The sequence below is a fragment of the Rhodococcus sp. NPDC059969 genome, assembly GCF_042738325.1.
GTDB lineage: Bacteria > Actinomycetota > Actinomycetes > Mycobacteriales > Mycobacteriaceae > Rhodococcus_F.
This window is the reverse complement of record NZ_JBHWUF010000004.1, coordinates 87,957-202,848: the sequence shown is the minus strand read 5'-3', so window position 1 is coordinate 202,848 and position 114,892 is coordinate 87,957. Positions and strand designations below refer to the sequence as shown.

Annotated in this window: 108 protein-coding genes, 1 tRNA gene and 1 other RNA gene (1 of these 110 running past the window's edge); 71 read left to right on the top strand and 39 right to left on the bottom strand. The window is 63.3% G+C overall.

Going from position 1 to position 114,892, the window contains the following annotated elements; translation table 11 throughout:
• From ACFWAD_RS14720 to secA, 7 genes are all read left to right on the top strand, one after another.
• Positions 1–590, top strand: partial view of a dTMP kinase gene (locus ACFWAD_RS14720; RefSeq protein WP_378534063.1) — the 3' portion only. The gene continues 52 nt to the left of window position 1, outside the view; only the last 590 of its 642 coding nucleotides appear in the window; its start codon lies off the left edge, out of view; the stop codon is at positions 588–590.
• Between the two features lie 116 nt (positions 591–706).
• Complete coding sequence (mtrA, locus tag ACFWAD_RS14715) at positions 707–1,384, top strand: MtrAB system response regulator MtrA (RefSeq protein ID WP_003941013.1); 678 nt, start codon at positions 707–709, stop codon at positions 1,382–1,384.
• Positions 1,381–3,120, top strand: coding sequence for an MtrAB system histidine kinase MtrB (gene mtrB, locus ACFWAD_RS14710; RefSeq protein ID WP_269590691.1), 1,740 nt, complete (start codon positions 1,381–1,383; stop codon positions 3,118–3,120). Before mtrA ends, mtrB begins: the two co-directional genes overlap by 4 nt.
• The gene (gene lpqB, locus ACFWAD_RS14705) at positions 3,117–4,895 is read left to right on the top strand and encodes an MtrAB system accessory lipoprotein LpqB (RefSeq protein WP_378534061.1); all 1,779 of its coding nucleotides are present in this window, start codon (positions 3,117–3,119) and stop codon (positions 4,893–4,895) included. The genes mtrB and lpqB overlap by 4 nt, the downstream gene beginning before the upstream one ends.
• A 48-nt stretch (positions 4,896–4,943) precedes the next feature.
• Entirely contained in the window at positions 4,944–5,657 is a 714-nt protein-coding gene (locus tag ACFWAD_RS14700) for a ComF family protein (RefSeq protein ID WP_378544899.1), read from the top strand.
• 175 nt (positions 5,658–5,832) lie between these two features.
• Positions 5,833–6,513 (top strand): ribosome hibernation-promoting factor, HPF/YfiA family, encoded by a 681-nt coding sequence (hpf, locus tag ACFWAD_RS14695; RefSeq protein WP_003940893.1) that lies wholly within the window; start codon positions 5,833–5,835, stop codon positions 6,511–6,513.
• 131 nt (positions 6,514–6,644) lie between these two features.
• Positions 6,645–9,488 (top strand): preprotein translocase subunit SecA, encoded by a 2,844-nt coding sequence (gene secA, locus ACFWAD_RS14690; RefSeq protein WP_378544896.1) that lies wholly within the window; start codon positions 6,645–6,647, stop codon positions 9,486–9,488.
• Between the two features lie 36 nt (positions 9,489–9,524).
• Here secA and ACFWAD_RS14685 read toward each other — a convergent pair whose 3' ends face one another.
• Positions 9,525–10,043, bottom strand: coding sequence for an Rv3235 family protein (locus ACFWAD_RS14685; protein ID WP_378544893.1), 519 nt, complete (start codon positions 10,041–10,043; stop codon positions 9,525–9,527).
• 132 nt (positions 10,044–10,175) lie between these two features.
• On the opposite strand from ACFWAD_RS14685, the gene ACFWAD_RS14680 reads away from it, so the two are divergent.
• From ACFWAD_RS14680 to ACFWAD_RS14655, 6 genes are all read left to right on the top strand, one after another.
• Positions 10,176–10,601: an HAD-IA family hydrolase gene (locus ACFWAD_RS14680; RefSeq protein ID WP_378544890.1), complete on the top strand. Its 426-nt coding sequence runs from the start codon at positions 10,176–10,178 to the stop codon at positions 10,599–10,601.
• Complete coding sequence (locus ACFWAD_RS14675) at positions 10,595–12,004, top strand: wax ester/triacylglycerol synthase family O-acyltransferase (RefSeq protein ID WP_378447610.1); 1,410 nt, start codon at positions 10,595–10,597, stop codon at positions 12,002–12,004. The genes ACFWAD_RS14680 and ACFWAD_RS14675 overlap by 7 nt, the downstream gene beginning before the upstream one ends.
• Before the next feature lie 41 nt (positions 12,005–12,045).
• On the top strand, positions 12,046–12,546 hold the full coding sequence (locus ACFWAD_RS14670) for a DUF6912 family protein (protein WP_020969223.1): 501 nt from the start codon (positions 12,046–12,048) through the stop codon (positions 12,544–12,546).
• A 92-nt stretch (positions 12,547–12,638) separates the two neighbouring features.
• On the top strand, positions 12,639–13,757 hold the full coding sequence (locus tag ACFWAD_RS14665; protein ID WP_230812599.1) for a ferredoxin reductase: 1,119 nt from the start codon (positions 12,639–12,641) through the stop codon (positions 13,755–13,757).
• Positions 13,758–13,781: 24 nt separating this feature from the next.
• Positions 13,782–15,044, top strand: coding sequence for an acyl-CoA desaturase (locus ACFWAD_RS14660; RefSeq protein ID WP_020907111.1), 1,263 nt, complete (start codon positions 13,782–13,784; stop codon positions 15,042–15,044).
• A 138-nt stretch (positions 15,045–15,182) separates the two neighbouring features.
• Positions 15,183–16,424, top strand: a complete 1,242-nt coding sequence (locus ACFWAD_RS14655; protein ID WP_378544887.1) for a fatty acid desaturase family protein — start codon at positions 15,183–15,185, stop codon at positions 16,422–16,424.
• A gap of 84 nt (positions 16,425–16,508) precedes the next feature.
• On the opposite strand, the gene rsgA is transcribed toward ACFWAD_RS14655, so the two are convergent.
• Both rsgA and aroA read right to left on the bottom strand, forming a co-directional pair.
• Positions 16,509–17,546, bottom strand: a complete 1,038-nt coding sequence (rsgA, locus tag ACFWAD_RS14650; protein ID WP_378447608.1) for a ribosome small subunit-dependent GTPase A — start codon at positions 17,544–17,546, stop codon at positions 16,509–16,511.
• Complete coding sequence (aroA, locus tag ACFWAD_RS14645; RefSeq protein WP_378544884.1) at positions 17,495–18,808, bottom strand: 3-phosphoshikimate 1-carboxyvinyltransferase; 1,314 nt, start codon at positions 18,806–18,808, stop codon at positions 17,495–17,497. The genes rsgA and aroA overlap by 52 nt, the downstream gene beginning before the upstream one ends.
• Positions 18,809–18,857: 49 nt before the next feature.
• Between aroA and ACFWAD_RS14640 the strand changes: the two genes are divergently transcribed.
• The gene (locus ACFWAD_RS14640) at positions 18,858–19,610 is read left to right on the top strand and encodes an SOS response-associated peptidase (RefSeq protein WP_378544881.1); all 753 of its coding nucleotides are present in this window, start codon (positions 18,858–18,860) and stop codon (positions 19,608–19,610) included.
• A gap of 3 nt (positions 19,611–19,613) precedes the next feature.
• Here the strand turns inward: ACFWAD_RS14640 and ACFWAD_RS14635 are convergent, their stop codons facing one another.
• Both ACFWAD_RS14635 and ybaK read right to left on the bottom strand, forming a co-directional pair.
• Positions 19,614–20,342: an SIMPL domain-containing protein gene (locus ACFWAD_RS14635; RefSeq protein ID WP_378544878.1), complete on the bottom strand. Its 729-nt coding sequence runs from the start codon at positions 20,340–20,342 to the stop codon at positions 19,614–19,616.
• 24 nt (positions 20,343–20,366) lie between these two features.
• A complete protein-coding gene (gene ybaK / locus ACFWAD_RS14630; RefSeq protein ID WP_378447604.1) occupies positions 20,367–20,861 on the bottom strand; it encodes a Cys-tRNA(Pro) deacylase in 495 nt (164 codons plus the stop codon).
• 207 nt (positions 20,862–21,068) lie between these two features.
• Here ybaK and ACFWAD_RS14625 point away from each other — a divergent pair, with 207 nt between their 5' ends.
• Entirely contained in the window at positions 21,069–21,770 is a 702-nt protein-coding gene (locus ACFWAD_RS14625; RefSeq protein ID WP_378447603.1) for a sigma-70 family RNA polymerase sigma factor, read from the top strand.
• Entirely contained in the window at positions 21,767–22,048 is a 282-nt protein-coding gene (gene rsrA, locus ACFWAD_RS14620; protein ID WP_003940722.1) for a mycothiol system anti-sigma-R factor, read from the top strand. Before ACFWAD_RS14625 ends, rsrA begins: the two co-directional genes overlap by 4 nt.
• 102 nt (positions 22,049–22,150) lie before the next feature.
• Here the strand turns inward: rsrA and ACFWAD_RS14615 are convergent, their stop codons facing one another.
• A complete protein-coding gene (locus ACFWAD_RS14615; RefSeq protein ID WP_022597109.1) occupies positions 22,151–22,225 on the bottom strand; it encodes a 50S ribosomal protein bL37 in 75 nt (24 codons plus the stop codon).
• Positions 22,226–22,361: 136 nt separating this feature from the next.
• Here ACFWAD_RS14615 and ACFWAD_RS14610 point away from each other — a divergent pair, with 136 nt between their 5' ends.
• Both ACFWAD_RS14610 and ACFWAD_RS14605 read left to right on the top strand, forming a co-directional pair.
• The gene (locus tag ACFWAD_RS14610) at positions 22,362–22,577 is read left to right on the top strand and encodes a biotin/lipoyl-binding carrier protein (RefSeq protein ID WP_007731208.1); all 216 of its coding nucleotides are present in this window, start codon (positions 22,362–22,364) and stop codon (positions 22,575–22,577) included.
• Between the two features lie 8 nt (positions 22,578–22,585).
• Complete coding sequence (locus ACFWAD_RS14605) at positions 22,586–24,088, top strand: sensor histidine kinase (protein ID WP_230812615.1); 1,503 nt, start codon at positions 22,586–22,588, stop codon at positions 24,086–24,088.
• Between the two features lie 155 nt (positions 24,089–24,243).
• On the opposite strand, the gene ACFWAD_RS14600 is transcribed toward ACFWAD_RS14605, so the two are convergent.
• On the bottom strand, positions 24,244–24,498 hold the full coding sequence (locus ACFWAD_RS14600) for a WhiB family transcriptional regulator (RefSeq protein ID WP_003940950.1): 255 nt from the start codon (positions 24,496–24,498) through the stop codon (positions 24,244–24,246).
• A 255-nt stretch (positions 24,499–24,753) separates the two neighbouring features.
• On the bottom strand, positions 24,754–25,710 hold the full coding sequence (locus tag ACFWAD_RS14595) for a diacylglycerol kinase family protein (protein WP_230812617.1): 957 nt from the start codon (positions 25,708–25,710) through the stop codon (positions 24,754–24,756).
• A 41-nt stretch (positions 25,711–25,751) separates the two neighbouring features.
• Here ACFWAD_RS14595 and ACFWAD_RS14590 point away from each other — a divergent pair, with 41 nt between their 5' ends.
• Positions 25,752–26,228 carry a hypothetical protein gene (locus ACFWAD_RS14590; RefSeq protein ID WP_378534037.1) on the top strand — a complete coding sequence of 159 codons (477 nt, stop codon included), beginning with the start codon at positions 25,752–25,754 and terminating at the stop codon, positions 26,226–26,228.
• A gap of 42 nt (positions 26,229–26,270) precedes the next feature.
• Here ACFWAD_RS14590 and ACFWAD_RS14585 read toward each other — a convergent pair whose 3' ends face one another.
• Together ACFWAD_RS14585 and ACFWAD_RS14580 are read right to left on the bottom strand one after the other, a co-directional pair.
• On the bottom strand, positions 26,271–26,750 hold the full coding sequence (locus tag ACFWAD_RS14585; RefSeq protein ID WP_378544874.1) for a GNAT family N-acetyltransferase: 480 nt from the start codon (positions 26,748–26,750) through the stop codon (positions 26,271–26,273).
• Between the two features lie 10 nt (positions 26,751–26,760).
• On the bottom strand, positions 26,761–27,384 hold the full coding sequence (locus ACFWAD_RS14580; protein ID WP_378544871.1) for an acid phosphatase: 624 nt from the start codon (positions 27,382–27,384) through the stop codon (positions 26,761–26,763).
• Between the two features lie 71 nt (positions 27,385–27,455).
• Between ACFWAD_RS14580 and ACFWAD_RS14575 the strand changes: the two genes are divergently transcribed.
• Positions 27,456–28,253 (top strand): ParA family protein, encoded by a 798-nt coding sequence (locus tag ACFWAD_RS14575; protein ID WP_378534032.1) that lies wholly within the window; start codon positions 27,456–27,458, stop codon positions 28,251–28,253.
• Between the two features lie 15 nt (positions 28,254–28,268).
• Here the strand turns inward: ACFWAD_RS14575 and ACFWAD_RS14570 are convergent, their stop codons facing one another.
• Together ACFWAD_RS14570 and ACFWAD_RS14565 are read right to left on the bottom strand one after the other, a co-directional pair.
• On the bottom strand, positions 28,269–29,471 hold the full coding sequence (locus ACFWAD_RS14570) for a hypothetical protein (RefSeq protein WP_378534030.1): 1,203 nt from the start codon (positions 29,469–29,471) through the stop codon (positions 28,269–28,271).
• A 9-nt stretch (positions 29,472–29,480) separates the two neighbouring features.
• Positions 29,481–31,070 (bottom strand): DEAD/DEAH box helicase, encoded by a 1,590-nt coding sequence (locus ACFWAD_RS14565; RefSeq protein WP_378449223.1) that lies wholly within the window; start codon positions 31,068–31,070, stop codon positions 29,481–29,483.
• A gap of 400 nt (positions 31,071–31,470) precedes the next feature.
• On the opposite strand from ACFWAD_RS14565, the gene ACFWAD_RS14560 reads away from it, so the two are divergent.
• Positions 31,471–32,166, top strand: a complete 696-nt coding sequence (locus ACFWAD_RS14560) for a ferritin-like fold-containing protein (RefSeq protein WP_029255047.1) — start codon at positions 31,471–31,473, stop codon at positions 32,164–32,166.
• A gap of 107 nt (positions 32,167–32,273) precedes the next feature.
• The gene (locus tag ACFWAD_RS14555; RefSeq protein ID WP_214886142.1) at positions 32,274–32,504 is read left to right on the top strand and encodes a DUF3107 domain-containing protein; all 231 of its coding nucleotides are present in this window, start codon (positions 32,274–32,276) and stop codon (positions 32,502–32,504) included.
• A 70-nt stretch (positions 32,505–32,574) separates the two neighbouring features.
• Here ACFWAD_RS14555 and ACFWAD_RS14550 read toward each other — a convergent pair whose 3' ends face one another.
• Entirely contained in the window at positions 32,575–33,246 is a 672-nt protein-coding gene (locus ACFWAD_RS14550; protein ID WP_230812633.1) for a TetR/AcrR family transcriptional regulator, read from the bottom strand.
• Positions 33,247–33,576: 330 nt separating this feature from the next.
• On the opposite strand from ACFWAD_RS14550, the gene ACFWAD_RS14545 reads away from it, so the two are divergent.
• The 3 genes from ACFWAD_RS14545 to ACFWAD_RS14535 are packed head-to-tail and all read left to right on the top strand — an operon-like array spanning position 33,577 to position 36,758.
• Positions 33,577–34,623 carry a DUF3152 domain-containing protein gene (locus tag ACFWAD_RS14545; protein ID WP_374227984.1) on the top strand — a complete coding sequence of 349 codons (1,047 nt, stop codon included), beginning with the start codon at positions 33,577–33,579 and terminating at the stop codon, positions 34,621–34,623.
• A gap of 47 nt (positions 34,624–34,670) precedes the next feature.
• Positions 34,671–35,858, top strand: a complete 1,188-nt coding sequence (moeZ, locus tag ACFWAD_RS14540; RefSeq protein WP_378544866.1) for an adenylyltransferase/sulfurtransferase MoeZ — start codon at positions 34,671–34,673, stop codon at positions 35,856–35,858.
• Between the two features lie 45 nt (positions 35,859–35,903).
• Positions 35,904–36,758 (top strand): TIGR02569 family protein, encoded by an 855-nt coding sequence (locus ACFWAD_RS14535; RefSeq protein ID WP_007731227.1) that lies wholly within the window; start codon positions 35,904–35,906, stop codon positions 36,756–36,758.
• Here the strand turns inward: ACFWAD_RS14535 and ACFWAD_RS14530 are convergent.
• On the bottom strand, positions 36,755–37,435 hold the full coding sequence (locus tag ACFWAD_RS14530; protein WP_378449208.1) for a FadR/GntR family transcriptional regulator: 681 nt from the start codon (positions 37,433–37,435) through the stop codon (positions 36,755–36,757). The two genes, ACFWAD_RS14535 and ACFWAD_RS14530, sit on opposite strands and share 4 nt — an antisense overlap.
• Positions 37,436–37,539: 104 nt before the next feature.
• Here ACFWAD_RS14530 and ACFWAD_RS14525 point away from each other — a divergent pair, with 104 nt between their 5' ends.
• From ACFWAD_RS14525 to ACFWAD_RS14495, 7 genes are all read left to right on the top strand, one after another.
• Positions 37,540–38,802: a CynX/NimT family MFS transporter gene (locus ACFWAD_RS14525; protein WP_378544863.1), complete on the top strand. Its 1,263-nt coding sequence runs from the start codon at positions 37,540–37,542 to the stop codon at positions 38,800–38,802.
• Positions 38,803–38,915: 113 nt separating this feature from the next.
• Complete coding sequence (locus ACFWAD_RS14520; protein WP_378545358.1) at positions 38,916–40,316, top strand: MFS transporter; 1,401 nt, start codon at positions 38,916–38,918, stop codon at positions 40,314–40,316.
• Between the two features lie 52 nt (positions 40,317–40,368).
• The gene (gene nirB, locus ACFWAD_RS14515) at positions 40,369–42,870 is read left to right on the top strand and encodes a nitrite reductase large subunit NirB (protein WP_378544860.1); all 2,502 of its coding nucleotides are present in this window, start codon (positions 40,369–40,371) and stop codon (positions 42,868–42,870) included.
• Positions 42,871–42,960: 90 nt separating this feature from the next.
• Entirely contained in the window at positions 42,961–43,374 is a 414-nt protein-coding gene (gene nirD / locus ACFWAD_RS14510) for a nitrite reductase small subunit NirD (protein WP_230812643.1), read from the top strand.
• Complete coding sequence (locus ACFWAD_RS14505; protein WP_378544857.1) at positions 43,371–44,531, top strand: uroporphyrinogen-III synthase; 1,161 nt, start codon at positions 43,371–43,373, stop codon at positions 44,529–44,531. Before nirD ends, ACFWAD_RS14505 begins: the two co-directional genes overlap by 4 nt.
• Positions 44,518–45,267, top strand: coding sequence for a sirohydrochlorin chelatase (locus ACFWAD_RS14500; RefSeq protein WP_378545353.1), 750 nt, complete (start codon positions 44,518–44,520; stop codon positions 45,265–45,267). Before ACFWAD_RS14505 ends, ACFWAD_RS14500 begins: the two co-directional genes overlap by 14 nt.
• Positions 45,212–45,859, top strand: a complete 648-nt coding sequence (locus ACFWAD_RS14495) for a maleylpyruvate isomerase family mycothiol-dependent enzyme (RefSeq protein WP_378544854.1) — start codon at positions 45,212–45,214, stop codon at positions 45,857–45,859. Before ACFWAD_RS14500 ends, ACFWAD_RS14495 begins: the two co-directional genes overlap by 56 nt.
• Before the next feature lie 51 nt (positions 45,860–45,910).
• Here the strand turns inward: ACFWAD_RS14495 and ACFWAD_RS14490 are convergent, their stop codons facing one another.
• A complete protein-coding gene (locus ACFWAD_RS14490; protein WP_378449202.1) occupies positions 45,911–46,678 on the bottom strand; it encodes a hypothetical protein in 768 nt (255 codons plus the stop codon).
• A 77-nt stretch (positions 46,679–46,755) separates the two neighbouring features.
• Between ACFWAD_RS14490 and ACFWAD_RS14485 the strand changes: the two genes are divergently transcribed.
• Complete coding sequence (locus ACFWAD_RS14485) at positions 46,756–47,334, top strand: hypothetical protein (RefSeq protein WP_378544851.1); 579 nt, start codon at positions 46,756–46,758, stop codon at positions 47,332–47,334.
• On the top strand, positions 47,331–47,729 hold the full coding sequence (locus ACFWAD_RS14480; protein ID WP_378544848.1) for a hypothetical protein: 399 nt from the start codon (positions 47,331–47,333) through the stop codon (positions 47,727–47,729). The genes ACFWAD_RS14485 and ACFWAD_RS14480 overlap by 4 nt, the downstream gene beginning before the upstream one ends.
• A gap of 19 nt (positions 47,730–47,748) precedes the next feature.
• Here ACFWAD_RS14480 and ACFWAD_RS14475 read toward each other — a convergent pair whose 3' ends face one another.
• From ACFWAD_RS14475 to ACFWAD_RS14465, 3 genes are read right to left on the bottom strand one after another with little or no spacing between them, the layout of a single operon-like run.
• The gene (locus ACFWAD_RS14475) at positions 47,749–49,494 is read right to left on the bottom strand and encodes an NTP transferase domain-containing protein (RefSeq protein WP_378544845.1); all 1,746 of its coding nucleotides are present in this window, start codon (positions 49,492–49,494) and stop codon (positions 47,749–47,751) included.
• Between the two features lie 50 nt (positions 49,495–49,544).
• Positions 49,545–49,841, bottom strand: a complete 297-nt coding sequence (locus ACFWAD_RS14470; protein WP_378544842.1) for an MGMT family protein — start codon at positions 49,839–49,841, stop codon at positions 49,545–49,547.
• A gap of 10 nt (positions 49,842–49,851) precedes the next feature.
• The gene (locus tag ACFWAD_RS14465; RefSeq protein ID WP_378544839.1) at positions 49,852–50,640 is read right to left on the bottom strand and encodes an alpha/beta hydrolase; all 789 of its coding nucleotides are present in this window, start codon (positions 50,638–50,640) and stop codon (positions 49,852–49,854) included.
• 52 nt (positions 50,641–50,692) lie between these two features.
• On the opposite strand from ACFWAD_RS14465, the gene ACFWAD_RS14460 reads away from it, so the two are divergent.
• Both ACFWAD_RS14460 and ACFWAD_RS14455 read left to right on the top strand, forming a co-directional pair.
• The gene (locus tag ACFWAD_RS14460) at positions 50,693–54,076 is read left to right on the top strand and encodes an ATP-dependent helicase (protein ID WP_378544836.1); all 3,384 of its coding nucleotides are present in this window, start codon (positions 50,693–50,695) and stop codon (positions 54,074–54,076) included.
• Positions 54,077–57,469 carry an ATP-dependent helicase gene (locus ACFWAD_RS14455; RefSeq protein WP_378544833.1) on the top strand — a complete coding sequence of 1,131 codons (3,393 nt, stop codon included), beginning with the start codon at positions 54,077–54,079 and terminating at the stop codon, positions 57,467–57,469.
• Here the strand turns inward: ACFWAD_RS14455 and ACFWAD_RS14450 are convergent.
• Positions 57,466–57,867, bottom strand: coding sequence for a hypothetical protein (locus ACFWAD_RS14450; protein ID WP_378449195.1), 402 nt, complete (start codon positions 57,865–57,867; stop codon positions 57,466–57,468). The two genes, ACFWAD_RS14455 and ACFWAD_RS14450, sit on opposite strands and share 4 nt — an antisense overlap.
• Positions 57,868–58,023: 156 nt before the next feature.
• On the opposite strand from ACFWAD_RS14450, the gene ACFWAD_RS14445 reads away from it, so the two are divergent.
• Together ACFWAD_RS14445 and nudC are read left to right on the top strand one after the other, a co-directional pair.
• Complete coding sequence (locus ACFWAD_RS14445) at positions 58,024–59,091, top strand: potassium channel family protein (protein WP_378449194.1); 1,068 nt, start codon at positions 58,024–58,026, stop codon at positions 59,089–59,091.
• Positions 59,092–59,129: 38 nt separating this feature from the next.
• A complete protein-coding gene (gene nudC, locus ACFWAD_RS14440) occupies positions 59,130–60,029 on the top strand; it encodes an NAD(+) diphosphatase (RefSeq protein WP_378534003.1) in 900 nt (299 codons plus the stop codon).
• A gap of 30 nt (positions 60,030–60,059) precedes the next feature.
• On the opposite strand, the gene ACFWAD_RS14435 is transcribed toward nudC, so the two are convergent.
• Positions 60,060–60,317 carry a mycoredoxin gene (locus ACFWAD_RS14435; RefSeq protein WP_003942350.1) on the bottom strand — a complete coding sequence of 86 codons (258 nt, stop codon included), beginning with the start codon at positions 60,315–60,317 and terminating at the stop codon, positions 60,060–60,062.
• Between the two features lie 103 nt (positions 60,318–60,420).
• Here ACFWAD_RS14435 and ACFWAD_RS14430 point away from each other — a divergent pair, with 103 nt between their 5' ends.
• On the top strand, positions 60,421–62,559 hold the full coding sequence (locus ACFWAD_RS14430; RefSeq protein WP_378544830.1) for an ATP-dependent DNA helicase UvrD2: 2,139 nt from the start codon (positions 60,421–60,423) through the stop codon (positions 62,557–62,559).
• A gap of 570 nt (positions 62,560–63,129) precedes the next feature.
• On the top strand, positions 63,130–63,396 hold the full coding sequence (locus ACFWAD_RS14425) for a WhiB family transcriptional regulator (RefSeq protein ID WP_269590699.1): 267 nt from the start codon (positions 63,130–63,132) through the stop codon (positions 63,394–63,396).
• Positions 63,397–63,422: 26 nt separating this feature from the next.
• On the opposite strand, the gene ACFWAD_RS14420 is transcribed toward ACFWAD_RS14425, so the two are convergent.
• From ACFWAD_RS14420 to ACFWAD_RS14410, 3 genes are all read right to left on the bottom strand, one after another.
• A complete protein-coding gene (locus tag ACFWAD_RS14420) occupies positions 63,423–64,766 on the bottom strand; it encodes an ABC1 kinase family protein (protein WP_378449193.1) in 1,344 nt (447 codons plus the stop codon).
• A 4-nt stretch (positions 64,767–64,770) separates the two neighbouring features.
• Complete coding sequence (locus ACFWAD_RS14415) at positions 64,771–65,700, bottom strand: hypothetical protein (protein ID WP_378544827.1); 930 nt, start codon at positions 65,698–65,700, stop codon at positions 64,771–64,773.
• A 101-nt stretch (positions 65,701–65,801) separates the two neighbouring features.
• The gene (locus ACFWAD_RS14410; protein ID WP_378544824.1) at positions 65,802–67,202 is read right to left on the bottom strand and encodes a zinc-dependent metalloprotease; all 1,401 of its coding nucleotides are present in this window, start codon (positions 67,200–67,202) and stop codon (positions 65,802–65,804) included.
• Positions 67,203–67,325: 123 nt separating this feature from the next.
• Here ACFWAD_RS14410 and ACFWAD_RS14405 point away from each other — a divergent pair, with 123 nt between their 5' ends.
• Positions 67,326–68,348, top strand: coding sequence for a PDZ domain-containing protein (locus tag ACFWAD_RS14405; protein ID WP_378449190.1), 1,023 nt, complete (start codon positions 67,326–67,328; stop codon positions 68,346–68,348).
• A 12-nt stretch (positions 68,349–68,360) separates the two neighbouring features.
• On the opposite strand, the gene ACFWAD_RS14400 is transcribed toward ACFWAD_RS14405, so the two are convergent.
• Positions 68,361–68,963: a PPA1309 family protein gene (locus tag ACFWAD_RS14400; protein WP_019747831.1), complete on the bottom strand. Its 603-nt coding sequence runs from the start codon at positions 68,961–68,963 to the stop codon at positions 68,361–68,363.
• A 174-nt stretch (positions 68,964–69,137) separates the two neighbouring features.
• On the opposite strand from ACFWAD_RS14400, the gene ACFWAD_RS14395 reads away from it, so the two are divergent.
• Positions 69,138–72,053: a UPF0182 family protein gene (locus tag ACFWAD_RS14395; protein ID WP_378533989.1), complete on the top strand. Its 2,916-nt coding sequence runs from the start codon at positions 69,138–69,140 to the stop codon at positions 72,051–72,053.
• 106 nt (positions 72,054–72,159) lie between these two features.
• Here ACFWAD_RS14395 and ACFWAD_RS14390 read toward each other — a convergent pair whose 3' ends face one another.
• Positions 72,160–72,714, bottom strand: a complete 555-nt coding sequence (locus ACFWAD_RS14390; RefSeq protein ID WP_347872101.1) for a transglycosylase family protein — start codon at positions 72,712–72,714, stop codon at positions 72,160–72,162.
• A gap of 450 nt (positions 72,715–73,164) precedes the next feature.
• On the opposite strand from ACFWAD_RS14390, the gene ACFWAD_RS14385 reads away from it, so the two are divergent.
• Positions 73,165–73,238 (top strand) — tRNA-Met (locus ACFWAD_RS14385).
• A gap of 73 nt (positions 73,239–73,311) precedes the next feature.
• A complete protein-coding gene (locus ACFWAD_RS14380; protein ID WP_378544821.1) occupies positions 73,312–74,088 on the top strand; it encodes an esterase/lipase family protein in 777 nt (258 codons plus the stop codon).
• 4 nt (positions 74,089–74,092) lie between these two features.
• Here the strand turns inward: ACFWAD_RS14380 and ACFWAD_RS14375 are convergent, their stop codons facing one another.
• From ACFWAD_RS14375 to ACFWAD_RS14360, 4 genes are read right to left on the bottom strand one after another with little or no spacing between them, the layout of a single operon-like run.
• On the bottom strand, positions 74,093–74,737 hold the full coding sequence (locus ACFWAD_RS14375; RefSeq protein ID WP_378545348.1) for a GntR family transcriptional regulator: 645 nt from the start codon (positions 74,735–74,737) through the stop codon (positions 74,093–74,095).
• A gap of 60 nt (positions 74,738–74,797) precedes the next feature.
• The gene (locus tag ACFWAD_RS14370) at positions 74,798–75,868 is read right to left on the bottom strand and encodes an isopenicillin N synthase family dioxygenase (RefSeq protein ID WP_378544818.1); all 1,071 of its coding nucleotides are present in this window, start codon (positions 75,866–75,868) and stop codon (positions 74,798–74,800) included.
• Positions 75,865–76,770: an ABC transporter permease gene (locus tag ACFWAD_RS14365; RefSeq protein WP_378533981.1), complete on the bottom strand. Its 906-nt coding sequence runs from the start codon at positions 76,768–76,770 to the stop codon at positions 75,865–75,867. The genes ACFWAD_RS14370 and ACFWAD_RS14365 overlap by 4 nt, the downstream gene beginning before the upstream one ends.
• On the bottom strand, positions 76,767–77,549 hold the full coding sequence (locus tag ACFWAD_RS14360; protein WP_378533979.1) for an ABC transporter ATP-binding protein: 783 nt from the start codon (positions 77,547–77,549) through the stop codon (positions 76,767–76,769). Before ACFWAD_RS14360 ends, ACFWAD_RS14365 begins: the two co-directional genes overlap by 4 nt.
• Positions 77,550–77,800: 251 nt before the next feature.
• On the opposite strand from ACFWAD_RS14360, the gene ACFWAD_RS14355 reads away from it, so the two are divergent.
• From ACFWAD_RS14355 to ACFWAD_RS14345, 3 genes are read left to right on the top strand one after another with little or no spacing between them, the layout of a single operon-like run.
• Positions 77,801–78,991 carry a nitrate ABC transporter substrate-binding protein gene (locus ACFWAD_RS14355; protein ID WP_378544815.1) on the top strand — a complete coding sequence of 397 codons (1,191 nt, stop codon included), beginning with the start codon at positions 77,801–77,803 and terminating at the stop codon, positions 78,989–78,991.
• A 15-nt stretch (positions 78,992–79,006) separates the two neighbouring features.
• Positions 79,007–79,984 carry an isopenicillin N synthase family dioxygenase gene (locus tag ACFWAD_RS14350; protein ID WP_378449184.1) on the top strand — a complete coding sequence of 326 codons (978 nt, stop codon included), beginning with the start codon at positions 79,007–79,009 and terminating at the stop codon, positions 79,982–79,984.
• 40 nt (positions 79,985–80,024) lie between these two features.
• On the top strand, positions 80,025–81,353 hold the full coding sequence (locus ACFWAD_RS14345; protein WP_378544812.1) for an amidohydrolase family protein: 1,329 nt from the start codon (positions 80,025–80,027) through the stop codon (positions 81,351–81,353).
• Between the two features lie 6 nt (positions 81,354–81,359).
• Here the strand turns inward: ACFWAD_RS14345 and ACFWAD_RS14340 are convergent, their stop codons facing one another.
• The 3 genes from ACFWAD_RS14340 to ACFWAD_RS14330 all read right to left on the bottom strand — a co-directional run bounded on the left by ACFWAD_RS14340 (position 81,360) and on the right by ACFWAD_RS14330 (position 85,847).
• A complete protein-coding gene (locus ACFWAD_RS14340) occupies positions 81,360–82,994 on the bottom strand; it encodes an acyl-CoA synthetase (RefSeq protein ID WP_378544809.1) in 1,635 nt (544 codons plus the stop codon).
• Positions 82,995–83,165: 171 nt separating this feature from the next.
• A complete protein-coding gene (locus tag ACFWAD_RS14335; RefSeq protein WP_378544806.1) occupies positions 83,166–84,371 on the bottom strand; it encodes an acyl-CoA dehydrogenase family protein in 1,206 nt (401 codons plus the stop codon).
• Between the two features lie 27 nt (positions 84,372–84,398).
• Positions 84,399–85,847 carry an acyl-CoA dehydrogenase family protein gene (locus tag ACFWAD_RS14330; RefSeq protein ID WP_378545345.1) on the bottom strand — a complete coding sequence of 483 codons (1,449 nt, stop codon included), beginning with the start codon at positions 85,845–85,847 and terminating at the stop codon, positions 84,399–84,401.
• 103 nt (positions 85,848–85,950) lie between these two features.
• Between ACFWAD_RS14330 and ACFWAD_RS14325 the strand changes: the two genes are divergently transcribed.
• Both ACFWAD_RS14325 and ACFWAD_RS14320 read left to right on the top strand, forming a co-directional pair.
• Positions 85,951–87,096: a sensor histidine kinase gene (locus tag ACFWAD_RS14325; protein WP_378544803.1), complete on the top strand. Its 1,146-nt coding sequence runs from the start codon at positions 85,951–85,953 to the stop codon at positions 87,094–87,096.
• Positions 87,093–87,731: a response regulator gene (locus tag ACFWAD_RS14320; RefSeq protein WP_378544800.1), complete on the top strand. Its 639-nt coding sequence runs from the start codon at positions 87,093–87,095 to the stop codon at positions 87,729–87,731. Before ACFWAD_RS14325 ends, ACFWAD_RS14320 begins: the two co-directional genes overlap by 4 nt.
• Here ACFWAD_RS14320 and ACFWAD_RS14315 read toward each other — a convergent pair.
• The 3 genes from ACFWAD_RS14315 to ACFWAD_RS14305 form a co-directional block, all read right to left on the bottom strand.
• Positions 87,725–89,275: a multicopper oxidase family protein gene (locus tag ACFWAD_RS14315; RefSeq protein ID WP_378544797.1), complete on the bottom strand. Its 1,551-nt coding sequence runs from the start codon at positions 89,273–89,275 to the stop codon at positions 87,725–87,727. The two genes, ACFWAD_RS14320 and ACFWAD_RS14315, sit on opposite strands and share 7 nt — an antisense overlap.
• A 137-nt stretch (positions 89,276–89,412) precedes the next feature.
• Positions 89,413–90,195 (bottom strand): histidinol-phosphatase, encoded by a 783-nt coding sequence (gene hisN, locus ACFWAD_RS14310; RefSeq protein WP_378544794.1) that lies wholly within the window; start codon positions 90,193–90,195, stop codon positions 89,413–89,415.
• Positions 90,196–90,214: 19 nt separating this feature from the next.
• Positions 90,215–90,709, bottom strand: coding sequence for a beta-class carbonic anhydrase (locus ACFWAD_RS14305; RefSeq protein WP_378544791.1), 495 nt, complete (start codon positions 90,707–90,709; stop codon positions 90,215–90,217).
• 133 nt (positions 90,710–90,842) lie between these two features.
• Between ACFWAD_RS14305 and prfB the strand changes: the two genes are divergently transcribed.
• From prfB to ACFWAD_RS14270, 7 genes are all read left to right on the top strand, one after another.
• A complete protein-coding gene (gene prfB / locus ACFWAD_RS14300; RefSeq protein ID WP_378544788.1) occupies positions 90,843–91,949 on the top strand; it encodes a peptide chain release factor 2 in 1,107 nt (368 codons plus the stop codon).
• A 22-nt stretch (positions 91,950–91,971) separates the two neighbouring features.
• A complete protein-coding gene (locus ACFWAD_RS14295; protein ID WP_003942304.1) occupies positions 91,972–92,856 on the top strand; it encodes a mechanosensitive ion channel family protein in 885 nt (294 codons plus the stop codon).
• Positions 92,853–93,338: a hypothetical protein gene (locus ACFWAD_RS14290; protein ID WP_378544785.1), complete on the top strand. Its 486-nt coding sequence runs from the start codon at positions 92,853–92,855 to the stop codon at positions 93,336–93,338. Before ACFWAD_RS14295 ends, ACFWAD_RS14290 begins: the two co-directional genes overlap by 4 nt.
• Before the next feature lie 71 nt (positions 93,339–93,409).
• Positions 93,410–94,090, top strand: a complete 681-nt coding sequence (ftsE, locus tag ACFWAD_RS14285) for a cell division ATP-binding protein FtsE (protein ID WP_020969258.1) — start codon at positions 93,410–93,412, stop codon at positions 94,088–94,090.
• An 81-nt stretch (positions 94,091–94,171) separates the two neighbouring features.
• The gene (gene ftsX / locus ACFWAD_RS14280) at positions 94,172–95,077 is read left to right on the top strand and encodes a permease-like cell division protein FtsX (protein WP_378449174.1); all 906 of its coding nucleotides are present in this window, start codon (positions 94,172–94,174) and stop codon (positions 95,075–95,077) included.
• 87 nt (positions 95,078–95,164) lie between these two features.
• On the top strand, positions 95,165–95,638 hold the full coding sequence (gene smpB, locus ACFWAD_RS14275; RefSeq protein ID WP_003942330.1) for an SsrA-binding protein SmpB: 474 nt from the start codon (positions 95,165–95,167) through the stop codon (positions 95,636–95,638).
• A gap of 8 nt (positions 95,639–95,646) precedes the next feature.
• Positions 95,647–96,504, top strand: a complete 858-nt coding sequence (locus ACFWAD_RS14270; RefSeq protein WP_317553422.1) for a DMT family transporter — start codon at positions 95,647–95,649, stop codon at positions 96,502–96,504.
• Positions 96,505–96,525: 21 nt separating this feature from the next.
• Here the strand turns inward: ACFWAD_RS14270 and ACFWAD_RS14265 are convergent, their stop codons facing one another.
• Positions 96,526–97,110: a helix-turn-helix domain-containing protein gene (locus ACFWAD_RS14265; protein ID WP_283303635.1), complete on the bottom strand. Its 585-nt coding sequence runs from the start codon at positions 97,108–97,110 to the stop codon at positions 96,526–96,528.
• A 65-nt stretch (positions 97,111–97,175) separates the two neighbouring features.
• Between ACFWAD_RS14265 and ACFWAD_RS14260 the strand changes: the two genes are divergently transcribed.
• The 3 genes from ACFWAD_RS14260 to ssrA all read left to right on the top strand — a co-directional run bounded on the left by ACFWAD_RS14260 (position 97,176) and on the right by ssrA (position 100,155).
• Positions 97,176–98,123 carry an NAD(P)/FAD-dependent oxidoreductase gene (locus ACFWAD_RS14260; protein WP_378544782.1) on the top strand — a complete coding sequence of 316 codons (948 nt, stop codon included), beginning with the start codon at positions 97,176–97,178 and terminating at the stop codon, positions 98,121–98,123.
• Positions 98,124–98,143: 20 nt separating this feature from the next.
• The gene (locus ACFWAD_RS14255) at positions 98,144–99,718 is read left to right on the top strand and encodes an SDR family oxidoreductase (protein WP_378544779.1); all 1,575 of its coding nucleotides are present in this window, start codon (positions 98,144–98,146) and stop codon (positions 99,716–99,718) included.
• 66 nt (positions 99,719–99,784) lie between these two features.
• Positions 99,785–100,155: a transfer-messenger RNA gene (gene ssrA / locus ACFWAD_RS14250) on the top strand.
• A 101-nt stretch (positions 100,156–100,256) separates the two neighbouring features.
• On the opposite strand, the gene ACFWAD_RS14245 is transcribed toward ssrA, so the two are convergent.
• The 3 genes from ACFWAD_RS14245 to ACFWAD_RS14235 all read right to left on the bottom strand — a co-directional run bounded on the left by ACFWAD_RS14245 (position 100,257) and on the right by ACFWAD_RS14235 (position 103,580).
• Positions 100,257–101,246 (bottom strand): alkaline phosphatase family protein, encoded by a 990-nt coding sequence (locus ACFWAD_RS14245; protein WP_378544776.1) that lies wholly within the window; start codon positions 101,244–101,246, stop codon positions 100,257–100,259.
• Positions 101,247–101,338: 92 nt separating this feature from the next.
• Positions 101,339–102,640, bottom strand: a complete 1,302-nt coding sequence (locus ACFWAD_RS14240) for a DUF222 domain-containing protein (protein WP_378544773.1) — start codon at positions 102,638–102,640, stop codon at positions 101,339–101,341.
• Positions 102,641–102,749: 109 nt separating this feature from the next.
• Positions 102,750–103,580 carry a GNAT family N-acetyltransferase gene (locus ACFWAD_RS14235; protein WP_378544770.1) on the bottom strand — a complete coding sequence of 277 codons (831 nt, stop codon included), beginning with the start codon at positions 103,578–103,580 and terminating at the stop codon, positions 102,750–102,752.
• Positions 103,581–103,633: 53 nt separating this feature from the next.
• Here ACFWAD_RS14235 and ACFWAD_RS14230 point away from each other — a divergent pair, with 53 nt between their 5' ends.
• The 12 genes from ACFWAD_RS14230 to ACFWAD_RS14175 all read left to right on the top strand — a co-directional run bounded on the left by ACFWAD_RS14230 (position 103,634) and on the right by ACFWAD_RS14175 (position 114,776).
• Positions 103,634–104,278 (top strand): alpha/beta hydrolase, encoded by a 645-nt coding sequence (locus ACFWAD_RS14230; protein WP_378544767.1) that lies wholly within the window; start codon positions 103,634–103,636, stop codon positions 104,276–104,278.
• Positions 104,275–105,555, top strand: coding sequence for an NAD(P)/FAD-dependent oxidoreductase (locus ACFWAD_RS14225; protein ID WP_378449167.1), 1,281 nt, complete (start codon positions 104,275–104,277; stop codon positions 105,553–105,555). Before ACFWAD_RS14230 ends, ACFWAD_RS14225 begins: the two co-directional genes overlap by 4 nt.
• 8 nt (positions 105,556–105,563) lie before the next feature.
• On the top strand, positions 105,564–106,307 hold the full coding sequence (locus tag ACFWAD_RS14220) for a DUF1365 domain-containing protein (protein ID WP_378545342.1): 744 nt from the start codon (positions 105,564–105,566) through the stop codon (positions 106,305–106,307).
• Positions 106,304–107,593, top strand: a complete 1,290-nt coding sequence (locus ACFWAD_RS14215) for a class I SAM-dependent methyltransferase (RefSeq protein ID WP_378533931.1) — start codon at positions 106,304–106,306, stop codon at positions 107,591–107,593. Before ACFWAD_RS14220 ends, ACFWAD_RS14215 begins: the two co-directional genes overlap by 4 nt.
• Positions 107,590–108,906, top strand: a complete 1,317-nt coding sequence (locus tag ACFWAD_RS14210) for a class I SAM-dependent methyltransferase (protein WP_378544764.1) — start codon at positions 107,590–107,592, stop codon at positions 108,904–108,906. The genes ACFWAD_RS14215 and ACFWAD_RS14210 overlap by 4 nt, the downstream gene beginning before the upstream one ends.
• Positions 108,903–109,706: a DUF1295 domain-containing protein gene (locus tag ACFWAD_RS14205; protein ID WP_378544761.1), complete on the top strand. Its 804-nt coding sequence runs from the start codon at positions 108,903–108,905 to the stop codon at positions 109,704–109,706. The genes ACFWAD_RS14210 and ACFWAD_RS14205 overlap by 4 nt, the downstream gene beginning before the upstream one ends.
• A 23-nt stretch (positions 109,707–109,729) precedes the next feature.
• Entirely contained in the window at positions 109,730–110,107 is a 378-nt protein-coding gene (locus ACFWAD_RS14200) for a fluoride efflux transporter FluC (RefSeq protein WP_378544758.1), read from the top strand.
• Entirely contained in the window at positions 110,104–110,448 is a 345-nt protein-coding gene (gene crcB / locus ACFWAD_RS14195) for a fluoride efflux transporter CrcB (RefSeq protein WP_378449162.1), read from the top strand. Before ACFWAD_RS14200 ends, crcB begins: the two co-directional genes overlap by 4 nt.
• 97 nt (positions 110,449–110,545) lie before the next feature.
• The gene (gene pgm / locus ACFWAD_RS14190) at positions 110,546–112,183 is read left to right on the top strand and encodes a phosphoglucomutase (alpha-D-glucose-1,6-bisphosphate-dependent) (protein ID WP_378533921.1); all 1,638 of its coding nucleotides are present in this window, start codon (positions 110,546–110,548) and stop codon (positions 112,181–112,183) included.
• Positions 112,184–112,225: 42 nt separating this feature from the next.
• Positions 112,226–113,479: an MFS transporter gene (locus ACFWAD_RS14185; protein WP_378533919.1), complete on the top strand. Its 1,254-nt coding sequence runs from the start codon at positions 112,226–112,228 to the stop codon at positions 113,477–113,479.
• 25 nt (positions 113,480–113,504) lie between these two features.
• Complete coding sequence (locus ACFWAD_RS14180; protein WP_283303651.1) at positions 113,505–113,993, top strand: MauE/DoxX family redox-associated membrane protein; 489 nt, start codon at positions 113,505–113,507, stop codon at positions 113,991–113,993.
• Positions 113,994–114,035: 42 nt separating this feature from the next.
• Complete coding sequence (locus tag ACFWAD_RS14175; RefSeq protein ID WP_378533917.1) at positions 114,036–114,776, top strand: thioredoxin domain-containing protein; 741 nt, start codon at positions 114,036–114,038, stop codon at positions 114,774–114,776.
• Positions 114,777–114,892 lie beyond the last annotated feature (116 nt).

Below are 114,892 nucleotides of genomic sequence, written 5' to 3'. Positions count from 1 at the left end.
TGATCGGCAAAGTGGAGGGCGAACTCCGCCGCGGCGGCACGTCGATCGCGACTCTGGATTTTCCGCGGTACGGAAAGTCGATCCACGCGGATCTTGCTGCTGAGGCGCTCAAAGGTTCACACGGAGACCTGGCCGAGTCCGTGAACGCGATGGCAGTACTGTTCGCCTTGGACCGCGCCGGTGCTGCAGGTCAGATCTCGGAACTGTTGTCCACCAACGACATTGTTCTCCTCGATCGCTACGTGGCGTCCAACGCTGCCTACAACGCGGCGCGGGTGCATCAGGGTGTGGACGGCGAGATGGTCGCCTGGGTCCGTGAATTGGAGCTGGGCCGACTCGCTCTCCCTTCTCCTGATCTGCAGTTGTACCTCGACGTACCGGTAGCGCTCGCCGAGCAGCGCGCCCGCTCCCGCGAGGCCGAGGACGCGTCGCGTCAGCTCGACGCGTACGAGCGTGACGGCGGCCTGCAGGCCCGAACCGGTGAGCTGTACACCCAGTTGGCAGCGACGGACTGGGTCTCACCCTGGTGGATCGTGGGGCCGGAGACGGACCCGGCCGACCTGGCGCGCAGGCTCGCGGATTTCGCGTGATCGGTCACCCTTGCAGCCGGGATTCGAACTTTCCGGCACAGTAGAGGGAAAGACGCGGCACGCCGCACGGCCTCGTAACGGTCTGATTCATCGCTCCGAGATGCAACGATAGGGATATGAAACCAAGGATTCTGGTTGTCGACGACGACACGGCACTCGCCGAGATGCTCACGATCGTGCTGCGTGGTGAGGGTTTCGATCCCTACGTGGTAGGCGACGGAACCCTGGCGCTGGCGGCAGTGCGTGAGACTCGCCCCGATCTCGTCCTGCTCGATCTCATGCTTCCCGGAATGAACGGGATCGACGTATGCCGGGTTCTGCGTGCGGATTCCGGTGTGCCCATCGTGATGTTGACGGCCAAGACCGACACCGTCGACGTCGTGCTCGGCCTCGAATCCGGTGCGGACGACTACATCATGAAGCCGTTCAAGCCGAAGGAATTGGTGGCGCGGGTGCGCGCTCGTCTGCGCCGCACCGAAGAGGAGCCCGCGGAGCTGCTGAGCATCGCCGACATCGTGATCGACGTTCCGGCTCACAAGGTCAGCCGCGGCAGCGAGCAGATCTCGCTCACACCACTCGAATTCGACCTGCTGGTCGCATTGGCGCGCAAGCCGCGCCAGGTGTTCACCCGTGAAGTCCTTCTCGAGCAGGTGTGGGGATACCGCCACGCCGCCGACACCCGTCTGGTGAACGTGCACGTTCAGCGTTTGCGCGCCAAGGTCGAAACTGATCCCGAGAATCCCGAAGTGGTTCTGACGGTCAGGGGGGTCGGCTACAAGGCCGGACCGCCGTGAGCGGAGTTTCCAGGTGGCGTCGTCGTCTCAACCGACGGCTGACGCCATTTCTGCGGTGGTGTCACTCGATGAGCAACACCCTCGCGCACACGTGGCGACGCTCGCTCCAGTTGCGAGTGGTCGTCTCGACTTTGACGTTGTCTCTGATCGTCATCGTCATTCTCGGTGTCGTGCTTACCAGCCAGATCACCGATCGGCTGTTGGAAACGAAGATCACCGCAGCGACCGAGGAAATGGACCGTGCCCGCGGCATCGTCGAAGACCAACTCGCGGGCGTCGACGATTCGACGGCGCTCAACGTCCAATTGGAAAGCGCTGCGTCCGGACTGACGAGTCGTAGAAACCAGACCTCGGGCCAAGCCTCCGGGTCTGCCGGCACCTTCGACCCGGTACTGATCGTCCCAGGGGACGGGCCGCGCCAGCCCACCAGTTCGGGACCGGTGGAGCAGATCCCGGACAACCTCCGCGAGTTCGTCAAGCGAGGCCAGATCAGCTACCAATTCGCGACGGTGTCCAACCCGAACGGTTACTCCGGTCCCGCGCTGATCATCGGCAGCCCCACCGCGTCGTCGATCTCGGGACTCGAGCTGTACCTGATCTTCCCGCTCGCCAGTGAAGACCGAAGCCTGTCACTTGTTCGAAGCACCCTGCTGATCGGTGGAGCCGTGTTGCTGGTGCTCCTCGCGGCGATTTCGCTGTTGGTTGCCAGGCAGGTCGTGCTTCCCATCCGCTCGGCCTCACGAATCGCGGTGCGCTTCGCAGACGGCCGACTCAAGGAACGCATGCCGGTCCGCGGCGAGGACGACATGGCGCGCCTGGCCATGTCCTTCAACGAGATGGCCGAGAGTCTGTCCAAACAGATCACCCAACTCGAGGAGTTCGGCAGTCTCCAGAAACGCTTCACATCCGATGTCAGCCATGAACTCCGCACACCGCTGACCACGGTCCGAATGGCTGCCGACTTGATTTACGACGGCAGCGAGAACCTCGACCCGATGCTGCGCCGGTCGTCGGAACTGCTTGTCGCCGAACTGGACAGGTTCGAAGGGCTCCTGGCGGATCTCCTCGAGATCTCCCGCCACGATGCCGGTGTCGCGGAGCTGGCGTCCGAACAACTCGACGTGCGGATGTGTGCGCGAGCGGCGGTCTCCACCGTTCGCCATCTCGCCCGCGAATCCGGCACCGAACTGATCGTGGACATGCCAGACGAGCCGGTCATGGCAGATGTGGATCCGCGCCGCGTCGAACGCATCCTCCGAAATCTCCTGGCCAACGCCATCGACCACGGTGAGGGGAAGCCGATTCTGCTTCGCCTTCGCGCCGACGAGAATGCCCTCGCCTTCATCGTCCGCGACAGCGGCGTGGGGTTGCGGCCGGGCGAGGAGAAGTTGGTCTTCAACCGGTTCTGGCGCTCGGACCCGTCCCGCGTCCGCCGCAGTGGTGGCACGGGACTCGGCCTCGCGATCAGCGTCGAAGACGCGAATCTGCACGACGGCAAGCTCGAGGCCTGGGGCGAACCGGGAGTTGGCGCCTGCTTCCGGCTGACGCTCTCGCGTACCCGCGGCAAGAAAGTCGTGTCGAGTCCGCTGCCGCTCAAGCCGACGACCACCAAATTCGTGCGCACGCCGAGCGAAGCCGACATCGTCGCCGATACCGTCGGCGAGGTCACGTCGTCACTGCCGACTCCGCGCGAACCGGACTCACGGAACGAGTCCAACGGTGGTGATCGATCATGATCGCAGCCCGCCGTCGTCTGGGACTTCTTGCAACCACGCTCAGCGTGCTGTTGCTGACCGGTGCGTGCGCCAGTTTGCCGGAGTCCTCGTCGCCGCAGGCAATCGGAACTCTGGCAACTGCCGTGCCCGGGACGTCCGTCGAATCACCGGCATCGGGGCGAGAGCCGGACCTACTGGTACGCGACTTCGTCAAGGCGAGTACCGACCCGTCCAACCGGCATGCCGCAGCACGTCAGTACCTCACCAAAGACGCGTCGGCGCGCTGGGACGACGCGTCCAGCGCTGTCATCGTCGACAAGGTCGACGTGCTCTCGGTTTCTCGAACCAGCACCGAAGCCGTCTACACGATTCGTGTGAACAAGGTCGGTCGCCTCGACCCGGGCGGGCTGTATGTTCCCGAAGAGGGCAGCTTCGAAGCGAGGATGACGCTGACGTTGACCGACGGCGAATGGCGGATCAGTGATCTGCCTCCCGGTGTGATCATGGAACGACCACAGTTCCTCGGCGCCTATCAGCGGAAGTCGTTGTTCTTCCTCGACCCGACGAGTCAGACAGTCGTCCCCGACCTTCGCTGGATCTCCGGCGGTCAGGACCAGGTAGCGGCTCAGTTGATCGGTCTGATGATCGACGGACCGAAGGCGGCGCTGGCACCGGCCGTACGAAACGAGCTCGGCAACGGTGTGTCGGTGATAGGTCCGATCACCAAGGCCGACGGCAAGCCTGGGCAGGTCGGAGTCGGTCTCGGTGGCGTGCGCATCAACTTCCGCCTGGACAACCCGATGGATGCTGCGACTCGCGGATTGTTTGCAGCGCAGGTCATTTGGACGCTCGCCAATGCCGATGTCGCGGGGCCGTACGTTCTGGAGATCGACGGCGAACCACTCGACGCCGCTCATGCGGACGGCTGGACCACTGCCGACGTCGCATCCACCAACCCGCTGGCCACCACCAGTGCGACCGTCGGACTGCATGCCTTGCGCAACGGTTCACTGGTGAGCGTCACCGAGCAGGAGGCGACTCCGGTGCCCGGTTTCGCAGGCAACGCGGGCAACCTCACGGCGGCTGCTCTCTCACGGGACGGCAAGTTGGTGGCAGCCGTCGCGGACACCGCTCGGCCGGATCCAGGCACCAGGTTCGACTTGTCACTCGGGACATACGGCGATGGTTCCGTTCCGGTACTCGAAGGCAGCGCCATCACCCGACCTTCGTGGGAGCTGGACAACAACGCGGTCTGGGCGGCGGTGAACGGCAATACCGTCGTTCGGGTCGTCCGCGAACCCGGGACAGGTCGAGTGTCGGTCACCAATGTCGACGTCGGGGCCCTCTCGTCGGTCGGTTCCACGATCTCCGAACTGCGTCTCTCGCGCGACGGCGTGCGAGCCGCGATGATCATCGACGGCAAGGTTTACCTGGCTGTGGTCGTGCGCACCGCCAGCGGGGTCTACGCCCTGACGAGTCCACGCGCGGTGGCCTCTGGCTTGGGAAGCACCGCGCTCTCACTCGACTGGAGCAACAGCGACACCATCGTCATCGCACGCAGTGGCGCTGACATACCGGTCGTCCAGGTTGCGATCGACGGTTCCCGAATGGACGCGCTGCCGAGTGGAAACCTGACCGCTCCCGTCACCTCCGTGGATGCGTCGCCGACCACCGAGTACGTCGCCGACGCGCGTGCGGTGTTCCAACTGAACAACAACGACCCTGCAGGCGATCGTCGTTGGCGTGAAGTGACTGTGCTGACCGGACAGAAAGCGATTCCGGTTCTACCTGGCTGACTTGTCGGTGCTCTCATTCATGTCGGTGCTCTCATTCATGATTCGGCCATGGGGGACAAGAAATTCGGTGCCGGCCTGCTCGATCTGTTGTTGCCACGCGAGTGTGGTGGGTGCGCCCGCAGCGGGACTCTGTGGTGTCGTGAGTGCGCGGAGCTGCTGAGCGACCATCCGGTTCAACTGAGTCCGCGCGTCGATCCGGGCGCACCGGTGTGGGCACTCGGCCGCTACGACGGCCCCAGACGTCGCAGTGTGATCGAGATGAAGGAACGCGGTCGCCGCGATCTCGCGATGCCTCTGGGGGCCGCTGTGGCCGGTGCACTGGCCATGCTGGAACGGTGGGGCGAGCTCGGTGGCGGAAATCGTGCGCCAATCGTCCTGGTTCCGGCTCCCACGCGCGCCCGGGCGGCGCGATCTCGCGGAGGTGACCCGGTTCGCCGGATAGCTGAAAGTGTGCGAGACAAGCGCAGAGTGGAAGCGTGGGAAACCGGTTGTGTCGAGGGGCGCCCGATACAAGTCTGTCCGATTCTCCGGATGACGCGAGGCGTACGTGACTCGGTCGGACTGTCCGCGGCCGACCGAGTGACCAATGTGAACGGTCATGTGTCTCTCGACACCACTGCGATCCGTTCCATTGCGGGGGACAGCGCCATCGTCCTGCTCGACGACGTCCTGACGACGGGAGCGACTGCGGCAGAGTCGGTTCGGGCTCTCTCGCTCCGTGGGATTCGGACAACTGTCGTGCTCGTACTTGCAGGGGCTTAGATGAATTTCGTTGGAACAGTGGCACTCGCGCGCGTTACGTACTAGCGTCGGCGGCACACCCGAAAATACTGGTAGGAGGTGGTACTTCGATACTGGTGCCGGGCGGATCCCCTCTCGGTACTTGCAGAATTTGCCGCCGCCCACCGTGGGGCGGGGCCGTAATTGGGAGGTACGAGTGACGACCCCTTCGCAAGCCTCGTTTTTCATCGAGGACGCCACCATCGAGCGTTCCGAGAATGCCGCAGCTCCGAGATCCGACGTCGTAGTCAAGGGACGAAATGTCGAGATCCCCGATCACTTCCGAATCTACGTTTCGGAAAAGCTGGCGCGACTCGAACACTTCGACCCCTCCATATTCCACTTCGACGTGGAACTCCAACATGAACGCAACCGACGACAGGCCAAGAGTTGCCAGCGCGTCGAGATCACCGCTCGAGGTAAAGGCCCGGTGGCCCGAGCCGAAGCGTCCGCAGACAGCTTCTACGCCGCCTTCGAATCGGTGATCGACAAGCTCGAGAGTCGCCTCCGTCGAACCAAGGACCGCAAGAAGGTCCATTACGGTGACAAGCGACCGGTGTCCGTCGCGGAGGCAACCGCCTCTCTCGTCGACGCAGACTCACTCGGAGTCACACCGGACATTTCGCTGAACGGTCAAGAACCGGACGAGTACGACGGCCCGGGACGCGTGGTCCGCACGAAGGATCACCCAGCCGAGCCGATGACCATCGACGACGCTCTCTACGAGATGGAACTGGTCGGACACGACTTCTTTCTCTTCCATGACAAGGAGTCGGACAAGCCGTCCGTCGTCTACCGTCGTCACGCTTTCGACTACGGATTGATCCGCCTGACATGACCCAATCGGTGGTGGGTTTGCTCGCTCGCCGCCGGTAGCGCCTACCATGGAATCCGGCCGGAGTTTTCGGACCCCGGCCGGATTTTCAGTGTGTGACCCCCTGTCGCCGAAGATTGAGGACGAAGAAGACTGTGCCGTCGCTGTCGCTATCGAAGCTGCTCCGTGTTGGTGAAGGTCGCATGGTCAAGCGGCTCAAGCACATCGCCGAGCATGTGGAATCTCTGTCGCCCGATGTCGAAGGCCTGACAGACGAGCAACTCAAAGCCAAGACCACCGAGTTCCGTGAGCGTTACGCCGCCGGGGAAACTCTCGACGAGTTGCTGCCCGAGGCTTTCTCTGTAGCCCGCGAGGCGTCGTGGCGCGTGATCGACCAGAAGCACTTCCACGTGCAGATCATGGGTGGCGCGGCCCTGCACTTCGGCAACGTCGCCGAGATGAAGACCGGTGAGGGCAAGACCCTGACCTGCGTTCTTCCGGCTTACCTCAACGCGATCGCCGGCGACGGCGTCCATGTGGTCACTGTCAACGACTACCTCGCCAAGCGCGACTCCGAATGGATGGGCCGCGTTCACCGCGCCCTCGGCCTCGAGACCAGCGTGATCCTCTCGGGCATGACGCCGGCCGAGCGCCGCGTCGCTTACGCAGCGGACATCACCTACGGCACCAACAACGAGTTCGGCTTCGATTACCTGCGTGACAACATGACGCATTCGTTGGACGACCTGGTCCAGCGTGGCCATGCGTTTGCCATCGTGGACGAGGTCGACTCGATCCTCATCGACGAAGCCCGAACCCCGCTCATCATCTCGGGCCCGGCTGACGGCTCCAGCAAGTGGTACAGCGAGTTCGCCCGCATCGCGCCGCTGCTGAAGAAGGACGTTCACTACGAGGTCGACATCCGCAAGCGCACCATCGGTGTTCACGAGGCGGGCGTCGAACTGGTCGAGGACCAGCTCGGTATCGACAACCTGTACGAAGCCGCGAATTCGCCGTTGGTGAGTTACCTCAACAACGCGATCAAGGCCAAAGAGCTCTACACCAAGGACAAGGACTACATCGTCCGCGACGGCGAGGTCATCATCGTCGACGAGTTCACCGGCCGCGTGCTGGTCGGCCGCCGCTACAACGAGGGCATGCACCAGGCGATCGAGGCCAAGGAGAAGGTGGAGATCAAGGCGGAGAATCAGACCCTCGCCACCATCACCTTGCAGAACTACTTCCGTCTGTACGACAAGTTGTCGGGCATGACTGGTACCGCCGAGACGGAAGCTGCCGAGCTTCACCAGACCTACACCCTCGGCGTGATCCCGATCCCGACCAACCGTCCGATGGTCCGAGTCGACAACGGCGACCTCATCTACAAGACCGAGGAAGCCAAGTTCGATGCCGTGGTCGACGACGTCGTCGAGCGCCACGAGAACGGCCAGCCCGTTCTGATCGGTACCACCAGCGTCGAGCGCTCGGAGTACCTGTCCAAGCAGTTCACCAAGCGTGGCGTTGCCCACAACGTCCTCAACGCGAAGTTCCACGAGAAGGAAGCGACCATCATCGCCGAGGCCGGCCGCTCCGGTGCGGTCACCGTCGCGACCAACATGGCCGGCCGCGGTACCGACGTCGTGCTCGGTGGTAACCCGGACATCATCGCGGACATCGCGCTGCGCAAGAAGGGCCTCGACCCGGTGACGACGCCGGATGAGTACGAGGCAGCCTGGGACGCCGTCCTCGACGAGGTCAAGGCTGAAGTGAAGGAAGACGCGGAGAAGGTCCGCGATGCCGGTGGCCTGTACGTCCTGGGCACCGAGCGTCACGAATCGCGTCGTATCGACAACCAATTGCGTGGTCGTTCCGGACGTCAGGGTGATCCCGGCGAATCGCGGTTCTACCTTTCGCTCGGTGACGAGCTGATGCGCCGCTTCAACGGGTCGGCACTGGAGTCGATCATGACGCGCCTCAACCTGCCTGACGACGTCCCGATCGAAGCCAAGATGGTCTCGAAGGCCATCAAGAGCGCTCAGACGCAGGTCGAGCAGCAGAACTTCGAAATTCGCAAAAATGTCCTCAAGTACGACGAGGTCATGAACCAGCAGCGAACGGTCATCTACAAGGAGCGCCGCCAGATCCTCGAGGGTGAGGACATGGAGGGCCAGGTCGAGCAGATGATCACCGACGTGGTCACCGCATACGTGGACGGCGCCACCGCGGAGGGCTACGTCGAGGACTGGGATCTCGAGCAGCTGTGGACGGCGCTGAAGACGCTGTACCCGGTCGGCATCGATCACAAGGCGTTGGCGGGGGAGGACGGTGCAGGTATCAACAGCGACCTGAGCCGTGACGACCTGCGCACTGCGTTGCTCGAAGACGCCCACGCGGCGTACAAGAAGCGCGAAGCCGAGATCGACGCGATCGCCGGCGAAAACGGCATGCGTGAACTCGAGCGTCGTGTCTTCCTCTCGGTCCTGGACCGCAAGTGGCGTGAGCATCTCTACGAGATGGATTACCTCAAGGAGGGAATCGGCCTGCGTGCGATGGCCCAGCGTGACCCACTGGTCGAGTATCAGCGCGAGGGCTACGACATGTTCATCGGCATGCTCGACGGATTGAAGGAAGAGTCCGTCGGATTCCTCTTCAACCTGCAGGTCGAGGCAGCTCCGGCACAGCCCGCGAGCGGAATTTCCGTCACGGCGGGCTCGGCTGCTGCGGCTTCCGCCACGGCGCCCAAGCCGCTCCCGACGCAGGAAGCCGCGGCCAGGACAACCGGCACGGCTGCCCCGACGGCGTTGCGCGCCAAGGGACTTGACGACGAAGGTCCGTCACGATTGACGTACACCGGCCCGGACGAGGACGGCAAGGCGAAGGCAACCCGCGACTCGGCCGCCGACTCCGGTGACGGGGCAGCCTCACGTCGCGAACGTCGTGAAGCAGCGCGGACGCAGTCGAAGAGCAACCGAGCTCCGAAGTCCAAGCGCAAGCGCTGAGTTTTCAGTACGGACAGTTCTCGACAGGCTGGACGGTCACACCACGTGTAGTGCGGTGACCGTCCAGCCTGTTCCGTCTGTGTGGTCGATCCGACCTGCGACGGCAAATGTCTGCTTGCCTCGTGTGTACGTCGCACAGACTTCGGCGGTGCGCTCCGAAACCGCTTGAACGTGGGTGCGGTGAACGGCCGCGCCGCCCATCTTTCGGGCCGAATAGTCTGAAGCGTAAAGTCGCGCAACAACTTCCAGGACTCCTGGCGTAAGTACGCCGCTGAGCTGGCGTGGATTTCGTCGTCGGTCGACGGTTTCGAGAACCAGACGCAGTGATCGGTTCCAGAAGATGTCGGCACCTGCCAGCCGCGGTTCCGGAGCGTGAGTGAACCCGGTACTGGGCGATGTTCCGTTGTGTGGCGTCTTTCGCGGGCGACGCAGCGTCCGGTCTGTTCGGCACTGCGTCAGGTCTGGTCGGCACTGCGGCCGCGACAGCACGACGGTGTGCGCGTGAGGCTCGAATTGTGGTGCCGGCTCGAGAACAATTTTGCAGTCCTGCTCCATGACATCCCCCCCGGATGATCGTGCGTCCGAGTTGGACGACTCGGACTTTCGCTCCCCCGAGCGATGGTGAGAAGCATGACACGAAATGCTCGAGATGTCGCCGTGATCACCATCGCGACTTAGGGTGATGGCGTGCGGGGACTTCTGTTGGATGTCGGTGGCGTGCTGTTCGGTCCGGGATCGGATCTCGAGGGCTTGAGCGCGCTCGTGCGCGCTGTGAGGGCCCGCGGAATCGTGACGGGAATCGTCAGTAACGATCCCGGCGGCGCCAGTGCTCAGTGGTTGCGGGATCTCGGCGACGGGGTCTTGGTCGACGACGTGATCCTGTCCGGTGACGTGGAGATGGCGAAGCCGGATGCCGAGATCTATCTGCTGGCGGCGAGTCGGTTGGGCGTCGACCCGGGGGACTTCGTTTTCGTGGACGATCTCGAGGTCAACGTGCGCGCGGCGGTGGCCGTCGGGATGGTCGGCGTCCATCACGTCGGCTCGGAATCCACGATCGAGGAGTTGTCGATTCTGTTCGATCTGGGCGAAGGAGGGGACACGAAGCCATGGTGAACAGACTGACCACTCAGGACGCGGCTTTCTACTTCCTCGAAGCCGGGACGACGCCGATGCATGTCGGCTCGTTGGGGATTTTCAGGCAACTGCGAAACGGGATCGATCACGAGGAATTGCTTCGTCTGGTCGAAGATCGGCTCGGATCGGTTCCGCGGTACCGCCAGAGGGTTCGTGAGGTGGCGTTCGGCTTGGCCCGCCCGGTGTGGGTGGACGACTCGGATTTCGACATCACCTACCACGTACGCCGATCGGCTCTGCCGAAGCCCGGTTCAGACGAACAGCTGATGGATCTGATCGCCCGGCTGACGTCCAGACCGCTCGACAGCACGAGGCCGTTGTGGGAGATGTACCTGGTCGAGGGGCTGACCAGAAACAGATTTGCCATCTTCACGAAGTCTCATTCGTCGTTGGTCGACGGCGAAGCGGCTCCCGAAATCAGCCAGGTGATCTTCGATCCGGAGAAGAATCGAGCGCCCGGCCCAGAGGAACTGTGGATGCCGGCCAGGCCGCCGAGCGACACCAGTTTGTTGGTCAGTGCACTGGCAGACCTCGTGACGAGCCCGGGGGAGGGGATCGCACGGGCGCGTGCAACGTTCAACGACGTGACCACGTCTGTCACCGAGGCGGTCAGTGCACTCGGAAAACTTGCAGAAGTGGTTCGAACGGCGACGCAAGTGGCCCCGTCGAGCCCGCTCAACGCCACGATCTCGCGTAATCGACGCCTCGCGGTGGCCAAGACGTCTCTCGAGGACTACCGACGTATTCGGGCGAGGTACGGGTGCGAGATCAACGACGTGATTCTGACCGTCATCGCAGGTGCGATGCGGAACTGGCTGCTCTCGCGCGGCGAACCGGTGACCGAGGCGACCATTGTGCGGGCGATGGTTCCCATGTCGGTCTACACGGACGGCCCCGAGAGTCCCGACGTCGACGATCCGCAGGCGCCGGGACATGTTTCCTCGTTCCTGATCGACCTGCCTGTCGGTGAACCCAACGCGGTGGTTCGGCTCTCGCACGTTGCGCATGCGACGGAGGCGTTTGCACGCCAGGGCCGGCGGGTGACCGCACAGACGATGGTGCGGATGTCCGGGTTTGCGCCGGCGACGCTGCATGCGATGAGTTCACGCGCGGCCAGCAGTCTCTCGCAGCGAATGTTCAATCTGATGATCACCAACGCACCGGGTCCGCAGTTCCCGCTCTACCTCGGCGGGGCTCGGATGCTGGAGATGTATCCGGTGTCGCCACTGCTCAAGAATCAGACACTCAGCATCGCCCTGACGTCGTACGACGGAAATGTCTACTACGGTTTGAATGCCGACCGTGACGCGATGTCGGACGTCGACGTCGTTCGTTCGCTGATTTTCGAGTCACTCGAGGAATTGACGGATGCGAGTCGGTGACGAACGAACGAGCAGGGACGAACGAGCATGAAGGTGGTCTCATGAGGGTGTACGTGCCGGCGACGGTCGAGATTTTGCAGAAGTTGGTCGCAGATCAGGAGTTCGACCCGATGAGCCGGACGGCTTTTGCGGTCACCCCGACTCTTCGCGAGTCGTATGCGGCGGGGGACGACGACGAGTTGGCCGAGGTCGCGATGGGTGAGGCGGCGCGTGCGTCGCTGCGATTGATCGCCGGAACCGAGGGTGACGTCACCTTCCGTCGGGCCGTCGTCGCTGCCGACGTCGACGATGCGGACGTGAAACTGCGGCCCGATCTCGACGATTCGGTGGTTCGACTGGCAGGTCCTGTCACGATGGCTCAGGTTGCATCTGTGCATGTCGACCTCGAACAGGCAGAATCGGACATCGAGCGCGCTGCTGGCATAGTCGACGCGGCGGATCTCGGTGATGCCGATGCCGAGTTCACGCTCGGCGACGCGGAGGACCACGAGTTGGCGTGGTACGCCGCGCAGGAGTTGCCGTTCTTGCTCGACCTGCTGTGAATGTGCTTACCGTGAAGTAACCTACGGTACCGTAACCTGATAACCTACGGTACCGTAGGCAGTGGGTTCGGAAGGTGAGAGGTGGAGGTCTGATGGGTCTGAAGGACTGGATCGAGGCACCGGCAGCGTCGGTGGTTCCGGCAGCGCGGTCGAAGCTCAATCTGCTTCGCGGTGCGGCGGCTCGGTTGACCACACCATTGCTTCCCGACGATTATCTGCACCTCGCAAATCCGTTGTGGTCGGCCCGCGAACTGCGTGGTCAGATCGTCGAAGTACGGCCCGAGACCACAGATTCGGCGACCATCGTCATCAAGCCGGGTTGGGGATTCGACTTCAACTACCAGCCGGGGCAGTACATCGGTATCGGCCTCCACATCGACGGTCGTTGGCATTGGCGCTCGTACTCCCTGACTTCTCCGCCCAACTGGGAGAACAAGCGCATCTCCATCGCGGTCAAGGCCATGCCCGAGGGCTTCCTGTCGAGCCACCTCGTCAGCGGCGCGGTCCCGTCGGGAACCATCGTTCGACTGGCCACGCCGTCCGGCAACTTCGCCTTGCCGGATCCGCCGCCGGAGAAGATCCTGTTCATCACTGCGGGCAGTGGCATCACTCCGGTCATGGGCATGTTGCGGACGATGAACCGTCGCGGTCAATTGCCCGACGTCATGCACATCCACTCGGCTCCGACGGAATCCGACGTCATGTTCGCCGACGAACTCACGGCGCTGCACGTCGAGCACGAGGACTTCGTCAGCCACGTCCAACTCACACGGCGTGACGGAAAGTTCAAACTCAGCTCTCTCGACACGGTCTGCCCCGATTGGCGCGAGCGCCACACCTGGGCGTGCGGACCGCTTCCTTTGCTCGACGAACTCGAAGACGTCTGGAAGGCGGAAGGTATCGAGGATCGCCTCCACATGGAGCGATTCGCGGTATCTCGCATCGACGCTTCGGCGGACGGCGGCACGGTCACGTTCGAGAAGTCGGGTAAGACGATCACCGTCGACGGCGCGACGACGCTTCTGGAGGCCGGCGAGCAGTCCGGTGCGTTGATGCCGTTCGGTTGCCGCATGGGCATCTGCCAGACGTGTGTCGTACCTCTCGTTGCCGGTCACGCGATCGATCTACGCTCGGGGAAACAGCACGCGGAGGGCGAGCGCATCCAGACGTGCATCTCCGCCGCCGCGGGCGACTGTACGCTGGACGCATAGCTTCTAGGCACACGGAGGACCACGGTGGCCATCACCGATATCAAAGAGTTTTCGCACCTCACCGAGGCCGATGTCGAAGCTCTCGGACGTGAACTCGATCAGATTCGACTCGACATCGAAGACTCTCGCGGAATCCGGGACGCCCGCTACATTCGTCGCGTCATTCGCGTGCAACGCGCGTTGGAGCTCGGCGGGCGTATCGCACTGTTCGGCAGCCGGTATCGACCGGCGTGGCTGGTCGGTACAACCCTGCTGAGCCTGTCGAAGATCATCGAGAACATGGAACTCGGGCATAACGTGATGCACGGGCAATGGGACTGGATGAACGATCCCGAGATTCACTCGGTCTCGTGGGAGTGGGATCAGACCGGTCCTTCCGAGCATTGGAAGCGCGCACACAACTACCAACACCACACGTACACCAACGTCGTAGGGATGGACGAGGATCTCGGTTTCGGGATTCTGCGTATGACGCGTGACGAGCCGTGGAAGCCGATCAACCTCTTCCAGCCGATCGCCAACGTGATCTTGGCGGCCACGTTCGAGTGGGGTATCGCGCTGCACGACCTCACAGCGGCAGCCGAGTTGGAGGGCGCGGAAAAGGGCCAACTGAACTCGCAGGCGAACAAAGACTTCGCGCGCAAGATCTTTCGTCAGGTCGGCAAAGACTTCATCTTGTTCCCGGCGCTGACGGGGCCGGCGTGGAAGTCGACCATGACGGCCAATGCCACTGCGAATCTCGTGCGCAACCTGTGGGCGTACGTCGTCATCTTCTGTGGCCACTTCCCGGACGGCGCCGAGAAGTTCACAGTTGCCGAATTCGAGCAGGAGACTCGTCACGAGTGGTACCTGCGCCAGATGCTCGGAAGCGCGAACTTCAATTCGGGCAAGCTCATGGGTCTGATGAGTGGCAACCTGAGCTACCAGATCGAGCACCACGTGTTTCCCGATCTTCCGAGCAACCGCTACCCCGAGATTGCCGTGAAGATGCGTGCGCTGTGCGAGAAGTTCGATCTCCCGTACACCACCGGTTCGCTCTTCAAGCAGTACCTTCTGGCGCTGCGCACGATCCACAAGCTGGCATTGCCGGACAAGTGGCTCACTGCGACCTCGGACAATGCTCCGGAAACGTCCTCGGAACTACGTTTCCGTGACTCAGGGTTCCGGGATGCAGCCATGGCGATGGTCGAGGACCTGCGTACCGATCCGGTCACCGGTAAGCGTCTGGGATTGTTGACTGCACTCAAGTCGCAGGCCCGTTCCCGCATGCCGAAGCGCCGGAAGTGATATAGGTTACATCGGGAAAAACCTAACCTACGGTGCCGTAAGTTACGCTACAGTAGGTGCAGTTGATCTGAACGATTCGAAATCATGATCGTTCTGCACTTACTACTTTGCGCCTAACTCACTGCTAGGAGGCTTTCCATGGCGATTGCAGATGTCAAGGAATACGCACATCTCACGGACGCCGACATCGAGGCGCTCGGCCGCGAACTCGACGCGATTCGTCGCGACATCGAGGAGTCGCGCGGCGAGAAGGACGCGCGCTACGTGCGCAACGTCATTCGCCTGCAGCGTTCGCTCGAAATCAGCGGCCGTGCAGTGCTTTTCGCCAGCCGTCGCCGTCCGGCGTGGCTCGCCGGAGTGGGCCTGCTGACGCTCTCGAAGATCATCGAGAACATGGAACTCGGGCACAACGTGATGCACGGGCAGTGGGACTGGATGAACGACCCGGAGATCCACTCCACCTCGTGGGAGTGGGACGTCACCGGCCCGTCTGCTCACTGGAAGCAGACCCACAACTACCTGCATCACAAGTACACCAACGTCCTCGGAATGGACGACGACGTCGGATACGGGCTCCTCCGCGTCACCCGCGATCAGCGGTGGAAGCCCTTCAATGCCGGCAACCTGGTCTACAACACCTTGCTCGCCCTGTTCTTCGAGTACGGCATCGCTGCTCAGCACCTCGAGCTCGGCAAGGTGGCCAAGGGCCGCGCCGACAAGGAAGAGACGCAGCGCAAGCTCCGTGAGGTCGGCGAGAAGATCGGCAAGCAGGTCTTGCGCGACTACGTCATTTACCCGGCCATCACCGGCCCGGCGTGGAAGAGCACGTTGTCGGCAAACTTCACCGCCAACACTCTGCGGAACGTGTGGACCAACGCGGTTATCTTCTGCGGCCACTTCCCGGACGGCGCCGAGAAGTTCACCAAGGAAGACATCGACAAGGAAACGCAGGCTCAGTGGTACCTGCGCCAGATGCTCGGCAGCGCCAACATCGAGGGCAGCGCGCTCATGGACTTCATGACGGGCAACCTGAGCTACCAGATCGAACATCACCTCTTCCCCGATCTGCCCAGCAACCGCTACAAGGACATCGCGGTCACGGTGCGTCAGCTCGCGGACAAGTACGACCTGCCGTACACGACGGGCCCGCTTGCCGTGCAGTACGCCAAGTCGTGGCGCACCATCGCCAAGCTGTCGCTGCCCAACAAGTACCTCAAGGACACCGTCGACAATGCGCCCGAGACTGCGTCGGAGCGGATGTTCGACGGGGATCCGACGTCGACTGTCGATCCCGTGACCGGACGTCGTAACGGTCTCAAGAGCGCCATCGCACGTAAGCGTAAGAGTGGAAAGCTGCGCAGCCTCCTCGGCCTGCGCTGATTCCCGACTTCGCTGACAAGAGGAAACAAGCGGCCCGACACCATTCAGTGGTGTCGGGCCGCTTCTCTTGCTCAGGGGTCTTGCTCAGTACTGATCGTTGGACTTGATCGCTTCCAACAGTTGTCGCACAGCAACGACGCGTCGCGCCGATTTGCCTTCCAACAGATCGAGCTTGCATTCGGGATCTGCCGGCGGCCCCAGGTGCGTGCATCCGCGCGGGCAATCCTCGATGGCCGCAGCCAGGTCCGAGAACGCCGCCACCACGTTCTCGGGTGAGATGTGCGCCAGACCGAATGAACGGATGCCGGGGGTGTCGATCACCCAGCCGCCACCGGCTAGGGGGAGCGCCACCGATTGTGTCGACGTGTGCCGCCCCTTGCCGACGCCGGACACGATGCCGACAGCTCTATTGGCATCGGGGACAAGGCGATTGACCAACGTCGACTTTCCAACGCCGGAATGCCCGATCAGGGCGGTCAACTTGTGCTCGAGGATCTGCGTCAGTTCGTCGAGGGGATCGTCGCGGCCGGCGACCACCACTTGGATGTCGAGGTCGGCGAAAGTGCTCGCGAATTCCTCGGGTGGTTCGAGGTCGCTCTTGGTCAGGCAGACGATCGGCGTCAAGCCGCCCACGTAGGCGGCGACCAGTGCGCGCTCGACGAAGCCCGTGCGCGGTGGGGGATCCGCAAGTGCCACGACGATGAGCAACTGCTCGGCGTTCGCGACGACGATGCGTTCGAAGGGATCGGTGTCGTCGGCTGTTCGGCGCAGAACCGTCGAACGCTCGGAGACCCGGATGATGCGAGCGAGAGTGTCGGTTTTGCCCGACAGGTCGCCGACAATGTCCACCTGATCGCCGACGACGATGGGGGTGCGGCCCAGCTCGCGGGCGCGCATCGTCACGATCAGCCGGTCGGGATCGCCGCCCAGGACGCAGCCCCAACGGCCACGATCCTTCGACACCACCATCCCCGATTCAGCCGACAGATGTTCGGGCCGTGTCTTCGTACGGGGGCGTGATCCGCGTCCGGGGCGTACCCGGACGTCGGACTCGTCGTACTGCCGCGGAGTCAGAAGCTTGCCTTCGGCGTCGCGGTCGAACTTTCGAGCATGTCGACCCACATGTTCTCGAAGCCGGGCAACGTCTTGGCAGTGGTTCCGACGTCGTCGACCTCGACGCCGTCGACGACCAGGCCGATGATGGCACCGGCTGTTGCCATGCGGTGGTCGGCGTACGAGAGCCATTGTCCACCATGGAGTTCCGCGGGGACGATGGTCAGTCCGTCGTCGGTTTCGGTGACGGAGCCGCCGAGCTTGTTGATCTCGTCGGCGAGGGCAGCCAGACGGTCGGTCTCGTGCCCGCGCAGGTGCGCGATACCTCGTAGGTGCGAGGTGCCCTCGGCGAGAGCGGCCAGCGCCGCGACGGTGGGGGTGAGCTCTCCCTCGTCGTGGAGGTCGATGTCGATGCCGCGCAATTTCTCCGGACCGCGAACAGTCAGCACGCCGTCGGCAAGTGTGACGTCGGCGCCCATCGACGAGAGGATCCCGCGGATCGCGTCGCCGGGCTGCGTCGTCGACGACGGCCACATCGGGACACTGACGGTTCCTCCGGTGACTGCGGCAGCGGCCAGGAACGGTGTGGCGTTGGAGAGATCGGGTTCGATCGCCCAGTCCACGGCGCGTACGGGCCCAGGTGCCACCCGCCAGGTGTCCGCGTCGCCACCCGTGGCGGGCGTCGTCACGGAAATGCCGGCCTGCCTGAGCATTTCGACGGTCATGTCAATGTGCGGCATGGAGGGGACGGGCTTGCCGTCGTGATGGACGGTGACCCCCTCTTCGAAGGCAGCGGCCGAGAGGAGGAGACCGGAGACGAACTGCGACGAACCGGATGCGTCGATGGTGACCGTCCCGCCGCGTAGGGATCCGGTTCCGGAAACGGTGAAGGGGAGTGCGTCACCCTCGATGTGAGCGCCGAGTCCGCGCAGTGCCTCCAGGATGGTGCCGAGGGGCCGAGTGCGTGCCTGCTCGTCGCCGTCGAAGTGGACGATTCCGTCGGCCATCGCGGCGAGCGGCGGCAGGAAGCGCATGACGGTGCCGGCGAGTCCGCAGTCGACGTCTCCGCCGCGGAGGGGACCGGGAACTACGCGAAGTGTGGTCGGATCGCCGGCTTCCTCGACGCCGATACCGAGGTCGCGCAAAGCGGCGATCATCAGGTCTGCGTCACGACTGCGGAGTGCACCCGTGATCGTGGAGGGGCCATCCGCCAGCGCGGCCAGAATCAGAGCTCGATTGGTGATGGACTTGGATCCGGGCAGCGTCACCACTGCATCGACGGGTGCTTGGGCCCTCGGGGCGCTCCACAGACTCAGACTCACATGGTCCATCTTCTCTCATCGGTGGGGGAATGGTCGAAACCGTGCCACCCTGGGTGTCATGTGCGGAAGGTATGCGACCACAGCGGACCCGGCCACCCTGGCGGTGGAACTCGATGCGCTCGACGAGACCGACCACTCGGCGCCCGTCGAAGCCGACTACAACGTGGCTCCGACGACCGAGGTGTTGACCGTCGTGGAACGCCACGATCGGGAAAACCCCGACAGCGATCCGACCAAGAGGATTCGGCGGATGCGCTGGGGCTTGGTGCCCTCGTGGACCAAGGAACTGGGTAAGGGCCCGGTCCTGTTCAACGCGCGTGCCGACTCGTTGGCGGAGAAGCCCGCGTTTCGGACCGCGTTCAAGTTCAAGCGTTGCCTGGTCCCGATGGACGGGTGGTACGAGTGGCAGACCGAGGCCACCGGCGGGAAAAAGGCAGCGAAGATTCCTTACTACATGCACCCCGACGACGGAACACGGCTGTTCATGGCTGGTGTGTGGTCTGCCTGGCGAGACCCGAAGGTCGAGAATGCGAGCCCCGTCCTGAGCTGCTCGATCGTCACAGTCGACTCACTCGGTCATCTGGAGCAGGTTCACGACCGGATGCCCCTCGCCCTGCCTCGAGACCGCTGGGAGGCGTGGCTCGATCCCGACAACACCGTCGATTCGGCTCTGCTCGAACCGACCCCGGACCTTTTCGAGCGGATCGACATCGATCGAGTCCGGCCGCTGGTCAACAGTGTCAAGAACAACGGACACGAGTTGATCGAACCGGACGTCGACCGTGCCGGAGAGCAGATCAGCCTGCTCTAGCAGTCAGCCGAGAGACCAGGTGACGGTCACTTCGAACGAAACCTGCTGGGTTCCCGGGGCGAGAACCATGTCGGACATCGAGGCGTCGGGAGCGCGCATGGTCTGACCGCCACTCGTGTCGTGTGCCTCGGTGATGGTCACGACGTTCTCGAGCGACGTGCCGGAGAGATCCGCGTACTGCTCGGCACGGTTCTTCGCGTCCTCGAAAGCCCGGGTGCGAGCGTCGGCCAGAAGCTGAGAGTCGTCGTCGATGGCGAAGGCGACGTTGCCGAGTCGCGCTGCGTTTCCACCCGCCGCGATACCGGCGTCCAGCACACCCGAAGCCTTGTCGAGATCGCGGACGACGATCCGTACCGAGTTGGTTGCCCGGTAGCCCGTCACGTTACCGCCGACGAACGGCCCACCACTGGCGTCGTACTGCGGCTGAACCGACAGATCGCTTGTCTGCACGTCCTCGGCGGCCACGCCGGCATTGACTATCGCGTCAATCATCTGGCGGGCCTTGTCATTCGACTCGGAAACCGCTCCCGATACATCCGCGGCGACAACCTCGATGCCAATGTCCGCGTTGAGGATGTCCGGCGCCCCGCGGACCTGTCCTGATCCGACCACCGTGACTTCCTTGCCGGCGCTGTCGGAACTCCCGCAGGCCGTCAACGAGACGGTGAGGGCAGCGGCTGCAGCGGTCAGTGCAAAAATTTTCACGGGTGGACGCTTGGTTTGTGGACGCATGAACAGACCGTAGCGACCGGATCCTCAGCCCGCGGTGATTTGTGCGGTGACCGCGCCGCTCAGCTGAGCAAGGTCGGCCGGAGCCAGTTCGATTTCGAGGCCGCGTCGTCCGGCACTACAGAGAACCCGATCCCAGTCGAGAGCCGAGGCGTCGATCACGGTCGGCAGCTTCTTGCGTTGGCCGAGCGGTGAGATACCACCGAAGACGTAGCCGCTCGAGCGCTCGGCTTCGGCGCGATCTGCCATGACGGCTTTGCTTGCGCCGAGGGCAGCGGCCGCAGCTTTGAGTGAGAGTTTGTCCGGTACCGGCAGAACCGCGACGGCGAGCTTGCCCGTGTCGAGTTTGACGACCAAGGTCTTGAAGATCTGGGCGGCCTCGACGCCTACCAACTCGGCCAGCGCCGTGACCGCCTCGTCGCCGAACGATTCGGCGCGGGGGTCGTGGTCGTAGCTGTGAACGCGGTGCGGTGTCTTCGACTTGCCGAGCAGTGCGGTTGCAGGGGTCGCTGTTCCAGCCATGACGAAGACCTTAGGTGGACCCCTCTATAAGGACTCCGACCAGGCCGGGAACAGAGTCGCAGACTCCCGTGTTGGTAACAGTTGATGAAACTTGTCCCGAGAAGCGAAGGAGCGACCGTGCTGGCTGTGTGTGAGCCACCACCGGCCCGTGGGTCGGATCTTCAGTTGGCGGTAACCTTGATCCCTACGGCTAGTGAAGGGATCAGAGTGCTGGAACACGACCGGCCCAAGGACGAACCGTCGGAGGTTTCCGAACCTGTCGATGGTGCGGTGTCCGAAACGCCCGAAACTGCGGATGAGTTGATTGCCCGGTTCGAGCGTGACGCGCTCCCGTTGCTCGACCAGTTGTACGGCGCTGCACTGCGCATGACGAGGAACCCGGCTGATGCCGAAGACCTAGTGCAGGAGACGTACGTCAAGGCGTACACGGCTTTCCGCTCGTTCCGTGCCGGTACCAACCTGAAAGCCTGGCTGTACCGGATTCTCACCAACACCTACATCAACTCGTACCGCAAGAAGCAGCGCCAACCCGCGCAGTATCCGACGGACGAGATCACCGACTGGCAGTTGGCCGCCACCGCAGAGCACACGTCCACCGGGCTGCGTTCGGCCGAGGTGGAGGCGCTCGACGCGCTGCCGGACGACGACATCAAGGCGGCGCTGCAGTCGCTGCCCGAGGAATTCCGGATGGCGGTGTACTACGCCGACGTCGAGGGATTCCCGTACAAGGAGATCGCGGAGATCATGGGCACACCCATCGGAACGGTGATGTCACGGCTGCATCGTGGTCGTAAGCAATTGCGTGGTCTCTTGGCCGATGTCGCCAAAGATCGTGGATTCAATCGGGACGGCGCAGTCGACACGGCCACGGCCGGCGCAGCCACCGAGGCGGAAGGTGTCAAACGATGAGTGAGCAGGACGAATTCGAAAGGCTCGACTGCTCGGCAGTCATCGCCGACGTCTGGTTGATGCTCGACGGTGAATGCGACGATTCCAGTCGCGCTCGTCTGCAACGTCATATCGACGACTGCGGATCGTGCCTCGAGGCCTACGGGATCGAGGAGAAGGTCAAGAGCCTGATCAACCGTAAGTGCGGCGGGGATCACGCACCGGAAAGCCTGCGTCAGCGGCTCACCGTCGAATTGCGTCGGACCATCGTCATCACGACTACCGAAACCGACAGCTAGCCCGTCAGCGAAGATCTGAGCGGCAATAGTCGGAAGGCAGTAACGCCGAGGGGCGGGGAAGCAATGCTTCCCCGCCCCTCGGACGTTTTGTTGCGCTACATGTCAGGCGTTTGGACGCTTGCCATGGTTAGCGGCGTTGCCCTTACGGCTGCGCTTCTTACGACCACGCTTACCCATGATTGGTCTCCCTTCTGTTTCTTTCGCGTCATTGTTTCACGCCGATGCCGGTGTGGTTCCATTGGCAGGTCGATCGAGTAATCCGTCGACGTATTTTCGTGGTCAGAGTGCAGTTCCGACAGAAGTGAGGTTCACGATGGCAGAAGACGTGCGCGCCGAGATGGTTTCGACGGTCTACCAGGTCGTCGTGAGCGAGGGAGACGTCGTTGCGGACGGCGACACCCTGGTCATCCTCGAATCGATGAAGATGGAAATTCCCGTCCTGGCCGAGGTTCCGGGAACGGTGACGACGGTGGGCGTCAAGGTCGGCGACGTGATTCAGCAAGGCGATCTGATCGCCGTGATCTCCTAAGTAAGCCGATGTCCACTCTCAGTGACCTCCTCGCCGAACACACCGATCTGCCGGGTGCGGCGGTCGACCATCTCCAGCGCGTCGTGGGGGAGTGGCAACTGCTCGCCGACCTCTCTTTTGCAGACGTTCTCCTGTGGGTGGGCACCGAATCGGAGAAGAACCGATCCGAAGGGACGGTCATCTGCGTAGCGCACTGCCGGCCGACCACGGCATCGACGGCTTTCCCGGAGGACGCGGTCGGAACGGTCGTTTCCGAGTCCGAGCATCCTCAGGTCCTTCGCGCTCTTGTCGAGGGGCGCGTCGTGCGTGGGGAAGACGAGACGTGGCGTAAAGGAATGCCGCCGCGTAAGGAAGCGGTTCCGGTGCGTCTGGACGGGCGAGTCATCGCGGTTCTGAGTCGCGACACCAACCTCTCACACCAGAGAGCGCAGAGTCCGCTCGAGCTCGCGTATCTCGATTGCGCTGAAGACCTGTGTCAGATGATCAGCGACGGAACCTTCCCGATCCGAGAATCGCGCTCCGACACGAACTCGAGCCCACGTGCCGGCGACGGTTTCATCCGTCTCGACACCGAAGGCACCGTCGTCTACGCGAGCCCGAACGCTCTCTCGGCGTATCACCGGATGGGTCTGAGTTCGGATCTGGTGGGACAAGATCTCGCGGCATTGACCCGTTCGTTGGTCACCGACCCGTTCGAGTCTCAGGAAGCTGCGGGTTACATCCGAGATACGTTGGCGGACAAGCCTGGCCGTCGGATGGAGATCGAGGCGCGTGGGGCGACCGTTCTGCTGCGCGCTCTGGTACTCAAGCCGGGTGGTCGGCACGTCGGTGCTGCGGTCGTGGTTCGCGACGTCACCGAGGTCAAGCGTCGTGATCGCGCGCTCCTGAGCAAGGACGCGACCATCCGCGAGATTCACCATCGAGTGAAGAACAACCTGCAAACCGTCGCGGCGCTGCTGCGTCTACAGGCCAGGCGAACCGGCAACGACGAAGCGCGACAAGCATTGACGGAATCGGTGCGACGCGTGACATCCATCGCCCTCGTCCACGACACCCTGTCGATGTCGGTGGACGAAGAGGTGGACCTCGACGAGGTGATCGACCGGTTGGTTCCCATGCTCTCCGATGTCGCGGGAGTGGGTGTGCCGGTGACGATTCGGCGCGAGGGAAGTTTCGGAGTGTTCTCCGCCGAGCGCGCCACCCCGCTGGTCATGGTGCTGACCGAGTTGGTGCAGAACGCGATCGAGCACGCTTTCGATCCGGGACTCACCGGCACGGTCACACTCAGCGCCGAGCGTTCTGCGCGCTGGTTGGACGTGATCATCCACGACAACGGGCGCGGCCTGCCGGAGAACTTCGACCTCGAGAAGTCCGATCGCCTCGGACTTCAGATCGTGCGGACTCTGCTGGGCGCCGAACTCGGTGGCTCGCTCGGACTGCACCCGGGAAGCGGTGGAGGCACCGACGCGGTTCTGCGTGTGCCGCTCGGTAGACGTACTGCGCGTTACTGATTCGAGCAGCGCCGGTAATTCGAGCAGCGCTGTTAATTCGAGCAGCGCTGTTAATTCGAGCAGACAAAAAGCCCGGCACCATGTGGTGCCGGGCTGTCGTCTTCGACTGTGTGGAGGGGCTGTTCTCCGCCGCGAGTCGAACGTCTCGGTTCTACCTAGACGGAAGTGCGTGCACGGGTACGTGCGTTACGACGCTTGAGTGCGCGACGCTCGTCTTCGCTCATTCCGCCCCAGACGCCTGCATCCTGACCGGACTCGAGGGCCCAGGACAGGCACTCGGCGGTGACGGGGCAGCGGTTGCAGACAACCTTGGCATCAGCGATCTGAGCGAGGGCCGGTCCACTGTTTCCCACGGGGAAGAACAGTTCGGGATCCTCGTCGCGACAGATTGCGTTGTGGCGCCAGTCCATCTTTTTTCGCTCCTTAATTGGGTGTGTATTCACACCATTTGGTACCAATGAGTTTGTGTGTGCGTCATCAACGTTTCCGCACTGTTACTTGTGAATGCTTTCACGAACTCGCGGTATGTCAATAGGTTTGAACGGGTTCGTGGGCCAACTCACTAATTTGTGACACACCTGACGGCCACCTGGTCGTCACCGGCATTTTACCCGATTTTGGCTATTCGGCACCAGAGTTTTTGCAGGTCAACCGTGTTGCCTGACTCACGTCGTAATCGGCGCGAACACTTCCAGTGCATCCGGGACCGAGGTGAATTCGACCTTTTCGCGAAGTCCGATGTAGTCGCCGTCCATCTGGAGTCCGATCGGTCGCGACGATTCGATGGTGATTGTCGGGACGTCGTCGGTGCGTAGGAGGACCTTCGATTTCGGCTCTGCGCCGCGTGCAAGGAGCTGCCGCACAACCCGCAGGGACGGTAGGACTTTGGTGCTCGTCATGGCGAAGATTCCGAGTCCGCTGTCGAAGGTGGTTCCCGGATTGGTGTGCACGGGACGCTCTTCCAGATATGTCCACGGGCTCGAGTTCGACACGAACGCGTAGTGGACTCCGGAGACGGGATCCTGATCGGGAAGGTGGACTGTCAGGGCTGGTTCGGCCCGCTTCGCGCGGAAGAACGCTGCGATCGCAGTTCGGACATATCGGGCGGGAGTGGCAGCGTCACCATTCTTGCGGCTGGCGTCGACGGCTTCGCACACATCGGCGTCGAGGCCCATTCCGGCATTGAACGTGAACCAACGGTTGTCGCAATGTGCGAGCCCGATTCGGCGTCTCGTCCGCTCCGAGAGTAGGTCGACGAGTTGGTTTGTGGCGTCGATCGGGTCGGCGGCAATACCGAGTGAACGCGCGAAAACGTTTGCCGAGCCCCCTGGAACGACCGCGATCGTCGGGATCGGACCGACCGGAACCGATTTCATCGACGCGGGATGCGGTGCCCCGAGCAGTCCGTTGACCACTTCGTTGACCGTTCCGTCGCCGCCGTGGACGATCACCGAGCCGAAGCCGTCTTCGTGGGCTTCGCGCGCCAGTTCGGCAGCGTGTCCACGATGTGTGGTGTGCGCCACAGTAAGTCGCACCCGGCTCTCGAGGGCGTGTGCCAGCAGGTCACGACCGGCGGCGGTGGTGGAGGTGGCATTGGGATTGACGATCAGCAGTGCGCGCACGGGGCATGAGCCTATCCGGTGTCGTGTTCTAGGCTGGCCTCGTGCCGAATACCGCCAGTCCGAACGCCCTGCCCAAGACAGTCAGATGGGCAGGTGCCCTCGTGACGCTGCAAGGGCTGGTTGCCGCCGGGTTCGCGATCGTCGCGGTGATTCGCGGCGCGACCGGGCACGATCAGAGCGTCACCAACGGGTACGGCTTCGCTGCCTGGGTCGCGATTCTCGGCGGCGCGGTGTTGGCTGCCGGTATCGCTCTGCTGAACGGTCGCCGATGGGGCCGGGCAATCGCCGTCGTCGCCCAGTTGCTGCTCCTGCCAGTCGCCTGGTCGCTGCTGACCGATTCGCATCAGGTGCCGCTCGGCGTCGTTCTGGGTGTCGTCGTTCTCGGCGCTCTCGGTTGCCTGTTCTCGGCGCCGACGTCTCGGTGGATGGCAGCGGAGTACGGCGCGTACGCAGACGAGGTATCGCCGGAAGAGGGTAATCCAGGCGCTGACGAGCCCGAAGAGCCGCGGGACAAGTAAGGCTGACCGCCAACTCTGCTTCGGACCTACTCTGCTTCGGACCTACTCAGCTTCGGCGGCGAGAGCTCCGAGGTGGGTGCCGGTCAGGCGATACGTGGTCCACTCGGTTTTCGCGTCGGCGCCGAGTGACTCGTAGAACTTGATCGAGGGGGTGTTCCAGTTGAGCACCGACCAGGACAGCCGCGTGTAGTCGTTGTCGGTGCACTCCTTGGCAAGTGCGGCCAGAAGAGCCTTCCCGTGCCCTGATCCGCGCTGGCTGGGCTTGACGTACAGATCTTCGAGGTAGATGCCGTGCGCGCCGTCCCAGGTCGAGAAATTGCGAAACCACAGCGCCATGCCGACGACGTCGTCGGCTGAATTCACAGCTACGTGTGCGAAGGCCGTCGCGGCCGGACCGAACAGAGCCTCGCCGATCTGTTCCGCCTTCACGGTGCACTCGTCGATGGCCTTCTGGTAGTCCGCCAACTCGTAGATCATGTCGGTGATCGGCTGGACGTCTGCGGGCGTGGCGCGTCGAATCATGGAGAGAATCTTAAGCCTCGACCAGTGGCGGCACGTTGTGATGAACGAGGTGGGTGGCGCCGTGCTCGTAGCCGAGAACCGTGTATGCACCCGGGAACAATGCGAAACGCTTTCCTTCCGTCACCGGGAGCTCGAGCCAGCGTGCGATGAGTGCGCGCGAGAAGTGTCCGTGCCCGATCAAGATCACGTCCCGCTCGGGTAGTTGTGAACGCACCATCGACAGCACCATGTCGGTGCGGGCATGGATCTGATCCGACTGCTCGCCGCCGGGGCACGGGTGTGTCCAGACGGTCCAGTCGGGCACTGTTGCGCGGATCTCGGGCGTCGTGAGGCCCTCGTAGTCGCCGTAGTCCCATTCGGAGAGCGCATCCCAGGTTCGCTCCTCCGGAAGGCCGGCGAGATCACCGGTCAACTGAGCGCGCAAGCGAGGACTCGTGAGAATCATGGGATTGCGGAGGTCGAGTGTCCGCAGGCGGTTTCCGGTCGCGGTGGCCTGCATCTCGCCGAGCGGAGTCAGCGGAACCTCGGTCCGTCCCGTGTGTTTCCCGGTGCGTGCCCACTCGGTTTCACCGTGGCGCATGAGTACGACGCGAGCGTCGAGGGGGATAGCCGAGGGGGCGGACTGGGAAGCCATGTGGACCATCATTGCAGGCTGCCTCGCGTGTGTAGCTCGCCTCCTGGCGCGAAGTGCGCAAGGATCTACGTGTGACGACGGTTCTCGCAGTGGCGAATCAAAAGGGCGGCGTGGCTAAAACCACCACGGTCGCCTCCCTCGGTGCGGCTTTGTCCGCGCTCGGACAGCGAGTCCTGGTGGTGGATCTCGACCCGCAGGGCTGCCTGACCTTCTCGCTCGGACACAATCCGGATCGCCTCGAGCGTTCGGTAAACGAGGTCCTGGCGGGTGATCTCGACGCGGTTGACGCCGTGCTGCAGACGGAAGACGGCATGGACCTCCTGCCGGCGACCATCGACCTCGCGGGCGCCGAAGCCCTGCTCCTGATGCGACCCGGTCGCGAGTTCGCGCTCAAGCGGGCGCTGTCTCCGCTCCTGGGTAGTTACGACGTCATCATCATCGACTGCCCGCCGTCGTTGGGAGTGCTCACACTCAACGGATTGACTGCGGCGCAGTCGGTTCTGGTCCCGTTGCAATGCGAGACCCTCGCGCACCGCGGCGTCGGACAGCTGCTGCGTACGGTTCGTGAAGTCCAGGCCATCACCAACCCGGATCTTGTTCTGCTCGGCGCACTTCCGACTCTGTACGACGCTCGGACCACTCACAGTCGCGACGTGCTCGCCGACGTCAGCGACCGCTACTCCCTGGCCGTTCTGGCGCCGCCGATCCCACGCACAGTCAAGTTCGCGGAGGCCTCTGCTTCGGGTGCGACGGTGCTCGCGGGACGAAAGAACAAGGGCGCGGACGCCTATCGTGAACTCGCCGACAATCTTTTGAAGCATTGGGCTGGAAACGAAGTCGTGACTTTCGCGCCGGAACTGACGCTCTGAGCGCAGCGAGAAGTACTAGCGCAGCGCGAACACGGTGTCGCCGCGCTGTTCGAGAATCGTCTCGCCCGCACTGGCGAGCACGATCGGTGTCGTCGTCTCACCGCGGTCGACGGCGATCATGCGCTGAACCGTTCCGTCCGAAGGACTGACGGCTGCAATGCCGCCCGGAACGGGGATGAGCATCTGACCGGCGACCATGCTTCCGGGCCCGGACGTTCCGTTGACGATCCACGTCGGAGCTAGATCGCTCAGGCGTAGGTTGACGGTCTGGGAGCCGGTCCACCACGTGATCGAAGCCTTGTCGGCGTGGGTGCGGGCGCCTTCGGTCACCGCTCCCTCGATCGGATAGTCGACGATCGGATTGCCGGATCCGTCGAAAATGCTTATGCGAGAAACGGTTCCGTTGGCTGCGGGGAGATAGACCGCCGTCTTTTCGCCGGCCACGGCAAGCAGGCGGGCGCCCTCGGAGTCGAGGAGAATCGCGGATCCGTACTCTTCGGGTTCCTGGGCGTCCTTGGGTGCGGGATTCATCACCGTCAACCTGTTGGAGGCTTCACCGGGGCAGCGTTCGAGTACCGAGACTCGGTTGGCGCTCGACGCAGCATCGAGCAGCGTGCATCCGGTGCGGGGTTGCTTGTTGGGGTTGACCTTCGCGTCGACCCGGCCGTACTCGAGGGTTCGGACGAGGTCCGAGCGCCACAGTTCCATTCGCTCACTGCCGCGCGAAATCAGGTAGGTGCCGTCCGCTGAAAGGCTGACTGCGGAATCGGCGTCGCTGTTGCGTTGGTCCTTGCGGGCACCGGTGTCGGCGACCAGTGACGTGACCTGCGAGCAACCACGATTGTCTTGGTAGACACCGACGACGCGATCCCACGAACCGATCGCGCCGCACAGTGGGATGTTGCGCGCGTACCGCCACACTTCTTCGCCCGTAGCCGGATCGCGGCCGATCACTTCGGAACCGTCGGCGGTGACGACCGCATTTCCGACGGTGATGGGCGCCGTCGAGGCGGCGCTGGGGGATTCCCACGTCTGCCTCAGGATGTCGGGCAACAACACCGACGTCGACAGAGGTGGGAGTGACGTGTCAGCGGTGACCGAGGTGGTTCCGTGCGCATCACTGCGCAACCACACCACGGTCACCGCTACGACTACGGCCAGCGCGAGAGCCAGCGCACCGATCAGATCTGAGCGAGTACGCCTTTCAGGAGCCAGCACATCGGCAGCTTACTCTGCGGCGCCTGCCGTCGCGGTAGCCGCGGGGCGACGACGCCGACGTCGACGCGGCTTGGCTGCTCCGTCGTCGTCCGTGTTCTCGGCACCGGTTGCGGCGGGTGCCGAAGGGGGAGCGGTGGTCGCGGTAGCGGTGGTGCCGGTCGCGGCGTCGGCCGAAGCGCCGGCGCGGGTGCGGCGACGGGTCCGGTTGCGGCGGGGAGCGGCCTTCTCCTCGGTGCCGTCCGAGTCGGTCGTCTTCGGCGCGTCTGCCTTGTCCGTTGCGGCCTTCTCGGGCGCAGCCTTCGCCTTGCGAACGGTGCCCTTGGCATCGGCCGGAATCGACAGCTCTTCGTAGAGGTGCGGCGAGCTCGAGTACGTCTCGACCGGGTCGGGGATTCCGAGGCTCAGGGCCTTGTCGATGAGCTGCCAGCGAGGGATGTCGTCCCAGTCGACCAGTGTGACCGCGATGCCGGTGCGGCCTGCACGGCCGGTACGACCGATGCGGTGGACGTAGGTCTTCTCGTCCTCGGGGCACTGGTAGTTGATGACGTGGGTGACGTCGTCGATGTCGATACCGCGGGCAGCGACGTCGGTGGCGACCAGAACGTCGACCTTTCCGTTACGGAAGCCCTTCAGCGCCTTTTCACGGGCGATCTGTCCGAGGTCACCGTGGACGGCACCGACGGAGAAGCCGCGCTCGGCAAGATCGTCGGCAACCTTCTGGGCGGTGCGCTTGGTGCGGGTGAAGATCATCGTCGCGCCGCGACCTTCGGCCTGCAGCACGCGGGCGACCATCTCGGCCTTGTCGAGTGCGTGTGCACGGTAGATGTGCTGGCTCGTGCGATCGTGCACGGCGGACGATTCGGCTTCCTCGGCACGGATGTGCGTCGGCTGCGTCAGGAAGGTGCGCGCCAGGGTGATGATCGGGCCCGGCATCGTCGCGGAGAAGAGCATCGTCTGACGCTTGTCGGGGACCATGCCCATGAGGCGTTCGATGTCGGGCAGGAAGCCGAGGTCGAGCATTTCGTCGGCCTCGTCGAGGACGAGGACGCCGACCTTGCCCAGGATCAGATGCGACTGGTTGGCGAGGTCGAGCAGGCGGCCCGGGGTACCGACGACGACGTCGACGCCCTTCTGGAGTGCCGAGATCTGCGCCTCGTACGGCCGGCCGCCGTAGATCGGCAGAACCTGGAGACCACGATCGCCGACGCGGAGGTACTTGCTGGCGTTCTCGAGGTCGCGGGCGACCTGGATGCACAGTTCGCGGGTGGGAACGATGATCAGGGCGCGGGGCGTGCCGTCGAGGACAGCCGTGCCGTTCTCGGCGGTGACGATGCGATGCAGAAGCGGGACGCCGAAACCGAAGGTCTTGCCCATTCCGGTTCGTGCCTGACCGATGAGGTCGTCACCGGCGAGAGCCAATGGAAGGGTGAGTTCCTGGATGGCGAAGGTGCGCTCGATGCCGATCTCGTTCAGTGCGCGGACGATTTCGTCGCGGACACCGAGCTCGGCAAAGGTCGGGGGTACGTGGGTGTCGTCGAGCTGGACGGAAACGGTGTTCTCGGTTGCTTCGTCTTCGTGGTCGACAGTGATCTTGCTCAGGGGACTAGCCTTTCCTCGTGGCGGTACGCACGCACAAGGTAAGGGGCCAGGCCGTAAGTCGGCCGATGTCGATGCCCTCTTTTTCTTCGGTCATGCCTACGCCTCAGCACTGAATTCCACTCGGACGAATTCGAACCGTCCGGAGATCTCGGCGAAGCGGGCAACAACCGTCGATGCAGGTGCGCGCACATTATCGGTGGGGTCCGCGTGAGCACAGTCGTGTCGGCTGATCTAAAGCAGCCGTCCCGGCTAACCATAAGAGCCGGGGGAACTGGCGAACTCCCAAGACCATTGTAGCTGCACGTTGTCCGCCCCTCGCGATGACATGTCGAAGATCACCGAATCGGACATGCGGTCCTTGGCGGTCGCGTCGGCCGTCGAAGCACTACAGTTCGTAGTCATGGGCGCACACGATCTTGATGCTTCGACGGACGCTGGAACCGGAGGCCGAGTCGCTTCCGATCACCCTGGCGTGATCGATTTGTTTGCCGTTCTCGCGTATGGCGAGATTTCGGCGTTCTACCGTTTGGCGGAAGACGCACAGATGGCACCGGACCTGCGCGGCAAGGTGGCGTTCGCCAGCATGGCCGCCGCCGAGATGGACCACTTCGAGACTCTCGAAACAGCGTTGACGGAACGTGGCCACGAGATCTTTGCCGTCATGGACCCGTTCGTTCGCGCTCTCGACAACTATCACGCGTCGACTACGCCGTCGACGTGGTTGGAATCGCTCGTGAAGGCGTATGTCGGAGACGGAATCGCTGCCGATTTCTACCGCGAGATCGGGCATTCACTCCCGGCGGATGTGGCCGAGATCGTGGAGGACGTGCTCTCTCAGACGGGCCACTCGGAGTTCGTGGTGCTCGAGGTGAAGGCTGCAGTAGAGGCCAGTACCCGCGCCAAGGACCGGTTGATGCTGTGGGGACGTCGACTCCTCGGTGAGGCGATCACACAGGCGCAGTTTGTGTTGGCGCAGCGTGAGGACCTCACGGATCTGGTGATCTCGGCCTCCGGCGATCTCAACGGAGTTGTTGCGTTGTTCGACGGTATGCAGGCCAAGCATGCCGAGCGGATGGCGATCCTCGGACTCGTCTAGGTGCCTGTTCGCTCTGGGCACAGCGTGCAGAGGAGCGTGGGCAGTCGCTGCTGCATTAGCCTTGCGTCGACAACGGATGTAATTCACGAACAGTTCGGAGGTTGACCGTGGAGGTCAAGATCGGTGTAATCGACAGCCCGCGTGAGCTCATCGTCAACAGCGAACAGACCCCTGACGAGGTCGAGACACAGGTCGCGGCTGTCCTCGGTGGCCGTGAGCCGGTTCTGGCACTCGTCGACGACAAGGGCCGCAAGTTCCTGGTGCAGGCTTCTCGTGTGGCGTACGTGGAGATCGGCCCGTCCGATATCCGCAAGGTCGGGTTCGCGCCTACCGTCTGACGCGCAGCTGTAACAGCAGAATGGGCGGGCAGTCGTTACGACTGCCCGCCCATTCTCGTTCTGGGTTCGGTTACTTGGTTTCGGCCTGCAGCGGCACGTGAGAGAGGCCGCCCCACGCCAGTGCCACCGTGATCTCGACGGCTTCTTCCTTGGGAATGGGCCGGGCAGCTTCGAGCCAGTACCGCGCGGTGAACTGGCTGGCACCGACAAGCCCGACGGCAAGGATGCGTGCGCGATACGGATCGAGTCCGGAATCCTGGCTGACCAGGTCGAACACGGCGTCGACGCACGCTTCGGTGGCTTGTTCGACGCGCGTCTGCACCTGGGGCTCGCCCATGATGTCGGACTCGAACACCAGGCGGAAACCCTGCGAGTCGTTGTCGACGAAGTCGAAGAACGCCTGGACTGCGGCGCGGACACGCTGTTTGTTGTCCGTCGTCGATCGCAGAGCTTGGCGCACTCCCGAGATGAGACTGTCGACGTAGCTCTGGAGAACCGCTACGTACAGCTCGAGCTTGCCTGGGAAATGTTGGTACAAGACTGGTTTGCTGACACCGGCGCATTCGGCGATCTCGTCCATACCGGCCGAGTGGTACCCGTTCGCGACGAAGACCTCGCTTGCCGCTGCGAGGAGCTGGAGGCGGCGCGCATCGCGGGGGAGGCGGGTGCTGCGACGTGTTCCGGCAGGCTTGCCGGCCGTTGTACCGCGATCGGAGTCTGTCCGATCCGCGAGTTCTGTCATGTCGCTTCCAATCTGAGCAAAAGTAAAATTCGGTCGGCGCGCGGATCCGCGAGTCGCGTGTGCGTACCCGCCAGTATCCTCCGTCACACCGGTCGTAACCGAATGAACGATACCGTGTGTCGCCCGGGCGAGTCGCGTGTGCCTCGGTGAGCGAGACCAGCGGTCTTTCTCGTTACAGAGCGGGTTGCCATGACACGCCAGGACCAGCAGGTTTCGGTCAGCCTGGGCGAGCGACTTGCCGTGTGTGAGATTCTGGACGACGTGACTGACCCAGGGGGACCGCGCATGCGTGGACGAACTACGCAGAACCCTGATCGTGAGGAACTTCGAATGCGTAGCGGAACTGGAGCGCCCCGCGACGAACGTCGGCCGGAGGTGCCGGACGATCGTGCCTACGGCGAACGCGACTATCGAGGCATTTCCTCCCATCAGCCTCTGCGTGCCCAATGGGATCCGACCAAACGAGAAGTGGGTCGTACGCCGCGCAATCCGCGGCCGGACCGGGCAGCGCGAAAGCAGAGCAAACTCGGGCGCTTCGTCTCGACGTACGGCTGGCGTGCCTACGCGATCCCGGTTCTCGTGGTGCTCACCATCCTCGTGATCGTCGATGCAGTTCGTCCGGACACCACCGAGTCCGCGAGCAAGACGTCGGCCACTGCCGACCTCGCGCACAGCACCGACGGAACCGACGTCATCGGCGCACCACCCGCCGGAGACGGAACTTTTGCGTCGTCGATACCGTCCGGTGCACTTCCCGACGGTGGTCCGTTCACCGTCGCCGGCGGCGGTACGTGGCATGTCGTACCGGGTACGACGGGCAAGGTCGGACAGGGAACCGAACGCGAGTTCACGTACACGGTCGAGATCGAGGACGGCGTCGACACCACCGGCTTCGGCGGTGACGAATCGTACGGACGCATGGTCGATCAGACACTGGCCAATCCGAAGAGTTGGACCAACGATCCCAAGGTCGCGTTCCGGCGCGTCGACGCGGGTGAGCCGGACTTCCGGATCTCCCTGACCTCACAGATGACTATCCGTGAAGGCTGCGGCTACGAGATCGAACTCGAAGGATCCTGCTACAACCCGAGCATGGACCGAGTCCTGCTCAACGAACCGCGGTGGGTTCGAGGCGCCATTTCGTTCCAGGGTGACATCGGTTCGTATCGCCAGTATCAGATCAATCACGAGGTCGGCCATGCCATCGGTTACGCCGCTCATCAGCCGTGCGAGACCGAGGGCGGACTCGCGCCGATCATGATGCAGCAGACCTTCGGAACCGCGAACAACGACATCGCTAGGCTGGATCCCGAGGGCGTCGTTCCGATGAACGGACTCACGTGCCGCTTCAATCCGTGGCCGTACCCCCGAGCGTGACCGGATCAAGTACCCCTGATCTCGTCTTGAACTAGGAGTGTTTCGCGGTGTCTGCAACACCCGTCGTATTGCCACCACTGGTGGAGCCGGCAGCCGAGTTGAGCCGGGAGGAAGTTGCCCGGTACAGCAGGCACCTGATCATTCCGAACGTCGGCATGACCGGTCAGAAGCGGCTCAAGAATGCACGAGTCCTCTTCATCGGCGCCGGTGGATTGGGTTCGCCTGCACTGCTCTATCTCGCGGCTGCAGGAGTGGGCACGATCGGAATCGTCGAGTTCGACGAGGTCGACATGTCGAACCTGCAGCGTCAGGTGATTCACGGACGTTCCGACGTCGGACGCCCGAAGGGGGTCAGCGCGAAAGAGTCGATTCTCGAGATCAACGAACACGTCGACGTCCGGTTGCACGAGTTTCGCCTGGACAACTCCAACGCGGTCGAGTTGTTCTCCGAGTACGACCTGATCCTCGACGGCACGGACAACTTCGCGACGCGGTACCTCGTCAACGATGCCGCCGTGATCGCCGGAAAGCCGTACGTATGGGGCTCGATCTACCGTTTCGAAGGGCAGGTCTCGGTCTTCTGGGAAGACGCCCCGGACGGCGCTGGACTGAACTATCGCGACCTCTACCCCGAGGCGCCGCCGCCGGGCATGGTCCCCTCGTGTGCCGAGGGCGGTGTTCTCGGAGTCCTGCCGGCGACCATCGGTTCGATCATGGCGACCGAGGCGGTCAAGCTCATCACCGGTATCGGTGAACCTCTTCTCGGACGCCTGATGATCTACGACGCACTTGCGATGACGTTCCGGACGATCCGCCTTCAGCGTGATCCGACCAGAGTTCCGGTCACCGCCTTGATCGACTACGACGCGTTCTGTGGTGTCGTGTCCGAAGAGGCGAGCGTTGCCGCTGCCGGCTCGACGATCACAGCGCCGGAACTGGAGGCCATGATCGGCGAGGGTCGATCGATCGAATTGGTCGACGTACGAGAACCGGTCGAATGGGACATCATGCATCTGCCGGGGGCGGTGTTGATCCCGAAGGACCGCATCCTGTCCGGTGAAGCCCTGGCGACCTTGCCGCAGAACAAGCAGATAGTTCTGTACTGCAAGACCGGAATTCGTTCGGCCGAGGCACTGGCGTTTCTCAAGAACGCGGGCTTCGCCGATGCAGTTCACGTTCACGGAGGCGCGATCGCCTGGGCGAACCAAGTGGATGCGAGTCTGCCGGTCTACTAGGCGCGCCTCGCGGGAGGCAGCGGTGCGCACCGGTAGCGTTGTGGTGTGAGCACAGGCCAACCTCCCCAGCACGTGTGCTCCACCTTCGGCCTACGTGAAGTCGACCCCATCCCACTCGGTGCGGATTGGGACGGCGGTTGGCTGTGTGGAGACGTCGTCCTTTCAGCAGTCGCGGATCATGCCCGCGCAGCGTGGTCGGCGAAGGTGCGAGAGAACCTCGAAGTCGACGGTGTTCGACTGGCTCGGCCGGTGCGCTCGACCGACGGTCGGTACGTCGTCTCGGGCTGGCGCGCCGACACATTCATCGTCGGATCGCCGGAACCGCGTCACGACGAAGTGGTCTCGATGTCCTGCCGACTGCATGCGGCGACGGCCTCGCTCGAGCGCCCGCGCTTCCTTGCGCAACCGCCGGTGCCGCCGTGGGCCGAGGTCGACGTATTCGTCGCGGCTGATCGCGCGGCGTGGGAGACGGTTCCGCTGAGGATCGCGAAGGGCGTCGAGCAGCTCGAGACGCCTACGCCGGACGGCCGCAAGAGTCTGGAACTGATTGCCGGGCTCGCGACTTTGCGTAAGCCGGTGCAGAGTCCCGACCAGCTCGTGCACGGCGATTTGTTCGGGACAGTGCTGTTCTCGGGCAGTATGGCGCCCGGAATCACCGACATCACGCCGTATTGGCGTCCGGCAGCGTGGGCGGCCGCCGTCGCGGTGGTCGACGCGATCTCGTGGGGCGGTGCCGACGAGGCGCTGGTCGGCCGTTGGGAAGACCTACCCGAGTGGCCGCAGATGCTTCTACGTGCGGTGATGTTCCGCTTGGCCGTTCATGTTCTTCATCCTCGCTCGACGGCGGACGCGTTTCCGGGACTGGCCCGCACGTCCGACATCGTGCGCTTGCTGCTCTAGAGGGCCGCACCTGCACCGAAGTCCGAGACCAGGCCTTCGAACAATTCGCGTGCGGCGTTCGAGGCGGCCACCGTGTCCCCGTCGACGACAGCCTCGACGAGCTTCGCGTGCTGCGAGTGAAATCCCTCACCGGTCGCATCGATGTGCTGTTGAATCGTGGTTTCGATGACCGGGAGCAGGGAGTCGTAGAACTCCAGGTAGACCTCGTTGTGACTGGCCGCGACTATCGCCCGGTGCAGGGCGACGTCCGCAGTGGTGGCGGCGTCGATGTCCTGACCCTCCCAAGACGCCGTGCGGAGCGCGAGTAACCGCGTCAGTTCGGCGATGTCGTCTTCGGTTCGGCGTGCGGCGGCGAGAGTGGCCGCGGTGATGTCGAGCGCGCGCCTCAGTTCGAGCACATCCCGCTGGTGGGCGCCGGCAAAGTAGTTGCCGAGAGTGCCGCCGAGGTCGGAGAGGGCAACGACATAGGTGCCCGATCCCTGACGACGTTCCAGCATTCCGGCGTGAACGAGCGCTTGGACCGCCTCACGCACCGTGTTGCGACCGGTGCCGGTCAGCTCCGACAGTTCCGGTTCGGTGGGGATTTTGGAGCCGATCGGCCAGGTTCCGCTCCGGATCTCGTTGCGGAGTTGTTCGGTGACCTGCGAGATGAGGCTTGCGCGTCGAACGGGTTGCACGTGGTGTTTCCTCGGGTCCGGGTTGTGACTCTGGGTCGTGGTGTGAATGTGACATTAGATTACCGCGCTTGTGCGAGTTCGTCCGGTCATCCTATGATTTGCCGGTGACTGCTCAACTGGAGAGAACCAAAACCCGTTCGTTGATACAAGGCCGTGTGCTCGTCTTCGCCGCTATTGCGATGTCTGCGCTCGTACTTCGACTTGCGGTGACCTCCTTCTCGCCGTTGGCGGCAGAGATTCGCGACGAGATCGGCTTCTCCGCCTCGATCGTCGGCGTCTTCGGCATGGTTCCGACCGCTATGTTCGCGATCTTCGGTCTCATCACCCCGGCGATTGCGAAACGGATCGGGCTCGAACGCACCGCCCTCGTCGCGATGCTCATGGCCGGCGTCGGAATGCTGTTGCGCGCCATGATGTCTCAGACGTGGTCGTTGCTGGCTCTGTCGGCTCTGGCACTGGCAGGCATGGGAATCGGTAATGTCGTGATCCCGCCGTTGGTCAAGCGGTACTTCTCCGATCGCCTCGCCACCATGAGTTCGGTCTACATCGTGGCCGTGCAGATCGGCACCATCGTTCCGGCGTTCGTCGCAGTCCCGGTTGCCGACGCCTTCGGGTGGAGGTTCTCGATCGGCTGGTGGTCGGCCTTCGGATTCGCCGCCGCAGTGCCGTGGTTGATCACCCTCGCTCGCTCACGCAAGGCTCGTGCGAACGAAGCCGGGTCCGTCGAGAGCGCATCGGATTCTGTTGCGGCAGTGACGGAACAGCCGCGCGGCCAGGTCTGGCGTTCGCCCGTGGCCTGGGGGATGGCCGGCATGTTCGGCATGACTTCGCTGATCACCTATTCGATGTTCACGTGGATTCCCTCGATCCTTCGTGATGCCGGCGCCAGCGACGCATTCGGCGGAACCATGGTCGGCATGTTCTCGGTGATCGGGCTCGTCGCAGCTTTCGGTGCACCGACGCTGTGCGCCCGCATGGCCAATCCCTTCCCCGTCGTGATCGCGTGTGCCGTCTGCTACCTGGTCGGCATGGGCGGGCTGTACTTTGCCCCGATGGCGGCGCCGATCGTATGGGTTGTCGTACTGGGCCTCGGTCCGAGCACGTTCCCGATGTCGCTCACGCTGATCAACCTGCGTACTCGTTCGCACATCGGCTCCTCGGCACTGTCCGGCTTCACCCAGGGCATCGGCTACTCCGTTGCCTGCCTCGGTCCGCTCCTGTTCGGCGTTTTCCACGACGTGTCCGGTGGATACGCTGCGCCGTTCGGCTTGCTCGTCGTCGCGGTGATCGTGGTGCTCCTGGGCGCTTACCAGGCATGTAAGCCTCGGATGCTCGAGGATTCCTGGCACGCACCTGCGAAAAACTAGCTCACACCCGGTCTTGTTACCGGGTGAGGATCAATTGACTTCGCGGTCATCGCACGCAGCACCGGCGCAATAACCGTTTTCTACCTTTGGGTCTCCAACATATTCAGGAGGCCCTGGTGAGTCATTACATCGAGCATTGGGATGCAGAGGACGTCGACGCCTGGGAATCCGGCGGCAAGGACATCGCGAAGCGGAACCTGATCTGGTCAGTGGTAGCCGAACACGTCGGCTTCTCGATCTGGTCGATCTGGTCCGTGATGGTGTTGTTCATGCCGACGGATATCTACGGCATCGACGCGGCCGGAAAGTTCTTCCTCGTCGCAGTGCCCACACTCGTCGGGTCCGTCCTCCGCATTCCGTACACGGTTGCCACCGCACGCTTCGGCGGTCGCAACTGGACGGTCATGAGTGCTCTGTTCCTTTTCATACCAACACTTCTCACGCTCTACCTGATGATGAACCCGGGTGCGTCCTACACCACGTTCATGTTGGTGGCGGCCACAGCCGGCATCGGTGGCGGCAACTTCGCGTCGTCGATGACCAACATCAATGCCTTCTACCCGCAACGCCTCAAGGGGTGGGCGCTCGGTCTCAACGCGGGCGGCGGCAACATCGGTGTGCCGATGATCCAGCTGATCGGCCTGCTGGTGATCGCCACCGTGGGTAACCGAGCTCCGTGGATCGTCTGCGCTGTCTATCTCGTGTTCATCGCGGCCGCTGCCGTCGGCGCTGCACTGTTCATGGACAACCTGGGCAACCAGAAGTCGGACCTGCGATCGATGGCCAAGGCGCTGAAGTTCTCCGAGTCCTGGGTGATCAGCTTCTTGTACATCGGTACGTTCGGTTCCTTCATCGGATTCAGTTTCGCCTTCGGTCAGGTTCTGCAGATCAACTTCCTCGCCGGCGGTGCCACTCCCGCAGCGGCGGCACTGCATGCGGCACAGATCGCCTTCATCGGACCGCTCCTCGGTTCGATCGCTCGCCCCCTCGGCGGAAAGCTGGCCGACCGCATCGGTGGCGGCAAGATCACGATGTGGACGTTTGTCGCCATGGCGTTCGCGGCATCGATCCTCGTGACGGCCGGAACGATGGACGACAACACCGCGGGCGTCGCGAGCGCCGGGATCATGGTGACGTTCGTTCTCGGGTTCATCGCTCTGTTCCTGCTCTCCGGCATCGGAAACGGATCCGTCTACAAAATGATCCCGGCAATCTTCGAAGCGAAGGCTCAGAGCTTCGACCACATGGATCGCAACGAGAAGGCAACGTGGTCGCGCAGCATTTCCGGCGCGCTCATCGGATTCGCCGGTGCGGTAGGCGGTTTGGGCGGTGTCGGCATCAACCTGGTCCTGCGCGCGTCGTACAGCAGCCCCGCGAAGTCGGCGACCATGGCCTTCTGGGTCTTCCTCGCCTTCTACATCGCCTGCATCGCGGTCACCTGGTTCGTCTTCCTGCGCAAGCCGTCGACGCTGACCACGGACGTCGACGACACGAAGGTCGCCGTCACGGCATGACGACCGCTCCGCAGAATCTCAGAACTCTCTCGTACCTCAGGAAGTAGGCGTCATGAGCAAGTCGGTTGTTGTCATCGGACACGGAATGGTCGGACACCGATTCGTCGAGGCACTGCGTTCGCGCGACGAAGCGAACAACTGGTCGGTGACCGTGCTCTGCGACGAGCAGTACGCAGCGTACGACCGAGTCGGGTTGTCCTCGTACGTCGGAGCGTGGGACCCCAAGGAATTGGCACTGGCCGGAAACGACTACGTCGGCGACAGCCTGGTCGATCTCCGAGTCGGGGAGGGCGCGCTCTCGATCGACAAGGACGCCCGCACGGTCACGACAACCACCGGCAACACGATCTCCTACGACGCTCTGGTGATGGCGACCGGCTCGTATCCGTTCGTACCTCCCGTACCGGGACACGACGGCGACGGATGTTTTGTCTACCGCACCCTCGACGACCTCGACGGTATCCGGGCCGCTGCCGACAAGGCGGGCCCTGGCGCTGTCGGCGTCGTGGTGGGCGGAGGTCTACTGGGACTCGAGGCCGCAAATGCTCTCTCGCTCATGGGAATGACGGCACACGTTGTCGAACACAATGCGCGACTGATGCCGATGCAGGTCGACGAGGGCGGCGGCGCACTGCTCGCCCGGCTCGTCACCGAGCTGGGGCTCACCGTCCACACCGGTGTCGGCACAGCACGAATCTCGCAGGCCGACAACGGAATCGTGGTCGAGCTGTCCGACGGTTCCACCATCGACGCGTCGCTGCTCGTCTTCTCGGCCGGAGTCCGTCCGCGCGACCAGCTGGCCCGCGACGCCGGCATCGCGGTGGGTGAGCGCGGCGGTATCCTGACCGACCTCGGCTGCGTGACGTCGGATGAGAACGTCTACGCAGTCGGCGAATGTGCTGCGGTGGAGGGTCGTTGCTACGGACTGGTTGCTCCCGGTTACACGACGGCCGAGATCGTTGCCGACCGCCTGCTCGGCGGTGCTGCGGATTTCCCGGGCGCCGACATGTCCACGAAACTCAAGCTCATGGGTGTCGACGTCGCCAGCTTCGGTGACGCGATGGCGACCTCGCCGGGCGCTCTCGAAGTTGTCCTCAGTGACGCATCCAAGGGGACGTACGCGAAGCTCGTCGTCTCCGACGACGCGAAGATCCTGCTCGGCGGCATTCTTGTCGGTGATGCGTCAGCCTATGCGTCGCTGCGCCCGCTGGTCGGTCGCGAATTGCCCGGCGACCCGGCGTCATTGATCTCGCCAGCGGGGGAGAAGCCGGGTGCAGGATCGCTGCCCGACGACGCCGAAGTGTGCTCGTGCAACGCGGTGACCAAGGGCGCCATTTGCGGCGCGATCGCCGCCGGTGCGTGCGACATCGCTTCGGTGAAAGCGTGCACCAGCGCCGGAACCACGTGTGGCGGTTGCCTTCCCACTGTCAAGCAGCTGCTGGCCGATTCCGGCGTCGTGATGTCGAAGGCGTTGTGTGAGCACTTCGCGCAGTCACGCGCTGAGCTGTTCCAGATAGTGCAGTCGACGCAGACCAGAACCTTCTCGGCGCTGATCGCCAAGTACGGCAAGGGCGCCGGCTGCGATATCTGCAAGCCGGTTGTCGCCTCGATTCTGGCGTCGACGGATTCCGATCACATTCTGCACCGCCAGCAGGCGTCGCTGCAGGACACCAACGATCACTTCCTCGCGAACATCCAGAAGAACGGTACGTACTCGGTGGTCCCGCGGATGCCCGGCGGAGAGGTCACGGGCGAGCAGCTCATCGTCATCGGCGAGGTGGCGCGCGACTTCGGCCTGTACACGAAGGTGACCGGCGGTCAGCGCATCGACTTGTTCGGTGCCCGCGTCGAACAGTTGCCCGCGATCTGGAAGCGCCTCGTCGACGCCGGGATGGAATCGGGTCAGGCGTACGGCAAGTCCCTCCGGACGGTCAAGAGCTGCGTCGGTTCGAGTTGGTGCCGCTACGGCGTCCAGGACTCGGTGGGCATGGCAGTCGACCTCGAGAATCGCTACCGCGGTCTGCGTTCGCCGCACAAGATCAAGTTCGGCGTCTCGGGTTGCGCCCGTGAATGTGCCGAAGCGCGCGGCAAGGACGTCGGCGTCATCGCGACGGAGAACGGTTGGAATCTGTATGTGGGCGGTAACGGCGGACAGTCGCCCAAACACGCTCAGTTGCTTGCCGGCGGCCTCGACGACGCGACCTTGGTCAAGTACATCGACCGCTACCTCATGTTCTACATCCGCACTGCCGATCGCCTGCAGCGCACGGCGCCGTGGGTCGAATCACTCGAAGGCGGACTCGATCACCTCAAGGCCGTGATTTGTGAAGACAGCCTGGGTATCGGCGAGGAACTCGAGGCACTGATGGCCAAGCACGTCGAGGGTTACCAGGACGAATGGGCCGGTGTGCTGGGTGATCCGGAGAAATTGTCGAGGTTCGTCTCGTTCGTCAACGCACCGGAAGAAGCCGACCCGACGGTTGTCTTCGACGAGACCGGAGTGCGCAAGGTTCCGGTCCTGATGGGCATGCCGAGCATCCCCACGCGCCGGTAATAGTCGCGTAACCCGAGGGAAACACGGGATCCGTAGAAACGTAGACAAGAACCCGCGCGACGTTGTCGCCGGATCGACAGGAGGACTTCGATGAGTGTCATCGATGCGCAGATCGCCAAGCTGGATTCGGATCGACTCGAATGGACGTCGGCCTGCCCGCTGAGCCATCTCATCCCTGGACGTGGGGTCGCCGTACTTCTTCGCGGAGGCGAGCAGGTGGCACTGTTTCTGCTCGAGGACGGCACACTGAGAGCCGTCAGCAACTTCGATCCGTACGGACGCGCCGCGGTGATGTCGCGCGGACTCGTCGGCGACCGTGACGGTGAACCGATCGTGGTCTCGCCGCTGCTCAAGCAGGCGTTCTCGCTGGTCGACGGCCGAGCGCTGGACGACTCGTCAGTCGCGCTGCCGGTATACGGGGTCCGCGTCTGGGCCGGTGTGGTTCAGGTACACAGCCTACAAATGCAGGGCGTTCGCTCGACTGTCCCCGATGCAGTCTCGTGAGTGACGACATGCCGTTGGCTGGATTCACGGTAGGTATCACCGCTTCGCGCCGCGCCGAGGAGTTCGCGACGTTGCTGACTCGTCGGGGAGCCGATGTCGTTCACGCTCCGGCGATTAGAATCATCCCGCTGGCCGACGACCGTGAGCTCGAAAGGGTGACGCAGCAGATCATCTCGGATCCTCCGGAGGTGGTTGTCGCGACTACCGGGATCGGATTTCGGGGGTGGCTGGAAGCCGCCGACGGGTGGGGTGAGGCCGAAAATCTCGGATCCGCTTTGGGCTCGGCTCGACTGCTTGCTCGCGGCCCCAAAGCCAAAGGCGCAATCCGTGCAGCCGACCTGCGTGAAGAATGGTCGCCGGCGTCCGAGTCGTCCGCCGAAGTGCTCGAACATCTCCTTGCAGAAGGTGTCTCGGGCAAGAGAATCGCCGTACAACTGCACGGTGCAACCACTGAATGGGAACCGATTCCGGATTTCTGTCAGGTATTGCGCGAGGCGGGTGCGGAGGTCATCGCGGTGCCGGTCTACCGATGGGAACCGCCGGAGGATCCGACGCTGCTCGACCGGATGATCGACGCCATCGCTTCAGCCGGAATCGACGCCGTCAGTTTCACCAGTGCACCGGCCGTAGCCTCGATGTTGATGCGAGCCGACAAGACCGGCGACCTCGGCGACATCCTCGACGCGATGCGAGGTCCGGTGGCGGCAATGTGCGTCGGCCCGGTGACGTCAGCGCCGCTCGAGGCGTTGAACGTGCCGACCACGGCTCCGGCGCGAGCGCGTCTCGGGGCGCTCGCGCGTCATATCGTCGACGAACTCCCGCAGCGAGCCAACAAGATTCAAGCCGGTGAACATGAAATCAGTATCCGTGGAGGATGCGTCGTCGTAGACGGTGAAGTGAAGCAGTTGCCGCCGGCGGCAATGTCGTTGATCCGCACGCTCGGGGCCAGTCCCGGCCGAGTCGTCTCCCGCGACGAGCTCCTCGCTTCACTTCCCGGTGGCGGCGGCGACACCCACGCCGTCGAGACCGCCGTCGCCCGATTGCGCGCGTGCCTCGGCGCACCCAAAGCCGTTCAGACCGTGGTCAAACGAGGCTACCGACTTGCCCTCGACCCCGGCGACTACGTACAGAATTCAGGTGACTATGCAACGCGATGACGACGTACTCGTACTGGTAGCTCACGGCACGCGTAGTGCACGCGGCGTGGAAATGGTTGCCGCACTTGCCGAAGCCGTCGGCAAGCGCGTCGGGCGTACTCGCGTTGCCTTCGTCGATGTGCTCGGTCCGTCTCCTTCGGAAGTTCTCCGGGACACTCCGGGCCGAGCGATTCTCGTTCCCGCTTTCCTGGCGTCGGGCTATCACGTCCACACCGACGTTCGACGCGAAGTTGCGATCAGTGAGCACGCGGCCGTGACTGTGACGCCTGCTCTCGGACCCGATCCGGCCCTGGCGCGGGTACTGCTTGGACGATTGGCCGAGGCGGGGTGGAATCCGGATGACGCGATAGTGCTTGCTGCTGCCGGGTCCTCCGATGCCCGCGCGCTGCGAGACGTCGGACGCGCTGCACTGATGCTCGCCGAAGTGGCGGGAAATCGCGTGGATATCGGGTACATCGCGACCGGAGAGCCGAAGGTAGCCGATGTTGTTGCAGCAGCACGCGTTCGCGGCGCGAAGCGAGTTTTTGTCGCCTCGTACCTCCTCGCGCACGGACTTTTTCACGAAAGGTTGCACGCTGCGGGAGCCGACGGTGTCACCGAACCGCTCGGTGTCGACCAAGGAGTGGTGGACCTTGTCGTGAATCGGTATGAGAGCGCGCGAGGGGAACTAGTATCGCTGCATGACGTCTCACTCCGTAACACCGACGTATGCCGACCTGGTCGCAGCGGTTCGTGAATCCGACGTCAAGGCACAGGCTCTCATCGGTGAGCTGACCGAAGAGCAGGCACGTGAGCCGTCGGGGCTACCCGGCTGGAGTCGGGGGCACGTCGTCACACACCTCTCGCGCAACGCCGACGCGCTGGGCAGATTTGTTGCCGGAGTGCACAGTGGCGAGTCGGGCGAGATGTACCCCGGGGGACCGGACGCGCGCAACGCCGCAATCGACGAAGGTGCCGATCGCCCGGCCGAGTTGTTGGCGCTCGACTATCGCTTCTCGGGGACGAGACTGGTCGACGCATTGGCTGACCTCCCGACAGATCGACTGGACACGCCGGTTCCGTGGCGCAAACCTGTCACTGCTTTCGATCTTCCGATCCTGCGCTGGAACGAAATCGAGATTCACTTGCTCGACCTCGACATCGGTTACACCTGCCACGATTGGCCGGCCGCGTTCGTGGAGTTCACGCTCGCCAGTCAGTTGGGCGCACTCGAGTCGGCTGTTCCGGGTGTACGAGTGCCGTCACTGTCCGACGCGGAGACCTTGGCGTGGTTGGTCGGGAGGCCGACGAGAGTGGGGCTGCCTACCCTGCCTGCCTGGCCGTTCTGAGACACAGCCTTTCTGAGATACAGCCTTTCTGAGATACAGCCGTTCTGAGAGTTAGAAGAGGGTGGGGGCGCTGACGTCGTTGCGCGCTTGGGCGAGTCGCGCACTCCACCGCTTCACCAACCACATCTCGACGATCTCGGGTTGGGTGCCGGCGGCATAGGCCCAACTGTCGAGCAGTTCGCAGTACCGGCGGTAGCGGCGCGTCGTGAACCCGGTGACGGAAGGATCCTCGAGCCAGCCCTCGTGGATGAGCGTCGAGACGCCGTACTGGTCGATCATCTGAGCGCGTCGGCCTTCGTCCTGTACGCCCACCGCCCACATGAATGCGGCTATGAGCGATACCCCGACGCCGGGGGTGAGTGGCCAACCCGACCAGGTGTCGCGCCGAACGACGGGCATGGACTTGTGTTTCGAACAGTGGTCGAGAATGGCTGTGATCTGGGTCAGCGGGTCCTCGTCCTCGCGGTGATGCGGGTTGAAGACGTTGGGGAATCGCCGCGTGAACCGTCTGCTCTCGTGCGAGCCCTGCCAGGCTGCGCAGAGGAACAGCAGTCCGAGTCCGTCGTGCTGGGCGACGACGAGATCGCTCGACGGGCGAAGATCGTTGCGTTGAACGATGGCTCGGCCTTCGGTGATCACCTTGCCGTCCAGATCGCGCCCGCGCAGGCTGATCGTGTGTCCGGCATCCTCGAGGTGTGCGTTCCACCAGTCCAGGTCGACGGTCGCTTCGTCGTCGAGGACGTGCAGTGGAAAGGTGCGGGAGCGGCACCACTCGACCAATGCGTCCGGCGGTTCGAATCCTTCGTCGACACGATTCATGGCGCGATGATCCCACGAGTCGCCGACAGAAACCCGGTCGACCTGATCGAACCGGACACTCGCGGTACGCTCCGCTCATGAAATTGGCGTCCTCGCGGGTGCGGCCGGTGCTGTGGATTGCGGCCCTCGCCCTGACGGCCTCGAGTCTGAGCGGATGCATCGGTGCCGTCGACCGGATGGATTTCGAAGGTCAGATGCGTGGACGTGGCGGTGGGATGACGTCAGATCTGGTGCGGAACGGGTTCGACAGCCTCGCAGAGCGATACGGCGTCGACGCGGTGTCGGTGACCAGCGTCGACATCAGTCCGATCGAGACGCTCGGCGTCACCGTTCGAGACCCGGGGAAGCCGTCGCAGCTCGACCGGTTCTCTTTCGACGGCGTCATTCTCGGCGAGCCGAGCCCTGTGCAAGTGAGCGTCACCGAAAATCTTGATGCACGATCGTTCACGTTGGATCAAGTGCCGGCATTGGCGAACGTCGAGAAGTTGGTCGACGACGCGCTGGCGAGCAGCGGCATCGACGAGGGTGAAGTCACCGGGATCTCGGTCGGTCGCACCGAGGCGATACACGCCTCCGTGATGGTGGAATCCCCACGCTCTCAGGTGCTGGTGGTCTTCGACCCGGACGGAACTCCCTTTCTGGTGCAGCCGCTGTGAGCCGCCGTATCGTTCCGCTGGTCATCTCGGTGGTGGTGATCGTGGTCGTGGGAATCTTTGCCGCACTGTTGTCTTCGGTGATCTGGCCCGGGCAGGTGGCTCACTTGGCGCCGATCTTCTGTGAAGATCCGACATCGAGCGCGATGGTCGTCTCGGATACCTTTACCGACGGCGACGGTACGTCCACCAATTTCACCCTGTATTGCGTCGGGCCGCGCGGTCAGACCGTCGATGCCGGTTGGCTGCTTCCGTTCGTGGTGCTGTGGGGCGTGTATTCGCTGGTTCTCGCGGTGGGTGTCGCCGTGATCTTGCTGGCGGGCGTCGGCCGGCGTAGGCGCCGGAACAGTCTCGGGGTCAGCGATGCCCCGGCGGCGTCGTCCTACCAGGAGTTCTGACTGCGGGGTGTTGCCCCGATCAGTCTGGGAGGACGATCAATTCGGCAACGGCGCCGTTCTGTGCGTGTGCCGGCACGAGGGCAAACGCCGAGCGTCCGATCAACCCTGCAAGGTGCGCGGTACGCACGGACGGATCGGCTCGCCAGCCACCGTCGGGGGATTGTGTGACCGGAAGTAGGCGTACCGCATCGGAACTCACCGCAGCAGCGTTCTCGATGATACCGAGCAGCGGCGGCGGCGTCTCGCGCCCGGTCAGGGCGGCCACGACGGTAGGCAGCATCGTCAACAGGGTGGTCACCGCGGCGTAGGGGTTGCCGGGGAGGCCGAGAACCACCCGACCGCTGGGCAGGACCGCCGTTATCTGAGATCCGCCCGGGCGCGAGGCAACCCGGCCGACGATCGTGCGAGCGCCGAGTCGATCGAGTGCACTGCGCATTTCGTCGGCCGCGCCGCCACCCGTCGCACCGATGACAACAATCAGGTCCTGTTCGGTCGCATCCGCGAGCACACGCTCGAAACTGTCCGCCGTGTCGCGCAGGTGCGAATTCGACTCGCACCGTACGCCGTTGCGTTCGAGCAGGTAGGGAAGAATTCCGCCGACGGAGTCGCGGGTCTGACCTTCACGCAGTGGGCCTGTCTGCCGGATCTCGTCGCCGGTGACTATCAGGCGTGCCCGGACCGGACCACGGACCAGGGCGGCGAAGACTTCGCCGCTGGCAGCCGCCGAGATCACCGACGGGGTCACCGCGGTGCCAGTCGGGGCAATCGTGAATCCGGTGGTCCAGTCTTCCCCTCGCGGGCGAGCGTCGTTGCGGTACGGCGCATCCGGCAGTCGTCGCAGTATCCGAGTTGGCTCGTCGAGGGACAGATACTCGTCCCGGACCACCGAGGTGGCACCGGCGGGCAGGTGCGCTCCCGTGGCAATGCGGATCGCTTCGCCTTCGCCGAGCTCGAGTTGCCCGTCGGCGCCCGCGATGCGGATCTCGGTACGCACCCGCCACGGACCCTCGCCGGAGACGGCGTACCCGTCCATCGCCGAGACATCGGATCGAGGAAGATCACCCAGGGCGACGAGAGGCTGCGCGAGGGTCGCTCCCAGACTGTCGGCGAGGTCGGCCCGGTGCGGGGACAGCGGTGTCAAGGCGTTCGTGACGGCGATGCGGGCTTGATCGATCGTCAGGCGCGGATGCCTTCGCGCGCGATCGATGTCCGCCGGTGTGTCGCAGTCGGTGGTACCAGCCACACGCAGGGTCGAGAACGGTTCGGTGACAATTGCTTTCATCGGTTGGTTCTCGAGCCCTGAGCTTTCACGCAAAGTGGCGAGGCGCTTTCGGAGTTCACGAACAGTCCAGGCGGAGAACAGGAATTGGGCTCGGTTGGTCTCGTCCACCGCGCACGTCACCGGATTGTCCGTCGACGTCGCAGCGATCAACGCGTCGACCGATTCGGCCTCGATGTGCGGCAGATCGGACGCCAGGACCACCACCACGGCGTCGTCGGGTAATCGGGTCGCAGACAATCCGGCCCAGATCGCCGCAACGGGTCCGGCGCCGATCGGAGATTCCTGGGTCTGGGTGATGCGCGCATCCAGTTCGGGTCGATGCGGACCGACAACGACGACGGCGTCCAGATGCGCCGTCGCTGAAAGCGCGATGTCGAGGAGCCTGCGGCCGTGAACGAGCAGGCCAGGTTTGTCGACACCACCCATTCGGGTCCCGCGACCACCCGCCAGAATGACGGCGGCGGTCGGCGGCGTGACGGTCATACCTCCATGCTGCCCCATCGCCCGGGTCACGACGACCGGTGACACGTGAATCAGAAGTGATACCGAGCTTTCTTCAGGTCGATCCGACCGTCCTTGATCGGCACGCCTTCGAGTTCGAGCTTGGCGATCTGACGATGGGCCAGGTGCGCCGACGGTTTGCCGGAGGCACCGAGAATCCGATGCCACGGCAGATCGGCAGAGTCGGTCCGCATGATCCAGCCGACCGTACGAGCACTGGAAAGTCCTGCGGCGTCGGCGATGTCGCCGTACGTCGCCACGAAGCCGGCGGGAATCGAGGCGATGAGTCGCCTTACCTCTTCGATCTGCTCTTCCGTGGTGGCTGCCATCGGGGCCTCGTCAGAGCACTGTCCGGACGAGGGTCGCCACCTCGTCGGCCCGCACGTGCGGGACCATGTGGTCACAATCGAATTCGACACTGGTCAGATTTTCGCCGAGGCGTTCGGCGAGCGCTGAGCGGAACTCGTCGGTGACATAGGGAGGCTGAACCTTCATTGCCTGAACCAGCACGGTCGGCATCGATGACGGTGGCAGCACGATCGGGCGAGCGAGTTCACCCCACCCGGTCACGATCGCAGGGGTGGACAGGCGCCAATTGACGCGCCCGTTGCCCAGTTGGATCAGGTGCTCGGCCATCTCGATGTCGAGATCCGGGGTGGGAACCTCACCCCACGAGCCGTGAATCTTCTCGGAGTAAGCCTCTGCCGCATCGGTGTAATCCGGTGAGCCGATTGTGAGTTCGGCCACTTCCTGCATGAAAGTCGGATCCAAACCGATCGCCGGGTCGAGCAGGACGAGCCCACGAACGCGTTCCGGTGCGGTAGCCGCGAGGTGCAGCGCCAGCATTCCGCCGAACGAATGCGCGAGGATCACCACCGGTCCGGTGGCGTGTTCGTCGAGCGTCTCCATCAGGCTGGCCACGTGGGATTCGATGTTCCACGGGGGAGCCCAGGTGGAGCGCCCGTGACCGCGCAGATCGGGCGAGATCCAGCGCGCTTCGGGCAGTTGGTTCTCGGCCATCGACTGCCAACGCCGGCCGTGACCGGTCAGGCCGTGCAGCGAAAGGATCTCCGGCGCCCCGACGGGTCCGTAAAGATACGTATGGAGTGCAGACACACGAGCAATCATGCCGGATGCAGGCGATGCATGAGTTGTCGGTGCGCTCTGGTGGAATGCCTGGGTGAGTGAGACGGCAACACGCAGCAAGGTCACCATTCCGCGGGCGCGGTTGGTGCACCGAACTGCGCCGTCTCCGATACCCCGAACGTGGGACGAAGGGACGGCGCGGCTGTTCGCTCCGCCGTCAGAAGATCCGTTCCAGCTCGCATTCGGCCCGGCGTCATTCGGCTCGGTGTCATTCGGCTCGGCAGCTGCCTGGAATCCCTGGCAGGTGCTCGGCAGCCCCGGAACCGGCAAGACGTCCCTTCTCGTGGATCTGGCAGTGCAGAAGATCTCCGGTGGCGAAGATCCTGAATCGGTCCTCGTGCTCACCCAGTCACGCCGGGCAGCGACGCAGGTCCGTGAGCAGATCACAGCCGGATTGCTCGGGTACGAACAAGAACGCGGACCGCAGGCAACTCGTGAGCCGTTGGTCCGCACCGTTCACTCCTACGCCTTCGCCGTTCTTCGGCTTCAAGCCGCAGCACACGGCAACGCGCCGCCGCGCCTGATCACCGGCGCCGAGCAGGATTCGGTGCTGCGCGAGATGTTGCGCGGCGACATCGAAGACGGTGCACTCCGGTGGCCGGAGCGCCTGCGACCCGCGCTGGGCTTGAACGGCTTTGCCGTCGAGCTCAGAGACCTGATGCTGCGTGCCAACGAACGCGGACTCGGTCCCGAAGATCTGGTCAAGCTCGGTAAGAAGCGCGGCCGACCAGAGTGGGTGGCGGCCGGCCGGTTCGCCGAGGCTTACGAGCAGGGTGTGCTGCTGCGCGGAAGCGTCGGCGTCGAGGCTCCGGAGGCCACAGCGCCGGCACTGGACGCAGCAGAGTTGATCGGCGCCGCGCTGACTGCGTTTGCCACCGACCCCGAGCTGCTCCGCTCCGAGCGCGCCCGTATCCGGCACCTCCTGGTCGACGACGCGCAGCACCTGGATCCCCAGGCGGCGCAACTGGTTCGACTGATCGGAACCGGAACCGGAACCGTAGGCACTGTCATCGCCGGCGATCCGGATCAGTCGGTCTTCGGGTTCCGCGGTGCGGATTCAGCGTTCCTGCTCGGACTCGCCGAGCGCGGAGACGAGCGCCAGATCGTCCTGCCCACCACGTTTCGAAACAATGCCGACGTCGCGTCGATCTCGGCCAAGATCGCTGCGCGGCTGCCCGGCAACCTCGCTCACCGCATCGCGGTTCCGTCCGATCTCACCGATGACGACCCCGGACGGGCGTCGGTGCGTGTTCTCGGTACGACGGCCAAAGAAGCGGCAGTTGTCGCAGATACCTTGCGCCGGGCGCATCTGCTGGACGGGATTGCGTGGTCCGACATGGCAGTCGTCGTGCGGTCGGTCCCGCGCACCCTTGCCCCTCTCCGGCGGGCCCTGCTCGCAGCGGGGGTGCCCGTCACCACTGCTGCCACCGAATTGCCGCTCGCCAGACAACACGGCGTGTCCGGTCTGTTGCTGGTCCTTCGGGCGCTCGGCGGCGATCAGTTCACCGGGGACGACGCTCTGGCCCTGATGGCCGGCCCCATCGGCGGCGCCGAACCGGTCACCCTGCGCCGGTTGCGTCGTGGTCTGCGCCGCGTCGAGTTGGCGTCGGGAAGTGATCGGGACTCGTCGGAGTTGTTGCGGCTGATCCTGATCGACGAGGATCGCGCGCAGTCCAAGCGGCTCATGGGCAAACTGACGGACGTCGAGGCTGCCGCCCTGAATCGAGTGCTGTCGGTCCTTCGCAAGGCCCGGGTACCTCTCGAGCGTGGTCTCGGGGTCGAGGAAGTTCTCTGGGCGGCCTGGCAGGCGACGGGACTGGAACGGCGCTGGGCGGCTGCGTCGGCGCGCGGTGGTCCTATCGGCTCACAAGCCGATCGCGACCTGGACGCCGTCGTCGCACTCTTCGACGCGGCCGCCAACTACGTCGACCGGCTGCCGCGTTCGCAACTCGCCGGTTTTGTCGACTACTTGACCAGCCAGGAGATACCGACCGACTCGCGGAGCCGATCGGTCATCGCTCCGGACGCCGTCACCGTGGTCAGCGCTCACGCCGCGGCGGGTCGCGAATGGGCGGTCGTGGCGGTGGCGGGTGTGCAGGAGGGGCTCTGGCCGAGTTTGCGGGCACGCGGATCGCTACTGCGTACCGAAGCACTGATCGACCTGGTCAACGGAGTCTCCGACGGCAGTGACTCGGCTGCTGAACGACTCTCGCGAACCGCGCCCCTGCTGGCCGAAGAACGCAGGTTGTTCCTGGTCGCCTGTAGCCGAGCTCGTCGCCGTCTGCTGATCACCGCAGTCGAATCGGCTTCGGGAGACACCGATCTGGTGCCTTCGCGGTTCGTGGACGAATTGATCCGTGGTGACGCGTACTCGGACGACCCGACTTCCGATCTCGACGTCGTTGCACCGGAGACCGGAGATACCCGGGTTCTGTCGCTGCCGGCGCTGGTCGCACAGCTTCGCAGCGTGGTGTGTGATCCCGACATCGCGCATTTCGACCCCGAGAAGCATTCCCGTGCCGCACACCAGTTGGCGCGTCTGGCTGCTGCCGGAGTACGAGGCGCTCATCCGGATCAGTGGTACGGCACAGCCGAGCCGAGCACCGCTGCTCCCATGTGGCAACCCGAGGACGGACCGGTATCACTCTCGCCGTCCACCATCGAGCTTCTCGAAACTTGCCCTCTCCGATGGGTGTTCGAGCGTCATGGTGGCAGTGACGGAGACAACACTCACGCGATCGCCGGCACCCTGGTCCATACCTTGGTGCAGGCGCTGGCCGGCCGGATTCCACCGGACCAGGTCGAGAAGGCACTCGAAAATGCCTGGGAGTCGATCGATCTGGGTTCGCAGTGGTACTCGCGCCGCGAACTCAATCGAACGCGCGAGATGCTGGCGACGTTCACCGCCTGGATGAACGCGACTCGCGGCGAACTGACCGAAGTCGGCGTCGAGGTCGCGGTCGAGGGGGTCCTCGAACCGCGCGAAGAAGGAGCGCCTGCAGTCAAGCTTCGCGGCCGGATCGACCGGCTCGAGCGTGACACCGAAGGCCGCCCGGTGGTCGTCGACGTCAAGACTGCGCGAAATCCCGTCAGCAACGAGGCCGCCCAATCTCACGCGCAGTTGGCGGCGTACCAGGTCGCAGCGGCCGAAGGTGCGATAGCAGGCGAACCGGCGACACAACCCGGCGGCGCACGCCTGGTATTCGTGGCCAAGTCCAACAAGAAAGACGGTGCGGCGCAGCGAGTTCAGCCGCCGTTGACTGCCGAAGCAGTCGAGATGTGGCGGGACGTCATTCACAACGCCGCGGCAGCGACCCAAGGACCCGAGTACCTGGCCAGGGTCAACGACGGATGTAGACATTGCCCGGTGCGTTCGAGTTGCCCGGCACACGACGAGGGACGACAGGTGAGTAACTAAGTGGCTGCCGCGACGCAGAAGGCACGCCGACCGAAGATCGACCCTGTCGACCTCGCGGTCGCGCTCGGTCAGCACCCGCCGACGCCGGAACAGGCGGCAGTGATCGCTGCACCGCTCGGTCCGACATTGGTGGTCGCCGGTGCCGGTGCCGGTAAGACCGAGACGATGGCTGCTCGCGTCGTGTGGCTGGTGGCCAACGGCTTCGTCGATCCCGAGGCCGTTCTCGGGTTGACCTTCACGCGCAAAGCGGCACAACAGCTCACGTCGCGAATCCGCAAGCGCTTGGCGCGACTGGCGGGTTCGGACGTGCTGCGGGCACTCGATCCGACCGGCGGAGTGCGTTCCCGGATTCTGGCCGGGGAACCCGAAGTCAGTACCTACCACGCTTACGCGGGACGGTTGCTGTCCGAACACGGACTGCTGTTGCCCATCGAACCCTCGGCGACGCTGCTGTCCGAGACCGAACTGTGGCAGGTTGCGCACCGCGTCGTGAGCGGCTGGGACAGCGATCTGGACACCGACAAAAATCCGGGGTCGATCACCGAAACCGTTCTGGCTCTTGCCGGTCAGTTGGCGGAGCATCTGGTCGATCCCGAGCAGCTGCTCGAGGCCCACACCGAGTTGGACAAGCTGATTCACACTCTGCCTGCCGGTCCGAAACAGCGGGGCGGACCGAGTAAGGAATTACTGAATTACCTTGATGTGCAACACAAACGCATCGAGCTACTGCCCCTCGTCGCCCGGCTTGGCGAGACGTTGCGGCGCGAAGGAGCACTGGACTTCGGAAGTCAGATGTCGCTGTCGGCGCGGGTCGCTTCCGAGCACCCCGAGGTCGGGCAGACCGAGCGTGAGCGCTTTCGGGTGGTTCTTCTCGACGAGTACCAGGACACCGGCCACGCTCAGCGAGTGTTGTTGTCGTCGTTGTTCGGCGGGGGAGCAGACGGCCGGTTGGCGTTGACGGCCGTCGGCGATCCGATGCAGTCGATCTACGGTTGGCGCGGCGCGTCGGCGGCCAACCTGCCACGGTTCGCAACCGATTTCCCGCTCGCCAACGGAAAGCCGGCTCCGACACTCGAACTGCTGACCAGTTGGCGCAACCCGCCGGAGGCTCTCGAGCTGGCCAACCTGTCTTCGGCGCCGTTGCGTCGACGCGGCGTGGCCGTCAGCACTCTTCGTGCGCGGCCAGGAGCCGTCGCCGGAGATGTTCGACTGGCGTTGCTCGGTGACGTCGAACAGGAACGTCAGTGGGTGGCGGAGAAGATCGCCGAAGAATACGAGGCGGCACGTGCCGAAGACCGCCCGACGCCCACGGCAGCAGTGTTGATCCGCCGAAACGCGGACGCTGCCCCGCTGGCCGAAGCTCTGCGGTCCAGAGGTCTGCCGGTCGAAGTGGTCGGCCTCGGTGGGCTTCTGCACACACCTGAGGTGGCGGACGTGATCGCCATGCTCCGAGTGGTCGCCGATCCACTGGCGGGCAGCGCAGCGGTTCGGCTACTCACGGGAGCGAGATGGCAAATCGGGGCGAAGGACCTCGCCGCACTCTCGCAACGCTCCCGCGAGCTCGCCATCTCCGCGGGATACGGAACGGCAGGTGCGGTCACCGATGCCGAGGCGCTCACCTCGGCGGTCCACGATGCATTGCCGGGGGAGAACGCCGAGCAAGCAGGTTTGGTCGACTCGATCTCCGATCCGGGTCCGGCGGAACGCTATTCAGCCCTCGGGTACACACGCATCAACGCGATAGCAGCAGAGTTGGCGTCGTTGCGCGAACGCATCGGCCAACCGCTCACCGAATTGGTGGCGGAGGTCGAGCGGGTGCTCGGTATCGGAATCGAGGCGGGAGCGCGGACCCGAGTCGGTGTCGTCGGCACCGCAGGCCGTGAGCATCTCGACGCGTTTGCCGACGTCGTCGCCAATTACGCGACGCGTCCGACGGCCAATCTGACCGGGATGCTCGCATTCTTCGCGGCCGCCGAACAGATCGAGAAGGGCCTCACCCCGGGCGAGGTGGAGGTGGCGCCGGATCGCGTGCAGATCTTGACCGTGCACTCGGCGAAGGGTCTGGAATGGGAAGTGGTCGCGATCCCGCATGTCAGCGACGGCGTGTTCCCCTCGTCCACCGCGTCCGGGTCCTGGCTCGGTGCGCTCGCCGAACTGCCACCGTCGTTGCGCGGTGACCGGGCGGTCGACGCGGATTCGGCGGACGGCGTGCCGGTGCTCGACCTCGAGGAGTTGTACAACCGCAAGGACCTCGAGAACGCGATAACGGCTCACAAGAAGGCACTGTCCAACCGTCGACTGGACGAGGACCGTCGATTGTTCTACGTCGCGTTGACCAGAACCGAACGGGCACTGTTCATCTCGGCTCATCATTGGGCGGAATCCGGTTCGGAACCAAAGGGGCCTTCGGAGTTCCTGGACGAGCTGCATCAGATGGTCACTGCCGAAAACGACGCCGGTGAAGACGGTTCACGCGGTGCGATCGGCGTCGTGGAGGAATGGGCGCCGGCACCGGAACCCGACACCGAGAACCCGTTGGCCTCCACGCCCCGCACGGCGCAGTGGCCACCCGATCCGCTGGGTGCGCGCCGCGGGGCCGTCGAGGCGGGAGCCGCGAGCGTCCTGTCCGCTCTCGCTTCGCTGCCGAAAGACAGTGAAGAGACGGAAGAACCGGAGGACGATCCGGAAAACTGGGCATCGGATGTCGACGTTCTCTTGGCCGAGCGCGAAGCCCGGGCAAACGCGCGTGCCGAAGTGATTCTCCCCGCACAGCTTTCGGTGACTCAGCTCGTCGACCTCAAAGCCGATCCGGACGAACTCGCGGCACGTCTGCGTAGACCACTGCCGTACCCACCGAATCCGCTCGCTCGGCGAGGGACGGCTTTTCACGCCTGGATCGAGCGAAGGTTCGGTGCGACCCGGCTGTTGGATCTCGACGAACTACCCGGCGCCGCGGATACCGGCGCGGGCCCCGAGACCGATCTGGTGAAACTTCAAGATGCATTCCTGCGGTCCCCGTGGGCCAATCGCAGCCCGATCGAAGTGGAGGTTCCCTTCGAGACTTCTATCGCGGGCACGGTACTGCGGGGCCGGATCGATGCCGTGTTCGCCGACCCGGACGGCGGTTGGACGGTGATCGACTGGAAGACCGGTGCCGAACCTTCGGCCGCCAACGAGGCCGCGGTTGTCATGCAGTTGGCCGCGTATCGAGTGGCCTGGGCCGAATTGATGTCGGCCAGAGCTCGTTCGGCGGGGCGCAACGAACAGTTCCCGGCAGACAAGGTGCGCGCGGCGTTTCACTACGTGCGATCGGGTCGCACCATCGCCCCCGAGAACCTGCCGGACGGTGAGGCTCTTGCGCACCTCATCCGAACGGCAGGCGCGCAGGACTAGCCGGCGTTTCGACGAGCCTTGAGCGCTTCGGTCACCAGCGGAACCTGCAGGGGGAGACGTGCGATCGAACCGATCTTCTGCGGTGTGGACGTCTTCGGGCTTCGGCACCAGTCGATCGCCATCTGAATGTTGGCGGGGAAGACGGCAACAAAGAGCGCGGCGGCAAGGCCCGCACCGAGCTTGCGAGTCTTCGGCACGGCCAAGGCCGCGCCGATCGCCAATTCCGCGACGCCCGACACCTGCGTGTAGGTGCGCGCCTGACCGGGAAGCTGGCGGGGAACGGTGCTGTCGAAGAAGGAGGGCGCAACAAAATGCATGGTCCCGGCGCCGAGAAGGATGGCCGACAAACGAAGAGCGGCTGCTTGGCTGGGAGTGGACGTCGAACTGGTGAAAGGCATTTGCCCAGCCTGCCTCACGGTGGACCTTCTTGCCAGTAACGGCACCACTACCGGTCCGCTATTCGGCGCCCGAGTTCCGAAGTCGATCTTCGAGGGTTACGCTGCCTGCCGATGTCCGTGTAGGTATTTCGTAAGTTCGAGTGAGAGAGTCGATGTATGGCCGGTAAGCTCCGGGCGCGTTTGACCAGGTCGGAAGCATTGACCGATCAACCTGACTTCGCCCTTGTCGGGGTGCTGCGAATTCCCCAGCTGCAGACCAGTCCAGCTCGGGCCATCTACAAGCGAGTTCTCATCGCATTGGGTGCTCTCGGCGCCGCCGTGTTGATCGTGTACATCGATCGTGCGGGCTACCGTGACGCTCAGGACAACGAACTTTCCCTGCTCGACTGCATCTACTATGCGACGGTTTCGCTCTCGACCACCGGCTACGGCGACATCACCCCGTTCACGCCGTCCGCGCGCCTGGTCAACGTCCTGTTGATCACGCCACTTCGAATCTTCTTCTTGATCGTGTTGGTCGGCACCACACTTTCAGCTCTGACCGAGAGTTCGCGTCAGGCGTTCAAAATTCAGCGTTGGAGGCAGCACGTGCGTAATCACACCGTCGTCGTCGGATACGGAACCAAGGGACGCACGGCAATCGAAGCCATGCTCGGGGACGGTGTGCCGGCGTCGGAGATCGTGGTCGTCGACACCGATCAGGCCGTGCTGGATTCCGCTGCCAGCAAGGGGTTGGTGACGGTATTCGGTTCGGCTACGAAATCGGATGTACTTCGGTTGGCGGGCGCGCAGAATGCGTCGTCGATCATCGTGGCAACCAACCGCGACGACACCGCAGTGCTCGTGACGCTGACAGCTCGGGAAATTGCGCCGAAGGCCAAGATCGCCGCAGCCATCCGTGAAGCCGACAATGCGCATCTCCTGCGTCAGTCCGGCGCAGACTCGGTGGTCGTCTCGTCGGAGACGGCCGGCCGACTCCTCGGCATCGCGACCACGACGCCGACCGTCGTGGAGATGATCGAAGACCTGCTGACTCCGGAAGCCGGATTCGCGATCGCCGAGCGTGCTGTCGAGCGTGACGAGGTCGGTGGCTCTCCGCGTCATCTCTCCGACATCGTGCTCGGCGTCGTTCGCGACGGTCGTCTGGTCCGCGTCGGTTCGCCCGAGGTGGACGCCGTCGAGGAGAACGATCGCCTGCTGTACATCCGCCGCGTCACGAACTGAGTGCTACCGAGCTTCGTGCGCGCAGTAATGTCGTGAGCGTGAACGACTTCCAGCTGACCGAAACACCTCTGCTCTCACGTTCGAGCGTCGGCCGCGCCGAGGAATTGCGGTCGGACGCCGCTGCACTGACCACGGGCTGGACGGATGCGCTGCTTCTACGAGTGAATTCACGGGGGCAGGTCAAGGTGTCGCCGGAAGGTCAATTGGTCTTCGCCGAGGCAACCGAGTTGGGACCCGAACCGGTGCGCGGTGCGGTGTTCCTGGGAATTCGCGAGAATCGCCACGTGTGGGCAGTGCGGGTGTCGCTGCTGGCGGGCACGTTGTCCGAATTGCGGATGCTCGGCGGAACACTCGACGACGCGGACGCCGGCCTGCTGACCGGTGCCGTCGCGATTCTCAACTGGCACGACAGTGCCGGATTCAGCGCTATCGACGGCGCACCGAGTGAGCCCACCATGTCCGGCTGGTCTCGCATCTCCACGTCCACGGGCCACGAGGAGTTTCCCCGAACCGATCCGGCGGTCATCTGCCTGGTGCACGACGGCGGCGATCGAGTTCTGCTCGCGCGTCAGCCGACCTGGCCGCAGCGGCGTTTCTCGATTCTCGCGGGATTCGTCGAAGCCGGGGAGTCGCTCGAAACGTGTGTTGTCCGCGAGATCAAGGAAGAGGTCGGTATCGACGTGCACAGCGTCCGATACCTCGGCAGCCAGCCTTGGCCGTTCCCGCGCTCGGTGATGTTGGGATTTGCCGCAATCGGCGATCCCGCCGCTCCGCTGCTGTTCGCAGACGGCGAGATCGCCGAGGGCACCTGGTTCACCAAGGACGAGGTGCGCGCCGCTCTCGAACTCGGCGACTGGGGTTCGGAAGCGGACGCGCCGCTGCTGCTGCCCGGATCGATCTCCATCGCCCGCGGAATGCTCGAGAGCTGGGTCAAATAAGGGCTGGGTCAAATAGGGGCCTGAAAAGTTCTACAGACCCAGGGCCTGCTTGACCTGGTTGAGCGACGGGTTGGTCGCGACGCTGCCGTCGCCGTACTTCACGGTCGGGACGACGTGATTGCCACCGTTGACGCTGCCGACAAAGTCAGCTGCTGCCGGATCGTTCTCGATGTCGATCTCGGTGTACTCGATCCCCGACGCGTTGAGCTGCGTCTTGAGGCGGCGGCAGTAGCCGCACCACGTGGTCGAGTAGATGGTCAGGGCAGGCGCGTTTTCGGTAGAAGTCACGGCCGATATAACACCACGACCGAGAGCGTTGTTCCGTATCGGTCCGTGTTCTCTTGCCCACATACCGTCGGGCGCGGCGATTGGAGTGTCGGAACGTCCTGCCATGATGGTGCCCATGCCTGCGGACACCGGACTGGATCCAGAACAATCGGCCGCCGTGCTCGCGCCACGCGGCCCGGTGTGCGTCCTCGCGGGCGCTGGAACAGGCAAAACCCGTACCATTACACGTCGGATCGCTCATCTGGTTGCCGACGGTCATGTGTCGGCCGGTCAGGTGCTTGCCGTGACATTCACCGCTCGTGCGGCCGGGGAAATGCGTGGGCGTCTCCGTGAACTGGGCGTCGGCGGAAGTGGGCCGCAGGTCCAGGCTCGAACCTTTCACGCCGCTGCTCTCCGGCAACTGAAGTACTTCTGGCCGCAGGTTGTCGGTGACACGCCCTGGCGTCTGCTCGACCGAAAGTTCGCAGTTGTCAGTAGCGCCGCAGCTCGGGTGGGATTGTCCACCAGCACTGAAAGCGTCCGGGACCTCGCCAGCGAGATCGAATGGTCGAAGGCTTCGCTGATCGCGCCGGAGGACTACCCACGGGCGATCGCCAAGATTCGCCGTGAGGCACCGGTCGACGCCACCAAGGTGGCCCAGGTTTATGCGGCATACGAAGAGCTGAAAGCACGCGGCCAGGACGGCATGCTCCTGGACTTCGACGATCTCCTACTTCACACAGCGGCAGCTCTCGAAGAGCATTCGACGGTCGCCGACGAGTTCCGCGAGCGCTATCGCTGCTTCGTCGTGGACGAGTATCAGGACGTCACCCCACTTCAGCAGCGAGTGCTCGACGCCTGGCTGGGGGACCGCGACGACCTGACCGTGGTGGGCGACGCGAATCAGACCATCTACTCCTTCACCGGAGCCACCCCGAACTACCTGTTGGACTTCTCCCGCAAATTCCCCGAGGCGACCGTCGTCCGGCTCGAACGCGACTACCGCTCCACACCTGAGGTCGTGTCGTTGGCGAACCGCGTGATCGGTGCGGCGCGCGGGCGGATCGCCGGGACGCGTCTGCAGCTGATCGGCCAGCGCGCACCGGGGCCCGAGCCGGAGTTCATGGAGTTCGACGACGAGCCGGCCGAGGCGCTCGGCGTTGCGCGGGCGATCAAACGGCTGATCGCGGCAGGCACCCCCGCCGCCGAGATCGCTGTTCTGTACCGGATCAATGCCCAGTCCGAGGCACACGAGCAGGCGCTCACCAAGCTCGGCATCCCGTTCCAGGTGCGCGGTGGAGAAGGCTTCTTCACCCGTACCGAGGTCCGTCAGGCAGTGGCGGCGCTGCGCCAGGCTGCCGGACGCGACGACCTCCCCGAAGGTGCAGGCAACGGCGAAGCGCTGGTCTCACTCGTTCGCGCCGTACTCGCTCCGCTCGGCCTGACCAACGAGGAGCCTTCGGGTACTCAGGCACGCGAACGCTGGGCGTCGCTCTCGGCTCTCGTGGCGCTGACCGAAGAACAACTCGTCCACGAACCCGAACTCACGCTCACCGGGCTCCTGCAGGAGCTCACGGCCCGAGCCGAGGCGCGGCACCCACCGACAGTGCAGGGCGTGACGCTGGCTTCGCTCCACGCGGCCAAGGGACTCGAATGGGATGCGGTGTTCCTGGTCGGCCTCAACGACGGCACCCTGCCGATCCAACACGTTCTCGGCGACGCCAATTCCGGCGCCGACGACGTAGCGGTGGAGGAGGAGCGTCGGCTTCTCTACGTGGGGGTGACCCGCGCTCGTGAGCATCTGCAGCTGTCGTGGGCGCTGGCCCGCAACGAGGGCGGACGCAAGTCCCGTCGCCGGTCGAGATTCCTCAACGGACTCATCCCGGAGGACTCGCCTGCCTCGCGCGTCGCCGCGCCGTCGTCGGGGAACAAGAAGCGTCCGCGCTGCCGCGTATGCGGTAAACCGCTGATCGGGACGTCGGCGACAATGCTCGGACGCTGCGAGAAGTGCCCGTCCAATGTCGACCTGGAATTGCTCGAACATCTCAAGGCCTGGCGTCTGGACAAATCCCGTGAACTCAAAGTTCCGGCCTATGTCGTCTTCAGTGACAACACACTGATGGCTATTGCCGAACAACGACCACAAGACAATCGTGGACTGGTCTCGATTCCCGGAATCGGGCCGAAGAAACTCGACAATTTCGGCGAAGACGTACTTGCTGTCATTCGCGGTGAACTGCGAGCAGCAACACTCGATATCTGACAACACATCTGAAACGACAACCGTGAGTTACATAACCGCAGGTCAAAAATAGGTTGTGCAGATTCGAGAGATTCTCTACTCTGGTTTTCAGTGTTACGGGGCAACCTGTGCGCAGAAACTATCCGGACCGACACGAAATGGAGGTGGCAAATAAATGACGAACTTGATCTCTTACGAAGCGTGCGCAAGCGCAAAGTTCGCTGTTGCCGCCCCCATGCTGCCGCGTGCAGCGGGATGGGCGCAGCATGCGTTCCGCCTGCGCCCTCAAGCAGCAGCAAAGAAAGCAGCTGTCGAGTCCGTGTTCTTAAGCCATCGAGGTATTTCTCGGTAGGACACATCCGTTCACTTACGGCCACGGACCCGCAGCCCCTGCGGACCGTGGCCTTTGTGTTGGATACCCCTCTTGATCTGGTTTCCGACTCGGCTCAGGTTCGCACCCATCGAACCCATATCGTGCGACACAGTTTCGCATCCGAGCACTAGGAGACCGAGTTGTCTGCCCAGACAATCCGCGTGGAATCCGAAAACTCCACCACTGCAGCAACATCCACCGACGTCACTTCGGCTGCAGTGACATTCATCGAGGTCGCGTCCACCCGCCGCGACCTGCCGTGCCGGGCATCCAACCCCGATCTCTGGTTCGCCGAAGCTCCGGCCGAACTCGAGCAGGCCAAGGCACTGTGCGCGCAGTGCCCCATCCGTTCCCGTTGTCTCAGTGCGGCTCTCGACCGCGCCGAGCCCTGGGGGGTGTGGGGAGGCGAGATCCTCGATCAGGGGGCCGTCATAGCGCGCAAGAGGCCGAGGGGGCGCCCACGCAAGCAACTCGTGTGCGCGTGAGAGCTCTATTCGGCGGAGCCGGTGTCCTATTCGGCGGAGCCGGTGTCATCCAGAACCGGCTCCGCGAACCCTGGCAACCAACGAGTCAGGATTTCCATGTACGGGGCATATGCGTCCAACTGGGCGCATATGCCGACCGAACCGAGAAGAACACGAAAGATCATCAAATACTCGGCCGGAAGGTTGAGTGCACGGGCCGTTCGGAATTGCGCACTGTTGAAGTCAGTGGCGGTTCCGGCGGCCTTTTGCAGCCATGACCGAGTGAAGTGAAATGACTCGGTCTGGATCGGGTCGGTGAACGGGCGCAGGTAATCTGCGATCTCCTTGTCGGTCACCGTGCGACCGGGAATCACAAAACCGTTGGCGCGCAACAACTCCGTCAACTCGTCGAATTGTTCCTCGACCGCCAACCGCACCATCGTGCCGAGAACCCGTGGCAGTCCGTTCGGGAACGGCGCTGCAGCACCGAAGTCGATGACGCCGAGTCGGCCGTCCTCGAGAAGCATGAAGTTGCCGGGGTGCGGATCACAGTGGAGCAAGCCGACGCGTGCCGGAGACGCGAAGTGGAACTCGGCGAGTAGCGCACCGGCAGCATTGCGCTGATCCGGCGTTCCACTCTCGATGATTCTGGTCAACGGGGTTGCCGTCATCCATTCGGTCACGACTACTTTCGGCGCGCTCGCAACGACGTGCGGGATCACGAACTGCGGATCCCCGTCGAATTCTTTCGCGAATGCTCGCTGATTGTTCGCCTCGATCCGATAGTCGAGTTCTTCCTCCGTGCGGGCGGTGAACTCCTCGATCACGGGTCGCACGTCGACACCGGGCATGACCGAACCGAACAGGCCGGCAAATCTGCCCAAGGTCTTGAGATCGGCGCGAAGAGCTTCGTCGGCGCCGGGGTACTGAACTTTGACAGCTACGTCACGGCCGTCCGCCCAGACGGCTCGGTGAACCTGCCCGATGCTTGCCGACGCGGTCGGTTCGTCGTCGAACGACTGGAATCGATCGCGCCACTTGGTTCCGAGTTGCTGGTCGAGCATCTTGTGTACTTGCTTGGTCGGCAGCGGCGGGGCAGCGGCCTGGAGCTTGTTCAGCGACTCGCGGTACGGTTCCGCGAATTCCTCCGGAATAGCCGCCTCCATGACGCTGAGCGCTTGCCCCAGCTTCATCGCGCCGCCCTTGAGTTCGCCCAGCACCGCGAACAATTGCTCGGCAGCCTTCGCGCTCAACTGTGCGTCGATCTCTCCTTTGTCGCCGCCGGCGAGCTTGCGTCCGAAGCCCATGGCGGCGCGACCGGCCATCCCCAGGGGGATGCTCGCGAGTTTGGCAGTACGGGCAGAACTCTTGCGTGGGATCTCGGACACCACACCATCATGTCTGACTGGGGCGCCCTTTGCCCGAAACAGGTGCCAGGTATTGGCAACTGCAGGATATTTGCCGAGGCCAGCGCCTCGTTGTGATTCGATACGGACGGAGCGCGATCTCGAGCGTCGAGGACAGACTGGCTGCGGATGTTGCACCGCGCCGGGCCACCACACCGAGAGCCGCGTCGATCTCGGCCAGGGCCAGCGCGACGCTTGCATGGATCATCGCCGATTCCGCGTGGCCCGCGCTGCCGAGTAGCTGCGCGGACAGATGAAGCCAATGAGGGTCGAGTTCGGATCGGATGATGTCGGCGCACCGCAGGCAACTCGACTGACCCGGCAGGACTAGAGGACCGACCACACCGTTGCCGTCCCGGATGCGAACGGAAAGATGGGGGAGTCCGCATCGAACGAGATCGCTGACCAAGCGAGGATCTGTGACGACGTCGTCGGCCAAGACCACCAGTTGTTCGTTCCACGTGCGCACGACGTCGGTATTGCGATACCCGCGCGAACGTCGCGTGGTGATCCCGCCGGTGACGAGGGCGCGGTCGACGGCGTCCGAGAGCGGGCCGGCGCCGTGGATCCGGACGGACGCGGCGCTTGTGCCGGCAGTGTGGACGAATCCGGAATCGGCGAGTTGCTCGAGCAACGCCTCCGTCACCGACGTCGAAATCCCGCGCTTCGACGCTTCCCAGAGGATGGTGGCGCGGGATCTCGAGCCGTCCATCGTGCGAAGGATCGACTTCACCGCCCGCGCATCGACCCCGACAGGCAGCGTCAGCAGGACGGCGCGTCCGGGTGTCCATCCCAGCTGCAACCGACCGTCCGGGCGTGACAGAACAGCGATCCGCGGATCCCATCGGGGTCCCACGGATCGCTGTGTGTTCTGTGTCGTGCTGTTGTGTATCGCGCTGTTCTGCGTGTCACCGGTCATCGCTCGATGCTGGCATGACGGGCGGCCGGCGAGTCCGCTTCAGCGGCAGTTATCCACAGGCCGTCAACTTGGCTGAACTGCGAAAATGTGTCGAGAAGGAATTACTTCTCTTCGTCGTCCTCGCGGGTCTTGTCCATCGCTGCCTCAGCCGCACGCTCTTTTGCCTCGACGGCTTCGAGCTGGGCGATCGGGTCGTCGAAATTGCCGGCTTCGCCGCCGCCGAGGACACGGGCGACAAATCCGTCCGGTGCGTCGAGATCGCTCGAATCGGGCATGAGGTCGGGATGTGACCAGACGCCGTCCCGAGTATCCATACCGGCTTCCGCAGTGAGCTTCTGCCACAATCCGGCCGCTTCACGGACCTTACGAGGACGAAGTTCCAGTCCGACGAGCGTCGCAAAGGTCTGTTCGGCCGGTCCACCGGTGGCACGGCGACGCCGCAACGTCTCGCTCATCGCGGCGACACCGGGCAGTCGCTCGCCGAGTGCGGCGGTGACGACCGTCTCTACCCAACCCTCGACCAGCGCAAGCAGTGTCTCGAGCCGCTCGAGAGCGGCCTTCTGCTCCGGTGTGTTCTGCGGCTCGAACGTGCCCTGCTGCATCAGCGCTTCGAGCTTGCTCGGATCGGTGAGAGCAGACGGGTCGAGGTCCTTGGCGAATTCTTCCATCGCCGAGAAGTCCATCGTGATCCCGCGGGCGTACTCCTCGACTGTCGCGAGGACGCGCTGGCGCAGCCACGGAACGTGACTGTAGAGGCGCTGATGAGCTGCTTCCCGCGCGGCGAGGAACACGAGAACTTCCTGATGCGGCTGTTCGAGACCCTCACTGAAAGCCTGAACCGCAGCGGGGAGAAGGGCCGCGGTGCCTTCGGGTCCGAGGGGCAAGCCGATGTCTGTGGAGGAGAGCACCTCGGTGGACAATTGACCCAGTGCCTGGCCCAATTGCGAGCCGAACGCGAGTCCGCCCATCTGGCCTAGCATGCCCAGCATCGGGCCCGCCATCTGCTGTGCTTCCGCGGGAAGTCCCTGGACCCACATTCCAGCTACCTTCTCGGCTACCGGATCACAGAGTCGTTTCCACGTGTCGATCGTGTTGTCGAGCCAGTCGTTCGGAGTCCAGGCGAGGGTGCGGCTCGCTCCGGCGGGGAGCGTTGTCGCGGCGTCCAGCCACATCTCTGCCAGATGCGCTGCGTCGGCGATCGCCTTGACATTGCCTTCGGTGATCGGTGTGACCGACCCGATCTGTTGGCGTGCCAGCTTCTTGGCGATGTCGTAGTTCACCGGGCCGGACGTACCGGCCTGGCCCATCGACGAGCCCATTCCGCTCAGCATCTGACCGAACTGGGTGAGCATCTGGCCGAGTTGAGCCGGATCGAATCCCTCACCGCCCGCGCCGAACCCGAACGGCATGTCACCACCCCCAAACGGATTGCCACCCGCCGCGTTCTTGTCGCGATCGGGATCGTCGTCGGAGTTGGAGAAGCCGAACGGCATATTGCTCATACCTCAACGGTACAAGGCTCGAGCGGTCGGAGTCGCCCTCCGAGTCACGCTGACGGCGAACACGCACGGCGCTCAGGCGGTGCGATCGGTGCTCCGGCGCCTTCGCGCTTTACTCTGGATCAGGTGAATCGACGGATAGTGACGCTCTTGGCCGCACTCGCACCCATCGTCGTGTTGGGAGTCGTCGGAACAATGGTCACTGTTCCTTATGTCGCGCTCGGTCCGGGCCCCACCTTCAACACGCTCGGCGACGTCGACGGTAAGCCCGTTGTCGACATCCAGGGGGCCGAGGTCGATCCCACCGACGGCAACCTCAACATGACAACGGTGTCTGTTCGCGACGGCCTCAACATCTTCGAGGCATTCGGACTGTGGGCGAGTGGCAGCAACGGACTCGTCCCGCGCTCGGAGATCTATCCGCCCGAGAAGTCGAAGGAAGAGATCCAGCAGGCCAACACCGCCGACTTCCAGCAGTCCGAGGACAGTGCCGAGTTGGCCGCACTCCACTTTCTCGGCAAGCCGGTGGCACTGACTGTTTCGAAGGTGACCCCCGACGGTCCCGCAGCGGGTGCGCTGCAAGAAGGTGATGTCCTGGTCAAGATCGGTGACACTCCGGTCACCACGATCAGCGGCGTTCAGGACACGGTCGGGGCGATTGCTCCCGGCACTGCGATCAACGTCACCGTCATTCGCGCGGGCGTGGAGACCGTTGTGCCGGTCACCGTCGGGGCGCGGCCCAACAAGCCCGAATCGGGTTACCTCGGCGTCACGCCGAACGAGGTCCCGGACGTCCCCTTCACCGTGCAGTTCAACCTCGCCGACATCGGTGGTCCTTCTGCCGGACTGATGTTCACGCTGGCCTTGGTGGACAAACTGACACCGGGGGAGCTCAACGGCGGAAAGTTCGTGGCCGGAACGGGCACCATCGACTCCGCCGGTGAAGTGGGTCCGATCGGCGGTATCAGGTACAAGTTGATCGCCGCGTCCGAAGCAGGTGCGGAGACGTTCCTCGTGCCGGCCCAGAATTGTGACGAGGCGAAACAGAATGCGCCGGACGGGCTTCGACTCGTCAAGGTCGACAACCTGCCCGGCGCAGTGGACTCACTCGAGAGCCTCAACACCGGCGGCGACGCACCCCGCTGCTGAAAGCAGTCTCTGTCAGTCTTCTTCGACCTCGTCGAGCGTCGCGTACAGCGCGTGCACGAGGTGAGGTGCGAGACCGTCGTAGGTGAGCAGTTCCAGGTCGCCGTATGGATCCGCATCCTCGTCGGGACGCATCTGCAACAGCGACAGCGACGGACCGTCACGCAGCACGCCGACGAACAGTCGAGCTTCGCGTCGATCGGGATGCGCGTTGGCAGTCAGTCGAGCGACCTCGTCCGCCGCGTGCTGATCGGTCAACACCGGCGCTGTGGCGTGGTCGAGATCCGATTCCGCCTCGGGCGGTAGGACGACGATTTCCTGCACCAGGATGCAACCCTGGACAGACTCGGGCCAATGCGTCGTTGCCAGGAACTCGTCGAGTGCGCGTGAACCGCCGATGATGTCCTCGGGGAGCGATTCCTGCTCGATCGGTGTGTATTCGGCACCCTCGGCGAGTTGGTCCAGCAGTCCGGGTTCGGCTGCGGCGAGCATTTCGGTGGGTACCAACGCGTACAGCTTCGGCGGTTGATCCCAGCCTTCGGCGTCGATGTGGTCGACTACTTCATGAACGCACCGGGCGAGGGCACTCGGTGATCTGCTCATATTCTCTTCACTCACACGTTCATCCTCGCATCTTCTGCCTGGCTTCCCGCTCTCCGTGTTGTCAACCCGTGACCGTTGTTACGTAGAGTGGTCGGAAACGGCCAAGTCCACTCGGGCGTGGCCGCAGTGATCGATGCAATCGGTTGCGACGCCACGGCGTCGCCAAATCTTGGAGCGTGGCACGTGGGCATGCGGCCCCCCGCAGGTTTACCCTCTCTGTCCAGACGCAGTCGAATCTTGTTGGTGGTGGCTGTCGTTGTGGCGGCCTTGCTGCTCGTGGGGCCGCGACTGATCGGCATGTACACGGACTGGTTGTGGTTCGGCGAAGTCGGCTTCCGTGGTGTGTTCACCAAGGTTCTGCTGACGCGATTCGTTCTCTTCCTCGTTGTCGGAATTGTCGTCGGAGCCATCGTGTGGCTCGCGATGCTTCTCGCGTACCGTGCACGTCCGGTGTTCGTCCCGGTCTCCGGACCCAATGATCCGATCGCGCGCTACCGCACCACCGTCATGTCGCGACTTCGTCTGTTCGGCGTGATCATTCCGGTAGCGATCGGCATCCTGTCCGGTCTCATCGCGCAGGCCAACTGGGTCACCATCCAGTTGTTCCTCAACGGTCAGCAGTTCGGCATCACCGATCCCCAGTTCCATCTGGACGTCGGCTTCTACACCTTCGATCTGCCGTTCTACCGCTTCGTTCTGAACTGGTTGTTCGTCTCGATCCTGCTGGCATTCGTGGCGAATCTGATCACCCACTACGTTTTCGGTGGAATCAAATTGGCCGGGCGCGCTGGGACATTCACCACTGCCGCTCGTATTCAACTCGCTGTTATCGCCGGAACCTTTGTGCTCCTCAAGGCGGTTGCGTACTGGTTCGATCGGTACTCGTTGATGTCGAGCAGTCGTAAGGAACCGACCTTCACCGGTCCGGGCTTCACCGACATCAATGCGGTGCTGCCGGCGAAGCTCATTCTGTTGTCCATCGCCGTCATCTGCGCCTTGGCGTTCTTCGCGTCGATCTTCACGCGGGATCTTCGGATACCGGCCATGGCAGTCGCTCTCCTGGTTCTCTCGTCGGTGCTCGTCGGTGCGGTCTACCCGATGATCGTCGAGCAGTTCTCCGTCAAGCCCAATGCGGCGCAGAAGGAGAGCACGTACATCGAGCGGAACATCGAAGCGACCCGTCAGGCGTACGGGATCACCGAAGAGAACGTCGACTACGTCGACTATCCGGGCATCGGCACCAAGCAACCCCAGGATGTTCCGGCCGACCGGACCACGATCGCGAACACACGATTGTTGGATCCGACGATCCTGTCGCCGACGTTCACCGCTCAGCGTCAGCTCAAGAACTTCTACGGGTTCCCGCAGACGCTCAACGTCGACCGTTACGAACAAGACGGACAGTTGCGCGACTTCGTTGTCGCAGCGCGTGAGCTGTCGCCGAACAACCTTTCCGGCAACCAGACGGACTGGATCAACAAGCACACGGTCTACACGCATGGCAACGGCTTCGTCGCGGCCCAGGCAAACGAAGTCACGGCCGTGCAGGGCGACAGTCAGAACAACACCGGTGGTTACCCGATCTACTCGGTGAGCGACCTGACGACCACACCCGAGAACGAGAACCTCAAGGTGGACAATCCTCGTTCGTACTACGGCGAGGTGATAAGTCAGTCGGACGCCGATTACTCGATCGTCGGTTCCGTCGACGGTGAGGGACCGCGGGAGTACGACACCGACACCTCGAAGTACACCTACACAGGCTCGGGTGGCGTTTCGATCGGCAACTGGTTCAACCGTCTTGCATTCGCGGCGAAGTACACCGAGCGCAACATCCTGTTCTCGAGTGCAATCGGCTCGAACTCCAAGATCATCTTCAAGCGTGATCCGAAGGAAAGGGTCGAGGAGGTCGCGCCTTGGCTGACGACTGACGGCGCTGCTTACCCCGCAGTGGTCGACGGCAAGATGCAGTGGATCATCGACGGCTACACCACTGCCCAGGACTACCCGTACGCGCAGCGCAGTTCGCTCGACGGTTTGGTCGAGGACAGTATCGACCAGACGACCGGGCGCCTCATTCCACGCCAGGAGTTCTCCTACATCCGCAACTCCGTGAAGGCCACGGTCGATGCCTACGACGGCACCGTCACGCTGTACCAGGTCGACGAGCAGGATCCGGTTCTGAAGGCGTGGATGGGGGTCTTCCCGGACACGGTCAAGCCGAAGAGCGAAATTTCGGACGACCTGCAGGCGCACTTCCGGTACCCGGAAGACATGTTCAAGGTCCAGCGCGAGATGCTGGCGAAGTACCACGTCGACGATCCGAGTGAGTTCTTCACCAACAACGCGTTCTGGTCGGTTCCGAGCGATCCGACGATCGACACGACCGCCAACCAGCCGCCGTACTACGTGCTGGTCGGCGACAAGGACACCGCGAAAGCGGATTTCCGTCTGACCAGTCCGATGGTCGGGTTCAGTCGTGAGTTGCTGTCGGCCTACATTTCGGTGGCGAACGACAAGGAGAACTACGGCAAGTTCACGGTGCTGCAGTTGCCCACCGATACGCAGACTCAGGGTCCACAGCAGGCGCAGTCTGCGATGACGTCGGATTCGCGTGTTGCTTCGGAAGTGTCACTGCTCAAGCAGTCGAACAAGATTCAGTACGGAAACCTGCTGACTCTGCCGATTGCCGAGGGCGGAATCCTCTACGTCGAGCCCTTGTATTCGCAGCGAAACTCGCAGAACGCGTTCCCTCAGTTGGCGCGTGTGCTGGTGAGCTTCAGCGACACCAACGGCATTCGGATCGGTTATGCACCGACCGTCTCCGAGGCGATCAGTCAGATTTGGCCGGGCGCGGGTTCGGCAGCGACGGTCACCCAGCCGGCACCCGATCCGGATACCGGAGCGCAACCGGAAACGCCGACAACTCCGACGGCACCGGCCCCGCCGGCTTCTTCGGACGACGTCACGAAGGCACTCGCCGAGGTCAATTCGGCAATGGCCGCATTGAAGTCGGCGCAGCAGAGCGGTGACTTCACCAGCTACGGTGCTGCGCTCGACCGCCTGCAGAAGGCTGTTGACGCGTACCAGGCGCTGCCGAGGTAAGCAGCGTCAGTTCGTGAACAGCGTCGGTTCGTGAACAGCAGAAGGCCCACCATCCGTTCGGATGGTGGGCCTTCTTGTGTGCTCAGGTGAAACTGTGCGAGCTGAATCAGCGCAGTGCTGCAACGATCGGTGCGTTGGCATCGGAGAGCTGCTGGAACTGTGCTGCGAAGCCGTACTGGCCGGCGAGGTCACGAGCGGTGTCGTAGGCCTGCTGTGCGGCGGGCTTGAGCTCGGCCGGGATCTCGAGGGCGGGTGCAACTGCGGGTGCCTCGGCGACGGGAGCCGGTGCTGCTGCGGGAGCTTCTTCGACTGCGGGCTCGCTCGCGACGGTCAGACGCTGGCCGCAGACGGGCCATGCGCCGGGGCCCTGGCTCTGCAGGGTGTTCTCGGCGACGCGGATCTGCTCTTCCTTGGAAGCGTTGGCGGGCGAGCCGCTGCCACCGTTGGCGGTCCAGGTGCTCTGCGAGAACTGCAGGCCGCCGTAGTAGCCGTTGCCGGTGTTGATGTTCCAGTCGCCACCGCTCTCGCACTGTGCGACGCCGTCCCAGTTGTGGGTGGCTGCGGAAGCGGTGCCGGTGCTGATGGTGAGGGGCACTGCGACAAGTGCGCCGGCTACTGCCAATGTGCCGAGTGCACGCTTGCTGATGCTGGTGTACGTCATGTCGGGGTAAATCCTCTCCGCGCTTGCTGACATCGGCGGGCCTGCGGGTCGGCGGTGGTGCTGGCTTTCCCGGGCGCTTGTCTCTCCGTGTCTCTGCCCCTCGAAGGTTTCGGGGGTTCCGATCCCGCGGGGCAGAGTCGAGCAGCGGCGGGTCGGCGTTCGCCCGGTTGATTCGGGCCGGGACCGACCGTACGGGAGCGCTGAACGAGGGTCGATTCGCAAATTTCCGGACCTTCTGGTCTGCTCCCACTGGCGAACTCCGACGTTTACGCTGGTAGAGCCTTTCCGATGCGGTTTCGAGGTACGTTCGTTACATGCCTGTTATGTGTTGATGCTCACGGGCATTTTGTGAAGCCAGTCACTCGGATTTGCGACTTTCAGGCGTGTATTTCACTCCAGCGCAGGCGATTTGCGTTCCGTTCATCTGCTCGTGTAACTTTGTCCATGCATCGCGGGGTGGAGCAGCTCGGTAGCTCGCTGGGCTCATAACCCAGAGGTCGCAGGTTCAAATCCTGTCCCCGCTACTAGAAAAGGACCGCCGTACTGGATTCCAGTGCGGCGGTCCTTTTTTGCGTGCGTCCGTCGTAGGGTTGCGACGTGCGATTCTCGAAGGTGCCCCTGTTATCGGTCGTCACCGCTTTTCTGGCGATTGCGGCGTCGGTGTTCTCTGCGAGCAATGCTGCAGCCGGTGGATGGGTCGAGGCGGGGAAGCGCGTGGTCTTCATCGTTCCGGGCCAGCAGCTCTACAGCTCAGGTGAAGCCCATCAAGCGCCTTACCGCGCCCTCGACGAGGCACTGCAGGATGCGGGCTACGAGACGCATTTCGTCGATGCACCCGGCAAAACGATTGCCGAAGATGCCGAACTGATCGCCGAGTCGATTCGCACCTACGCTGCTGACGCCACATACGTCGGCGTAGTCGCGCACAGTGCGGGCGGACTGAGCGCCCGGTATTACGCGAAATTCTTCGGTGGCTCGGACATCGTGGATTCATACGTCGCTATTGGCGCTCCGCAGTACGGCAGCCCCGGTGGCTGCGTGCAGGGCCCCGCCGACGGCTACGACACCTGTATGTTCTCCGAAGTTCTCACCAAGCTCAATGCCGGTGAGGACACTCCTGGCGCAGCCTACTATTCGGTGGTGCAGAGCTCGGGCGAGTGGGCGGACGGTCGGCTGGACGGGGGCCAGTGCCGGGTGTACGTCGATGGCGTTCCCGGTTCCGGAACCGGAGCAGACCACCTGACCGAGCTCGAGCACCCCGAGGTGATCTCGGGAGCGATCAGCGCGATGGGGCGCGACTGTGTCGGCACTTTCGTGGACGAGAACGACGGCGACATCACGTGGCCGGACACGTTGTTCCCGTCCTTCCGGTAAAGCTTCAGGTCCGGGTTGTTCGGACGAGTAGCCCGGCCACGTGCGCGCTCGCGGCGGTTCTCGCTCCCAAGGCGTCACCAGATTCGATGGCCGCGACTATACGAGCGTGCTCGGTGACAGCGATCCGGCGATTGAGCTCGAGGCTCCACATGTCCGAACGGTAGAGATGTGACTGCCCATCCAGACGGTGCAGGGCTTCACTGAGTGGGTGATTGCATGCCGTCTCACGAATCAACGTGTGGAACTCGAGGTCCAGCTTCGAATCCCGACGCTGATCCGGCGGGCTCTCGAGAAGTTCGCGTTGCACCTGCACCATCTTGCTGAGCTGCGCCACGGTTTCGTGAGTGGCATTCGCCGTCGCGTTGAACGCTGCGAGACCGTCGAGTACCTCACGCACCTCGAAAACAGCGCGCAGCGACTCCGCGTCCAGCGAATCGACTTTTGCACCCGCATTTCGGGTGTGGACGGCGATGCCCTCGTAGATCAACTGCTGCACGGCCTCGCGGACAGGCGTGCGACTGACATTGAGTTTGCTCGCCAGCGCGGGAACACTCAGTGGTGTCCCCGGCGCCAGCTCTCCCGAAAAGATCAGTTCGCGAAGCGTCTCGTGCACGGACTCGGTGAGCAACGCTCGTTCGGTGGTGGTCATCTTGTCCTCACTTCGATCCTGCACGATATCGACGGTACCCGGGAGCGCCACCCGGCACCGTCACCCGACGGCGCGCACCCGGTCAGCGCTGCGACGGTCGACCTCGGGCGCCGTCGCGCCTTTCAGTCCGGCCACCTTGGCCGCGATGTTCTCGGCGATCGTGATCGGCGGGTATCCCACTTCGCCCGATGTGAGAGTTCCTGGCAGTGCTTCGATGACGGCGTCGTAGTTTCCGTCGAAAAAGAATGCGGCAGAGCGACGTCGGATGATCTGGCCGTCGACGATCGGCGGGTCGACTCGGTGCACTGTCGAGCGCCATCGGTCGTTCGTCCAGCGCGCCATCGCGTCACCGAGGTTGATCAAGAGTGCGCCGTCGGCAGGTTGGACGTCGTGCCACACGCCGTCGGTACTCAGAACTTGTAGGCCCGGAACCTGATCTGCCCACAGGATGGTCAAGATTCCGAAGTCGGTGTGAGCGCCCATTCCCGTCATGTCGCCGGAGATCCGGATCTCGCCCTCGGGCAGTGCGTAGTTGTTCATCTTCATCGCGTCGATCGAGTGGTCGAGCATCGAATCGAAGTACCCGGGCTGCAATCCGAGGGCGTCGGTGAAGGCACACATCAGGATTCGTGCCAAACTCTGTGCCTGGCGGAAATACTCTTCGATTGCCGGTCGGAAGCCGGGCGCAGCGTCGGGCCAGGTGTTGGCGGCGTAGCTGGACTCGGGTAGCTCGACGCCCGGATAATCGCTCACCTCCGTACCGACGACTATCGCTTCGTAGAAGTCGTTCATCTGGTTTGCAGACGCGACGCCCAGGCTCATGCTGAGTGATTCCGACTTCGGCGGTGAGTAGCCACGGTTCTCGGACGAGGGGCGGCGATAGTTGTTCTTGAGCGCAAGTGGGAGCGCAAAGAACTCGTTGAGGGCGTCGGCCAGGCCGTCGGTCGCTGACTGTGGAATGTCGTGTCCGACAATCTGTATGAAGCCGACGTCCCGGCACGCGCGATCGAGTTGAGTTGCCACTTCCGCACAGGCAGTGCTGTTGGTGGCGTTTGTAACCGTTGCCTCGCCGCGGAGGTACGGGCTGATATCGATCGTAGGAATTTCGAAGACAGGAGTTTCGTGGGTCATTTAAAGTCCTTGCGGCCGGACGTGTGCCACTTACCGACGAGCACACGTGAGAGGAATCCAAAGGCAGAGAAGACGAGGACGCCGAACACCGACGCGATCACGATCGCGGCGATCAGATCCTCGGACTGAAGGCGGCTTCGGTAGACGTCGAGCAGCGTTCCGATCCCGGGTTGTCCTTTGGCGAAGAACATGTCGCCGATGATGGCGCCGACGACAACAAGGCCGGATGCGGTGCGGATACCGGTGAGAATGGCCGGCATTGCCGCTCGCAGTTCGAGTTTCACCAGTCGATCCCACCGCGACGCTCGTCCGAGGGTGAAGAGTTCGTGCAATCCGCGATCGACCGACTGTAATCCGAAGTGTGTGTTGGTGATGATCGGGAAGGCTGCGATGAGAACACACACCAGAGTACGAGCGGTCATGCCGTAGCCGAACCAGAGGCCGATGAGGGGCACGATGGCGAGGATGGGAATGACTTGCAGCACAACGGCGTACGGATAGACGATCCGCTCGATCCACTTGGCTTGGCTCATCAACACACCGGTTCCGACGCCGACTGCCACCGCGACGACGAAGCCGACCAGCGCAACCTGCGCCGTCACGGCGAGGGCTTCGAGCATGGGAGAGAGATGTTTCCAGTCGAGCAGCGACTTGGTCAGCACCTGACTCGGTGGCGGGAGGAGAAACCGACGTTCGGGGGAGAGGACGAGATAGCTGACGATCGACCAGGCCGCGACCGCGCCGGCAAGGGAGAGCAGCGGATAAAGGACGAGGGCACCGAGCGCTCTCATTCGCGAGTTCCGTCCGTTCTGTGCCTCTGCTTGTATGGTGGTCGCAGAGTCAGAGCGAACCGCGGTCTTGCGTGTGGTGTTGCCTCGCCCAACTGCAAGAACTTCGGTCATCGTAGGCTCCCGTGCAGACTGGCCGAGATATCGGCGACGTACTCGGTGTAGCGGGCGTCGTAGCGCAGTTCCGGGCTACGTGGGTAAGGGAAATCGATGTCGACGACCGAATGTATTCGTCCGGGCCTGGCGGTCATGACAACCACCTTGCTTGCCAGGTACACGGCCTCGGATACCGAGTGCGTGATGAACATCGAGGTGAATCCTTTTTCGGTGTACAACCTTTGAAGTTCCACCTGCATCTCCAGGCGGGTCATCTCGTCGAGTGCGCCGAAAGGTTCGTCGAGGAGCATCACAGCGGGTGCGAGCGTGAGGGCGCGAGCCAACGACACGCGCATCTTCATTCCGCCGGACAACGCATTGGGCAGTTGCTGTGCAAAGTCCGCAAGGCCTACCGCGCGGATTGCCTCGTCGGCGCGCAACTTTCGCGCTGCTTTGTCGCCGCCACCGAGTTCGGCTGACAATTCGACGTTGGCCTGCACATTCCGCCAGGGGAGAAGGGTCGGCTCCTGGAAGATGAAGCCTACTGATTCGGTGTCGAGGGCAACCGCGCCGCTCGTCGGTCGTTCGAGGCCGGCCGCCATGCGCAACAAGGTCGACTTGCCACAGCCGGAGGGTCCGACCACGGCGACAAATTCTCCCCGCTCCACGTCCAGATCGATGCCGTCCAGCGCGACTGTGCCGGTGTCGAACTTCTTGACGACGTCGGAAAAGACCATCTGCATCGGCGCGGTGAGTTTGCGAGCGTCGGCATCCTGCATCGTGTTCGCGAGTTCCATCTGAGCCTCCGGTTCAATAATGCATGCAAACGTTCTTCAAGATCTACGACATATCTTGGATTGCATGTATGTCGTCGAGATTGCTGAATGTAAATGTGAGGTGACATTGCAGGTAAGGAAAGGATCTTGGCCTGCGTTACCTGATGGAAACAACCAGGCGATTGCATGTAATCCAAGTGCTGCAGAGTGTGCTCATCGGATCACCCTTCTTGGTTCGCCCCCATCCCAATTGTTTTCACGAAGGAGACGCTGTGTATTCGAATCGCAAGGTGTATTCCAATCGCAAGAGTGTGGGAGTGGCCGGCGTGGCACTGGCCATGTGTGCGGCCATCGGATTGACTGCTTGCAGCTCCAGCGAAGCCGATACGGCCACAGCCGAATCGCTCGAACCCGCCGCCGAGGCTCAGAACCTGGCGGGGCTCTGTCCGGAAAACGTTGTGGTTCAACTTCAATGGCAGCCACAGTCGGACATGGGAGCACTGTTCGAGATGCTGGGTCCCGGGTACTCGGTCGACACCGATGACAAGTCGGTCAGTGGAACTCTCGTTGCGGGAGGGAAGGACACCGGAGTCGACCTGACCTTGCGAGCCGGGGGACCGGCAATCGGGTTCCAGTCCGTGAGCTCCCAGATGTACGTCGACGATTCGATCACCCTCGGACTCGTGCACGGCGATCAGGTGATTGCGGCGGCAGCAAGTCAGCCCGTCGTGGCCGTTACTCCACTGCTCAAATACAGTCCGGCAATCCTCATGTGGGACAAAGAGTCTCATCCGGACTGGACGAGTGTCGCCGATATCGGTAAGTCCGACGCGAGTGTCGTCGTTTCGAAGGAACAACTCTTCCCGCAGTGGCTCGTGGCAAAGGGGCTACTGAAGCAGTCCCAGCTCGACACGAGTTACGACGGAGCTCCCTCGCGATTCGTCGGTGACCCGACCATTGCTCAGCAAGGATTCGCGAATTCGGAACCGTACACGTACGAGAAGGAGACGCCGGCATGGGACAAGCCGGTTTCCTATGACCTGCTGAAAGATTCGGGTTTCGACATCTATGCCTCCAATGTTTCCGTCCGAGCCGACAAGGTCGAGACACTCTCGCCGTGCTTGAGCAAGCTGGTTCCGATCATTCAGCAGGCCACGGCCGACTACATCACCGCGCCGGATGCTGCGAATGCCGCCATTGTCGACGTCGTCTCGCAGGACGTGTCGTTCTCGCCGTACACCGAGGGTGAGGCGGCATTCAGTGCCCAGCTCCTGAAAGAGAAAGGCCTGATCGCGAATGAGGCGGACGGCTCCGTCGGGACGTTCGATATGACCCGAGTCGCCCATACCGTCGAAGAACTCAAGCCCATCCTGATCGCCGGGGGTGCGGCGATACCGCAGTCACTGACCGCGGAAGAGATCTATACCGACAAGTTCACCGATCCGTCCATCGGAATCCGCTGAAGGAGCTGACAGTAAATGACTTACGACATGACAGAACTCAACCGCGAGACCCGCATGGGTGGACTGGGTACCGAAACGACCGACCGCGAGGTCCGAAGAATCGATCTCGCGGACTTCGAGAACCGGCGCAGCGAGATCGCCGAGGAGTTGTGGTCGGCAGCGACCGACATCGGGTTCTTCCAAATCGTCAATCACGGAATCGATCTGGACCAGGTTCGCGAGGCTTTCGCGGCGGCCGAGGGATTCTTTGCGCTCCCCGCCGAGGTCAAAGCGCAGTATCCGCTCAAGAAGGGTTTCAACTCCGGCTGGGAGAGTATGACGCAGGTGCGTCCGTCCATTGGAACACCTGATCAGAAAGAGTCCTACCAGGTGACCCGCCCGCATATGGGAGATCTGTGGCCCACAGCAGACGAATTGGCCGGGTTCCGCGAGACGATCCTGGACTTCGAAGCCAAGTGTTGGGGCATTGCGATGGATCTGCTCTCGTGCTTCGCCGAGAAGCTGGGATTCGAACGAGACTTCTTCACCAAGGCGCACGATCCGTCGGTGGAGAGCTACCAGAGCACACTGCGGCTGCTGCATTACTTCCCCCTTGCCGCCGACGCGGATGTCGAAGGGATGTGGCGCGCCGGTGCGCACACCGATTTCGATTGCCTGACATTGCTTTTCCAGCGTGACGGTCAGGGTGGTTTGCAACTGTGCCCGGGCAAGGAGATGGACACCCAGGAATGGACGTCGGTGGTGCCGGCTGAGGAAGCGATCACCTGCAATATCGGCGACATGCTGATGAGATGGAGTGATGATGTCCTGCCGTCGAACTTTCATCGGGTGAAGAGTCCCGGCGTCACCGACTACCGGGGACCTCGCTACAGCCTCGCGTTCTTCGCTCAGGCGAACCGCGACGTGACCATCGAGGGCCCCGCGGGCAAGTACCCTCCGATCACCGCGGAGGACTACATCGACCAGCGAGTACGCGCGAACTTCGCACGTTGATCCGCACCCGTTCCGTCACACACTTTCAGGAGAATTGTCGATGACTACCGCACACCGGAACTCGGCCGACACGATCGTCACGGACGTCACGCTCTACAGCGGCGGCCAATGGCTGAGCGGCCGCGATGTTGTCGTCTCGAACGGCGTTGTCGAATCGATCGAGGTTTCCGCCGGGAGCGCCGGCGCAGGCAGCGTGGACGGAACGGGGGCGTATCTGATCCCGGGGTTCGTCAACACCCATACGCACCTTCAACAGTCACTGATGCGTGGGATCGCCGAAGGGACACCGCTTCTCGAATGGTTGCTTGCGGTCGCGGAAGAGTCCGTCCAGATCACTCCGGAGCGGGCGTACGCGGCCGCCGTCGCAGCCTCGTTGGAAGCATTGCGCAGCGGTACGACCACCCTGGTCGAACACATGTGGCCGCACCCGTCCAGTGAGGTTCACGACGCTGTGATCCGGGCGTTGCGCGACACCGGGATTCGAGCAGTGTTGGGGCGTGGGGCCGCAGACAGGGCGGACCCGACGAGGAAGTGGGGGTTCGATCCACGGCTGATGCAGCCACTCGGAGATGTCCTCGCACATACAGATCAGATGATGCACGACGTGACTGGTTCCCGCGTCGACGTGGCAGTGGCGGTACCGAATCCGCGATCGTTGACCCCGGAGGGGATGTCGGCAGTGCGTGAATTCGCGCAGTCTCGCGACATGACGGTCTCGATCCACCTGCTCGAGACGCAGACCGACAACACGATGTGTACCGAACATGCAGGCGTGAACGCTGTCGACTACCTCGATTCCCACGGATTTCTGTGGGATCGGGTGCTGGCGGTCCATTGTGTCGAACTCGACGACCGTGGCCAGAAAGTGTTGGCGGAGCGCGGCGTCGGAGTGTCGTACAACCCGGTCAGCAACATGCGCCTCGGCAGTGGGATCGCACCGGTCCCGAGCTTCCTCGACGCGGGAATCGCGGTGGGGTTGGGCGTGGACGGCGCAGCCAGCAACGACACCCAGGACATGCTGGAGACGCTGCGCACGGGCGCCTACGTGCAGCGAGCCGCGCGCGGCCGCGCCGACCTGTTCGGCTTCGAAGCCATGATCGACATCGCCTCCGGCGGCGCGAACGCGGCGCTCGGTCTACCCGCCAGGTCCGGCGGAATCTCCGTCGGTGATCTCGCTGACCTCACCATGATTCGATTCGAACGAGACTTCGGGTGCCTCCCGGTACGAGATCCGGGTGCGTCCATTCTCACGACGGGCAGTCGTCAGATCGTCGACACGGTGTTGGTTGCAGGCGAGGTCGTGATTCGTGACGGGCATTCCACTCGCGTCGACGAGGCGGAATTGATCCGGACGCTCAGCGCGTTGTGACTGCGCTCAGTCCTCACTGACCTCCATCTCGATGAGGACGCGGCGCAACAGCTTTCCCGTGGCGTTGCGGGGAAGTTCGTCGATGAAGACGATCTCGCGGGGAACCTTGTAGCGGGCCAGGTTGGACCGAACGTGGTCTTTCAATTCGTCGGAGTTCTGCTCGGCGCCGTGAGCGACGACGACAAACGCTCGCAGGCGGTGGCCGAAGTCGGTGTCTTCGACTCCGATCACGGCGGCTTCCAGGACGTCCTCGCGGTCGGCGAGGAGGTTCTCGACCTCGAGCGGGTAGACGTTCTCGCCGCCGGAAACGATCATGTCGTCGTCGCGGCCGTCGACGAAGAGGAGGCCGTTGGCGTCGAAGTGTCCGACGTCGCCGGTGGAGAGAAGTCCGTCGATACGTTCCTTGTCTCGCCCATCGGTGTAGCCCTCGAAGCTCAGTCCGCTCGCGACGAAGATTCGGCCGATCGTGTGGGGAGTGGTAATTCTCTTGTTGTTTTCGTCGAAGAGTTCGACGTGGCACGTCACTGGAGCTCGGCCCGCGGTTCCCGGCGCAATGGTCAGATCCTCGGGAGTCGCGACCGTGGCCACTGCGACCTCGGTGGATCCGTACAGGTTGTAGAGGACGTAGCCGAACGAGGCCGTGACTCGCTTGCACAGATCGGGTGAGAGTGACGAACCTGCCGAGAAGATGATCTTCAGGTTCGACGTGTCGTACTTGGACAGCACGTCGGGACCGAGGTCGATGATGCGAGTGAGCATCGTCGGGACCACGACCAGACTGTCGCACTTGTACTGGGCGACAAGCTTGATCGTGTTCTCCGGATCGAACTTTCGATGCATGACGACGGTCTGGCCGAGCGCCAACGCGAGAGCGAACTGCGAGACACCGGTGCCGTGGAAGGCGGGGGCCGCCATCATCATGGTCTGTCCGCGGCGCAACGGCACGCGGTCGAGGAACTGCGCCGACGCGAGAGGGGAGGTGTGGCCACGCGGCGCACCCTTGGGAGTTCCCGTTGTGCCGCTGGTGAGGAGGACGAAGCCACCGTTCTTCTCGGGTGCCGGCACCGACGACGTGGTGCGTCCGGCGATGGCCTCGTCGAGAGTGGCTGCAGTGGAACCGTCAGCGGCCGTGCCCTCTGGCCAGGAACGATAGACGACGACGTCGTCCGGCAAGGCATCGGCGACGTTCGCGAACTCGTCGTCGTAGACGAAGGCGACAACCTTCTCGCGCGCGGCGACGTCCACGAGTTGGGGCCGAGCGAAGCCCGTGTTCATGAGTACGAGCTTGGTTCCGTTCTTTGCTGCCGCCAGCATGGTCAGCACCAAGCCACGATGGTTGCGACACATCGCGCCCATGACGGAGTCGGACGTGATGCCGTCCGCCTGCCATGCTCGGACCAACGCGTTGCTCTGACGTTCGAGTTCGGCGTAGGTGATGGGTCCACGTTCGTCGATGATCGCCACCGCGTCGTAGCCGTTCTCGGCGTGCGCGTGGACCGGCCCGGCGAAGGGCCCGTACTTGTCTACCGCTGCAATGGATTTGAGTCCGCGATCGAGGCGGGGGAACGGAACGAGCCCGGCTCGGAACATGACCCCCGCCGCGCCGATGGTGTCAGTGACCTTGGTGACCAATCCGGGCATACGTGAACCTCTTCCGAGCGTCGTTGTGGGACTGATTACACACTAATGCGCAAACACGGCTCGGTGGTGGAATTTCCGGATGGCGACCGAGCACTCCGCCCCGCTATCTCGGAAGGTGGCGGGGCGGAGCGTGTGCGATGTTGTTTTTCTGGTATTCGACCTACGAAACCGTCACTTCAGTTCGGCGGACGACTTTCCGAGCAGGCGGCGTGCGACGATCAGCTGCTGGATCTGCTGGGTGCCCTCGAAGATGTCGAGAATCTTCGAGTCGCGGCCCCACTTTTCGAGCAACGGGCGCTGCGAGTAGCCGTAAGTGCCGGCCAACTCCACTGCCTTGAGCGTCACGTCGGTGCCGGTGCGGCCTGCCTTCGCTTTGGACATCGACGCTTCGAGCGAGTTCGGCTTCTTGTTGTCGGCCATCCACGCCGCGCGCAGAGACAGCAGGTATGCGGCCTCCCAGTCGGCTTCCAAACGGATGAACTCGGCTGCAGCTGCATGCTGGTTGTAGACCGGTGTGTCGTAGGAGATCTCGACTCCGGCTTCGGTCAGGATGGCGCGCAGTTCTTCGAGAGCTGCGCGTCCGACGCCGACGGCCATGGCTGCAACGAGCGGGCGGGTGTTGTCGAACGTCTGCATGACGCCGGCAAAGCCCTGCTCCACGTTGACCTCCGGGCTGCCGAGGATGTTGTCTGCCGGAATGCGGCAATCCTGGAGTAGGAGGACGGCGGTGTCGGAAGCCTTGATGCCCAGCTTGTGCTCGAGACGAGCAACGCTCAGGCCCGGGGCGTCACGCGGTACGACGAACGACTTGATGGCCGCGCGGCCCTTCGACTTGTCGACCGACGCCCACACGACGATGTGCGTCGAACGCTCACCAGCGGTGACGAAGATCTTCTCGCCGTTGAGGACCCACTCGTTGCCGTCGAGAACAGCGGTGGTGGTGACGGCAGCGGAGTCGGAACCGAAACTCGGTTCGGTGATGGCCATCGATGCCCACACCTTGCCGAAACGTTCGAGCTGCTCGTCGGTGGACACTGCGGCGATCGCGGCGTTGCCGAGTCCCTGGTAGGGGATCGAGAGCATGAGTCCGACGTCGCCCCAAGATGTTTCGAGCGAGTTGAGAAGCGCGGACATGTTGCCGCCGTTGGCGTTGCCGCCCTTGGCGCTCGCGTCGGAACGTCCGCCGCTGGCACCGCCGATGTCTCCACCGGAATCGGAGAGGCCTTCGACCATGGCGGCCATGGTGTCGAGTTCGACGGGATACTCGTGCTCGGCCAGATCGTACTTACGTGAAATGGGTCGGAAGATCTGCGCCGCGACCTGATGTGCCTGGTTCGCTGATGCTTTGAGCTTCTTGGGAAGTTCGAGGTTGATCATCGTGGTTCTCCTGGAAGTTCAGCGGCGTCAGATGAGGACGATGCCCTCGGCAACGCCGATGGCACGGAGGTCGCGGTACCAGCGCTCGACCGGGTGTTCCTTGGTGAACCCGTGTCCACCGAGGAGTTGCACACCGTCGAGGCCGATCTGCATGCCCTTCTCGGAAGCCAGCTTCCGGGCCAGAGCGGATTCGCGGGCGAAGGACAAGCCCTGCTCGGCGCGTGAAGCGCCGCGAAGCGTGACCAGACGCAGTCCGTCGAGTTCGATGCCGATGTTGGCGACCATGAAGGCAACCGCCTGGCGGTGGCTGATCGGCTCGCCGAACGCTTCGCGCTCGTTGACGTACGGAATCACGTAGTCGAGAACTGCCTGGCTGGTGCCGACGGCCATGGACGCCCAACCGAGGCGGGCCAGGCGAATCGCGTCGGCGTATTCGGCCTTGCGCTGATCGGCGTCACCGTCACCGAGCAGTGCCGACTCCGACACCGCGACGTCGGTGAGGATCAGGCGACCCAGACCGGCGGCGCGCAGACCCATGCTGGGATCTGCCTCGACGACAAGTCCCTTGGTGTCGGACTCGACGATGAAGAAGGACGGCTTGCCGTCGAGTTCTGCGGCGATGACGAAGAGCTCGGATGTGGCCGCTGCCGGCACCAGGCTCTTGACGCCGTTGAGCTTGTAGCCGCTGGGCGAGCGAACTGCCTTGGTCTGCAGGGCAAACGGGTCGAACAGAGCGCGGGGCTCGTTGACCACCACTGCTGCGCCGGGTACCTGCTCGCCGGTGAACGCCGGGAGGTAGGTCTTCTGCTGCGCGTCGGTGCCCCACTGGGTCAGTGCGACTGCAACACCACTGGGTGCGAGGATCGGCAGTGCCAGACCCATGTCTCCGTGCGCAAGTGCCTCGGCAACAAGAGAATTGGTGACCGCGCCACGATCGGCGGCCGCTCCGTCGAGTTCTTCGGGAACGTTGATCAGCGTGATACCGAGCTCGGCCGCACGCTTGGAGAGGTCGGCGGGGGCCTGAGCTGCACCGTCGGCGTCGTAGGCCGCAGGACGCAGAATTTCGGCCGCGAACTCGCGCACGGTCTCGACGATCATCTTCTGATCGTCGTCCGGGGTGAGGTCGAAGTAGTCGGCGTTCTTGCTCGGGTTGTCGGGTAGGCGCTTGGGTGCACCGTTGCCCGAGACCTTCTGGAATCCACGAGTAGCGGCGCCCAGGGTTTTGAAGCCCGTCTTGGTGCCCTCGTAGGTCACGCGATCGATGGTCTGACGCAGATTGAACTTCTCGGCCAGTTCCGAACCGGTGATCTTGGTAAGCACGCGCATGGCTGCGCCCATGGCGTCGCGTTTGATCGGGTTCAGGCCGACGGCGGACGTGTCGCGGGGCGCACCCTTGGCGCCGCCGCGCTGCGCGCCCGATTCGCTGCGCTGAGCGCTCTTGTCGGAGGCAACACTGTCTTGCTTGGTCATGATCACCAGCTGTTTCTCGGTGTTGGGGCGTTGGACGATTCTTATCTTACTCATCAGTAAGGTCTGTTGTCGAGAAACGGCAAAATGATGCGCGTCATAGGCTCGACGGGTGAACCGGACAGAGGTGCCAGATCGGATACAGCGGTACGTGCGCTACGTGCCGTTGGTGGTTGTTCCGTGCCTGTTGATCGCCAGCACGTATCCCGGGGAGTATCGAGTCCCGCTCACCTACTGGATCTTCGCGATGCTGTCGGCGCTCGTCTTCGTCGCCGGCCGTCGATGGCCGGTCCTCGCGTCCCTGATCGTCTCGGCGCTGGCCATTCCGATGTTCGTCGCCGACGCCTGGGGGCTGTCCGAACTTGTCCCGTACATCGGCGCGGTAGCGGTTGTCGACGTCACGATGCGGGCCGATCGCAGAGAGTGGGTCGCCGTTTCGGCAGCAGGCTGGTGCGGTTCGGTGCTCGCGGGGATCTGGTTCGAATCTCACGAAGCACTCTGGTCGGTCACCACTGCTGTGAAAGTGCTTGCTTACGTGGGGTTGCCACTGCTGCTCGGGCTGTATCTGCGCTCGCAGCGTGAATTGGCCGCGAACAATCTTGCGCAGACCCGCGCTGCGGAGCGGAGTGCGCTCGCCCGCGAACTCCACGACCTCGTTGCGCACCACATGGCGTCGATCGTTTTGAGAATCGGTGTGGCTCAGCATGTCTTGGCGCCCCAGGACGAGGCCGTGCGTGAGGTCCTCGCGGATGTGCGTGCCACGGCGTCGGATGCGCTGACCGATATTCGTCGCCTTCTGATAGCCCTTCGTGATCCCTCGCTCGGCGAGGTTGCTCTGGTCGAGCCGGATGCCGTCGACGCGGAAATCGCGGCGGCGGTCGATCGTGTGCGTGCAGCGGGTTTCGAGATGCAGGCCGACTTCGATGTTCAGGGGAATGTCGAGTCAGGCGCAGCTGATCTCGATGCGATCGGCAGGCTGACGTTGTTACGGGTGATTCAGGAATCACTGACCAACGTCATGAAGCATGGCGATCGGAAGGGGTCGGTCTCGGTCTCGGTTCGTCGTCTCGACGGTCGGGTGGACGTGAGGGTGATCAACAGCTGCGAGGGATCGGCAAGGAGTGCCGGACACGGACTTGTCGGAATGCGTGAGCGTGCAGAACTGGTCGGCGGCGAGATGACTGCCGGCACCAACAGCGACGGGAAATGGGAAGTCCACGTGAGTATTCCACTCGTTAAAACAGGTGGTGCCTCGTGATCAGAGTGCTCATCGTTGACGACCAGCGACTGGTGCGCGCTGGTTTACGGATGTTGTGCACGGCAGCTGCGGACATGACCGTAGCGGGTGAGGCGTCGAACGGGGTCGAGGCGGTAGCGCTAGCTGCCGAACTGGATCCCGACGTGGTCCTGATGGATTTGCGGATGCCCGGGCTCGACGGGATCGGTGCCACACAGCAGATCGTCAAGGCCGGTCGGCGAGCACGCATTCTCGTGCTGACAACCTTCGACGACGACGATCACCTGTATCCCGCGCTCGCCGCCGGGGCTTCCGGGTTTCTGGTGAAAGACACCGAACCGACCGAGTTGCTCAGCGCCATTCGACGGATCGCCGAGGGAGAGATGGTGTTCTCCCCGGAACTGCTCCGCCGCGTCGTGGATCGGGCGGTGATCGGCGCAGACGCCGACACTGCTGTGACGGAGAAGGTTCCGCTGACCGATCGCGAATCGCAGGTCCTCGCACTGGTGGCGGAAGGGCAGAGCAATCAGGAGATCGCGGACGCGCTCCATCTGGGTGTGACCACGGTCAAGACGCACGTTGCGAACCTGATGTCGAAGACCGGCTGTGACAATCGGGTTCGCCTCGCGGTGTACCACCTGCAGAACCGTCAGTGACCGGAGTGCGCACCAGACGACGGCATCGGCATGTCCATCGGCATGTCCATCGGCATGTCCATCTGCATCGGCATTGCTTTCTGTCCTGGCCCTAGTACGAGGAATTGGCCCATCATGCCTTGGTCCTCGTGCATCAGCAGGTGGCAGTGGAACATGTACGGGAAGGTGGGATCGGTGTACTCGGACCACTGCAGTGCGACGCGAACCCTGCTGCCCGGCGGTGTATAGACGGTGTCCTTGAGTCCACGCAAGTGAGGCGGAGGAGTGCGGCCGTCGACGTCGAGGACCTGGAATTGCACGTCGTGGACGTGGAAGTTGTGCGGCCAGTTGTCCTTGTTGGTGATCGTCCACACTTCGATCGCGCCGACCTCGGCCTCGAAGTCGATGCGGTTCATGTCCATTCGTTGCCCGTTGATCATGTACCACTGCAGATCGAAGGTTCGGGAAACGCGTGCCTTCGACGGGTCGAGGCGCGGCAGGGCGGCCAACTGCGCCGGAAGGCTCGACCGCGACGCGCGAGTGCCGGCGCCCCGAAGTTCGACGATGTCGAAGCGGTCGTTCATACCGAAGTTCTCGGCGTCCGACGAGTTCACGCCACCGCCGTCCTCGATCGGGAACGACACCAATGTGGTCGTCGCACCGGGGTCGACTCGAACCACGATCTCGGCTCTTTCCCCGGGGCTGAGCTGAATCCGCTTGATCGGAATCGGTGATTCGAGCAGGCCGCCGTCGGTGGCAATCAGATCGAAGGTCCGGTCGTCGGGGAACCCCAGGTTGTACAGACGACCGGAAGAGCCGTTCAGGATGCGCAACCTGACAACCCCGGTGGTGACGTCGAGGTAGGCGTCGGAGATGCCGTTGGTGACGATGGTGTCGCCGAGCAGGCCGATGTCGGTCGGGTCGGACTCGTCGAAACTGCCGTCGGCGAGGAATCGACGATCCTGGATTATCAACGGAACATCGTCAACCCCATATGTTTTGGGGATGTCCAGCCTGTCGGTATCGGCGTCGTCGATCAGGAACAGTCCGGCGAGTCCGCGCTGCACGTGCCGTTCGGTGGATCCGTGCGGGTGTGGGTGATACCAGAGCGTCGAAGCCGCTTGGTCGATCGTCCACGCCGGTTCCCAGCGTCCGCCGGCTTCGATGGTCTGGTGCGGGCCGCCGTCGAACTTTGCCGGCAGATGCATGCCATGCCAATGGACGGTCGTCGGCTCTGTCAGTGTGTTGTCGATCGTGAATGCGACAGATTCTCCGCGTGCGGCTCGAATGGTCGGTCCCAGGATGGATCCGTTGAAACCCCAAGTGTCGGTGATCTTTCCCGCGACGATCTCGGTGGCTGCGGCACCGGCGCGGAGTGTGAAGTGGCGAACGCCGGCGTCGTCGACCGTCGATTCGGCCAGCGGCGGAACCGGTAGCGGGCGAGAGGTTCCGGGTACCGCCTGTGCGGCGCTTCTTGCTGCCGAGTTGGCCCCGCAGCCCGCTGCGAGCCCGAGGGGCGCGGCGGCAAGACCGAACAGAATGGTGCGCCTGGAAATCCGGTTCATCGTTCTCCTGGAAGTAGTGCGTGATCAACTACTTCCAGTCAACGGGTCGCGGCGTGCTGCCGAATCCTGCCGACGGGCCTGTCGGGACTCCTCCCGCGGACCGTTGCGGCGGGTGGGATGTTCTGGTAGTCGGGTGGTTACCGCAGGCGGGTCAGAACGTCTTCGTGCAGCAGGCCGTTGGTGGCGACCGCACTGCCGCCGTGTGGACCCGCGCCGCCGTCCAGATCGGTGAACGCGCCGCCGGCCTCACGGACCAGAACATCGAGCGCTGCCAGATCCCACAGGGAAACCTCGGGTTCGGCAGCGATGTCGACGGCACCTTCGGCCACGAGGCAGTAGGAGAAGAAGTCGCCGTAACCGCGCACGCGCCACACATGGTCGGTGAGCTCGACGAACTGGTCGCGAATTCCGCGGTCCTTCCAGCCGGACAGGCTCGAGAAGCTCAGGCTCGCCGATTCGCTGCGATCGACGGCGGATACCTGGATTGCCCGCGCATCGCCGTCTCCGAAAGACGTATGTGCGCCCAATCCTGTTGCAGCCCACCATCGCCGATTCAGTGCCGGTGCGCTCACGACGCCGATGACCGGGACGCCGTCCTCGAGCAAGCTGATCAGAGTGGCCCACACCGGTACGTTCCGAACGAAGTTTTTGGTCCCGTCGATGGGATCGACCACCCACTGCCTGCCCTCGAAGACTGCGTCGCCGCCGAATTCTTCGCCGAGCACGGAGTCTGCAGGCCGATGCTCACCGAGCGTCGCGCGCACTGCCCGCTCGACAGCGAGGTCGGCGTCGGAGACGGGGGTGAGGTCCGGCTTGTCGTCCACTCGAAGATCGAGTGCGCCGAAGCGGGCGCGCGTGATCGCGTCAGCCTCGTCGGCGATACGGAGGGCGAGTGCGAGGTCGGATGCGCGATCGGTCACGGGTACACAACCTACCGGCTCAGACGGGGAGGACTTCGTTCAGCTTTCCGGTCGCGACGTCGAAGACGAATCCGCGGAGGGACGTCGTCGCGGTGATGAACGGACTGTTCTCGACGCGCTTCAACGACTGACGAACGTCCTCGTCGATGTCGGGAAACGATTCGGCGGCCCAGTTGGGTTTGATGCCGATCTCGTCTTGGATCGAACGCTTGAAGTCGTCGTCGGTGAACGTCAGCATTCCGCAGTCGGTGTGATGGATGAGGATGATCTCGGTAGTTCCCAGCAGCCGCTGGCTGATGGCCAGGGATCGGATCTCGTCGTCGGTGACGACTCCACCCGCATTGCGGATGACGTGCGATTCACCTTCCTTGATTCCCAGAACCCGATAGACGTCGATGCGGGCATCCATGCAGGCGAGAACGGCAACGTGTCTGCTGGGTGGGAGGGGGAGCGGTCCGGTGAACTGCTCGGCGTAGACGGCGTTGTTCTGGAGGTATTCGTCGGTGACAGTCATCGTTCCAGTAGGTTCCCTCAGGCCGACGTTGGCAAGGCTTCGAGTCCCGGTGATCTCAATACGTGACGCGCGGCGGACCTGAGAAGGTGACGCACGGCAGAGCCGAGGTCGGCACCCGGTAGCCTTGAGAACCGTGCATCCCGACGTAATTGCAGACCTGAACGCCCTCGACACCACCCTTCGCACCTGCGAATCGGTTGTGGACGTCGAGGAGCTGCGCCGACGCATCGACGAGCTCGAGCACCAGGCAGCCGACCCGGGTCTGTGGAACGACCAGGAACACGCCCAGCAGGTCACCAGCCAGCTCTCCCACGCGCAGGCCGAACTGCGGCGCATCGTGGCACTGCGCGAGCGGCTCGACGAGATGTCGATCCTCTACGAATTGGCCGAAGACGAAGGACCAGACGCGCTGGCCGATGCCGACGCCGAGCGAGCCAGCCTGCGTGAAGACATCGCGGCGATGGAAGTCAAGACCATGCTCTCGGGCGAGTATGACGAGCGCGACGCCCTGATCAACATCCGCTCCGGTGCCGGCGGAATCGACGCCGCGGACTGGGCCGAGATGCTCATGCGCATGTACATCCGCTGGGCTGAGAAGCACGACTACGGCGTCGAGGTCTACGACACGTCGTACGCCGAAGAAGCCGGACTCAAGAGCGCGACGTTCGCGATCAAGGGCCCGTACACCTACGGAACGCTGTCCGTCGAGATGGGCACTCACCGGCTCGTCCGGATCAGTCCCTTCGACAACCAGGGCCGCCGCCAGACGTCGTTCGCCGAGGTCGAGGTCCTGCCGGTCGTCGAGACCACCGACCACATCGAGATCAACGAGAACGACATCCGAGTCGACGTCTACCGCTCGTCCGGTCCCGGTGGTCAGTCCGTGAACACCACGGACTCCGCAGTTCGACTCACACACATCCCGACGGGAATCGTCGTCACCTGTCAGAACGAGAAGTCGCAGCTCCAGAACAAGGTGTCGGCGATGCGCGTTCTGCAGGCCAAGCTGCTCGCGGTCAAGCGCCAGGAGGAGCGCGCCGAGATGGATGCGCTCAAGGGCGACAGCGGCAGCTCGTGGGGCAACCAGATGCGTTCTTACGTCCTTCATCCGTACCAGATGGTCAAGGACCTGCGTACCGAGTACGAGGTCAACAACCCGTCGGCAGTGCTCGACGGTGACATCGACGGGTTCCTCGAGGCCGGCATCCGTTGGCGCATGAGCGAGAACCAGTCCGCATAGCGTTCGGATACCGAAAGGCACGATGACTTTACTCAGACCTGGGCAGAACCTGCTCGATTGGCTTCAAACCACCGGTTTGTCAGTCCTCATGACCGTGCTCGGCGCGATGATTCTCGCCCGTTTGGTCAGTTGGGGAGGCAACAAGGTCACCGACCAGATCGACTCCAACTATCAGTTGGGCGATGCGCTGGTTCGTTCCGAGGCGACCAAGCATCGTCACTCGGTCGCGCAGGTCATCACCTGGGTGGTCATCACGTTCATCTACGTGATCGCGACGCTGAAGGTCCTCGACCAACTGAACCTACCGATCGGAAGTCTCGTCGCGCCGGCGACCGTTCTCGGTGCGGCGCTCGGTTTCGGCGCGCAGCGCGTCGTGCAGGACATCCTTGCCGGTTTCTTCATCATCACCGAACGCCAGTACGGCTTCGGTGACACCGTCCGGCTTGCGATCACCGGATCCTCCGACGACGCCGAAGGTGTCATCGAGGACGTGACCCTGCGAGTGACGCGGATGCGTAACTCCGACGGCGAGGTCATCACCGTCCCCAACGGCCAGATCGTGAAAGCGACCAACCTGTCCAAGGACTGGGCCCGCGCCGTCATCGACGTTCCGGTACCGGCGACCGCCGACCTCACCCGGGTCAACGAGGTACTTCGTCAGGTCGGAGTCGACGCGATGGCCGACCGCGGACTCAAGAAACTCCTGCTCGACGAGCCCACCGTCATGGGCGTCGAAAGCCTCGAGGTCGATCAGGTCAACGTACGGATGGTTGCGCGCACGCTTCCTGGCAAACAATTCCAGGTCGGACGCGCACTTCGCGTCCGCGTCGCGGCAGCGCTGCGACGTCAGGGGATCACGGTGTCACCGGATCTGCACACCGTACGGACCGAGGAGGCGAGCGAATGACCGATCAGGAACCGCGCCGCGGACTCGACCGACTGATTCACCTGGACTGGCTACCGTCACGGATCTTCGGCGGCCGGATGCGAACTTCGACTTTCATCCTCATCGTGGCGTGGATACTGACGTATCTGCTGCATACGTACCTCAATCCGGAGGACCCGACCGCAGCGACACCACCGCCGAGCACCGATACGTCGCAGACCGAACCGTACGTCGCTCCGTCGGTCAAGCCGTCGACGACGACCCCCGTGCCGTCCTCGACCGAGCCGACGACCGCCTCCGAGACCCCGTCCTCGGAAACGAGTACGGGCAGTTCCGGTTCTCCGACGCCGACTTCGGGTCCCGCGCCTGCGCCGGGCAACGCCGAACAGTCCGCGACCACCGTGCCGACCACTCCTGCGACGACGACCGTCCCGCAACCCGGCGCGGCGATGCAGGCACCGACGTCGGTGCCGCAGTCACCTGCGACCACCGGTACCGGATAAGGACGAGGGTGCTCGCGCGTGGCGCCAAGGTCACCGTTAGATAACGGCTAGACTGGCTAGTTGTGATCAGCATGAAGAATGTGTCGAAGTCCTACAAGGCCTCCACCAGGCCGGCGCTCGACAAAGTCAGCGTGGAGGTGGAGAAGGGGGAGTTCGTCTTCCTCATCGGCCCCTCCGGCTCTGGCAAGTCGACGTTCATGCGGTTGCTGCTCAAGATGGAGTCGCCCACGTCCGGCGATATCGAGGTCGCGGATTTCCACGTCAACAAGTTGGCGGCCCGCCGTGTGCCGAAGCTTCGCCAGAGCATGGGCTGTGTGTTCCAGGACTTCCGCTTGCTTCAGCAGAAGACGGTCTCCGAGAATGTCGCCTTCGCGTTGGAAGTCATCGGCAAGCCCCGCAACGTCATCGCACGCACTGTTCCCGAGGTGCTCGACATGGTCGGTCTGGCGGGTAAAGCCGACCGACTGCCCACCGAGCTCTCCGGCGGTGAGCAGCAGCGCGTCGCCATCGCTCGTGCATTCGTGAACCGCCCACTCGTCCTGCTCGCCGACGAGCCCACCGGCAACCTGGACCCCGAAACGAGCCAGGACATCATGCTGTTGCTCGAGCGGATCAACCGCACGGGCACCACCGTCGTCATGGCGACCCACGATCACCACATCGTCGACTCCATGCGTCGACGCGTCATCGAACTCGATCTCGGCAAGGTGACCAGAGACGAAGCGCGGGGCGTGTACGGCGTCGGCAGGTAGCGCCGACTACGACCACACGTCCCGTACGCCCACCGGTTGTCGTGAAACAACCGGCCTCTCGAAAAGGAATCGGATTCCCCGATGCGCGCCAGCTTTATTTTCAGCGAAGTACTGACCGGCCTACGCCGCAACATCACTATGACCATCGCCATGATCTTGACGACGGCGATCTCCCTCGGTCTCTTCGGCGGTGGTCTGCTGGTCGTGCAGATGGCAGGCAAGACCCAGCAGATCTTCCTCGAACGCGTCGAGGTGCAGATCTTCCTGACCGACGACATCTCTTCGGCCGATCCCGGTTGCGAGCAGGAGATCTGCAGTTCGCTGCGCAAGGAACTCGAGCAGACTCCGTCCGTCGTCGCGGTTCAGTACCTCAACCGTGAAGACGCGGTGAAGGACGCCACCGAGCGCGTGTTCAAGGACCAGCCCGAACTGGCAGCGCTGGTGAGCCCGGACAGCTTCCCGGCGTCGTTCAAGGTCAAGCTCAGTGACCCGGAGCGGTTCGGCGTCATCAACGACACCTTCGGTTCGAGGCCCGGCGTCGAGAGTGTGCTCAATCAGCGCGAGTTGGTGGACCGACTCTTCAGCGTGCTGGGCGGAGTGCGCAACGCGGCATTCGCGATCGCGATCGTCCAGGCGATCGCAGCGATCCTGCTGATCGCCAACATGGTCCAGATCGCGGCGTTCACGCGTCGGACCGAGGTCAACATCATGAGGTTGGTCGGCGCGACGCGTTGGTACACCCAGCTTCCGTTCCTCCTCGAAGCCGTCGTCGCGGCCTTGATCGGCGCGGTGCTCGCCATCGCCGGACTGTTCACCGCGAAGAACGTCTTCATCGACGGGGTCCTGGCCGACGTCTACGAAGCCAACATCGTGGCGCGCATTTCCAACAGCGACGTGCTGTTCGTTTCGCCGATCCTCGTGCTTGCCGGAGTCGGAATGGCCGCGGTGACGGCGTACGTGACGCTGCGTCTGTACGTCCGCGAATAATCGGTTTGCACGAGCTTCTATGCTGGAACTGTATTTGACGGTAAGACAGTATTCGACAGCAAGACAGCGGACTGAGAGGCCCGGACAGTGAAGGAAAAGGGCCGCAAGGTCATTGCGACCAATCGCAAAGCACGCCACAACTACACGATCATCGACACCTACGAGGCCGGCATCGCCCTCGTCGGGACCGAGGTCAAGAGTTTGCGTGAAGGCAAGGCATCGCTCGTCGACGCCTTCGCAACCGTGGACAACGGCGAAGTATGGCTGCGCTCGTTGCACATTCCGGAGTACACGCAAGGCACGTGGAACAACCATTCGCCGCGTCGTACCCGAAAGCTCCTGCTGCACAAGCGTGAGATCGAGCACCTCGTCGGCAAGACCCGCGAGGGAAACCAGACGCTGGTCCCGCTGTCGATGTACTTCAACGACGGCAAGGTCAAAGTCGAACTCGCGCTGGCAAAGGGTAAGCAGGACTACGACAAGCGCCAGGACATGGCCAAGCGCACCGCCGAGCGCGAGGTGACCCGCGAGCTCGGTCGTCGTATCAAGGGCATGCGCTGACCTCCATCCTGCTTGCCCTCGTGGCGGCAGTTGCCTACGGAGTCAGCGACTTCGTCGGTGGAGTTGCGTCACGACGGGTTGCCGCACTGCGCGTGGTGATCGTCTCGTATCCGCTTTCGCTCGTCATCGTGTTGATCGCAGCACCTTTCGTCTCCGGGACGCTGACGCTGAACGGGTTGATCTGGGGTGCGATCGCCGGCATCACGAGTGGTCTGGCGGTGTGGTGGTTCTATCTCGCGTTGGCGACCGGCCCCATGTCAGTGGTCTCGCCGCTCACCGCCGTTCTGGTGGCGGGTATTCCGGTGCTCGTCGGATTTGCTTTCGGTGAACGGCCGGGACTGATCGCGTACCTGGGTATCGCCGTCGCGTTGGTCGCCGTCGTTCTGGTCAGTCGCGAGTCGCCCGACGACACCGCGGGCGAAGTTGCCGGCGGAATCACGCTCCGCTTCACCAGACAAGTAGCGCTGCTGACCGTCGGAAGTGGTGGCGCATTTGCACTCTCGTTCATCGCACTTCACCAGATCGGCGAGGGCAGTGGGCTGTGGGCGTTGGCCGTATCTCGCGGCGCCGCGACCGTCGTGGTGTGGTTGGTCGCATTGGCGGCCGGTCACTTCGTTCTCCCGCGAGGTGAGCCACTCAAGCTCGCGGTGTACGTCAGCGTCCTCGACGTCGTCGCCAACGGGACGATGATCTACGCCTTCCAAGGCGGAATGCTCTCGCTCGTCAGCGTGATCGGTTCGCTGTACCCGGCTGCGACGGTTCTGCTCGCGATGGTGATGCTGGGCGAGCGGGTCAGCCGCGTGCAACAAGCGGGAATGCTGTTGGCGCTGGCGGCAGTCGGCATGATTGCCGTCGCGGGTGCATAGATTCTTTTCAGCTCCAGCGTTTCAGCCGCGTCTGTCGGCCGGTGCAGCGCGTAGGTGAACCCGCTCGCCTTGTTTTCCGAAGAGGCTGATCGCCTCGGCCGGTCGACCGTCGGCAGCACTGATGCGGTGCGGGATGTGTGTATCGAATTCGGCTGCCTCGCCGGCACCCATGATGAAATCACGGTCGCCGAGTTGGAGTCTGATGCGCCCGGACAGAACGTAGACCCACTCGTAACCCTCGTGAGATCCTGGCTCGCGATCGTCGTCGGTGGGGGAGATGATCATCTTGTAGGCCTGCAGATTGCCGGGCTGGCTCGTCAGCGGAATGACCGTCATACATCCGACCGTCCGAGGTTCTTCTCGCACGCGCGGATCTTTGATCTTGCTGTTCACGAGGTCGTCCAAGGGGACGCCGTGTGCCTTGGCGATCGGCAGCAGAAGCTCCAAGTTGGCTCGGCGAGTACCTGATTCGAGTCTCGACAGTGTGCTCACACTGATGTCGGTGGCCTCCGACAAATCGGCCAGGGTCATGTCGGACTGTTGGCGCAACGCACGTAGGCGAGGGCCGATGCCGGCCAGTACGGCTTCGAACGATGTTTCGGTCATGCATTCATTTTGCCAAAGTGGCAACAGTGTTTGTCAAGATTGCGTTCTCTTGTCATTCTGGATTCATGACGCAGAACTCATTCGACGTAGCAGTAATCGGAGCCGGTGCGGCGGGCCTCAACGCCGCACTCATTCTCGGTCAGGCACGCAGGTCCGTGATCGTCTTCGACAACGGATCGCCACGAAACGCGGCCGCCGACCACATGAACGGATTCCTCTCCCGTGACGGCATGAACCCTGCCGAACTGTTGACCATCGGCAGAGGTGAGGTCCGCAAATTCGGCGGCGAGTTCCACGACGGCACGGTCGTCTCCGTGACACGGGACAGTGACGGTTTCTCGATCGAACTCGCTGACACCAGCAAGATTCAGGTACGCAAAGTCCTTGTCGCAACGGGCCTGACGGACCGGCTACCGGCAGAACTCGAAGTCTTCGGTGAGCGATGGGGCCGCGACGTGTTGCACTGCCCGTACTGCCACGGGTACAGCGTGCGTGATCAGCCGCTCGGCGTGATCGCCAAGAGTGCGGAGTTTGCGATGCACCAGGCACTCATGGTGCGCCAGTGGTCCGACGACGTGGTTCTCTTCCTCCATCGAATCACCGAACTGAGTGCCGAAGATCGGGAAAAGCTTGCAGCCCGCGATATTTCGATCGTCGAGGGTGAGGTCGCCGGTCCTGCCGTAGAGGATGATCGGTTGGTGGGCGTGCGATTGGTGGACGGCACTGTGGTCGCGCGTTCGGCAGTTTTTGTCGGCGGCGCCCTCACGATGGATCCCAACGATGCGATCTTGCGTACATTCGGCGCGCAGCGCGCAGAGACGATGATGGGCGATTTCGTCACTGTCGACATGATGGGGGCCACAAGCGTGCCCGGCGTGTTCGCCGCCGGCAACGTCGTCGACCCGGGTGCCCAGGTCATCATGGCCGCAGCCGCCGGGGCGAAGGCCGGGGCGGGGATCAACATGATGCTGACTAACGACGACCTCGAGGTTGCACTCGCGCTTCGGAGCTGAATTCTGCGTAGCGTGGGGTGATGGACGCAGTGAGAGTGTTGATCACGGGTGCGACCGGATACATCGGCGGACGTCTTGCCCCTCGCCTGGTCGAAGAGGGACACCACGTGCGGGTGGTGGTGCGAAGTCCCGAGAAGCTTCGCGATGTGCCCTGGCATGATTCGGTGGAGATCAAGCGCGGGGATTTGACCGACAGTGATTCACTCGCAGGTGTTTTCGACAACATCGACGTGGTCTACTACCTCGTTCACGCCATGGGCGGGGGAGGGTCTTTCTCTGACATCGACAAGCGGAGTGCGCAAAACGTCGCCGCCGCCGCACGCGATGCGGGGGTGCGCCGGATCGTCTACCTCGGTGGGCTTCATCCGTCCGACCGGGAGCTGTCGACTCACTTGCAGTCTCGGCTCGAAGTCGGTCGGATCCTGCTCGACTCCGAGGTTCCGACGGTTGTGTTCCAAGCTGGAGTGGTGATCGGATCGGGTTCGGCGTCCTTCGAAATGGTGCGCCACTTGACCAATCGACTTCCGGTGATGACTACCCCCAAGTGGGTGCACAACAACATCCAGCCGATCGCGGTGCGTGACGTACTCCACTATCTGACCGCAGCCGCGGCAACAACGCCGGAGGTCAACCGCGCCTTCGACATCGGTGGGCCGGATGTCATGCAGTACGGCGAGATGATGAACACCTACGCCGACGTTGCAGGACTGGTACGTCGGCGCATCCTCGTCTTGCCTGTCCTCACGCCGAGGCTGGCAGGTCACTGGGTGGGATTGGTCACCCCGATCCCGCGAGGCTTGGCGATGCCGTTGATCGAGTCACTGCAGAACGACGCGGTGATGCACAATCACGACATCGACGACTTCATCCCGCCTCCCGCCGGTGGTCTCACGCCGTATCGGGAAGCGGTACGTTTGGCACTTCACAAGATCGAGACCGGTGAGGTGGAGACGGCGTGGTCCGGTGCAACGATCGCGGGAGCACCCTCCGATCCTCTTCCATCCGACCCGGATTGGGCTGGTGAAGCGGTCTACGTCGATCATCGCGAACGCGACTGTGCTGCCGATCCGAAAACCCTCTGGTCGGTCGTCGAGTCGATCGGCGGTGAGAATGGTTGGTATTCATTCCCTTTGGCGTGGGCGATCCGGGGGTGGATGGATCGAGCAGTTGGCGGTGTCGGTCTACGCCGAGGTCGACGCGATCCCCGGCGACTCAACACCGGTGAAGCCTTGGACTTCTGGCGCGTCGAAGAGATCGATCGAGGCAAGTTGCTCCGTTTGCGCGCCGAGATGAAGGTTCCCGGCGGGGCATGGTTGGAGTTGCGAGTATCGGAAGGTCCGACGGGCGCGGACGGCCGACCGGTGGGTTCGCACCTCGATCAGCGGGCGGTCTTCTTTCCGCGTGGGCTCGCCGGCCGGGCGTACTGGTACTCGATCCTGCCCTTCCACGGAGTTGTCTTTCAGGGCATGATCACCAACATCACCGGTGCTGCCGAGCGTGAGATGGCTGCAGTGCAGGACACGGCTGGGGCGAGGGACACGGCTGGGGCGAGGGACACGGCTGGGGCGAGGGACACGGAAAGTGCCGCCGATTAATTGGTATGACTTCCGAACTTCGGCGCGTTATAGTGAATAGCCCCACGAAAGACGCGGGGCACACACGGGGCTGAACGGTTTCGACTGCGTGTGTTGAGTTAGGGGAAGCGTGTCGGTGCAGGCAAGAGACCACCGTAAGCGTCGCTGCAAACCTATAAGCGCCGATTCCAATCAGCGCGACTACGCTCTCGCTGCCTAAGTAGCGAAGCGTGTCTGTCAGCCCGGGGTTGCCCTCGACCCGGTTCCTGGCATCAGCTAGAGGGCTTTACTGTTCGGCTCGGTCACGGAGTCGAATGGGACATCAAACAGTGACTGGGATCGTCATCCTGGCTTGTTCGCGAGACTGGGAGATCCAAGTAGAGACTTAGCGAACTGCACACGGAGAAGCCCTAGCGATTCAACGTAGGACCCGGGTTCAATTCCCGGCAGCTCCACAACAGGTCGGGCCGGAGAGCACACGCTCTCCGGCCCGACCTTTTTGCTGTCTTGCTGCTGTTTTGTTGCGGCGCTTTGCGGCCGCGCAGGGGCTTTCTTGCGATCAGGAGCCGAAGAATCCCAGGTCGACCGAGCCGACGAAGCCGGGAGCTTCCTCGGCTAGCGGCTTGCCGTCCAGGTCGGCAGGCAATGCAACGCCCAGACTCTGGAGGATTGTCGGAGTGATGTCGGCGATCGTGTACGCGTCGGTGGTCTTACCGGCCGCGTATCCCGCACCGCGCGCTATGACGAATGTCGTTGCTTCCGCCGGTGTCTGACCGCCATGCCCGCCGGTGGGCTTGTGCCCGTGATCCGCAGTGACCAGTACAGTCCACTTCTCGCCGGTCTTCGCTGCGCGCTGATCGACAGCATCGACAATCTTGCCCACCTGGGCGTCGACCGAGGCAATCGACTCGTCGTACGCAGCGCCGTTGGTGCCGCCGCTGTGCCCTGCGCCGTCCACCTGATCGAGTTGGGTGAAGATCAGGTCAGGTCCCTTGTCGGTGATGTCCCGGGCGACGGCGTCTGCCGTTGCAGCGTCGGTGGCCGCTTCGGAACCTGCATCGGCTGTGGTCACGACAACGTCAGCTTTCGGTGTCCCACTGGAAGCGATGTTGTCGATGCCGCCCCAGGTGGAGATCGATTCGGTGAGGAGGGAGGGCTTTGCTGTTTCCAATCGGGTGAAGACGCTCGGGTAGAGGTCGAAGCGGGCGCCCGCGTACGTGTTGTCCTTGACGCCGTGCTTGGTGTCCCAGACTCCGGTCAGGATCGTCGACCACGACGGTCCGGAGATAGTGGTGTGGCCGAGGATGGAAGATTCTCCGCTGGTTCCTTCGGCGATCAGCTTCTGGAGACGGGGAGCGTCGGCGGTCTTGATGTGGCTGAGCATGGTGCCGTCGAGACCGATGACAACTGTCTTCTCGGCGGCCGACGGATTGAGGTCGGATGATCCGGGAGTTGCTGCAGCGGTTGCAGTTCCGGCTGCTACCGCGCCGGCGAGGAGGAGTGTGATGGCGGCTGAGGTGCGTGCGATTTTCTTGGTCACGCTAAGCATCTTGCGATAGGACTAGACCAATTGCACTACCTGGATGTGAGGGTTGTCCTGCTGTTCACGGCAGATTCAGATTGGACTAGACCGATGTTTCCTCAGGCGGCCCAGCCGTCGAGGATGACGCTGACCGCGTGATCGAGGTGGAGAGGTTCGCCGTCCCATGTCGCGGTGATCGCATCGTCGGGTATCTCTCCGCGCAGTAGGCCATCGGCGAATCCTTCGGTCGGCGGTGCTGGGTCGATGACGTCACCATTGGCGTAAAGGAACTCGAACTTCTGCTCGCCGAGTGCAGTGATGGTGAACTGGCCGTCGTGCAGCGCGCGGTGGCAGGTTCCGCAAAGCATGATCAAGTTGTCCAGATCCGTGGTGCCGCCGCGTCCCCAAAATTTGACGTGGTGCGCGTGCAGGAAACGAGTCCGCCCGCAACCTGGTGTGCGGCAACACCCGTCGCGATAATTCAATGCCAGCATTTGTTTGGCGCTGACGACACGGGTCCGTCGGCCCAGATTCAGAACGCATCCCTCCTTTGTCGTTCCCAGACGAAGTTTCGCGTTGCAGAGCACTTCCTCGGCGGCACTTCGTGGGAGCGCGGGTCCACTCGGTACTCGGACGGTGTTCGCTTCGTGGAAGAACACAACTTCGTTGGTGGCGGCTTTGGACGCGCGGTCTGCGACCACGGTGGTGGCGAGCTCGGCCATGGCGACCAGGCCTGGCCCGATGTTTCCGACTGGGTTCTTTGTGGCCGTCTCGTCGACAGGGCGGATGGCAGCGGTTCGGGTGCGTTCGCGTTCCGCCACCGCCAGCGCTGCGAGGATTCGGGCGCCGTCCTGCGCGGGCAGGCGTCCTTTGATGACAAATTCGCCCGTATCCGGGTCCCAATGCCACCGGACCTGAAGGTGTTCGGGTGCTTTGCTTTTACCGGATTCGTTGTCGGTTGCTTTACGCAGACCGGCGGCTAGGCGATCGATCTGGGCTGCGGGTGCTTCACAGCCGAACCGAACCATCTGCTTTTCGTTGGACGGCGTGGTGACCCGAGTGAGTGCGCGAACCTTCGAGTAGGACAGCCGGCCTTGCTCGAAGGCCTTCCGCATCTCAGGTAATGGTCGGAGTGCTTTGGCGACGCGAACGTATTCCCGGCCGGTATGCAGGCTCATTCCACATTTCCACGACAGCCAGTGGGCGCACGAGTGCAGTCCAGGGCCGGTCCAGCCGCGGTCTTCGTCGAATTTCGACAGGAGGGTGAGGAATCGGGCAGTGGCCGCGGCGATCTGGCCGGCGAGAGCGCAGATTTCGGAGCCGAGTTCCTCCACGTCCTCTCGGGCGGAGCACCGCGTCTCTTCATCGGTCAGTGCTGCGGTATCGGTCAGTGCTGCGTTGTTGATCAGTGCTGCGTTCATCGTTGCCCCCGGCGCGAGTCCGACATCGTTTCGAATGTATGTTCGATATTAGATGTGGGTACCGACACGCATCCATGGATGCGGACTGCAAGCGTCCCCGCGGGGACGTCTAACCGCAGCCGATCGAGTACTCGGCGTAGGTGCCGACATCCCTGAAGCCGAGGTTTCGATAGAGCTGGACGCCTTCGCTGGACGCCTGAAGTACGGCGATTCGGGCGCCCCGCTCGCGGGCGATGTCGAGCGCGGCCAGGGTGACCGCCGAGCCGAATCCGCGTCGGCGGGCCGCGTCGAGTGTGACGACGCCGTACAGTCCTGCGACGCCGGCAGCAAAATGGACCTCGGCTCCGGCGACGGGCTGGGAGTTCGCGTACCCGAGGACAAACGAACTGCGCGAACGCTCATCGAGGACGGCATGGGCAGTTTCTTCGAAGAAGCCAATTACTGCCGCCGAGGGCGGCGACCAATTGGCGGCCATCACGGCGGCATAGTCGGCGAGCTGTGAACGAGTCGTCACTCGCTGAACGGAGAGTTCTGCGACAGGCGTTGGGCGCGGGACGGCGTCTAGGTCTGCCGTCATCGCTCGTTCTTCCTCGGAGCGCACGCAGCCGAGGGCTGACAAGCGAGCGCCGAGGTCTGAGGGCTTGTCGCGCGGACCCGTCCACCAGGAGAACGGACGTCCCGTTGCTCGAATCGACGAGAGAATGTCGAGCAGTCGTCGGTCTTCGTCGGGGCCTTCGTCGGGGCCTTCATCAGGAACGGCTAAGCGAGCGCCGGCGATGATGTTGAAAGTGTCGTCGGCGAGGCCGCTGTCTGCGACGGCAACATCTGCAGCGAGAGTGACCGACGCCGCCGGTAAGTGTTCATGCAGGTGGCAGGCATGGGAGACCAAGTTGGCGTCCATGGCGTCGAGGACGTCACCGACGGGTGCTTCACGATTCACAAAAGAAATTCTACGAACCCCATCCAAATGGTTTTCGGCTCCGAATGCCTTGCATGACGCCTACCCGACGGCAAGAGCAGGACGGTGACCAGCACCTGGTGGTGCTCGTGCTGCCTGGAGGAAAGGTCTCGAGCCATCGCCCTGCCCGAGCGTGGCACCTGTCCAACCTTCGGATGCGCCCGTTCACTGCTCGGATTCGCCGCTCCGGTGTGACAGCGGTGCAGGTTCGGTACCGGGTCCGTGGTTGGAACGGCGCCGAGCGCAGTCCGGTAGCCGATGCCCGAGTCGCACTCGACGCGATCACGAGACGTGATGCACAAGCTCAGGTGATCCTGCTCGGGCACTCGATGGGTGGACGAGTTGCCGCTGAACTGTGTGGCGATCCGGCGGTGGTCGGTGTGGTTGCGCTGGCGCCGTGGTGGCCGGAAGGAACGCTCGAAGGAACGTCGGTGAATCTGCGTTCCGACACACCACTGGTGGTGCTCCACGGCACGGCCGACTCCTGGACCGACCCGGCAGCGTCTCGTCGGAAAGTTGACGAACTGCAGAAGTCTGGAAAGAGCGCCGAATGGTTCGGCATCGACGGCGCCGGGCACTTCATGCTCCGCCGGGCGGCGACCTGGCATCGCCTCGTCGCCGATGCAGTTGCAGGGATGAGCCGCGGGGTAGCCGCGACGAAGACGGGAGAACGACGATGAGTTCCGACAAGCGCAGGGTTGCAGTCGTCGGCAGTGGGGTCGCGGGTCTGACAGCGGCGTGGGTGCTGAGTAAGGACAGTGACGTGACGCTCTACGAAGCGGATTCACGGCTCGGTGGGCACGCGGACACCCATTCGGTCACCGACCCGGAAGGGCGAAGCCTCGCCATCGACACCGGGTTCATCGTCCACAACGACCGCACCTATCCGACTTTGTTGCGATTGTTCGCAGAACTCGATGTGCCTACGCAGGAATCCGACATGAGTATGTCGGTCAGGTGTGGGGGTTGCGGGCTCGAGTACTCGGGAGGGCAAGGATTGCGCGGCGTTCTCCCGACGCCGGGGTTGCTGGTGAATGGCAGTTTTCTGTCGATGTTGATGGAGGTCAAGCGTTTCCATCGCCGTGCCCGCGCCCTGCTCGACAACACGGATCCGTCGGCACCCGACCAGACACTGGGAGTGTTTCTGCGCAGCGGCCGGTTCTCCGACTACTTCACTGCTCATTTCATGACGCCGCTGGTGTCGGCAGTCTGGTCGTGTGATCCCGGCTCGGCGCTGAAATATCCTGCGCGGTATCTGTTCTCGTTCCTCGATCATCACGGAATGTTGAGCGTGACGGGATCGCCGACCTGGCGGACGGTTACCGGGGGATCGGCTGAATACGTTCGCCTCGTTGCCAAGAGTATCGGCGACATCAGGCTGAACACCCCGGTGCGCGCCATCCACCGGTTCGGCGATCGCGTCGACATTCGCGACGGCGACGACCAAATCCAGACTTTCGACGCAGCTGTAGTCGCAACGCATCCGCAGCAAGCGCTGAAGATCTTGGCCGAACCGACGGCCGTCGAATCGCAGGTCCTCGGCGCAATGCCGTACTCCGTCAACCACACCCAACTTCACACCGACGAAAATGTGCTGCCCGACAACACCAATGCGCGCGCGTCATGGAACTACTACATCCCGGAATGCAATGCGAAGCCCGATCACGTTCTGGTCAGCTATGACATGACGAGGTTGCAACGGCTCCCAGATACGGGCCGGCGATACATAGTGACCTTGGGGGGAGGCGAGATGGTGTCGCCGGAGTCGGTGATCGATCAGATGACCTACGAGCATCCGCAGTACACGCCGACTTCCGTCGCAGCTCAGGGACGGCTTCCCGAGTTGGACTCGAACGTGCTCGCGTTTGCCGGCGCGTACCACGGATGGGGCTTTCACGAGGACGGTGCACTGTCGGGCCTGCGCGCCGCCGAACGCGTCGGAGGTCGGTGGCCGTGACCGCACCCATCACGCAGTCCGCACCCATCACACCGTCCATCGTTCACACGAACATTCGGCATGTACGAACGCAGCCGTTGCACAACGAGTTCGAGTACCGCAGCTACAGCTGGCTGGTCGACGTCGACGAATTGCCCGAGCTCCCGAAGGCATTGCGCCCCTTGGCTACGTTCGACGCCGGGGATCACCTCGGCGACCCCACCCGATCGATTCGTACCAACGTCGAGACTTTTCTGGCGACCAACGGATTCGACTTCTCCGGCGGCCGGATCCTCATGCTTGCGAACGCACGTGTGTTCGGCCATGTTTTCAACCCGCTGAGCGTGTTCTGGTGCTTGAACGACGACGGAACTCAGCGTTGCGTTGTTGCAGAGGTTCACAACACCTACGGCGAGCGGCACTGTTACCTGCTCGAACCCGACGAACGTGGCGCCGCTCGCACGTCCAAAGAGTTCTACGTATCTCCGTTCAACGATCTGGACGGCGAGTACCGGATGCGACTCCCATTACCCGACACCGCGCTCGCGCTTTCGATAGTTCTGGCCCGAGACGGCAAGGCGCCATTCGTAGCCACGGTGTCAGGTCGATGCGTGCCGGCAACGACGCGCGAGATCGTCCGCAGTGCGCTCTCTGTTCCGCTGGCTCCTCTCCGAGTCGCCGCGCAGATCAGATTTCAAGGAATCCGGCTGTGGGCCAGGCGCTTACCCATCGTTCCCCGACCGCAACATCACCCGCAGGAGGCAGTGCAATGACCACAACTACTCTCGGCACCGAACCTTCCGCTCACACGATCGAAACCGAGCGATGGCCAGGCGTTGCCACGGTGCCCAGCGGAGTCAAAGTGCGGGTTGCGTCGCCGGTTGCCCGCTCTCTGTTCCACAAGGCGGTCGCGCGCTTGCCGCTGCGTGTTCAGATGCCGAATGGTGAGTTCTCCGGCGGTGGTAGTCCGGATTCGCCGTTGATGGTCATTCATCGCCCGGACGACTTCGCCGCTCGTGTGGGAGACAGTGGTTTGATCGGATTCGGCGAGTCGTACATGGCGGGCGATTGGGAAGCTTCCGACCTCACTGCGGTCCTGGAAGTCTTCGCCTCCCGCGTCGCGACGCTGATTCCCGACTTTCTGCAGCGGTTGCGAGGCCTGTACATTCCGAAGCAGCCTCGCAGTGAGCGGAATTCGACGCAGAACACGCGCTCGAACATCTCCAGGCACTACGACCTATCGAACGAGATGTTCGAACTGTTCCTCGATGACACGATGACCTATTCCAGTGCACTCTTCGAGGATCTGTCGGTAGGAGCATCCCCGTCGTGGGATGTGTTCGCAGCTGCCCAGCACCGGAAGATCGATCGCCTGCTGGACGGCGCGGGCGTCGGTCCGGGTTCACGAGTGCTCGAAATCGGCACAGGCTGGGGAGAATTGGCGATCCGAGCGGCCCAGCGCGGCGCAACGGTGCGCTCGGTGACTCTTTCGGTCGAACAACAGGAATTGGCAGCGAAGCGGATTAGCGCTGCGGGACTGGCAGATCGCGTTCAGGTCGACCTTCTCGACTATCGGCAGGTGCAAGGGGAGTATGACGCCGTTGTTTCGGTCGAGATGATCGAAGCGGTCGGACATCAGTACTGGGGCAGCTACTTCCAGACGATCGACGCTTTGTTGGCGCCGGGTGGGCGCGCGGCGATCCAAGCGATCACGATGCCGCACGATCGGATGCTCGCGACCCGCAACACCTATACCTGGGTACACAAATACATTTTCCCCGGTGGGTTTCTTCCGTCGGTGCGGGCGATCGAGGATGTCACCGAACGCTTGACGACGCTCCGGGTGCGTGAGCGGATGTCGATGGGCGATCACTACGCGCAGACGTTGCGGCTGTGGGACGAGCGTTTCAGCGCTCGCACCGACGAGGCATCTGCACTCGGGTTCGACGCAGTGTTCGCGCGCATGTGGCATTTCTATCTCTGCTATTCCGAGGCGGGCTTCCGATCGGGGTATCTCGACGTTCAGCAAATTGTTCTCGATCGGAGGAACCAGCGATGACCGCCACCATGGATCGAGCGATACAAGGCACCGGTGTTGCGAGCCGTCTGTCGGAAATTCTGAGTCCACTTGTCGGCGGCGAGCTTCCGGTGCGGTTGACTGCGTGGGACGGCAGCACGGCAGGACCGGAGGACGCTCCGAAGGTGACGCTCTACAGCGCGAACGTGTTGCGTCGCCTGCTCTGGAATCCCGGCGAGTTGGGAGCTGCGCAGGCATATGTTCTCGGCGAACTCGACGTCGAGGGTGATCTGGGCGATGCGCTCACACACGTGTGGAAGGTGTCTGCCGAGCGGGGACTCGGGTCGATCACCCCGACGCCGTCGCTCGTCCTCGCGGCGGTCAAGGCCGCGCGGTCCTTCGGTGCTTTCGGGAGACCTTTGGCTCCACCGGCGTCGCAGGCCCAAGTGAAGGGCCGCTTGCACAGTCTCGCCCGCGACCGCGAGGCGATCGGGCACCACTACGATTTGTCGAACGATTTTTACGAGCTGATTCTCGACGAGAACATGGCTTACTCCTCGGGATACTGGACTTCCGATGCACCGGAATACACGCTCGAAGACTCGCAGACAGACAAGCTGGACCTGGTGTGCCGCAAAGTCGGTCTTGATCGGGCGCGAGGGCTGCGGTTTCTCGACGTCGGCTGTGGTTGGGGCTCGCTGAGCCTGCATGCAGCGCGGGAGTACGGCGCTCGGGTCGTCGGCATCACTATCTCGGCTGAGCAGAAGGCATTTGTCGACGCGAAGATCCGCGCACTCGGTTTGGAAGACTGGGTCGAGATCCGATTACAAGATTATCGCGAGATCCCCGACGGTCCGTTCGACGCGGTCGCGTCGATCGAGATGGGTGAGCACGTCGGCGAAGACAACTATTCGACGTACGTGAAAGCGCTCCACGACAACGTGATTGCGGGTGGGCGTGTGCTGATTCAGCAGATGTCGCGCACCGGCTCGCATCCCGGGGGAGGCCCGTTCATCGAGTCGTTCATCGCGCCGGACATGTACATGAGGCCTGTGGGCCGGACCGTTGCGATGATCGAGGAAGGCGGACTCGAAGTCCGTGACGTCCACGCCCTGCGTGAGCACTACGTGCGGACGGTGGACGCGTGGATCGAGACTTTCGAATCGAATTGGGACCGCGTCGTGGAACTTGTGGGCGTCGAAGTCGCTCGGGTGTGGCGTCTCTACCTCGTCGGCGGGGGAATGGCTTTTCGGGACGGCAGGATGGGCGTCGATCAGATTCTGTCGGTCCGGCCGCTCGGTGATGGTCGATCGGGCATGGAACCGGTCCGGCCGCAGTGGGTGTCGCGGCGATGAACGGATTCGACTGGGGCGCATTCGGAGTGGTCACGCTCACGAGTCTGCTGGCGATCGCCATCGGAATGGCAGTGACAGCCACGATCGGTGTACGGATCGGGCGCCACAATGTTGTCGACGTGTCGTGGGGCGCCGGCTTCGTTCTCATCGCGCTCGTGTCCGCGATAGTGGGAACCGGCGACCTCTGGCGCCGGTTGCTGATGCTTGCGCTCGTGGCGATCTGGGGTCTGCGCTTGGCGACCCACATGGCGATCCGATCGCGTGGCAAGGGTGAAGATCCGCGGTACGAGGAAATGCTCGGACGGACGACGGGTAGTCGAACGCTCTACGCGATCCGCAAGATCTATCTCACGCAGGGGATTTCGTTGTGGTTCGTCTCCCTGCCGATCCAGGTCGCTGCGGTCTCGCACGGCAGCTTCGGGCTTCTTGTTGTACTCGGTATCGCGCTGTGGATTGTCGGCGTCACGTTCGAGACGGTTGGCGATCGGCAGATGGAGGAGTTCAAATCCGATCCGGGCAGCCGTGGCCACATCATGGATCAAGGTTTGTGGGCGTGGACGCGTCATCCCAACTACTTCGGCGACGCGAGCGTGTGGTGGGGGATCTTCCTCGTCTCGGCCTCGGTGTGGCCGGGGGTGTTGACCGTCCTCTCGCCGATCGCGATGACGTACTTCCTGGTCTTCGCCACCGGAGCGCGGTTGCTCGAGCGACACATGGAACAGCGCCCGGGCTATCGCGAGTATCAGCAGCGGACAAGCTACTTCATTCCGCGCCCGCCGAAAGCCCGATCCGGGACGTAGGCTCTTTCGGATGAGGCGAGAGCATGGGTGATCTGAAGCTGCCGGCTGCAGTGAGCGCGGTTGCCGTCGGTGGAGCATTGGGGGCACTGAGCCGATACGGTCTGGGAGAGCTGTTCCCCCACATCTGGACGACGCTGGTCATCAACGTTTTCGGCTCGCTCATTCTCGGCATACTCGCGGCCCTGCTGGTCCACAACAAGGTGGGGTACCTCTTTCTCGGCACCGGGTTCTGCGGCGGCTTCACGACCTTCTCGTCATTCGCGGTTCACGCGGTGACGGAGAGTCCGTGGCGATCGATTCTCTATGTACTCGGGACGCTGATTCCTGCCATCCTCGCCGCAGCGCTGGGCAAAGGGCTCGGTGAACGCTGGATCCGTGCGCGGGACGGGGTGTCGGCATGACAGTTCTCCTGGTAGCACTCGGCGGCGGCGCGGGTGCGAGTGGCCGGTACCTGTTGGCGCGGTACGTGCCCGCTTACAAGGGGTTCCCGGCTGCGACGTTCGCCGCGAACGTGATCGGCTGCTTCCTGCTCGGATTGTTCACCGGGGCAGCTCTTTCCACCGAGATGGCCGCGCTCCTGGCGACTGGCTTCTGCGGCGGCTTGTCCACCTACTCGACCTTCGCGACCGAGAACGTGGGCATGGTCGAGCGGCGTCAGACGATGCTCTCGCTGATCTACATCGTCGTCAGTCTGATCGTCGGCTTGTCCGCTGCGTGGGTGGGAATCCAGATCACGGACTGACGTATTCGGCGTCGAGCGTGCACGCCACGCGGCCAGGGTAGACAATTGTCCACAGTCGCGTCGACACAGTGGTCGACCACAGGGCCGAGGGGGATTCGTGGCGCACGAACGAGCAGGACAAGTGGCTCTGCCAGAGGATCTGATCGACGTTCCTCATCTGGTCACCGCGTATTACACGCGCACTCCGGATCCCGAGAACCCGATGCAGCAGGTACTTTTCGGCACTTCCGGACATCGCGGTTCCAGTCTCGATTCGGCTTTCAACGAAGCTCATATCCTGGCGACAACCCAGGCGATCGTCGAGTACCGCGCTTCGCAGGGAATCGACGGCCCGCTGTTCATCGGCCGGGATACACACGCGCTGTCCGAACCCGCCTGGCTCTCCGCGTTGGAGGTCCTCGTCGCCAACGACGTCGTCGTTCTTGTCGACTCGCGCGACGCCTACACGCCCACCCCGGCTGTGAGCCACGCGATCTTGCGATACAACTCGACGGGGCCGGAGGCCAAGGCCGACGGTATCGTCGTGACACCGTCACACAATCCGCCTCGTGACGGCGGCTTCAAATACAACCCGCCGCACGGCGGACCCGCGGACACGGATGCGACGTCGGTTATCGCCGACCGAGCGAACGAGCTTCTGCGCAAAGGGCTTTCCGGGGTAAGGCGCGTCACGGCAGCGCAGGCGCTGGACCGCGTCGAACGCTACGACTTCCTCCGCTACTACGTCGAAGATCTCCCTTCTGTCCTCAACCTCGATGCGATCCGCGACGCCGGAATCCGGATCGGTGCAGACCCTCTCGGCGGCGCAAGTGTCGACTACTGGGGCGCGATCGCCGACACTCATCGACTCGACCTCGAAGTGGTGAATCCTCTCGTGGATCCGACCTGGCGGTTCATGACGCTGGACACGGACGGCAAGATCCGCATGGACTGCTCGTCGCCCGACGCGATGGCGTCGCTGATCGGGATTCGAGATCGCTACGACATCGCGACCGGAAACGATGCGGACTCCGACCGCCACGGCATCGTCACTCCCGACGGCGGTTTGATGAACCCGAATCACTATCTCGCCGTTGCCATCGAGTACCTGTTTGCGAACCGGCCAGGGTGGGGCGCAGATACCAAGGTCGGCAAGACCCTCGTGAGTTCCTCGATGATCGACCGTGTGGTCAGCGGCCTGGGTCGCGAATTGCTCGAGGTTCCGGTCGGGTTCAAGTGGTTCGTTCCAGGATTACTCGACGGGTCTGTGGGATTCGGCGGCGAGGAAAGCGCCGGCGCGTCCTTCCTCCGACACGACGGTTCCGTCTGGACGACGGACAAGGACGGCATCATCCTTGCGCTGCTCGCCTCGGAAATCACCGCTGTGACGGGAAAGTCTCCGGCAGCGCACTACGCCGCGTTGGCCGAGAAGTTCGGGAGCCCCGCGTACGCACGTATCGATGCGCCCGCAACACGCGCACAGAAGGCAGTCCTGGCAAAGCTGTCTCCTGATCAGGTGAGTGCAACCGAACTGGCGGGTGAGCCGATCACCGCGACACTGACAGCGGCGCCCGGAAACGGTGCGGCGATCGGTGGTCTCAAAGTGACGACGGAAAATGCGTGGTTTGCAGCGAGGCCGTCCGGCACGGAGGACGTGTACAAGATCTATGCCGAGTCGATGAAGGGCACCGATCATCTGGCTCAGGTTCAGGCAGCGGCCAAGGACTTGGTGTCCGGAGTCTTGAAGGCGAACTAGCCCGCGGACCCCTCATGTCGCCCGGCTAGAATTCCGGGCGACATGAAAACTCGTGCAGCCAAGCTGCCACAGGAAATTTGGGTACTGGTCGCCGCCAGCTTCGTCATCGCCCTCGGATTCGGATTGGTCGCTCCGGCGCTACCGCAGTTCGCGCGAAGCTTCGACGTATCGGTCACCGCCGCCACGATCGTGATCTCGTCTTTCGCGTTCATGCGATTGGTGTTCGCGCCGATGAGCGGCTCTTTGGTACAGAAACTCGGTGAGCGACCGGTCTACATCGTCGGCCTTCTGATCGTCGCGGTCTCGACCGGCGCGTGCGCTTTCGCGGGGGAGTACTGGCAACTTCTGCTGTTCCGGTCGTTGGGCGGCATCGGGTCGACCATGTTCACCGTGTCGGCTCTCGGGCTGATCATTCGTATGTCACCGCCGGACAGTCGCGGCCGCGTGTCGGGTCTGTACGCGACAAGCTTTCTCATGGGATCGATCGGCGGCCCGCTGGTCGGCGGTGCGCTGTTGCAGTTCGGTCTCCGGATGCCGTTCATCATCTACGCAATTGCGTTGGTGATCGCCGCGCTCGTTGTCTTCGTGAGCCTGCGTGGATCTCATTTGGCGTCACCGGACAAGGCTGTCGATGTGAAGTCGATGACTCTCACAGAAGGCCTCCAGTCGCCGGTGTACCGGGCAGCGCTCGGATCGAACCTCGCCTTCGGCGGGGTCATCTTCGGAGTTCGCGTTGCCATGGTCCCCCTGTTCGTCGTGGAGTTCCTCGATCGGGATCCGTCGATTGCGGCCTACGCCCTGACGATCTTCGCCGTCGGCAATGCGTTGGTGTTGATCGTTTCCGGACGACTCTCGGACCGCTTCGGACGCAAGCCCTTTGTCGTGAGCGGCCTGCTCATCTGTGGTGTGGGCACCATCGCGATGGGATTCACGGACAACCTCGTGGTGTTCTTTGTCATCGCTGCAGTGACGGGCGTCGGTTCAGGGCTCATGAGCCCGGCTCAGCAAGCAGCGGTTGCCGATGTGGTCGGGTCGACGGCTCGCGGCGGACCCGTCCTGGCGGTATTCCAGATGATGTCGGACATCGGTGGGGTAGTGGCGCCGATTTGTGCCGGGCTGATCGCCCAGCATGTGTCGTACTCTGCGGCCTTCGCGGTGATGGGAGCGGTCGTCGTCGTGTCGGCTACGGGTTGGTTGTTCGTCCCGTCGCGAACGAAGACAGTCGAATCCGTCGTCGAAGATCTGACTGATGTGACGGTGCTTACGGATACGCCTGCGCGGACAAACCTGGACTGACCGGGCATTCTGTACTCTCGATCGGGTGGCAATTCGTATCGTGAGTCTTGTAGCCCGATTGGGCTTGGCGGCCGTCTGGCTGATTTCCGGCGGGCTCAAGTTCCTTGATCCCGTGCAGACGAAGATCGCGGTGCGTGCCTATCAACTGTTGCCCGAGTCACTGGTGGGTCCGGTGGCGACGGCTCTTCCTCTGGTCGAAATAGTCCTGGGACTGCTGATCCTCGTCGGTCTGGCGGTTCGAGTATCCGCCGCAGTCTCGGTGGTGATTCTCACGGTCCTCATCGCGGTGATCATTTCGGTGTGGGCCAGGGGATTGTCCATCGACTGTGGATGTTTCGGCGGCGGCGGTGCTGCTGACGTCGGTGCTTGGGACTATCTGAAGGAGATTCTCCGGGACCTCGGCTTCATGGCGCTTGCCGTGTGGCTGCTCGTGTTCCCGCGTTCGCCGTTGGCATTGGGCCCCGGATCACGCGCGGCGTTCTCAGTGGATACTCAGTCTTCAGTGGCAAGGTAAGCAATCGGTAAATCGTTTCGACGCACGAAGGACTGCATCAGCGTGAGCACCAAGAGCAGCAAGAACAAATACTCGCCGGAACCGGTCTCGAGCCGCTCCACCTACATCATCGGTGGCCTCGCAGTGCTCGTGATCGCGGCCCTCGTCATCGGCGGTGTCTTGTGGACGAACAACAAGAACAAGCCCCAGAACGACGGCTACGGCTCCGTGCAGAATTCCGAAGTTGCCGTCACAGTGCAGGACAACGGCGTGGTGCTGCTCGGCAAGCCCAGCGCCGCAACGACCATTGATCTCTTCGAGGATCCGCTGTGCCCGGCTTGTGCTGCTCTCGAGCACCTCAGTGGCCAAGCGCTCTCGGCTGCCGTTGACAACGGTGACGTCGCCGTTCGCTACCACATGCTGAATTTCCTCAACCGGGCGTCGGGCAGCGGTGACTACTCCACACGGGCCGGCGCCGCTCTGCTGTGCGTCGCTCAGGGTGGCGACGCGATCGCGTACTCCGCATTCCACACAAAGCTTTTCGCGACCGACACACAGCCTGCGGAGGGCGGCAGCAGCGATCACACCAACGACGACCTCGCCCAGATCGCTCGGGATGCGGGAGCATCCGAGGATGTGGCAACCTGCATCTCTTCCGGCACCAACGTCGAGGCCGCCGCAACAAACGCCGCAGCCGCGAGCCAGGCGCTCAAGGATGCCGGATCGACCGGGACCCCCACCGTAGTGGCGAACGGCAAGATTGTTGACACGCGCAGCAGCGACTGGGTTTCCAAGCTTTCCTGAGTCGAAGCGGGCGCGCCCGTGTGGGGCGGGCGCCACCCCCGGTGGCGGGGGTTTTTTTGGCCGGGTCGGAGTGGTGTGAAATTATTTAATCAATCGGAAAACAAAAAAACCGCGGG

What these genes read in the sequence shown, in the direction of transcription:
- ACFWAD_RS14475 (WP_378544845.1), bottom strand. Translation starts at nt 49,494, where the DNA reads ATGACCGTCACGCCGCCGACCGCCGCCGTCATTCTGGCGGGTGGTCGC.
- nirB (WP_378544860.1), top strand. Translation starts at nt 40,369, where the DNA reads ATGAGCAAGTCGGTTGTTGTCATCGGACACGGAATGGTCGGACACCGA.
- rsrA (WP_003940722.1), top strand. Translation starts at nt 21,767, where the DNA reads ATGAGTGAGCAGGACGAATTCGAAAGGCTCGACTGCTCGGCAGTCATC.
- ACFWAD_RS14700 (WP_378544899.1), top strand. Translation starts at nt 4,944, where the DNA reads ATGGGGGACAAGAAATTCGGTGCCGGCCTGCTCGATCTGTTGTTGCCA.
- ACFWAD_RS14205 (WP_378544761.1), top strand. Translation starts at nt 108,903, where the DNA reads ATGAACGGATTCGACTGGGGCGCATTCGGAGTGGTCACGCTCACGAGT.
- ACFWAD_RS14500 (WP_378545353.1), top strand. Translation starts at nt 44,518, where the DNA reads ATGCAACGCGATGACGACGTACTCGTACTGGTAGCTCACGGCACGCGT.
- ACFWAD_RS14465 (WP_378544839.1), bottom strand. Translation starts at nt 50,640, where the DNA reads ATGATTGCTCGTGTGTCTGCACTCCATACGTATCTTTACGGACCCGTC.
- ACFWAD_RS14675 (WP_378447610.1), top strand. Translation starts at nt 10,595, where the DNA reads ATGGTGAACAGACTGACCACTCAGGACGCGGCTTTCTACTTCCTCGAA.
- ACFWAD_RS14215 (WP_378533931.1), top strand. Translation starts at nt 106,304, where the DNA reads ATGACCACAACTACTCTCGGCACCGAACCTTCCGCTCACACGATCGAA.
- ACFWAD_RS14640 (WP_378544881.1), top strand. Translation starts at nt 18,858, where the DNA reads ATGTGCGGAAGGTATGCGACCACAGCGGACCCGGCCACCCTGGCGGTG.
- ftsE (WP_020969258.1), top strand. Translation starts at nt 93,410, where the DNA reads ATGAAGAATGTGTCGAAGTCCTACAAGGCCTCCACCAGGCCGGCGCTC.
- ACFWAD_RS14600 (WP_003940950.1), bottom strand. Translation starts at nt 24,498, where the DNA reads ATGGACTGGCGCCACAACGCAATCTGTCGCGACGAGGATCCCGAACTG.
- ACFWAD_RS14370 (WP_378544818.1), bottom strand. Translation starts at nt 75,868, where the DNA reads ATGACCCACGAAACTCCTGTCTTCGAAATTCCTACGATCGATATCAGC.
- ACFWAD_RS14450 (WP_378449195.1), bottom strand. Translation starts at nt 57,867, where the DNA reads ATGCCTTTCACCAGTTCGACGTCCACTCCCAGCCAAGCAGCCGCTCTT.
- ACFWAD_RS14305 (WP_378544791.1), bottom strand. Translation starts at nt 90,709, where the DNA reads ATGACTGTCACCGACGAATACCTCCAGAACAACGCCGTCTACGCCGAG.
- ACFWAD_RS14490 (WP_378449202.1), bottom strand. Translation starts at nt 46,678, where the DNA reads ATGAATCGTGTCGACGAAGGATTCGAACCGCCGGACGCATTGGTCGAG.
- ACFWAD_RS14350 (WP_378449184.1), top strand. Translation starts at nt 79,007, where the DNA reads ATGACTTACGACATGACAGAACTCAACCGCGAGACCCGCATGGGTGGA.
- ACFWAD_RS14360 (WP_378533979.1), bottom strand. Translation starts at nt 77,549, where the DNA reads ATGGAACTCGCGAACACGATGCAGGATGCCGACGCTCGCAAACTCACC.
- ACFWAD_RS14255 (WP_378544779.1), top strand. Translation starts at nt 98,144, where the DNA reads ATGGACGCAGTGAGAGTGTTGATCACGGGTGCGACCGGATACATCGGC.
- ACFWAD_RS14410 (WP_378544824.1), bottom strand. Translation starts at nt 67,202, where the DNA reads ATGAGCAATATGCCGTTCGGCTTCTCCAACTCCGACGACGATCCCGAT.
- mtrA (WP_003941013.1), top strand. Translation starts at nt 707, where the DNA reads ATGAAACCAAGGATTCTGGTTGTCGACGACGACACGGCACTCGCCGAG.
- ACFWAD_RS14430 (WP_378544830.1), top strand. Translation starts at nt 60,421, where the DNA reads ATGATGGTGCCCATGCCTGCGGACACCGGACTGGATCCAGAACAATCG.
- ACFWAD_RS14635 (WP_378544878.1), bottom strand. Translation starts at nt 20,342, where the DNA reads ATGCGTCCACAAACCAAGCGTCCACCCGTGAAAATTTTTGCACTGACC.
- ACFWAD_RS14545 (WP_374227984.1), top strand. Translation starts at nt 33,577, where the DNA reads ATGCGTAGCGGAACTGGAGCGCCCCGCGACGAACGTCGGCCGGAGGTG.
- ACFWAD_RS14390 (WP_347872101.1), bottom strand. Translation starts at nt 72,714, where the DNA reads ATGACGTACACCAGCATCAGCAAGCGTGCACTCGGCACATTGGCAGTA.
- ACFWAD_RS14245 (WP_378544776.1), bottom strand. Translation starts at nt 101,246, where the DNA reads ATGCTTAGCGTGACCAAGAAAATCGCACGCACCTCAGCCGCCATCACA.
- ACFWAD_RS14685 (WP_378544893.1), bottom strand. Translation starts at nt 10,043, where the DNA reads ATGGAGCAGGACTGCAAAATTGTTCTCGAGCCGGCACCACAATTCGAG.
- ACFWAD_RS14670 (WP_020969223.1), top strand. Translation starts at nt 12,046, where the DNA reads ATGAGGGTGTACGTGCCGGCGACGGTCGAGATTTTGCAGAAGTTGGTC.
- lpqB (WP_378534061.1), top strand. Translation starts at nt 3,117, where the DNA reads ATGATCGCAGCCCGCCGTCGTCTGGGACTTCTTGCAACCACGCTCAGC.
- ACFWAD_RS14470 (WP_378544842.1), bottom strand. Translation starts at nt 49,841, where the DNA reads ATGGCAGCCACCACGGAAGAGCAGATCGAAGAGGTAAGGCGACTCATC.
- ACFWAD_RS14240 (WP_378544773.1), bottom strand. Translation starts at nt 102,640, where the DNA reads ATGAACGCAGCACTGATCAACAACGCAGCACTGACCGATACCGCAGCA.
- ACFWAD_RS14210 (WP_378544764.1), top strand. Translation starts at nt 107,590, where the DNA reads ATGACCGCCACCATGGATCGAGCGATACAAGGCACCGGTGTTGCGAGC.
- ACFWAD_RS14225 (WP_378449167.1), top strand. Translation starts at nt 104,275, where the DNA reads ATGAGTTCCGACAAGCGCAGGGTTGCAGTCGTCGGCAGTGGGGTCGCG.
- ACFWAD_RS14485 (WP_378544851.1), top strand. Translation starts at nt 46,756, where the DNA reads ATGAAATTGGCGTCCTCGCGGGTGCGGCCGGTGCTGTGGATTGCGGCC.
- ACFWAD_RS14295 (WP_003942304.1), top strand. Translation starts at nt 91,972, where the DNA reads ATGACTTTACTCAGACCTGGGCAGAACCTGCTCGATTGGCTTCAAACC.
- ACFWAD_RS14585 (WP_378544874.1), bottom strand. Translation starts at nt 26,750, where the DNA reads ATGATTCGACGCGCCACGCCCGCAGACGTCCAGCCGATCACCGACATG.
- ACFWAD_RS14560 (WP_029255047.1), top strand. Translation starts at nt 31,471, where the DNA reads ATGGGCGCACACGATCTTGATGCTTCGACGGACGCTGGAACCGGAGGC.
- ACFWAD_RS14365 (WP_378533981.1), bottom strand. Translation starts at nt 76,770, where the DNA reads ATGACCGAAGTTCTTGCAGTTGGGCGAGGCAACACCACACGCAAGACC.
- ACFWAD_RS14580 (WP_378544871.1), bottom strand. Translation starts at nt 27,384, where the DNA reads ATGGCTTCCCAGTCCGCCCCCTCGGCTATCCCCCTCGACGCTCGCGTC.
- ACFWAD_RS14340 (WP_378544809.1), bottom strand. Translation starts at nt 82,994, where the DNA reads ATGCCCGGATTGGTCACCAAGGTCACTGACACCATCGGCGCGGCGGGG.
- ACFWAD_RS14550 (WP_230812633.1), bottom strand. Translation starts at nt 33,246, where the DNA reads ATGACAGAACTCGCGGATCGGACAGACTCCGATCGCGGTACAACGGCC.
- ACFWAD_RS14230 (WP_378544767.1), top strand. Translation starts at nt 103,634, where the DNA reads ATGACGCCTACCCGACGGCAAGAGCAGGACGGTGACCAGCACCTGGTG.
- ACFWAD_RS14345 (WP_378544812.1), top strand. Translation starts at nt 80,025, where the DNA reads ATGACTACCGCACACCGGAACTCGGCCGACACGATCGTCACGGACGTC.
- ybaK (WP_378447604.1), bottom strand. Translation starts at nt 20,861, where the DNA reads ATGGCTGGAACAGCGACCCCTGCAACCGCACTGCTCGGCAAGTCGAAG.
- ACFWAD_RS14665 (WP_230812599.1), top strand. Translation starts at nt 12,639, where the DNA reads ATGGGTCTGAAGGACTGGATCGAGGCACCGGCAGCGTCGGTGGTTCCG.
- ACFWAD_RS14375 (WP_378545348.1), bottom strand. Translation starts at nt 74,737, where the DNA reads ATGACCACCACCGAACGAGCGTTGCTCACCGAGTCCGTGCACGAGACG.
- ACFWAD_RS14655 (WP_378544887.1), top strand. Translation starts at nt 15,183, where the DNA reads ATGGCGATTGCAGATGTCAAGGAATACGCACATCTCACGGACGCCGAC.
- crcB (WP_378449162.1), top strand. Translation starts at nt 110,104, where the DNA reads ATGACAGTTCTCCTGGTAGCACTCGGCGGCGGCGCGGGTGCGAGTGGC.
- ACFWAD_RS14260 (WP_378544782.1), top strand. Translation starts at nt 97,176, where the DNA reads ATGACGCAGAACTCATTCGACGTAGCAGTAATCGGAGCCGGTGCGGCG.
- ACFWAD_RS14185 (WP_378533919.1), top strand. Translation starts at nt 112,226, where the DNA reads ATGAAAACTCGTGCAGCCAAGCTGCCACAGGAAATTTGGGTACTGGTC.
- ACFWAD_RS14605 (WP_230812615.1), top strand. Translation starts at nt 22,586, where the DNA reads ATGTCCACTCTCAGTGACCTCCTCGCCGAACACACCGATCTGCCGGGT.
- ACFWAD_RS14415 (WP_378544827.1), bottom strand. Translation starts at nt 65,700, where the DNA reads ATGACCGGTGACACGCAGAACAGCGCGATACACAACAGCACGACACAG.
- ftsX (WP_378449174.1), top strand. Translation starts at nt 94,172, where the DNA reads ATGCGCGCCAGCTTTATTTTCAGCGAAGTACTGACCGGCCTACGCCGC.
- ACFWAD_RS14495 (WP_378544854.1), top strand. Translation starts at nt 45,212, where the DNA reads ATGACGTCTCACTCCGTAACACCGACGTATGCCGACCTGGTCGCAGCG.
- ACFWAD_RS14445 (WP_378449194.1), top strand. Translation starts at nt 58,024, where the DNA reads ATGGCCGGTAAGCTCCGGGCGCGTTTGACCAGGTCGGAAGCATTGACC.
- nirD (WP_230812643.1), top strand. Translation starts at nt 42,961, where the DNA reads ATGAGTGTCATCGATGCGCAGATCGCCAAGCTGGATTCGGATCGACTC.
- ACFWAD_RS14265 (WP_283303635.1), bottom strand. Translation starts at nt 97,110, where the DNA reads ATGACCGAAACATCGTTCGAAGCCGTACTGGCCGGCATCGGCCCTCGC.
- ACFWAD_RS14395 (WP_378533989.1), top strand. Translation starts at nt 69,138, where the DNA reads ATGCGGCCCCCCGCAGGTTTACCCTCTCTGTCCAGACGCAGTCGAATC.
- ACFWAD_RS14335 (WP_378544806.1), bottom strand. Translation starts at nt 84,371, where the DNA reads ATGATCAACCTCGAACTTCCCAAGAAGCTCAAAGCATCAGCGAACCAG.
- ACFWAD_RS14290 (WP_378544785.1), top strand. Translation starts at nt 92,853, where the DNA reads ATGACCGATCAGGAACCGCGCCGCGGACTCGACCGACTGATTCACCTG.
- ACFWAD_RS14610 (WP_007731208.1), top strand. Translation starts at nt 22,362, where the DNA reads ATGGCAGAAGACGTGCGCGCCGAGATGGTTTCGACGGTCTACCAGGTC.
- aroA (WP_378544884.1), bottom strand. Translation starts at nt 18,808, where the DNA reads ATGGACCATGTGAGTCTGAGTCTGTGGAGCGCCCCGAGGGCCCAAGCA.
- ACFWAD_RS14200 (WP_378544758.1), top strand. Translation starts at nt 109,730, where the DNA reads ATGGGTGATCTGAAGCTGCCGGCTGCAGTGAGCGCGGTTGCCGTCGGT.
- ACFWAD_RS14315 (WP_378544797.1), bottom strand. Translation starts at nt 89,275, where the DNA reads ATGAACCGGATTTCCAGGCGCACCATTCTGTTCGGTCTTGCCGCCGCG.